This window comes from Bacillus sp. ISL-77 (assembly GCF_018613105.1).
On record NZ_JAGGQY010000011.1, the window covers coordinates 1 to 115,343 of the forward strand.

The 115,343-nt window shown below is 37.7% G+C and carries 125 protein-coding genes, 1 pseudogene and 1 other annotated feature (1 of these 127 running past the window's edge); of the genes and pseudogenes, 104 read left to right on the forward strand and 22 right to left on the reverse strand.

Annotation, left to right across the window (positions count from 1 at the left end; genetic code table 11):
- Nucleotides 1-262 precede the first annotated feature (262 nt).
- From J7E77_RS03620 to J7E77_RS03660, 9 genes are all read left to right on the forward strand, one after another.
- A complete protein-coding gene (locus tag J7E77_RS03620; protein ID WP_214712428.1) occupies nt 263-1,351 on the forward strand; it encodes a type III polyketide synthase in 1,089 nt (362 codons plus the stop codon).
- A 1-nt stretch (nt 1,352) separates the two neighbouring features.
- Entirely contained in the window at nt 1,353-1,922 is a 570-nt protein-coding gene (locus tag J7E77_RS03625) for an isoprenylcysteine carboxyl methyltransferase family protein (RefSeq protein WP_214712430.1), read from the forward strand.
- 29 nt (nt 1,923-1,951) lie between these two features.
- Nucleotides 1,952-2,110 (forward strand): hypothetical protein, encoded by a 159-nt coding sequence (locus J7E77_RS03630; protein ID WP_214712431.1) that lies wholly within the window; start codon nt 1,952-1,954, stop codon nt 2,108-2,110.
- Nucleotides 2,111-2,266: 156 nt separating this feature from the next.
- Nucleotides 2,267-5,917: a dynamin family protein gene (locus J7E77_RS03635; protein ID WP_214712432.1), complete on the forward strand. Its 3,651-nt coding sequence runs from the start codon at nt 2,267-2,269 to the stop codon at nt 5,915-5,917.
- Nucleotides 5,918-5,947: 30 nt separating this feature from the next.
- Nucleotides 5,948-6,775, forward strand: coding sequence for a sulfurtransferase (locus J7E77_RS03640; protein ID WP_214712433.1), 828 nt, complete (start codon nt 5,948-5,950; stop codon nt 6,773-6,775).
- Between the two features lie 70 nt (nt 6,776-6,845).
- Nucleotides 6,846-7,739: a 5'-3' exonuclease gene (locus J7E77_RS03645; protein ID WP_214712434.1), complete on the forward strand. Its 894-nt coding sequence runs from the start codon at nt 6,846-6,848 to the stop codon at nt 7,737-7,739.
- 130 nt (nt 7,740-7,869) lie between these two features.
- A complete protein-coding gene (locus tag J7E77_RS03650) occupies nt 7,870-8,595 on the forward strand; it encodes a serine/threonine-protein kinase (protein ID WP_285290477.1) in 726 nt (241 codons plus the stop codon).
- A 73-nt stretch (nt 8,596-8,668) separates the two neighbouring features.
- Complete coding sequence (locus tag J7E77_RS03655; protein WP_214712435.1) at nt 8,669-9,253, forward strand: hypothetical protein; 585 nt, start codon at nt 8,669-8,671, stop codon at nt 9,251-9,253.
- A gap of 91 nt (nt 9,254-9,344) precedes the next feature.
- Entirely contained in the window at nt 9,345-11,678 is a 2,334-nt protein-coding gene (locus J7E77_RS03660; RefSeq protein WP_214712436.1) for a YheC/YheD family endospore coat-associated protein, read from the forward strand.
- A gap of 42 nt (nt 11,679-11,720) precedes the next feature.
- Here J7E77_RS03660 and J7E77_RS03665 read toward each other — a convergent pair whose 3' ends face one another.
- The gene (locus tag J7E77_RS03665) at nt 11,721-12,887 is read right to left on the reverse strand and encodes a glycosyltransferase family 4 protein (RefSeq protein WP_214712438.1); all 1,167 of its coding nucleotides are present in this window, start codon (nt 12,885-12,887) and stop codon (nt 11,721-11,723) included.
- A gap of 176 nt (nt 12,888-13,063) precedes the next feature.
- Between J7E77_RS03665 and J7E77_RS03670 the strand changes: the two genes are divergently transcribed.
- From J7E77_RS03670 to J7E77_RS03680, 3 genes are read left to right on the forward strand one after another with little or no spacing between them, the layout of a single operon-like run.
- Nucleotides 13,064-14,149, forward strand: a complete 1,086-nt coding sequence (locus J7E77_RS03670) for a YheC/YheD family protein (RefSeq protein ID WP_214712440.1) — start codon at nt 13,064-13,066, stop codon at nt 14,147-14,149.
- A 24-nt stretch (nt 14,150-14,173) separates the two neighbouring features.
- Entirely contained in the window at nt 14,174-15,397 is a 1,224-nt protein-coding gene (locus J7E77_RS03675; protein WP_214712441.1) for an ATP-grasp domain-containing protein, read from the forward strand.
- Between the two features lie 13 nt (nt 15,398-15,410).
- Nucleotides 15,411-16,433: a YheC/YheD family endospore coat-associated protein gene (locus tag J7E77_RS03680; protein ID WP_214712444.1), complete on the forward strand. Its 1,023-nt coding sequence runs from the start codon at nt 15,411-15,413 to the stop codon at nt 16,431-16,433.
- 49 nt (nt 16,434-16,482) lie between these two features.
- On the opposite strand, the gene sspL is transcribed toward J7E77_RS03680, so the two are convergent.
- Nucleotides 16,483-16,620: a small, acid-soluble spore protein L gene (sspL, locus tag J7E77_RS03685; protein WP_088088727.1), complete on the reverse strand. Its 138-nt coding sequence runs from the start codon at nt 16,618-16,620 to the stop codon at nt 16,483-16,485.
- A gap of 84 nt (nt 16,621-16,704) precedes the next feature.
- Between sspL and J7E77_RS03690 the strand changes: the two genes are divergently transcribed.
- Nucleotides 16,705-17,196: a divergent PAP2 family protein gene (locus tag J7E77_RS03690; RefSeq protein WP_214712626.1), complete on the forward strand. Its 492-nt coding sequence runs from the start codon at nt 16,705-16,707 to the stop codon at nt 17,194-17,196.
- 41 nt (nt 17,197-17,237) lie between these two features.
- Nucleotides 17,238-17,507 (forward strand): DUF6123 family protein, encoded by a 270-nt coding sequence (locus J7E77_RS03695; RefSeq protein ID WP_168246228.1) that lies wholly within the window; start codon nt 17,238-17,240, stop codon nt 17,505-17,507.
- Between the two features lie 35 nt (nt 17,508-17,542).
- Here the strand turns inward: J7E77_RS03695 and J7E77_RS03700 are convergent, their stop codons facing one another.
- Entirely contained in the window at nt 17,543-18,472 is a 930-nt protein-coding gene (locus J7E77_RS03700; protein WP_214712446.1) for a DMT family transporter, read from the reverse strand.
- A 6-nt stretch (nt 18,473-18,478) separates the two neighbouring features.
- Nucleotides 18,479-18,886 carry a reverse transcriptase-like protein gene (locus tag J7E77_RS03705; protein ID WP_088088724.1) on the reverse strand — a complete coding sequence of 136 codons (408 nt, stop codon included), beginning with the start codon at nt 18,884-18,886 and terminating at the stop codon, nt 18,479-18,481.
- A 201-nt stretch (nt 18,887-19,087) separates the two neighbouring features.
- Here J7E77_RS03705 and J7E77_RS03710 point away from each other — a divergent pair, with 201 nt between their 5' ends.
- Together J7E77_RS03710 and J7E77_RS03715 are read left to right on the forward strand one after the other, a co-directional pair.
- The gene (locus tag J7E77_RS03710) at nt 19,088-19,744 is read left to right on the forward strand and encodes a reverse transcriptase-like protein (RefSeq protein WP_214712448.1); all 657 of its coding nucleotides are present in this window, start codon (nt 19,088-19,090) and stop codon (nt 19,742-19,744) included.
- A 20-nt stretch (nt 19,745-19,764) separates the two neighbouring features.
- Nucleotides 19,765-19,950, forward strand: coding sequence for a zinc-finger domain-containing protein (locus J7E77_RS03715; RefSeq protein ID WP_214712450.1), 186 nt, complete (start codon nt 19,765-19,767; stop codon nt 19,948-19,950).
- A gap of 74 nt (nt 19,951-20,024) precedes the next feature.
- On the opposite strand, the gene cspD (J7E77_RS03720) is transcribed toward J7E77_RS03715, so the two are convergent.
- Nucleotides 20,025-20,225: a cold-shock protein CspD gene (gene cspD, locus J7E77_RS03720; protein ID WP_026563856.1), complete on the reverse strand. Its 201-nt coding sequence runs from the start codon at nt 20,223-20,225 to the stop codon at nt 20,025-20,027.
- 274 nt (nt 20,226-20,499) lie between these two features.
- On the opposite strand from cspD (J7E77_RS03720), the gene J7E77_RS03725 reads away from it, so the two are divergent.
- From J7E77_RS03725 to mntR, 3 genes are all read left to right on the forward strand, one after another.
- Nucleotides 20,500-20,784, forward strand: a complete 285-nt coding sequence (locus J7E77_RS03725) for a hypothetical protein (protein WP_214712452.1) — start codon at nt 20,500-20,502, stop codon at nt 20,782-20,784.
- A 582-nt stretch (nt 20,785-21,366) separates the two neighbouring features.
- Complete coding sequence (locus tag J7E77_RS03730; protein WP_214712454.1) at nt 21,367-23,535, forward strand: DNA topoisomerase III; 2,169 nt, start codon at nt 21,367-21,369, stop codon at nt 23,533-23,535.
- Nucleotides 23,536-23,628: 93 nt separating this feature from the next.
- A complete protein-coding gene (gene mntR / locus J7E77_RS03735) occupies nt 23,629-24,051 on the forward strand; it encodes a transcriptional regulator MntR (protein WP_088088719.1) in 423 nt (140 codons plus the stop codon).
- Nucleotides 24,052-24,085: 34 nt separating this feature from the next.
- On the opposite strand, the gene J7E77_RS03740 is transcribed toward mntR, so the two are convergent.
- Both J7E77_RS03740 and metA read right to left on the reverse strand, forming a co-directional pair.
- Complete coding sequence (locus J7E77_RS03740; RefSeq protein ID WP_214712456.1) at nt 24,086-24,298, reverse strand: DUF3892 domain-containing protein; 213 nt, start codon at nt 24,296-24,298, stop codon at nt 24,086-24,088.
- Between the two features lie 127 nt (nt 24,299-24,425).
- The gene (metA, locus tag J7E77_RS03745) at nt 24,426-25,334 is read right to left on the reverse strand and encodes a homoserine O-acetyltransferase MetA (RefSeq protein ID WP_214712457.1); all 909 of its coding nucleotides are present in this window, start codon (nt 25,332-25,334) and stop codon (nt 24,426-24,428) included.
- A 225-nt stretch (nt 25,335-25,559) separates the two neighbouring features.
- Between metA and J7E77_RS03750 the strand changes: the two genes are divergently transcribed.
- From J7E77_RS03750 to J7E77_RS03815, 14 genes are all read left to right on the forward strand, one after another.
- Entirely contained in the window at nt 25,560-27,263 is a 1,704-nt protein-coding gene (locus J7E77_RS03750) for a formate--tetrahydrofolate ligase (protein ID WP_251026901.1), read from the forward strand.
- Nucleotides 27,264-27,353: 90 nt separating this feature from the next.
- Nucleotides 27,354-27,872, forward strand: a complete 519-nt coding sequence (locus J7E77_RS03755; RefSeq protein WP_214712459.1) for a hypothetical protein — start codon at nt 27,354-27,356, stop codon at nt 27,870-27,872.
- A 134-nt stretch (nt 27,873-28,006) separates the two neighbouring features.
- Nucleotides 28,007-28,855 carry a DegV family protein gene (locus tag J7E77_RS03760; protein WP_214712460.1) on the forward strand — a complete coding sequence of 283 codons (849 nt, stop codon included), beginning with the start codon at nt 28,007-28,009 and terminating at the stop codon, nt 28,853-28,855.
- A gap of 294 nt (nt 28,856-29,149) precedes the next feature.
- The gene (locus J7E77_RS03765) at nt 29,150-29,797 is read left to right on the forward strand and encodes an HD domain-containing protein (protein ID WP_214712463.1); all 648 of its coding nucleotides are present in this window, start codon (nt 29,150-29,152) and stop codon (nt 29,795-29,797) included.
- The gene (locus J7E77_RS03770; protein WP_214712464.1) at nt 29,794-31,683 is read left to right on the forward strand and encodes an ABC-F family ATP-binding cassette domain-containing protein; all 1,890 of its coding nucleotides are present in this window, start codon (nt 29,794-29,796) and stop codon (nt 31,681-31,683) included. Before J7E77_RS03765 ends, J7E77_RS03770 begins: the two co-directional genes overlap by 4 nt.
- Before the next feature lie 107 nt (nt 31,684-31,790).
- Nucleotides 31,791-32,924 (forward strand): conserved virulence factor C family protein, encoded by a 1,134-nt coding sequence (locus tag J7E77_RS03775; protein WP_214712465.1) that lies wholly within the window; start codon nt 31,791-31,793, stop codon nt 32,922-32,924.
- Between the two features lie 63 nt (nt 32,925-32,987).
- Nucleotides 32,988-33,422 carry a BrxA/BrxB family bacilliredoxin gene (locus J7E77_RS03780; RefSeq protein ID WP_214712466.1) on the forward strand — a complete coding sequence of 145 codons (435 nt, stop codon included), beginning with the start codon at nt 32,988-32,990 and terminating at the stop codon, nt 33,420-33,422.
- Between the two features lie 161 nt (nt 33,423-33,583).
- Complete coding sequence (locus J7E77_RS03785; RefSeq protein ID WP_214712468.1) at nt 33,584-34,177, forward strand: YpjP family protein; 594 nt, start codon at nt 33,584-33,586, stop codon at nt 34,175-34,177.
- 102 nt (nt 34,178-34,279) lie between these two features.
- Nucleotides 34,280-34,861, forward strand: coding sequence for a TerD family protein (locus J7E77_RS03790; RefSeq protein ID WP_214712470.1), 582 nt, complete (start codon nt 34,280-34,282; stop codon nt 34,859-34,861).
- Between the two features lie 207 nt (nt 34,862-35,068).
- Nucleotides 35,069-35,848, forward strand: coding sequence for a TerC family protein (locus J7E77_RS03795; protein WP_214712475.1), 780 nt, complete (start codon nt 35,069-35,071; stop codon nt 35,846-35,848).
- A 76-nt stretch (nt 35,849-35,924) separates the two neighbouring features.
- Nucleotides 35,925-37,112 (forward strand): HpcH/HpaI aldolase/citrate lyase family protein, encoded by a 1,188-nt coding sequence (locus tag J7E77_RS03800; protein ID WP_214712480.1) that lies wholly within the window; start codon nt 35,925-35,927, stop codon nt 37,110-37,112.
- Complete coding sequence (locus J7E77_RS03805) at nt 37,063-38,439, forward strand: phosphoribosyltransferase family protein (RefSeq protein ID WP_214712481.1); 1,377 nt, start codon at nt 37,063-37,065, stop codon at nt 38,437-38,439. Before J7E77_RS03800 ends, J7E77_RS03805 begins: the two co-directional genes overlap by 50 nt.
- Nucleotides 38,420-39,541, forward strand: coding sequence for a cysteine protease StiP family protein (locus J7E77_RS03810; protein WP_251026902.1), 1,122 nt, complete (start codon nt 38,420-38,422; stop codon nt 39,539-39,541). The genes J7E77_RS03805 and J7E77_RS03810 overlap by 20 nt, the downstream gene beginning before the upstream one ends.
- The gene (locus tag J7E77_RS03815; RefSeq protein ID WP_214712482.1) at nt 39,538-40,338 is read left to right on the forward strand and encodes an HAD family hydrolase; all 801 of its coding nucleotides are present in this window, start codon (nt 39,538-39,540) and stop codon (nt 40,336-40,338) included. Before J7E77_RS03810 ends, J7E77_RS03815 begins: the two co-directional genes overlap by 4 nt.
- A gap of 1 nt (nt 40,339) precedes the next feature.
- Here the strand turns inward: J7E77_RS03815 and J7E77_RS03820 are convergent, their stop codons facing one another.
- Nucleotides 40,340-40,579, reverse strand: a complete 240-nt coding sequence (locus tag J7E77_RS03820; RefSeq protein ID WP_214712483.1) for a hypothetical protein — start codon at nt 40,577-40,579, stop codon at nt 40,340-40,342.
- Between the two features lie 215 nt (nt 40,580-40,794).
- Between J7E77_RS03820 and J7E77_RS03825 the strand changes: the two genes are divergently transcribed.
- The 7 genes from J7E77_RS03825 to J7E77_RS03855 all read left to right on the forward strand — a co-directional run bounded on the left by J7E77_RS03825 (nt 40,795) and on the right by J7E77_RS03855 (nt 46,991).
- Nucleotides 40,795-42,432, forward strand: a complete 1,638-nt coding sequence (locus tag J7E77_RS03825) for a YceG family protein (RefSeq protein ID WP_214712484.1) — start codon at nt 40,795-40,797, stop codon at nt 42,430-42,432.
- Between the two features lie 3 nt (nt 42,433-42,435).
- Nucleotides 42,436-43,539 (forward strand): toxic anion resistance protein, encoded by a 1,104-nt coding sequence (locus J7E77_RS03830; protein ID WP_214712485.1) that lies wholly within the window; start codon nt 42,436-42,438, stop codon nt 43,537-43,539.
- A gap of 48 nt (nt 43,540-43,587) precedes the next feature.
- Nucleotides 43,588-44,199: a TerD family protein gene (locus tag J7E77_RS03835; RefSeq protein WP_214712486.1), complete on the forward strand. Its 612-nt coding sequence runs from the start codon at nt 43,588-43,590 to the stop codon at nt 44,197-44,199.
- Between the two features lie 33 nt (nt 44,200-44,232).
- Nucleotides 44,233-44,811, forward strand: a complete 579-nt coding sequence (locus tag J7E77_RS03840; protein ID WP_088088701.1) for a TerD family protein — start codon at nt 44,233-44,235, stop codon at nt 44,809-44,811.
- 138 nt (nt 44,812-44,949) lie between these two features.
- Nucleotides 44,950-45,657, forward strand: a complete 708-nt coding sequence (locus tag J7E77_RS03845; RefSeq protein ID WP_214712490.1) for an anthrax toxin lethal factor-related metalloendopeptidase — start codon at nt 44,950-44,952, stop codon at nt 45,655-45,657.
- 54 nt (nt 45,658-45,711) lie between these two features.
- On the forward strand, nt 45,712-46,506 hold the full coding sequence (locus J7E77_RS03850; protein WP_214712492.1) for a thymidylate synthase: 795 nt from the start codon (nt 45,712-45,714) through the stop codon (nt 46,504-46,506).
- The gene (locus tag J7E77_RS03855) at nt 46,503-46,991 is read left to right on the forward strand and encodes a dihydrofolate reductase (RefSeq protein ID WP_214712497.1); all 489 of its coding nucleotides are present in this window, start codon (nt 46,503-46,505) and stop codon (nt 46,989-46,991) included. Before J7E77_RS03850 ends, J7E77_RS03855 begins: the two co-directional genes overlap by 4 nt.
- 71 nt (nt 46,992-47,062) lie before the next feature.
- On the opposite strand, the gene J7E77_RS03860 is transcribed toward J7E77_RS03855, so the two are convergent.
- Nucleotides 47,063-47,302: a hypothetical protein gene (locus tag J7E77_RS03860; protein WP_088088697.1), complete on the reverse strand. Its 240-nt coding sequence runs from the start codon at nt 47,300-47,302 to the stop codon at nt 47,063-47,065.
- A 323-nt stretch (nt 47,303-47,625) separates the two neighbouring features.
- On the opposite strand from J7E77_RS03860, the gene J7E77_RS03865 reads away from it, so the two are divergent.
- The 10 genes from J7E77_RS03865 (at nt 47,626) to J7E77_RS03910 (ending at nt 56,293) form a co-directional block, all read left to right on the forward strand.
- A complete protein-coding gene (locus J7E77_RS03865; RefSeq protein WP_098931751.1) occupies nt 47,626-47,820 on the forward strand; it encodes a twin-arginine translocase TatA/TatE family subunit in 195 nt (64 codons plus the stop codon).
- 170 nt (nt 47,821-47,990) lie between these two features.
- Nucleotides 47,991-48,734, forward strand: coding sequence for a twin-arginine translocase subunit TatC (gene tatC / locus J7E77_RS03870; protein WP_168244829.1), 744 nt, complete (start codon nt 47,991-47,993; stop codon nt 48,732-48,734).
- 224 nt (nt 48,735-48,958) lie between these two features.
- A complete protein-coding gene (locus J7E77_RS03875; RefSeq protein ID WP_214712498.1) occupies nt 48,959-49,210 on the forward strand; it encodes a DUF2535 family protein in 252 nt (83 codons plus the stop codon).
- Nucleotides 49,211-49,345: 135 nt separating this feature from the next.
- Nucleotides 49,346-50,188, forward strand: a complete 843-nt coding sequence (locus J7E77_RS03880; protein WP_214712501.1) for a DegV family protein — start codon at nt 49,346-49,348, stop codon at nt 50,186-50,188.
- Between the two features lie 129 nt (nt 50,189-50,317).
- Nucleotides 50,318-51,835, forward strand: a complete 1,518-nt coding sequence (locus tag J7E77_RS03885) for a spore germination protein (protein ID WP_214712503.1) — start codon at nt 50,318-50,320, stop codon at nt 51,833-51,835.
- An 11-nt stretch (nt 51,836-51,846) separates the two neighbouring features.
- Nucleotides 51,847-52,968 carry a GerAB/ArcD/ProY family transporter gene (locus tag J7E77_RS03890; protein WP_214712504.1) on the forward strand — a complete coding sequence of 374 codons (1,122 nt, stop codon included), beginning with the start codon at nt 51,847-51,849 and terminating at the stop codon, nt 52,966-52,968.
- Nucleotides 52,952-54,118, forward strand: coding sequence for a Ger(x)C family spore germination protein (locus J7E77_RS03895; RefSeq protein ID WP_214712506.1), 1,167 nt, complete (start codon nt 52,952-52,954; stop codon nt 54,116-54,118). The genes J7E77_RS03890 and J7E77_RS03895 overlap by 17 nt, the downstream gene beginning before the upstream one ends.
- A gap of 81 nt (nt 54,119-54,199) precedes the next feature.
- Nucleotides 54,200-54,778 (forward strand): SCO family protein, encoded by a 579-nt coding sequence (locus J7E77_RS03900; protein WP_214712508.1) that lies wholly within the window; start codon nt 54,200-54,202, stop codon nt 54,776-54,778.
- A gap of 111 nt (nt 54,779-54,889) precedes the next feature.
- Entirely contained in the window at nt 54,890-55,714 is an 825-nt protein-coding gene (locus tag J7E77_RS03905; RefSeq protein WP_214712512.1) for an SGNH/GDSL hydrolase family protein, read from the forward strand.
- The gene (locus tag J7E77_RS03910; RefSeq protein ID WP_214712513.1) at nt 55,715-56,293 is read left to right on the forward strand and encodes a YpmS family protein; all 579 of its coding nucleotides are present in this window, start codon (nt 55,715-55,717) and stop codon (nt 56,291-56,293) included.
- Nucleotides 56,294-56,322: 29 nt separating this feature from the next.
- Here the strand turns inward: J7E77_RS03910 and J7E77_RS03915 are convergent, their stop codons facing one another.
- Nucleotides 56,323-57,075, reverse strand: coding sequence for a DUF4397 domain-containing protein (locus J7E77_RS03915; protein ID WP_214712516.1), 753 nt, complete (start codon nt 57,073-57,075; stop codon nt 56,323-56,325).
- Between the two features lie 343 nt (nt 57,076-57,418).
- Between J7E77_RS03915 and rsgA the strand changes: the two genes are divergently transcribed.
- From rsgA to msrB, 3 genes are all read left to right on the forward strand, one after another.
- The gene (gene rsgA, locus J7E77_RS03920; RefSeq protein WP_214712517.1) at nt 57,419-58,486 is read left to right on the forward strand and encodes a ribosome small subunit-dependent GTPase A; all 1,068 of its coding nucleotides are present in this window, start codon (nt 57,419-57,421) and stop codon (nt 58,484-58,486) included.
- 236 nt (nt 58,487-58,722) lie between these two features.
- Complete coding sequence (msrA, locus tag J7E77_RS03925) at nt 58,723-59,214, forward strand: peptide-methionine (S)-S-oxide reductase MsrA (RefSeq protein WP_374102943.1); 492 nt, start codon at nt 58,723-58,725, stop codon at nt 59,212-59,214.
- Nucleotides 59,204-59,644, forward strand: a complete 441-nt coding sequence (msrB, locus tag J7E77_RS03930; protein WP_214712519.1) for a peptide-methionine (R)-S-oxide reductase MsrB — start codon at nt 59,204-59,206, stop codon at nt 59,642-59,644. Before msrA ends, msrB begins: the two co-directional genes overlap by 11 nt.
- A 21-nt stretch (nt 59,645-59,665) precedes the next feature.
- Here the strand turns inward: msrB and J7E77_RS03935 are convergent, their stop codons facing one another.
- Nucleotides 59,666-60,256: a DUF502 domain-containing protein gene (locus J7E77_RS03935; protein WP_214712520.1), complete on the reverse strand. Its 591-nt coding sequence runs from the start codon at nt 60,254-60,256 to the stop codon at nt 59,666-59,668.
- Between the two features lie 118 nt (nt 60,257-60,374).
- Between J7E77_RS03935 and J7E77_RS03940 the strand changes: the two genes are divergently transcribed.
- Nucleotides 60,375-60,506 carry a YjcZ family sporulation protein gene (locus J7E77_RS03940; protein WP_214712521.1) on the forward strand — a complete coding sequence of 44 codons (132 nt, stop codon included), beginning with the start codon at nt 60,375-60,377 and terminating at the stop codon, nt 60,504-60,506.
- A 188-nt stretch (nt 60,507-60,694) separates the two neighbouring features.
- Nucleotides 60,695-62,161 carry an NAD(P)/FAD-dependent oxidoreductase gene (locus tag J7E77_RS03945; protein ID WP_214712524.1) on the forward strand — a complete coding sequence of 489 codons (1,467 nt, stop codon included), beginning with the start codon at nt 60,695-60,697 and terminating at the stop codon, nt 62,159-62,161.
- Nucleotides 62,162-62,328: 167 nt separating this feature from the next.
- On the opposite strand, the gene J7E77_RS03950 is transcribed toward J7E77_RS03945, so the two are convergent.
- Complete coding sequence (locus tag J7E77_RS03950; protein WP_374102944.1) at nt 62,329-63,681, reverse strand: TrkH family potassium uptake protein; 1,353 nt, start codon at nt 63,679-63,681, stop codon at nt 62,329-62,331.
- Between the two features lie 122 nt (nt 63,682-63,803).
- On the opposite strand from J7E77_RS03950, the gene J7E77_RS03955 reads away from it, so the two are divergent.
- From J7E77_RS03955 to J7E77_RS04020, 14 genes are all read left to right on the forward strand, one after another.
- Nucleotides 63,804-65,150, forward strand: coding sequence for an aspartate aminotransferase family protein (locus tag J7E77_RS03955; protein ID WP_214712527.1), 1,347 nt, complete (start codon nt 63,804-63,806; stop codon nt 65,148-65,150).
- A gap of 5 nt (nt 65,151-65,155) precedes the next feature.
- A complete protein-coding gene (locus J7E77_RS03960; RefSeq protein WP_214712529.1) occupies nt 65,156-65,848 on the forward strand; it encodes a CoA transferase subunit A in 693 nt (230 codons plus the stop codon).
- Entirely contained in the window at nt 65,833-66,498 is a 666-nt protein-coding gene (locus J7E77_RS03965) for a 3-oxoacid CoA-transferase subunit B (RefSeq protein WP_214712531.1), read from the forward strand. Before J7E77_RS03960 ends, J7E77_RS03965 begins: the two co-directional genes overlap by 16 nt.
- A gap of 45 nt (nt 66,499-66,543) precedes the next feature.
- The gene (locus J7E77_RS03970) at nt 66,544-67,797 is read left to right on the forward strand and encodes a peptidase (protein WP_214712629.1); all 1,254 of its coding nucleotides are present in this window, start codon (nt 66,544-66,546) and stop codon (nt 67,795-67,797) included.
- Between the two features lie 142 nt (nt 67,798-67,939).
- Entirely contained in the window at nt 67,940-68,794 is an 855-nt protein-coding gene (gene ablB / locus J7E77_RS03975; RefSeq protein ID WP_214712532.1) for a putative beta-lysine N-acetyltransferase, read from the forward strand.
- A gap of 66 nt (nt 68,795-68,860) precedes the next feature.
- On the forward strand, nt 68,861-70,255 hold the full coding sequence (locus tag J7E77_RS03980; RefSeq protein WP_214712637.1) for a sigma-54 interaction domain-containing protein: 1,395 nt from the start codon (nt 68,861-68,863) through the stop codon (nt 70,253-70,255).
- 121 nt (nt 70,256-70,376) lie between these two features.
- The gene (gene kamA / locus J7E77_RS03985; protein ID WP_214712534.1) at nt 70,377-71,816 is read left to right on the forward strand and encodes a lysine 2,3-aminomutase; all 1,440 of its coding nucleotides are present in this window, start codon (nt 70,377-70,379) and stop codon (nt 71,814-71,816) included.
- 11 nt (nt 71,817-71,827) lie between these two features.
- Entirely contained in the window at nt 71,828-72,112 is a 285-nt protein-coding gene (locus J7E77_RS03990) for a YokU family protein (RefSeq protein ID WP_214712535.1), read from the forward strand.
- Between the two features lie 138 nt (nt 72,113-72,250).
- The gene (locus J7E77_RS03995) at nt 72,251-72,475 is read left to right on the forward strand and encodes a YozE family protein (RefSeq protein WP_210427180.1); all 225 of its coding nucleotides are present in this window, start codon (nt 72,251-72,253) and stop codon (nt 72,473-72,475) included.
- A 126-nt stretch (nt 72,476-72,601) separates the two neighbouring features.
- Entirely contained in the window at nt 72,602-73,297 is a 696-nt protein-coding gene (locus tag J7E77_RS04000) for a hypothetical protein (RefSeq protein ID WP_088088670.1), read from the forward strand.
- A 369-nt stretch (nt 73,298-73,666) separates the two neighbouring features.
- Nucleotides 73,667-73,840 (forward strand): YozD family protein, encoded by a 174-nt coding sequence (locus J7E77_RS04005; protein WP_066256754.1) that lies wholly within the window; start codon nt 73,667-73,669, stop codon nt 73,838-73,840.
- 397 nt (nt 73,841-74,237) lie between these two features.
- Entirely contained in the window at nt 74,238-75,035 is a 798-nt protein-coding gene (locus tag J7E77_RS04010; protein WP_214712537.1) for a serine/threonine protein kinase, read from the forward strand.
- Between the two features lie 11 nt (nt 75,036-75,046).
- The gene (locus J7E77_RS04015) at nt 75,047-75,817 is read left to right on the forward strand and encodes a sporulation protein (RefSeq protein ID WP_214712539.1); all 771 of its coding nucleotides are present in this window, start codon (nt 75,047-75,049) and stop codon (nt 75,815-75,817) included.
- Nucleotides 75,818-76,005: 188 nt separating this feature from the next.
- Complete coding sequence (locus J7E77_RS04020; protein ID WP_214712540.1) at nt 76,006-76,317, forward strand: YodL domain-containing protein; 312 nt, start codon at nt 76,006-76,008, stop codon at nt 76,315-76,317.
- A 40-nt stretch (nt 76,318-76,357) separates the two neighbouring features.
- Here J7E77_RS04020 and J7E77_RS31070 read toward each other — a convergent pair whose 3' ends face one another.
- Nucleotides 76,358-76,486: a hypothetical protein gene (locus J7E77_RS31070; protein ID WP_088088665.1), complete on the reverse strand. Its 129-nt coding sequence runs from the start codon at nt 76,484-76,486 to the stop codon at nt 76,358-76,360.
- A gap of 152 nt (nt 76,487-76,638) precedes the next feature.
- Between J7E77_RS31070 and deoD the strand changes: the two genes are divergently transcribed.
- The 6 genes and pseudogenes from deoD (at nt 76,639) to J7E77_RS04050 (ending at nt 83,626) form a co-directional block, all read left to right on the forward strand.
- Entirely contained in the window at nt 76,639-77,343 is a 705-nt protein-coding gene (gene deoD / locus J7E77_RS04025) for a purine-nucleoside phosphorylase (RefSeq protein WP_168244803.1), read from the forward strand.
- A 228-nt stretch (nt 77,344-77,571) separates the two neighbouring features.
- Nucleotides 77,572-79,758: pseudogene (locus J7E77_RS04030) on the forward strand (heavy metal translocating P-type ATPase); the annotation flags it as partial.
- 21 nt (nt 79,759-79,779) lie between these two features.
- Nucleotides 79,780-79,986, forward strand: coding sequence for a copper chaperone CopZ (gene copZ / locus J7E77_RS04035; RefSeq protein WP_088088662.1), 207 nt, complete (start codon nt 79,780-79,782; stop codon nt 79,984-79,986).
- Between the two features lie 357 nt (nt 79,987-80,343).
- Nucleotides 80,344-81,726 carry a lmo1851 family serine protease gene (locus J7E77_RS04040; protein WP_251026915.1) on the forward strand — a complete coding sequence of 461 codons (1,383 nt, stop codon included), beginning with the start codon at nt 80,344-80,346 and terminating at the stop codon, nt 81,724-81,726.
- A 77-nt stretch (nt 81,727-81,803) separates the two neighbouring features.
- Nucleotides 81,804-82,718: a CobW family GTP-binding protein gene (locus J7E77_RS04045; protein WP_214712543.1), complete on the forward strand. Its 915-nt coding sequence runs from the start codon at nt 81,804-81,806 to the stop codon at nt 82,716-82,718.
- Between the two features lie 86 nt (nt 82,719-82,804).
- Nucleotides 82,805-83,626, forward strand: a complete 822-nt coding sequence (locus tag J7E77_RS04050) for a hypothetical protein (protein WP_214712545.1) — start codon at nt 82,805-82,807, stop codon at nt 83,624-83,626.
- Nucleotides 83,627-83,688: 62 nt separating this feature from the next.
- Here the strand turns inward: J7E77_RS04050 and J7E77_RS04055 are convergent, their stop codons facing one another.
- Nucleotides 83,689-83,934, reverse strand: a complete 246-nt coding sequence (locus tag J7E77_RS04055) for a DNA alkylation repair protein (RefSeq protein WP_168244799.1) — start codon at nt 83,932-83,934, stop codon at nt 83,689-83,691.
- A 99-nt stretch (nt 83,935-84,033) separates the two neighbouring features.
- On the opposite strand from J7E77_RS04055, the gene J7E77_RS04060 reads away from it, so the two are divergent.
- Both J7E77_RS04060 and J7E77_RS04065 read left to right on the forward strand, forming a co-directional pair.
- Nucleotides 84,034-84,312 carry a hypothetical protein gene (locus tag J7E77_RS04060; protein WP_214712546.1) on the forward strand — a complete coding sequence of 93 codons (279 nt, stop codon included), beginning with the start codon at nt 84,034-84,036 and terminating at the stop codon, nt 84,310-84,312.
- Between the two features lie 12 nt (nt 84,313-84,324).
- Nucleotides 84,325-84,783 (forward strand): FixH family protein, encoded by a 459-nt coding sequence (locus J7E77_RS04065; RefSeq protein WP_214712548.1) that lies wholly within the window; start codon nt 84,325-84,327, stop codon nt 84,781-84,783.
- Between the two features lie 44 nt (nt 84,784-84,827).
- Here J7E77_RS04065 and J7E77_RS04070 read toward each other — a convergent pair whose 3' ends face one another.
- Nucleotides 84,828-85,313, reverse strand: coding sequence for an Hsp20/alpha crystallin family protein (locus J7E77_RS04070; protein WP_308160392.1), 486 nt, complete (start codon nt 85,311-85,313; stop codon nt 84,828-84,830).
- 183 nt (nt 85,314-85,496) lie between these two features.
- Here J7E77_RS04070 and J7E77_RS04075 point away from each other — a divergent pair, with 183 nt between their 5' ends.
- The gene (locus J7E77_RS04075; protein ID WP_214712550.1) at nt 85,497-86,267 is read left to right on the forward strand and encodes an SDR family oxidoreductase; all 771 of its coding nucleotides are present in this window, start codon (nt 85,497-85,499) and stop codon (nt 86,265-86,267) included.
- A 91-nt stretch (nt 86,268-86,358) separates the two neighbouring features.
- Nucleotides 86,359-86,517 carry a hypothetical protein gene (locus J7E77_RS04080; protein WP_179195904.1) on the forward strand — a complete coding sequence of 53 codons (159 nt, stop codon included), beginning with the start codon at nt 86,359-86,361 and terminating at the stop codon, nt 86,515-86,517.
- Nucleotides 86,518-86,578: 61 nt separating this feature from the next.
- Here the strand turns inward: J7E77_RS04080 and J7E77_RS04085 are convergent, their stop codons facing one another.
- Together J7E77_RS04085 and J7E77_RS04090 are read right to left on the reverse strand one after the other, a co-directional pair.
- Entirely contained in the window at nt 86,579-87,139 is a 561-nt protein-coding gene (locus tag J7E77_RS04085) for a GNAT family N-acetyltransferase (RefSeq protein WP_214712551.1), read from the reverse strand.
- A 309-nt stretch (nt 87,140-87,448) separates the two neighbouring features.
- Nucleotides 87,449-88,570: an amidohydrolase gene (locus J7E77_RS04090; RefSeq protein ID WP_214712553.1), complete on the reverse strand. Its 1,122-nt coding sequence runs from the start codon at nt 88,568-88,570 to the stop codon at nt 87,449-87,451.
- Between the two features lie 169 nt (nt 88,571-88,739).
- On the opposite strand from J7E77_RS04090, the gene J7E77_RS04095 reads away from it, so the two are divergent.
- The 4 genes from J7E77_RS04095 to dapF all read left to right on the forward strand — a co-directional run bounded on the left by J7E77_RS04095 (nt 88,740) and on the right by dapF (nt 92,099).
- Entirely contained in the window at nt 88,740-89,063 is a 324-nt protein-coding gene (locus J7E77_RS04095; RefSeq protein ID WP_088088653.1) for a DUF4870 domain-containing protein, read from the forward strand.
- A gap of 228 nt (nt 89,064-89,291) precedes the next feature.
- Entirely contained in the window at nt 89,292-90,146 is an 855-nt protein-coding gene (locus J7E77_RS04100; RefSeq protein WP_214712555.1) for a patatin-like phospholipase family protein, read from the forward strand.
- 113 nt (nt 90,147-90,259) lie between these two features.
- On the forward strand, nt 90,260-91,036 hold the full coding sequence (locus tag J7E77_RS04105) for a hypothetical protein (protein ID WP_214712556.1): 777 nt from the start codon (nt 90,260-90,262) through the stop codon (nt 91,034-91,036).
- Between the two features lie 79 nt (nt 91,037-91,115).
- On the forward strand, nt 91,116-92,099 hold the full coding sequence (dapF, locus tag J7E77_RS04110) for a diaminopimelate epimerase (protein ID WP_214712560.1): 984 nt from the start codon (nt 91,116-91,118) through the stop codon (nt 92,097-92,099).
- A 7-nt stretch (nt 92,100-92,106) separates the two neighbouring features.
- Here the strand turns inward: dapF and J7E77_RS04115 are convergent, their stop codons facing one another.
- Nucleotides 92,107-93,948, reverse strand: coding sequence for a DNA ligase D (locus tag J7E77_RS04115; RefSeq protein ID WP_214712561.1), 1,842 nt, complete (start codon nt 93,946-93,948; stop codon nt 92,107-92,109).
- 130 nt (nt 93,949-94,078) lie between these two features.
- On the opposite strand from J7E77_RS04115, the gene ku reads away from it, so the two are divergent.
- The 4 genes from ku (at nt 94,079) to J7E77_RS04135 (ending at nt 96,912) form a co-directional block, all read left to right on the forward strand.
- Nucleotides 94,079-94,909: a non-homologous end joining protein Ku gene (ku, locus tag J7E77_RS04120; protein ID WP_214712562.1), complete on the forward strand. Its 831-nt coding sequence runs from the start codon at nt 94,079-94,081 to the stop codon at nt 94,907-94,909.
- A gap of 120 nt (nt 94,910-95,029) precedes the next feature.
- Nucleotides 95,030-95,995, forward strand: coding sequence for a nucleoside hydrolase (locus J7E77_RS04125; RefSeq protein ID WP_214712563.1), 966 nt, complete (start codon nt 95,030-95,032; stop codon nt 95,993-95,995).
- Between the two features lie 324 nt (nt 95,996-96,319).
- The gene (gene cspD, locus J7E77_RS04130) at nt 96,320-96,520 is read left to right on the forward strand and encodes a cold-shock protein (protein WP_214712564.1); all 201 of its coding nucleotides are present in this window, start codon (nt 96,320-96,322) and stop codon (nt 96,518-96,520) included.
- Between the two features lie 188 nt (nt 96,521-96,708).
- On the forward strand, nt 96,709-96,912 hold the full coding sequence (locus J7E77_RS04135) for a cold-shock protein (protein WP_179195903.1): 204 nt from the start codon (nt 96,709-96,711) through the stop codon (nt 96,910-96,912).
- A gap of 43 nt (nt 96,913-96,955) precedes the next feature.
- On the opposite strand, the gene J7E77_RS04140 is transcribed toward J7E77_RS04135, so the two are convergent.
- Nucleotides 96,956-97,249, reverse strand: a complete 294-nt coding sequence (locus J7E77_RS04140) for a DUF6509 family protein (RefSeq protein WP_088090517.1) — start codon at nt 97,247-97,249, stop codon at nt 96,956-96,958.
- Between the two features lie 278 nt (nt 97,250-97,527).
- On the opposite strand from J7E77_RS04140, the gene J7E77_RS04145 reads away from it, so the two are divergent.
- From J7E77_RS04145 to J7E77_RS04165, 5 genes are all read left to right on the forward strand, one after another.
- Entirely contained in the window at nt 97,528-98,199 is a 672-nt protein-coding gene (locus tag J7E77_RS04145) for a TorD/DmsD family molecular chaperone (RefSeq protein WP_214712565.1), read from the forward strand.
- Nucleotides 98,189-98,575 (forward strand): hypothetical protein, encoded by a 387-nt coding sequence (locus J7E77_RS04150; protein WP_251027989.1) that lies wholly within the window; start codon nt 98,189-98,191, stop codon nt 98,573-98,575. The genes J7E77_RS04145 and J7E77_RS04150 overlap by 11 nt, the downstream gene beginning before the upstream one ends.
- Before the next feature lie 606 nt (nt 98,576-99,181).
- On the forward strand, nt 99,182-99,934 hold the full coding sequence (locus J7E77_RS04155; protein ID WP_251026904.1) for a DeoR/GlpR family DNA-binding transcription regulator: 753 nt from the start codon (nt 99,182-99,184) through the stop codon (nt 99,932-99,934).
- On the forward strand, nt 99,931-100,845 hold the full coding sequence (pfkB, locus tag J7E77_RS04160; RefSeq protein WP_214712570.1) for a 1-phosphofructokinase: 915 nt from the start codon (nt 99,931-99,933) through the stop codon (nt 100,843-100,845). Before J7E77_RS04155 ends, pfkB begins: the two co-directional genes overlap by 4 nt.
- A gap of 13 nt (nt 100,846-100,858) precedes the next feature.
- The gene (locus J7E77_RS04165; RefSeq protein WP_214712571.1) at nt 100,859-102,721 is read left to right on the forward strand and encodes a PTS fructose transporter subunit IIABC; all 1,863 of its coding nucleotides are present in this window, start codon (nt 100,859-100,861) and stop codon (nt 102,719-102,721) included.
- A gap of 28 nt (nt 102,722-102,749) precedes the next feature.
- Here J7E77_RS04165 and bcbE read toward each other — a convergent pair whose 3' ends face one another.
- The gene (gene bcbE / locus J7E77_RS04170; protein ID WP_214712573.1) at nt 102,750-104,036 is read right to left on the reverse strand and encodes a bacillibactin exporter BcbE; all 1,287 of its coding nucleotides are present in this window, start codon (nt 104,034-104,036) and stop codon (nt 102,750-102,752) included.
- A 179-nt stretch (nt 104,037-104,215) separates the two neighbouring features.
- Nucleotides 104,216-104,466 (forward strand) — a binding site (T-box leader).
- A gap of 247 nt (nt 104,467-104,713) precedes the next feature.
- On the opposite strand from bcbE, the gene trpE reads away from it, so the two are divergent.
- From trpE to mnmH, 9 genes are all read left to right on the forward strand, one after another.
- Nucleotides 104,714-106,102 (forward strand): anthranilate synthase component I, encoded by a 1,389-nt coding sequence (trpE, locus tag J7E77_RS04175; RefSeq protein WP_214712574.1) that lies wholly within the window; start codon nt 104,714-104,716, stop codon nt 106,100-106,102.
- Nucleotides 106,099-106,710: an anthranilate synthase component II gene (locus J7E77_RS04180; protein ID WP_214712575.1), complete on the forward strand. Its 612-nt coding sequence runs from the start codon at nt 106,099-106,101 to the stop codon at nt 106,708-106,710. The genes trpE and J7E77_RS04180 overlap by 4 nt, the downstream gene beginning before the upstream one ends.
- Nucleotides 106,682-107,710, forward strand: a complete 1,029-nt coding sequence (gene trpD / locus J7E77_RS04185) for an anthranilate phosphoribosyltransferase (RefSeq protein ID WP_214712577.1) — start codon at nt 106,682-106,684, stop codon at nt 107,708-107,710. Before J7E77_RS04180 ends, trpD begins: the two co-directional genes overlap by 29 nt.
- Nucleotides 107,711-108,502 carry an indole-3-glycerol phosphate synthase TrpC gene (trpC, locus tag J7E77_RS04190; protein ID WP_214712579.1) on the forward strand — a complete coding sequence of 264 codons (792 nt, stop codon included), beginning with the start codon at nt 107,711-107,713 and terminating at the stop codon, nt 108,500-108,502.
- A complete protein-coding gene (locus J7E77_RS04195; protein WP_214712580.1) occupies nt 108,499-109,116 on the forward strand; it encodes a phosphoribosylanthranilate isomerase in 618 nt (205 codons plus the stop codon). Before trpC ends, J7E77_RS04195 begins: the two co-directional genes overlap by 4 nt.
- A 5-nt stretch (nt 109,117-109,121) precedes the next feature.
- Entirely contained in the window at nt 109,122-110,321 is a 1,200-nt protein-coding gene (gene trpB, locus J7E77_RS04200; RefSeq protein ID WP_214712582.1) for a tryptophan synthase subunit beta, read from the forward strand.
- 3 nt (nt 110,322-110,324) lie between these two features.
- Nucleotides 110,325-111,110, forward strand: a complete 786-nt coding sequence (gene trpA / locus J7E77_RS04205) for a tryptophan synthase subunit alpha (RefSeq protein WP_214712583.1) — start codon at nt 110,325-110,327, stop codon at nt 111,108-111,110.
- A gap of 166 nt (nt 111,111-111,276) precedes the next feature.
- Nucleotides 111,277-111,852 (forward strand): hypothetical protein, encoded by a 576-nt coding sequence (locus J7E77_RS04210; protein ID WP_214712586.1) that lies wholly within the window; start codon nt 111,277-111,279, stop codon nt 111,850-111,852.
- Between the two features lie 206 nt (nt 111,853-112,058).
- Nucleotides 112,059-113,138 carry a tRNA 2-selenouridine(34) synthase MnmH gene (mnmH, locus tag J7E77_RS04215; protein ID WP_214712588.1) on the forward strand — a complete coding sequence of 360 codons (1,080 nt, stop codon included), beginning with the start codon at nt 112,059-112,061 and terminating at the stop codon, nt 113,136-113,138.
- Between the two features lie 115 nt (nt 113,139-113,253).
- On the opposite strand, the gene sda is transcribed toward mnmH, so the two are convergent.
- Nucleotides 113,254-113,388: a sporulation histidine kinase inhibitor Sda gene (sda, locus tag J7E77_RS04220; protein ID WP_088088631.1), complete on the reverse strand. Its 135-nt coding sequence runs from the start codon at nt 113,386-113,388 to the stop codon at nt 113,254-113,256.
- Nucleotides 113,389-113,645: 257 nt separating this feature from the next.
- On the opposite strand from sda, the gene J7E77_RS04225 reads away from it, so the two are divergent.
- Both J7E77_RS04225 and J7E77_RS04230 read left to right on the forward strand, forming a co-directional pair.
- Complete coding sequence (locus tag J7E77_RS04225) at nt 113,646-113,849, forward strand: DUF6501 family protein (RefSeq protein WP_168244777.1); 204 nt, start codon at nt 113,646-113,648, stop codon at nt 113,847-113,849.
- Nucleotides 113,850-113,936: 87 nt separating this feature from the next.
- The gene (locus J7E77_RS04230) at nt 113,937-114,524 is read left to right on the forward strand and encodes a GNAT family N-acetyltransferase (protein ID WP_214712595.1); all 588 of its coding nucleotides are present in this window, start codon (nt 113,937-113,939) and stop codon (nt 114,522-114,524) included.
- Nucleotides 114,525-114,579: 55 nt separating this feature from the next.
- Here the strand turns inward: J7E77_RS04230 and J7E77_RS04235 are convergent, their stop codons facing one another.
- Entirely contained in the window at nt 114,580-115,173 is a 594-nt protein-coding gene (locus tag J7E77_RS04235) for a YhcN/YlaJ family sporulation lipoprotein (RefSeq protein WP_214712597.1), read from the reverse strand.
- Between the two features lie 117 nt (nt 115,174-115,290).
- Between J7E77_RS04235 and crcB the strand changes: the two genes are divergently transcribed.
- A protein-coding gene (crcB, locus tag J7E77_RS04240; protein WP_214712598.1) for a fluoride efflux transporter CrcB crosses the window boundary here: on the forward strand, nt 115,291-115,343 show its 5' portion. 340 nt of this gene lie beyond the right edge of the window; only the first 53 of its 393 coding nucleotides appear in the window; it begins with the start codon at nt 115,291-115,293; the stop codon falls past the right edge of the window.

The window sequence follows — 115,343 nt, forward strand, 5'->3', positions numbered from 1 at the left end:
TGCCTTTTGTCTACAATCTGAAGCAATTTACTTGCTTTTTATTTAGGATTTCGGAACTGGAAATCATTAGTTAATGAATGAAATCAGTATCCATTATATAATTTAAGAGCACAGCAACAACCTTCAAAACGTTTGCTTCCCAGAGGGGAAACTTTTGGTTTCCTTCTCCTACAGGGAAGCTTTTTTTTTGCTTACCGAAACTTGTGAATAATAACCATGAAACTGGAAAAAATACCCTTACATAGATTGAAGGAGAAAAAACATGCCTACAATTATTTCAGTTGCAGAGGTTACTCCACATTTTGAAGTTAACCAAAACCAAGCTTTGGAGTTTGCACGAGAGCTTTTCTCTGATTCCTTTAAGGATATTGAACGACTATTAAGGGCTTTTCAAAACGGCCAAATTGAAAAAAGGCATTTTGTTAAAAATCTTGATTGGTTTAAAGAAGAACATACTTTTGAAGAAAAAAATTCTGCTTATATTGAGTCCGCGCTGACCCTTGGAAAGGAAGCAATCGAGAAGTGTTTAAATAATAAGGATTTCTTAAATCGTAATATTAACTATCAAGAAATTGACATCATTTTTTTTATCTCAACCACGGGGATGGCCACACCAAGTATCGAAGCGAGAATCATGAATCACCTTCCGTTTAATTCACACACAAAGAGAGTACCTATTTGGGGACTTGGCTGTGCAGGCGGTGCTGCTGGTCTATCGAGAGCCTATGAATATTGTCTTGCGTTTCCAAAAGCAAAGGCCCTAGTACTCTCAGTTGAGCTTTGCAGCCTAACGTTTCAGCGCAACGATCTTTCGAAAAGTAATTTAATCGGAACTTCTTTGTTTGCCGATGGTGTAGCCTGTGCCTTAGTTTGCGGTGATGATTCATACTCTTCAGATTTCAGGAAGAAGCAGACTTCCCCCTCCATCATTGCTACACAGTCCACGCTGATGCCGAACTCTTTAGATGTGATGGGCTGGGCTATTAGGAGCACGGGGCTGTTTGTGGTATTTTCTCGGGATATCCCCCAGATCATAGAGGATTGGTTAAAGCCGAATGTAAGTGGATTTTTAGGTGAACATCAAATCAATCTTGAACAAATAGACTATTTTATTGCTCATCCGGGTGGGAAAAAAGTGATAGATGCCTATGTAAAATCATTAGAGTTACCTCCATCCATGACTGACGTTTCACTTGAAGTGTTAAAACAATTTGGGAATATGTCTTCAACAACGATATTTTATGTGCTGAAACGTTACATGGAGATGGATATTCCTCAGGATGCTTTAGGACTTGGTACCGCGCTTGGACCTGGTTTCAGTTCCGAACTGCTTTTATTTAGGTGGGAGTAAAATGAAAGATAGTATCTCATTTCTGATATTAATTGGATTCATCGGCCTTCAGCGGATTGTTGAGCTAAAAATAGCAAAAAGCAATGAAAAGTGGATGAAGAAACGTGGGGCCATTGAATTTGGCGAAAAGCATTATCGATATATGGTGACTATGCATGCGCTGTTTTTTATTTTCTTAAGTTGTGAAAAAATTTTCATGAATTTGGGTCTATCTCCTTTATGGGGCATCCTAATAATTGTTTTTCTTATAGCCCAGCTATTTAGAATATGGGCGATTGCATCACTAGGAAGGTTTTGGAATACAAAAATTATTGTCTTAAGAAATGCGAATGTGATTAGAAAGGGACCATACCGTTTTATCAGACATCCCAATTATTTTGTTGTTGCGGTTGAACTGGCTGTTGTTCCATTGTTGTTCAACGCTTATTTTACAGCTAGTTTATTTACGATATTAAATATCATCGTGCTTAGGATTCGTATACCTGAGGAGGAAAAGGCGCTTAGGGAGCTGACGGAATATGAAGGGACATTTCAGGATTGTAATCGTTTCCTACCTAAAGTTGTTAAATAATTGTGACAGTTAGAAATGGGCTATTGAAAATGATTATCACCTATGTTAAACTTTGGTTATCGATGAAAATCATTCTCAATGAAAGTCTTATAAGGAAGGTGTTACAATTGACTTTTGCTTTAGTTGGTGGAACGGTTATTATTTATGCATTTGTCATGAAGCACGTCTTAAAAAACGTTACACATTAAATTAATAGTGTATTTTGGGAGCCAGGGTCTTGCACCGTGGCTTTTTGTCGTTTTAGGAAGAAATTTGTTTTAAGTAAAAGAAGTGTCAAGATAGGAAAAGTTTGAATTATCGTATAAAATAAAAAATATTATAATGTTGCTAAGGGGAATAAGTTAATGGTGAAAACAGTCAATCAAGAAGAAGCTATACAAACACTAAAAACTAAAATCGTTTCAGTATTTGAATATATAAACGAACAAGAAGATTATGAAAATGCGGAAAAAATAAAACAACTAGCAAAGAAGCTGAAGAACAAAGAGTTTATGATTGCATTTTGTGGCCATTTCTCTGCAGGGAAATCGACAATGATCAATCAACTGGTTGGAGAGAATTTACTTCCATCTAGTCCAATTCCGACAAGTGCAAACTTAGTGAAAGTAAAAGCTGGAGAAGAATATGCAAAGGTCTTTTTCAAAAATGAAAAGCCTCGCATCTATTTAGCTCCGTATGATTATGAATTAGTCAAAAATTATTGCAAAGACGGCGATCAAATTGAAGAAATTGAAATTAGTCACAGTGAAACAGGTTTACCCGATAATACGGTAATCATGGATACACCTGGTATTGATTCTGCTGATGATGCCCACCGGATTGCAACCGAATCAGCAATTCATCTTGCCGATATCGTTCTATATATCATGGATTTTAACCACGTCCAAGCAGAGTTGAATTTTTTATTTACAAAGGAATTAACCCAAGCTGGAAAAGAAGTTTATTTAGTAATTAACCAAATTGATAAACACAATGATGAAGAACTGAGCTTCGATGAGTTTCAAAAAAGTGTGGTTGATTCGTTTGCATCTTGGGGAGTGAAACCAGCAAGAATTTTTTATACTTCTTTGAAAAATAAAAGCCATGCCTTCAATGAATTCAATGATCTTCAGGAATTTATTACAGAAAAATTGGCCTCTAAAGACCAATTATTAATACCATCGGTTTTTCATTCCTTAAAAAAAATTACCCAAGATCATATTGCTCAATTAAGTAAATTAGATGAGCGTGAGCTAAGACCTATCGTTGAGGTATTGAATGAATTAACTGAGGAAGAAAGAAGTGAATTATCCAATAGTTCTCGAGAAATGGAAGGAAACCTCCAGACTTTAAAAGAGGGGGTAATCGGAACAGAGAAGGAATTTGATCATCAAATTGCCCAAATACTAAAAAACGCATACCTCATGCCATTTCAAACCAGAGAGTTAGCGGAGAGTTATTTGGAATCATGTCAACCGGAATTCAAAGTTGGATTCATATTTTCCAAGCAAAAGACGTTGGATGAGAAGAATGTGAGGCTTGAACGCTTTCATCATGATATTCATGATAAAACAAAATCTCAGCTCGAGTGGCACGTACGCGAATATTTACTACGCACCTTAAAGGAAACGGGTCTTGACGGGGGAGATTTACAGGGCTTGGCGCAGTCTTATTCAATCGATGTGCAGGCAAACCTTTTATCCGAAACTGTTAAAACTGGTGCACGAGTATCAGGTGAATATGTCTTACATTACACAGAAGACGTGGCTAATGAAATTAAAAAAATCGCACGACAAAAACTGGCTATTTTTAAGGAAGAGTTCCTAAAAGCATTAAAGCAACAAACAGCTAAATTAATTGGACAGTATGAACAGGAACTGAGCAAAAACGATCGATACCTAAATGCCTTGTCAGAACTAGAAAAGGTTAAGCAGAATGCTAAGTTGAAGAAAACAAAGATCGAAGAGTTATTAACACAAGATGATATTTTACAAGAAGATATTTATCATCTTTTTAGTCAGGACGAAGAAGAATATGAAGTGGTCAAAACACAGCTAAAGTCTGAAAACGGAAGTAGCAACATGAAAAACGATTTGAAAGGCAAAGTGATTGAGGGTGCGAAAAATGATCCAAAGGTACTTCCATCAGGCAATCATTTAGAGAGAACCGTCGAACGTCTAGTAAAGACTTCATCCTTAATTAGAGACCTCCCTGGTTTTTATAAGCTTTCTAAAGAATTATCCGAAAAAGCGGAAAGACTCGAAAACAAGGGATTTACCGTAGCATTATTTGGAGCATTCAGTGCAGGCAAATCTTCTTTTGCCAATGCACTTATGGGTGCTAAGATCCTGCCTGTTTCACCCAATCCAACGACTGCAGCCATTAACAAAATTAAACCTGTTACGGAAAGACATCCGCATGGCACCGTGCTTGTTAAGTTTAAGGAAGCGTCAGCCATGCTTGAAGATGTAAATCGCTCATTAAGGGTTTTTGAACTCCAAGCAGATGATTTTGATGGTGCGGTCAAAAAAATTGACCAGGTTATGCTTCAAAAACAGCAAGAAGGCGGTGTCTTGGAGAAAACACATATTGCTTTCTTACAGGCATTTACTAGAGGTTATCAATCATTTGGTAATTCTTTAGGAATCGTTCTTGAAACAGACTTAAGTGAATTTACCGATTTCGTTGCTAATGAAGAAAAATCCTGCTACGTAGAATGGATTGAGCTTTACTACGAATGCGAGTTAACCAATAAAGGAATTACTCTGGTTGATACACCCGGAGCGGATTCAATCAATGCCCGCCATACAGGTGTCGCTTTTGATTACATTAAAAATTCGGATGCATGTTTTTTTGTTACCTATTACAATCATGCATTTTCGAAAGCAGATCGTGAATTTTTAATCCAGCTTGGACGTGTAAAGGAATCCTTTCAAATGGATAAAATGTTCTTTATTATTAATGCCATTGACCTTGCTGAGAATGAAGAAGAAAAGGAAACCGTTATTGAATATGTCGAGGAGCAGCTTAGCAAATATGGAATAAGAAATCCTCATCTCTATCCTGTATCAAGCTTGCTGGCGTTAAAAGAAAAGGAGACACCAAATCCTATTTCGGAATCTGGAATGGCTAACTTTGAGCAGGCCTTTTATCATTTTATTACTAATGAACTAACGGAAATGGCTATTTCCTCTGCAGAAAAAGAAATAACCCGGGTTCATGATTTAATTGATAAACTTATCAAAAGTTCACAGGAAGACCAAACTGTAAAAGAGAGAAAACGCGGGACTATTGAAAAACAAAAAGCAGTTATCTTAGTGTCATTGAAAAACCAAACGATTGAAAACTTGCAAAATCGTTTGTACCAGGAAGCAGAAGAGTTAGTTTATTACATTAAACAAAGAGTCTTCCTCCGCTTTGGGGATTTCTTTAGGGAGTCATTTAATCCCGCCATACTAAAGGATGATGGCCGTCATTTGAAAAAAGTATTACTAGCTGCACTGGATGAATTTCTCGAAAGTCTAGGCTTTGATTTTGCTCAGGAATTGCGGGCAACGACAGTTCGCCTGGAAAGATTTGCCGAAAAGCAATTGGCTGATTACCAATCAGGTCTCATCCGAAATTTACAAGAAATCAATCAAGACCTTTCCTTTTCAGCATTTGAAGTGAAGCATCAACAAGCAATCGAATTTCCTATCGCTTTTAAAGATATGAATAAACAATTATTTGCTAAAGCCTTGTCGTACTTTAAAAGTCCAAAATCATTTTTTGAAAAAAATGAAAAAAAATTCATGAGTGATGAACTGTATCAAGTGCTGAATTTGCCTGCGGATGAATATCTATCGCATGGAGCTCACCGTTTAAAAACACATTATTCAGATGAAATAACAAAGGAATTCAATCGCCTATTAGAACAAATGAACGAACAAGTAAATGATTTTTATTTGAGTTATCTTTCAGCCTTAGATGGCGGAATTTCTATTGAATATTTAAGGGAAATACAAAAAAACTTATAAAGTATTAATCAATGACAAGGAGGAAGCTGCGTGAAATTTGTTAAAGACAAAGAATGGTTATTGAAAAGCTTAACCGAGAGCAATGTCAGGGTTGTCGATTGCCGGTTTTCATTAGCTGAACCAGAAAAAGGAAGACAGGAATATTTAAAAGGTCATTTACCTAGCGCAGTTTTCTTTGATTTAGAAAAAGATTTATCAAGTCCAGTTCAAGTCCATGGCGGACGGCATCCTTTGCCTAGACTTGAGGAATTTATCATGAAACTTGAGAAAGAGGGGATTAATGAAAACACAGTCGTTGTCGCCTATGATAATGGTGAAGGGGCGTATGCAGCCCGCTTTTGGTGGCTGCTTCAATACCTTGGTCATGAAAATGTATATGTACTTGATGAGGGATTTAATGGATGGGCAGCAGCAAATTATTCAGTAACAAAAGATATTCCTTCATTTGAAAAGGTAAAATTCCATTGCAACTTAAAGCCGGAATTATTAGCAACTACAGAAGAAGTAAAAGAAGCAGTCGAAAAACAGCTGGAAAACAAGATATTAATCGATTCAAGGGAATCAAGAAGATATCTAGGGCTAGAAGAACCGATTGATAAAAAAGCCGGTCACATCCCTGGTGCCATAAATAAGCCGTGGATGGAGGGGATTAGTGGCGGGCGATATAAACAAGCTGAGGAACAGAGACAAAGGTTTTCAGATATCGAACCTAATATGGATATTATTGTTTACTGTGGATCTGGGGTCACGGCCACACCTAATTACTTGGCATTAAAGGACGCTGGATTTAATAAAGTAAAGCTTTATGTCGGAAGCTTTAGTGATTGGATTTCTTATGCGGATCATAAAATAGAATAATCTTTCAGGCCAACTTATGTTATAATGGAAAGCGTGTTGTTTTTAAACGACACCAATAAGGAGGTCCAATATGACTAATCAAAAGCCTTCACTTATGCTTGTTGATGGAATGGCGTTGCTATTCCGAGCTTTTTACGCTACGGCAGTTACAGGACAATTTATGATAAATTCAAATGGAACACCGACCAATGGAATTCATGGCTTTGTTAAGCATTTATTCACGGCAGTTTCATCATTTAAACCTTCCCATCTCGCTGTTTGTTGGGATATGGGCAGTAAGACCTTTCGTACTGAATTATTCTCAGATTATAAAGGTAATCGCGGTGATGCTCCGATAGAGCTTATCCCACAATTTGATTTAGTAAAAGAAGTGGTTACTTCCTTTGATATTCCCAATATTGGATTAGCAGGCTATGAAGCAGATGACTGCATTGGAACAATCGCTAAGCAATCAAAGGACTTTGCCCATGTATCTATCCTAACTGGTGACCAGGATATGCTGCAGCTGCTTGATGATAGTATTTCTGTTATTTTGTTGAAAAAAGGTTATGGAAATTACCTGGTTCATACACCCGATTCCTTCTTTGAAGAAAAAGGAATTACACCTCGGCAGATGATTGATTTAAAAGCCCTCATGGGGGATCCAAGCGATAATTATCCTGGCGTGAAAGGGATAGGAGAGAAGACAGCTCTAAAGCTCCTACAGGAGTTTGAACATATTGAGGGCATTATCTCTAATTTAGATCGATTATCAAAGTCAAATAAGACTAAAATTGAGCAGGATTTAGACATGCTCCATTTGTCGAGACTGCTTGCCGAAATAAAATGCGATGTTCCAGTGAGCTGTTCATTGGATGATGCAGGACTTCGTATTGAAAAAGAAAAAGCATTGAATAAGTTAATGGAACTAGAACTTCGTGGATTGCAACGGCTCTTGCCAATAGACGAAGCGTATGTTTCCTGAAAAAATAAGGTTGTCCATTAGAGACAACCTTATTTTTTTATGGATAAACATACAGGAATTCTTGTCTTACTAATAATAAGATATAAAAAACAGGTGTCACAAAGGGGGAGCTACATTCGAAAAGTATACACTGGATCATCAAACTTTAGGTAAGGGTGCGACAAGCCTTGTCTTTTTTGGTCTGAATCAACGAAATGAGAGGGTAGTAATAAAAAAGGTTGATAGCAGAAGAGAAGCAGAACAAGAGAGCGAAATACTAAAAAGCTTACCGGTTCATAAACATATCATCACCTGGCTAGATTTTTTTGTGGATGAACATAAAGGGTATATTGTTTTAGAATATCACGAAGGGGGAAAGCTGGGGTATTTCAAAAAAGGGATCATCCATGATCAAAAATTAGCCGTTCAAATAACAATTAACATCCTTAAAGGGTTAAAGGTGATCCACCAACATGGCATTCTCCATTGCGATATTACTCCACATAACATTTTAATTTGTAATGATGACCCCCAAACAGTAAAAATCATCGATTTCGGCTCTGCTGTCCGCACAAATGATTCTGGTGAATATATTGGAAATCATCGAGGGGCAACGAGATGGTATCGACCACCGGAGCTTAAGAAACAAAATCATATCTTTACAGCTAATTTAAACTACTGCTCAGATGTATATAGTGCTGCATGTGTATGTTTGTACCTGTTAACTGGTTTTGCACCGTATCGAAAAAAACAGGCGTGCAAACAGATTCCCAATCAGAAATTACAAAAGGTTTTGAGGAAAGCAACAAGAAAGAATAAACTCAAACGGTATCAATCGGCACAAGAATTTATTGATGCACTTCGCCCATTTTCATAAAAAGTAGTCTCTGGATATGATTTAACAGGAAGCACAACACAATAATAATTTCCATTAAAGGAGATAATACAAGTTGAATGATTTTACCCAAATTGTCGTTACGCCGGGAAAACCAGTTCAGGTTCAAACCAATCCAACCGCCTATCCACTCATTGGAAAAGGATTACAAGGTGCAGTGTTTAAACTATCCGAAGACCGCTGTGTGAAAATTTATTCAAAACAAATATATTGCCTTCGAGAAAAGCAGGTACTACAACAAACCGGTGAAAAAACAGCTATTTTACCAGAGGTTTATGAAGCGGGAGAAAATTATATTATTATGGAATACCTTACTGGACCTTCCTTACAAGAATATCTTGAAAAATCCAATACAATTTCCGAGGATTTAACAATTGAAATTATCAATTTAATAAAAGAACTTAGAAGTTTACAGTTTATGAGAATTGATTTCTCCTTACGACACACCATCTATGATAAGAATAGAAAGTTGAAAATCATAGATCATGTTAATTCTTTTAAAATTCAAAGGTCGTTTCCAAAACGACTTTTCAAAGACTTAAAACGATTGGGTTTATTAGTAACGTTTTTAGAGCATGTAAATAATCAAGAGCCTGACCTCTATGAACAATGGAAGAAATCGTTGAAAATAAAAGACTAATATCAGCGGACTCCCATATGCCTATACAGTTTCATAGAATCATGAATAGAAATATTAAAAATGACCTGAAATGATTGAAGGTGAATGAGTAATGGATGAAAAGTCTATGGGCATTATTTTATCAAAACAGCAATGGAATAGGCTGGCCCAAGAGGAATTAAACGATGATGATTCCTATGTTTTACAATATGCAAAAGCGGGCGAAGAGTTAAATTTTGACGTACTATTTTTTAATATCGAAGGATTGATGGTAAACGAGCGTAAGGGAAATGCATTTATGATAAAGGATGAGGAGATCGTTTTACTAGGTTTCGTTGATATTCCGTCAATTATCTATAATCCCACAAATTATCATCGTAAGAAAAACAATCGGACAATCTTTGAACTCGCACAGCAAACAGGTGTAACTCTCATAAATGAAAAGAATAATATTAAGAATAAGCATTTCCTAGAATTGATAGCAACACACCCTGCACTAAAGGATATTAATTTAATAGCGGAAAATCAAATTCCGACTTCATTTAGTTTTTACGTTTTAGGACAAAAAGATTGCCATCATCAATGGACGACTCCGATTATTTATGCCAAGAATAATGACCAAGTGTTAACCTTTAAGGAAGCCTATCTGCTACTTACCGGTGATCACCAAATGCAAGAAGAGACACAAGAATACCTTTATGAAGTAAGCCACCGTATTTTAGAAATTCTTCACTATTATTATCCAAGAATTTATGAAATTGGTCTTCAATTTGTGGGGATGGAAACTGGTGAATTTCGAATTCATTCCACTTGTCCTATCGTGACCATTGTGAAAGACATAAGTTATAGCAACAAAAAAGTAGCGGGTATGATTCTTAAGTGGCCGATTGATCTAGCAAATGAAATCAGGGAATTGAAAAACGATGATAAGACAATGCATACCTATAGTGGGGAAACTGAGGCAACCTTTCAGGTAAGTAGTGGAGAATTACACGACGATAATATTACGCCGTTTATCAGGAAATCAAGTCAGCTTTTTGAGAATGTTTGGGTGAAATTTAAAGTTTTTCGAGACAATGAAATGATAATGAAATTACCTAACCGAATTACAGAAAGCTGGAGGGAACAACCTGAAATTGTAAAATTTGGGGTAAATGAGCAGCCGTGTCACTTTGTAAATTACGAAGACACAATTCCGCTAAGACATAATTCCTATCAAAATCCCTTAGAGCTGTTTGTTTCCGACACTCTAGTAGAATCCATGCATCTTCCTGTTGACCTAGTTTATCAAATCCAATTTTCAGAGAGAAAGGCAATTATCGGTCCAACAATTGGCTTACTATTGGGTGAAAAAAATCACGATTATAATTTGGATTATATGGAGAAATTCAATGACCGTTTTGGTGAATACCATCGCTATGGCGGAGTAACGATCGCCTTTTCAGCAAGGTCAGTCGACTGGGAAAAGAGAATTGCATATGGAATGATCTATGACCCAGTAAAAAAACATTGGCGCTATGATTCTACTCCGATTCCCTCTACTATATACCGTAGAAATTTCCATCAAAAGAAAGATAATATTAGACAACTAGTGGAAATAACCAATAAGAATTTATTTAACTCCTACCACTTTAAAAAATCAGATCTTTATTTATTAAAAAATACTCCAGAAATTAAACAACACTTACCTGCAACTTTCCTTTTAAATAACATGGAAGAATTAATTGACTTTTTAATAGAAAATAAGAAGATTATTTTAAAACCTGTTAGCTTATCAAGAGGACGCGGAATTTTCATACTAGAATTAAATGACGAAACAGAAGGTTTTAGTTTATACGATTATCGGAATTTGACAAAGGTACAACACAGATTGAAGGATAAAGAAGGTTTACAAGTATTATTAAAGGAGTTTGGAATTTTTAAACAGGAGTATTTATTTCAAACCTACATTCCGCTTTTAAAGGTAAATAATCGAGCCCTTGATGTCAGGGTTGTGATGCAGAAATATAACAAAGGGAAGTGGCAATGCACTGGAATTGAATGCAGGGTTGCTCGAGAACATGAGGATCTAACTAATATTGCTCGGGGTGGAGAAGCGATGACATTAGAAACAGTTATCAAGAAGTCTTCTCAAGACCTCAGCTATTCGCTTGTTTATCGGAATATAGTAAACCTTTGTCAAAGGTTTTGCCGCATCATGGATCAAAGAAATGACCATTTCGCCGAATTTGGTATAGATATTGCCTTAGATGAGGTTGGCTTCCCATGGATTCTTGAAGCAAATATATATCCAAGCTTCAAAGGCTTTAAGAAATTGGATTATGATAAGTATTTAAAAATTCGTAATCAACCAATGTTTTATGCAGTTCAAATTCAAGGGTTTCAAATTCTTGATGAAGATGCATTTGGAAATACTCGTCACTTTCAAAAAAGAGCATATTTATAGTCCTTCACGTCCCTTTTGATTCATTCATAAAGGGACGTTCTATTATTTTTCAGATACAATTTGGTTATACAATTGGAGGATACGGTTAGCACTTTTTTCCCATGTGAAATTTTCCTTCACTCGATCAATACTGTTAAGACCTAACCTTTTAATTCTTCTGGGATTGTTTAAGAGCTGAATAACACAATTGGATAGTTCCGCTTCAATGTTTTGTGTATTGATCAAATACCCCGTCCTGCCATGTTCAATAACCTCTGGCATTCCCCCAATATTCGTTGCGATCACGGGGACACCACATGCCATTGCCTCCACATTCACTAATCCAAATGATTCAGGTCCAATTGAGGGTACTAATACAATCTCTGCCGCCTCAAACCAAACGTGGATTTCCGCATGTGGAATAAACGACATAAACTTGACATGCTCTGGGAAATCCTTTGCTAACCCATACAATTTATCAACATAGCTCGTTCTTCTATCTGAACCATAAAATGCGCTTCCAGCAATAATTAATATGGTGTCAGGCACCGCTTGAATAATGGAAGGCATCGCTTGAAGTATTTTATGAATGCCCTTTATTTTTCTTAAACGCCCGACAAATAAGACGATTTTCCTACCTTCGAGGTTCAATTGTTTAATAAAATTCTCTATTTTACTTTTTTGATCAATGGACCATTTCGATTGAAATTGTCTTATATCCACACCTAAATAATTTACAATGACTTTATTTGCCTCACAACCGGTTTGAACAATTAAAAAGTTTTTAAGAAAATGGCTGTTAACAATGATCTTATCAGCTTGATGAAGACAACTAATTAACATTTCCTTTTCAATATGTGGACTTGAAATAAACATGGTCGAGTGCAGTGACAACCAAATTGGAACTTTTTGAAACTTGTTCCGAATGATGGGAATATATTTAGGGCGATTTTCAATTTGGATGATATCAGGATTGAGTTTAGATAACTTAGTAATGACCTTTGTGAGATACCTTGTCCAATTTTGATAAGTAAACCGGATAAAAGAAATATTTCCTTGGTTTTCAGTAGAGGCCATTCCTTTAGCCTTTTTTCCAAATATCGTGAAATCAACATCGTTTTGAAGAATGTTTGTTTGCATTTCTACAACTGTTTCAACTGAACTTGAACGAGAGGATGGAATAGGGAAGGAACCAGGGGTAATAATGGCTACCTTTGGTTTAGATCTCATAAAGCAAAACACCTCTTAGATTAATGTAAGTTAGTGTATTCACGTATTTAATGAATGTTTCAAATTAATTCGGGTTTTTATCTCTCCAAATACATAACTTTTGCATTTAATAGTAAGAAAGCAGTTTATTTATGTTAACTGAACGTAAACCCTATTAATAAGGCGGGGAAAATAGCTTGAAACAGCAATATATTGGAATTATTATCAGCTCGCAATTATATAGAGAACTTAACCTCGGTAAACAACCAGAAATCCTGGCTTTCTATGAGGAAGGAGGGGATATAAATAATTTAATTCCTGTATATCTTCGTTTGGAGGATTTACAGCCTGGCGAACCAGAGACAACGGGTTATGTGATGAATCCTAAAGGTGAGTATCAGAAGAAGACTATTCCTAAACCATTCGTGATTCATAACAGAGGCTATCATTGGACGAAGGATGCAAAGAAACAGATTAAAATGTTACTAGCTGAAGGCTTAGTCATTTTTAATGAATGGAACCAATATGGGAAATACAAAACTCATAAGTTATTAATGGAAAGTGAAGATATTAGACCACATCTCCCAGAAACCGTTCGCTTCAATCTTGGTAATATGGTCGAAATGATGGGAAAACATAGAGAGTTAATCATAAAACCAAGCAATGGTACATTTGGAAAACGAAACATGAGAGCTACACGCCTTAACGATACAGAATGGTTATTATCCTATCCCCAAAAAGACACATGGCTGGATGAAATGTATCTTACGGAACAATTACCTTTGACAATAGAATCTTTGGTAACAAGCGGGGTGTATATAATCCAAGAGAGGATTCAACTTGGTAAATATCATAATAACCCATTTGACCTTCGGGTATCCGTCCAACGAAATGGGGATGGAGAATGGCAAGTGACAGGGATGGTGGGGAAAGTAGCAAAAACAGGCAGCTTTGTTACAAATGTGGTTAGAGGAGGTATCTGCATTTCTCTTGAAGATATCCTTAGAAACCTTCCATACCTTGATGAAAAACAGGTCGTAGCTGACGTGGAAAAGTTATCACTAATGGTTGCCAAACAGATGGGCAATCAAATTGATAACCTAGCAGATCTTGGGCTTGATGTCGGGATTACAGCAGAGGGTTTTCCCATGTTTATTGAATGTAATGCCCGAGATCTAAGGTTAACGTTTCGTCATGCTTTAATGTTCGAAACATGGCGAAAAACCTACATTACCCCAATATGCTATGGGAGATATTTGTTGACTAAAAGAAATGGCCAATAAAAAAAAAAGAGGAAGTAGGTTGGTATGCAAACAATTGTCTTTATTGGAAGTAACAAATCAGGAACGAGCCGAGAAGCGCTGAGTATTTCAACAACTATGGGTTATTATACTGTTTTGTTAACGAACAGAAGAGAATTTATAAAGCAAGAGAAAGAATTCCCTGAAGTTCATCAGATGGTATATGTCGAAAATTTAATGGATAAGGAGATGATTTTTTCAATAATTAATAACCTTGAGGAGGATAGAAAACAAATCTGTGCTGTTATTAGTTTCATTGATCCATTTGTCTCTTTTGCGGCGCGAATCTCGAAAAAATTAGGACTTTTTCAAATGTCCACAGATGCTTTGGCAATCATGGAGGAGAAAACTCATTTTCGTGAACACCTTAAAACACTGCCTGTTACACCAAAGTTTACAATTTTTCAAAGAGAACAGTCTATTCAAAAATTTGTTGAGGAAAATCAATGTCATTTACCACTAATATTAAAGTCTCCTGTATCTAATGGGTCAAAGGATGTATTATTGGTTGAAACCTGCTCTGAGTTAAAAGAAGGATTGGAGTACTTAAATAAAAAATTCCCTTCTATTCCGGTACTAATTGAAGAATATTTGATTGGAACGCAGTACCTAATCGAAGTCATCGTTAAGGATGGGCTGATTGCTATGGTGGCAGTAATCGAACAAGAGGTATTAAATGGTGATCGCTTTATCATTACCGGGTATTGTTATCCGGCCGTACTAGAAAATGAGACTTTAGAGGAATTAGAAGTTGCAGTTGCAAGTATTATTCAAGCACTTGAATTAGAAAATGGAACTTGTCATTTAGAAATGAGGCTTATTGAGGGGAAGTGGAAGTTAATAGAAATAAATCCAAGAATGTCGGGCGGAGCAATGAATAAAATTATTGAAGAGGGTACTGGAATCAATTTAATTAAAGAAACACTTAAACTATTCTTAGGGCTAGATCCCGTCTTAAAAGCAACGAAAAAGACGCATGTTTATGCAAAATTTCTTACTGTTAATTCACGGGGCCGACTCATAAAAGTAACAGGAAAAACTAAAGCCTTAAATTATGATGGTGTAAAGGAAGTTTATGTGAAACCAAGAAAAGGGGCGATCTTAACAAAGCCGTATTCACTCGGTGATCGCTATGCCTATGTGATTGCCAGCGCTGATACACCTGAACAGGCCAAGGAGATTGCATTAATAGCTTCGAAAGAAATCAAGTTTTACTTAGATCCATTTTAAGGATGTGTTGATTTTGAAGTCGATTGGGATGCTTCACTATCGAAAAAATCCGCTAGAAGTTAAAAAAGCTTATCCCTTTGCTGCTGTCGCAAAAATGGAGGGAATCCCCTTTTTTTATTTTTCTTACAACAATGTTGATTTTAATCATTTGAAAATTAATGGCTGGGTGTATCAACATGGTGAATGGACACAAAAAGTTATCGACTTTCCAACAGTCATCATTAACAGCTGCAACCCTAAAACGAAAAGACAATCCGCCATTTTGAAAAAATTAAAGGAATATGCTATTTTTACAAGTTATCCTGTTGGAAATAAGTTCAAAGTATACAAAAAAATCTTTAATGCGAAAGAATTCTCCAGTTATTTGATTCCTTCCACAAAATTAAATCATCCACATAAATTTATCTCTTTTCTCCAGAAACATTCTCGAGTTGTAATCAAACCATTAACCGGTAATCAAGGTAAAAAAATATTATTTATCGAAAAACTTAATGAAAAGCAACTGTTCAAATTAACCGACGGTCAGAAAGTTAGCGTATTTAACCAAAAGGAAATGGAGGATCTAATTGAAGGGCTGGTCCTTGAGCAAAAATATTTGCTTCAGCCTTTTATTGAATGTAAAACAAAAGCCGGATTAACCTATGATTTTCGCTTGCATGTTCAAAAAAATGGACGTGGGTTTTGGGAAATTACCTTAATTTATCCACGGATCAGCGGTAACGCCAAATTGATTAGCAATATTAGTAGCGGAGGGTACCGCGGTGACTTAGAAACTTTTCTTTTAGATGAATTTGGGGAAGAGTCAGATCGAATAAAAACAGTTCTAGAGCAATTTGCATTAACATTTTCTGCTCATTTCGACACATTATACGAACATTCCTTTGATGAACTGGGTATTGATGTTGGAATGGATCAACTGCAAAGGCTATGGTTATTTGAAGTCAATTGGAGGCCAGGTTGTAAGAATAGGGAATTTGAAGTGGCCAGGCGGCTTATTCCTTATTGCATCTATCTTGCGAATAGGCAAAAGCTTTAAATAGAAACTAGCTGTCTCGACAAGTGACAGCCAGTTTTTATGTTTGCGTCTATTTAGTGTTTTTTTTCTTTGCTGCATTTTCTAGTTTACTTTTTGGTTCTTCAGCGAACTCCGCATCTTGACCATATCCTTGAGGATTAACCCCTGGAGCTTTGACACCTCGATTAGTTTGACCATTTTTACCCATCTACGTTCACCTCCCACTTTTTTAGTATTTCCATGTGGAATAATAAAACACGGGCTTTCGAACAATATTAGCAGGGGTGATATGATGAACAAGGGTGTTTATTTAGCACTTTTCAGCATGGGACTAGCACAAGGGATGAAAATTCCTATACATTATTATAAAAAGAAAGAATGGCGTCCAGAGCTGTTTTTTGGTACCGGTGGGATGCCTAGCTCACATTCAGCAGGGGTTTCTACATTAACAACATACATTGCAATGCAGCGTGGACTGCCAACCTTTGATTTTGCCCTTTCCCTCATCTACGGATTAATTGTCATGTATGATGCGCAAGGGGTAAGAAGGCAAACAGGGGAGCTAACATTAAAGGTGAATTCAATGAATGAATTAATTGAAAAAATTCATAAAGAGGAAAGTGTTGAATTTAGACAGGACTCTCCAAAAAAGCTAAAAGAAATGTTAGGCCATGAGCCCGAAGAAGTTGTTGGAGGGGCAATTCTAGGTGTTTTGGTCGGAGTCATAGGTCATCTATGTACAAAAAAGAATAGAAAATTATCGAAATTTAAGTTAAGATTCTAAGGGATGTTCAAAGTTTGTTGGGAGAGGGATGGGCAAAGTCATTGGCAACAGTCGAAGATTATTTGCACCACTTGGAAGGAAAAGGATTTCAATTCCAAGAGGATGCAATTGGCTTTATATTCTTTGGGAAACACTACACAAATGCTTCTGATGAAATGATTAATACAGCCATTGAACTGACATTAAAAGCACAAAAAAGTTTTGATGGCAGTTTTTATGTATCATTGTTGGAAACATTAATTTCGAACAGGATCAACTCAAGGAAAGATGCCATTAGGTTCGTTAAAGAAAAGGAACTGTTAGCGATATAATTAGGAAAAAACTCCCTTCTCTGAAAGGGAGTTTTTTATGAGACCTTATCCTCAAAGGGCTTGTTTTTTCTAAGTAAAGGGATTTTGTTTGTTGGCATCTCAGCAAAAATCATTCCTGCAAAAATGAGGCAGCACCCAACTAAGGCACTATAGGAAAGTCGTTCATTTGCCCAATAAAAACCTGTAATCGCGGCAAATACCGGCTCCATTGCAAAAATTAACGCAACTCGTGTTGCAGAAGTGTATTTTTGAAAATTTGTTTGAATCAAAAATGCCAGTGCTGTTGCAAATATGCTTGTGATTACAAGGGCAACTAGAACATCTTGCTTGAGTAATATATGTAGATTAAATGTCTTTTTCCAATCTTCAAAAAAGAAAGAGGATAAAATCGATAAAAGGGCAACTGTTGAAATTTGAATGACTGTTAACAGCAAGGTTGGATATTTATTACTAAACTTACCTGTATAGATGATCTGTAGTGCGAAACTGATGGCGCAAATGAAAACGAAACCATCACCTCTATTCAATGAAGTAACATCAGTCATCGTCAATAGGAATAAGCCAATGGTCGCAGTTAACACGCCCAAGACAGCATTCCTGTTCGGAAACTGCTTTAATAACATCATTGAAAATATTGGAACAAGGACAACATTTAACCCTGTAATAAAGCCGGCTTTGGAAGAAGTTGTATATAAAAGGCCGATTGTTTGGGTAGCATAACCAAGGAAAAGCCAAAATCCGATAAATACACCTGATAAAAGCAGCTTTAAATTCAATTGTTTTAACTGTTTTTTTTCAAATATTACAAGGCAGAAAATCAATAAAATCGCTGCTGCAAGAAAGCGAATGCTATTAAAGGAAAACGGTTCAAGAAAATCAATCGCATTTTGGACTAACACAAAAGTGCTGCCCCAGATGATCGTTACAAGGAGCAAACTTAAATCGGCAAATATAGGTTTTTTCATGATGTATCATTGCTCCTCGGGAATATTTTTTCTAATTGCCTGCCTTGCTAGTTCATCCGCCGCTTTATTTTCAGCACTTGGGATCCATTTCATAAAAAATAATTGAAACTTCTTTGATAAGTGTAATGCCTGTTCAAATAATGGTAAGTATAGTTTGTTTTTTACAAATTCTTTTTCTATCGCATTGTTAACTAATTGAGAGTCGGTCCGAAATGACACGACTGAATTTTCAAATCCCTTTTCTAAACATATTTCCAATGCCTTAATAAATGCATGATATTCTGCTTCATGATTCGTCATTTTTCCTAATGGAATCGAATATTTTTCTGTAATGCCGTTTCCTTTAATAAATATCCCGGCCCCACTTGGTCCAGGATTTCCGGCACTAGCCCCGTCAATATAAACCTCAATCAATTCTGTTTCCTCCATAAACGTAATATTGAAAGTTTATCATATTTCTTTTAAGTCAGAAAATATTTATTCTTATAACTACTATGAAGAAGTGGGTATGATAAGAATATATATCAGAATAGGTTAGAATGATGTGGTCGATATAGTGGGATGGAATATGTTATTTAAAAAGCCCTTGAATTCTTTTTAGAAAGGTTGAGGACATTGAACTATAGGTTAGAGTGGATGTATAAAATAAAAAGTAATGAAAAGGTACAGTTTTCCTCTGAAATGGTATCAGGTGAAACGGCTATACAAATTGGTGAAGAGCTTGAAATGACTGGGAAAGTATCTGATTTGTTTTTTTATGATGAAAAGGGAACATCATGGATCTTAAAGGAAATGAAAAAGTTGATGACCGAAATTGAAGATGATCCTCATGAAATAACTGTTTACTTTGATGGAGGGTTTCAAAAGGAAACAAATCAAGCAGGTCTTGGGGCTGTTATCTTTTTTAAGCAGGGGAAGAAGAAATACCGTATCAGAGCCAATGAACGGATTGATGAATTGGAAACAAATAATGAAGCAGAGTATGCTGCTTTTTATTATGCATTAAATATTTTAGAGGATTTAGGAGTTCATCATTTATCTTGTGAATTTAAAGGTGACTCCCAAGTGGTTTTAAAACAGCTGGAAGGGGATTGGCCTTGTTATGAAGATACGCTTAATAGCTGGCTTGACAGAATTGAGGGAAAAATTAAAACGCTTGGTTTAGTCCCTAAATATACGTCCATTGCTAGAAAAGATAACAAAGAAGCTGATAAATTGGCGACACAAGCATTAGAAGGAAAAGAAATTTTTGCAAAAACATTGATTCTTTAGGAAATGGGTGTGAAACTCTTGTGAAGGACTTAAACAAAAGGCAATTATTGGTTCATGTAGAATCCTTAATGGTTCAATACTGTGAAGGCTGCTTTTTACACCAGCATTTGAAAAAAGAAGGTGGGCGGAGAGCAGCACACCGGTTTTGCATTTCAAAATGTACAGTGGGAGAACAACTTCAGGTGTATGGGAAGAAGCTGAGTTGAAAATTCACCTAAGTCCTGTTAGCGCCTATAAAAAAGGCTGACGAAAACGTCAGCCCTTGATTAATTAATTTAGATTATAGTTTTACAACGTTAGCTGCTTGTGGTCCACGGTTTCCTTCAACGATTTCAAAAGAAACTTCTTGGCCTTCTTCTAAAGATTTGAAGCCTTCGCCAGTGATAGCGCTGAAGTGTACGAATACATCGTCGCCGCCTTCTACTTCAATAAAACCAAAACCTTTTTCATTGTTAAACCATTTTACTTTACCGTTTTGCATTTACTTCTTCCTCCTAAGCCTTTCAAGCCACCCTTATTGGTGCCAAAGATAAATATTATCATGCAGCCACTTGCTATGCATATATAGTTACATGATGCTTTAAATATACAATAATGAAAATTTACAGTCAAGGAATGACTTGTCTCTTTTATTGAAATTATGGTAGTTTCTATGAAAATATTTAAGTGTCTGATTTTGTCCGTACTCCTAACATGAAAAATACCTCTGCATCATATCTTAAATTAATCAATTTATTTACAGAGGCGGGGATAGGATGTACCGATTTTCCATTGAAGGTGATGAATGGATATTAAGATTTTCACCCCAAGTTTATATTGATTCTGATGAAAAGCAGACCATTTTATTTGCACTGCTCCATATGGGATTAGACCTAGATAATTATTCACATGGAAATGCCTTTATCATTTTTACAAAGAAAATTGGTGCAATTGTGTTCAATGTGGAGAGAATTCCATCCTTAATTTTAACAGTTTCGAATATTATCCCCGAGGATAATTGGTATAGTCAGGATCTTCCTTCAATAAAGCCGTTGAGTTAACAATAGCAAGCATTAAGGGTGATAATTTGATCACTCAGGCTGTCGAAAAACCTTCGACAGCCTTTTAATATATTCATTTTCTTTAACAATTCACCGCGTTAATTTGTTATAATATCAGTAAATATATTGGCTTTTCAACAGGCCTGGTAGCAGGGACAAATAATTTAATAAAAATGGGTATTTTTAGATTTAGGCAAAATAAACAATTGCCGAGAAAAATACCCTTTCTCGACAATCTGGGTGATCATTTGATCACTCTTTTTTATTATTTAGTCTATTTGTCAAATAAAAGACAAAATACTAAGGAGATTTCGTGACGTAGTCTGCTATTTTAATAGTAAGAACTTTGAGAGTAATTCTAAAAATAATTATTATCATTATTACCACTGTACTTAGAAATTGAATGAATCTACAATTACTGAAAAGTGAAGAATGATACAGTCGATTATATAGTCTCGATCATCCTCTATCATAAAATTGGAAAGGAAATTGGTTGATGTGGTGATTATTTATTCTTTACGAACAATGGATTTAATGGGTAAAATGGATTTCGGGATGCTTTGTAAAAAGGGAGCAATCATAATGAAATTAATTATTGCCGAAAAGCCGGATCAAGGGTCAACCTTAGCATCAATCTTTAAACATAAAAAACAAAATGGTTTTATCGAAATTTATCCAAATGATATTTTTCCTAAGGGAGCCTATGTGACTTGGGCAATTGGTCATGTATGCCAATTAGTCTCGCCCGAAAAATATCAGCAAGGCTGGAAAAAATGGTCGTTAGATAATTTACCAATTATCCCTGAACAGTTTGAATACGAAGTAACGAAAGATAAGGCAAAACAATTTGCAGTCATAAAAAAGTTAGTGTCTGATTCTAATGTAACTGAAATTATTCATGCGGGTGATGCGGGGCGCGAAGGTGAACTGATTATCCGCAATATCCTCAGGTTAACAAAATGTCACAAACCCATGAAAAGGCTGTGGATCTCGTCGTTAACAGCTAATAGCATTAGAGAGGGTTTTAAAAAGCTGTTGGACGAGCAAGAAACACGGAGCTTATTTTTTGAAGCCTACACAAGGGCTTGTGCTGACTGGGTGGTTGGTATGAACGCTTCACGTTTGTATAGCTTACTTTTACAAAAACAAGGATTTTCCGATGTATTTTCAGTTGGTAGAGTACAAACACCAACTTTAGCACTTATTGTTAAAAGAGAAATAGAAATAGAGAACTTTAAGTCGGAACCCTTTTGGGAGGTTCTCGCACATTTTTTAATGAATGGAAAAAAATATACTGGAAAATGGCAGAACGATGGGGAAACCCGAGTGAATACAAAAGAGTTAGCCGAAAAAGTTGCTGCTTTTTGCAAGGATAAACCTGCCGAAGTCAGCGAGGTTCTATCAGAAAGGAAAGAGTTCTTTCCTCCACTCTTATATAATCTTTCCGCCCTCCAAGCCGAGGCAAATAAACGCTTTAAATTCTCACCGAAGAAAACTCTCGATGTTATGCAAAAGCTCTATCAAAAGGGAAATGTCTCGTACCCTCGTTCAGATTCACGGTACGTAACAAAAGAAGAAGCGAATACTTTCCCGGACGTCTTAAACAAATTAAGTCATATTAAAGATTACGAAAGTTTCTTCCCGTTACCATTTGCTTCGATTTCAGAAAACAAACGCTATGTGAATGAAAAGAAGGTCACAGACCACTATGCGATTATTCCGACGGAACAAATCCCAAATGTGGAGCGGCTCACCCCAGATGAGAAAAAAATCTACGATTTAGTTGTAACAAGTTTGATAGCCGCACACTACAATAAGGCCATAGCTGAATATACTACTGTGACAACATTGGTGGATGGAAGGGCAGCGTTTATCTCGAAGGGGAAGGTTCAAATTGAAGAAGGCTGGCGTAAAGTACTGAATCCAAAAGATAATGAAGACGAACCTGCACTACCAATGCTAGCAGAAGGTGAGCAGGGTCGGTCGGATAAAGTGGAAGTCAAAGAAAGCAAAACTCAGCCGCCAAAACGCTATACTGAAGGTCAATTAATTACGTTAATGAAAACGGCCGGTAAGCATATAGATGATAAAGAACTCGAAAAAATTCTGACAAAGACCGAGGGCCTTGGAACAGAAGCAACCAGAGCAGGCATCATTACTATGCTAAAGGACCGTCTATATATTGAGGTTACTAAGAATTTAGTTTATGCTACAGCTAAAGCCAAAATCCTCATTGTGGCCATTGGGAAAGAAATTTTAGCTTCACCTGAAATGACCGCAAAGTGGGAGCAGAAACTAAAGGAAATATCTGAGGGGTCTGCTGCACCAAAGCAATTTATGGAGCAAACAAAAAAGATGGTCATTCACTTAATTTCTTCAAGTATTGGTCAAGCTACTAACTGGTCGTTCTCGGAGGAGATTCGCGAAAATTTTGCACCTGGGAAGCAAAAAGGGAGGAAGCAGGCTTTTACCAAGCTGGGTCCTTGTAAAAAATGTGATGGTTCAGTCGTAGATAAGGGCAGTTTTTACGGTTGTTCAAATTACCAAAAAAATCAATGCGATTTCACTATTTCAAAGAAAATATTAGGTAAAAATATTACCCAGAAGAACATTAAGCTGCTATTATCAGAAGGAAAAACCGAGCTTATTGAAGGTTTTACCAATAAAGAAAAAACCTTTAATGCCCGGCTTTTTATAGACCAAACTGAAAAAAAGGTAAAATTTTTATTCGAAGAAACAGCAGCAAAATAAAGAATTGTTATTTTATATAAGTGATAAAGTGCCTTGTCACTATTTTTTTTCTATAGTAAACTTTTAGTTGAGTAATTTTTTGGAGGGTATGGGATGCCAACACCAAGTATGGAAGATTATATTGAACAAATATATATATTGATTGAAGAAAAAGGATACGCTCGAGTCTCAGATATTGCCGAAGCGCTGTCAGTACATCCCTCCTCAGTAACGAAAATGGTGCAAAAACTTGATAAAGATGAATATTTAGTCTACGAAAAATATAGAGGACTTGTGTTAACAGCCAAGGGGAAAAAGATTGGCAAGCGCCTTGTCTTTAGACATGATTTACTTGAACAGTTCCTCAAAATTATCGGTGTAAAAAATGAAAATATTTATAACGATGTCGAAGGGATTGAACACCATTTAAGCTGGGATTCAATTGATCGAATTGGTGACCTGGTTCAGTTTTTTGAAGAAGACCAAAAGCGTATAGAGGCATTAAATGAAATACAAAAACAGAATGAAAGTGAATAATAAACAAGCACCTAGCAGCAATTGCTAGGTGCTTTTAATATAAATCTGGGTATTGATCAAAAGATTGGTTGCTCTCTGGGATTAAAGACATTCTACCATGCTCTTCCTCAATAGCCTGAACCCCTTGAATTACACCATTTTCTGCCTCTAGTATTGCCTTTCGATAAGAAATGATTCGTCCCTCAGAAGTGACAAAGTTGATAATTTCCCCAAAGGAATTACGGTGAAGTGCCACAATTGATTCCATGAAAATTCTCCTCTTAAGATTATTTTTAAAAGCAATACCTTGCTTTTTCCTATATTCTTTCTATTTTTACAAATAATAAACAAACAATCATATAAAAAAAGCATCGGAATTTACCCGATGCTTAGTGTTAACCCCAAAAAAAAGGGGTTTCCTGGTATACATAATAATTAAGCCAGTTTGAAAAGAATAAATGACCATGAGAACGCCAGCGATTAATTGGCGGCTGGGTTGGATCATTGTTTGGAAAATAGTTCTCCGGTATATGGATTTCAAGGCCTTTATTCAAGTCTCTTTCATATTCTTGGGCCAGCGAATCTGATTCATATTCCAAATGTCCGGTAATCATGACATGCTTTCTATCCCGAGAGGCAATTAATAAGGCACCTGCATCTTCAGAGGCGGCTAATAATGTTAATTCTGGATTCTTTTTAATTGCTTCAATCGATACATCAGTATAGCGAGAATGGGGAGCATAAAACTGGTCGTCAAACCCTCGCAGCAAAGTGTCATTAGGTTCAAAAATCCGGTGAGGATAAATACCTGAGCATTTTCGCTGTAACTCAAATTTACCAATCCGATAATGGTAGTTAAGAGCAGCCTGCGCACCCCAACAAATATGTAACGTCGAAGTGACATTTTGATTGGCCCAGTCCATAATCTCAGTTAATTCCGACCAATATTTAACTTGATCAAATTCTAATAGCTCTACTGGGGCACCAGTAATAATCATCCCATCAAATTTTAGGTTTTTCACTTGGGAAAAGGTGGTGTAAAACTGTTCAAGATGCTGTTTACTCGTATGGGTGGATTCATAGGAGTTGGTTTTTAGAAAATTGACATTTATTTGTAAAGGCGAGTTTCCTAATAGTCTTAAAAGCTGTGTTTCTGCTTTTTCTTTTTCAGGCATTAAATTCAGAATGAGGATATTTAATGGTCTGATGTCCTGTGCAATTGCACGTTCATTGTCCATAATGAAAATATTTTCGTGTTCGAGAATTTCCCTCGCTGGAAGGAGTTTTGGAATGTTAATTGGCAAGTGATCAGCCCCTTTTTTAGGTTAATTAGGCGAATTTCTAATTACTACATCCATTTATATAACTACCTACGATAAGGAGTCAATGAATATTTGAAATATTTGATATTTATATTATAAACATTATTGTAAATTCAGAAAAGTATTAATTAATTTGTCATATTTAATTTTCGGAATGAAAGCGCTTATTTGATACAATGAAACCGTAAGTCCAATTCTAAATGCTGAATGCGGGGGATAAAGGTGGTATTGAAAACAGAAGTGAAATCAGACATTGATATTGCACAAGAATCAAAGATGAAGCCAATTGTTGAAATCGCCGAAAAAATTGGTTTGGAAGAGGATGATCTAGAACTTTTTGGTAAATACAAAGCTAAAATCTCAAATGAAGCTCTTGCTAAACTCAAAACGAAGGATAGCGGAAAAATTATCCTTGTCACTTCCATTAATCCAACACCAGCAGGCGAAGGTAAATCGACTGTGACAGTTGGACTGGCAGATGCTTTTAATCGGATAGGTAAAAAAACAATGATCGCAATCAGAGAGCCTTCACTAGGCCCAACTATGGGTATTAAGGGTGGGGCGACTGGCGGTGGATACTCGCAAGTCCTGCCAATGGAAGACATCAACTTACATTTTACTGGAGATTTGCATGCGATTACGACTGCAAATAATGCCCTCGCTGCGTTAATCGATAATCATCTCCAACAAGGAAATGAACTTAACATAGATCAACGGAGAATAGTCTGGAAACGGTCCCTTGATTTAAATGACCGTGCATTAAGAAAAGTTATTATCGGTCTTGGTGGACCCCTTCAAGGTGTTCCAAGGGAAGATGGCTTTGATATTACGGTCGCATCGGAAATTATGGCGGTTTTATGTTTAGCAACAGATCTAAAGGATTTAAAATTACGATTATCACGGATGGTTGTTGCCTATAATTATCATAAGGAGCCGGTAACGGTCGGTGACTTAGGTGTGGAAGGCGCATTAACGTTATTGTTAAAAGATGCGGTCAAACCAAATCTTGTTCAGACGATTGAACATACGCCAGCTCTTATTCACGGCGGTCCGTTTGCAAATATTGCGCATGGGTGTAATAGCGTCATAGCAACTAAAGCTGCGGCTCAGTTAGCGGATTATGTGATCACTGAGGCTGGCTTTGGAGCAGATTTAGGTGCAGAAAAGTTTTTACATATTAAATCAAGAAGTGCGAGGATTCAACCAGAAGCAGTTGTTATTGTTGCGACTATTCGTGCCTTAAAAATGCATGGGGGAGTAGCAAAAAGTGAGTTAGCTAAAGAGAATATTCCATCACTAACACTTGGTTTTGCAAATCTAAAAAAACACATCGAGACAATCAATAGCTTTGGATTACCAGTAGTTGTTGCAGTTAACAAATTCATCACTGATACAGAACTCGAAGTAAAAACATTACTTGGATGGTGTGAAAGAGAGAATGTTCCTGTTGCCTTAACCGAAGTATGGGAAAAAGGCGGAGCAGGAGGCATCGAGCTAGCTGAAACACTTTTGGCTGTCATTGACAAGAATGAAAACAATTTTAAGCCTTTATACGACCTATCTGATCCGATTGAACAGAAAGTTAGAACAATTGTCCAAAAGGTTTACGGTGGAAAAGATGTAGAATTTTCTTCAAAGGCTAAAAAACAATTGATTGATTTTGAAAAATTCGGCTGGTCTAATTTAGCTGTTTGTATGGCGAAATCTCAATATTCCTTGTCTGATGATCCTGTAAAGTTAGGTAGACCAACGGATTTCAGCGTGACGGTCAGGGAGTTTAAACCTTCGATTGGGGCTGGATTTATCGTCGCGTTAACTGGAGATGTTATGACCATGCCAGGGCTGCCGAAAAAACCTGCTGCCTTAAATATGGATGTGGATGAAAACGGGAATGCAGTTGGGCTTTTCTAAATCAAAAAAGAATTATGAACTTAGATAACTGTCTAGCGCAAGCGGCCGAGCGGGCGCTTGCGCTTTTCTTAAGAGGAGAGTAGATGGGATATGTTTGATCCGACAGCCTTTGATAACATGAAAGTGGTGATTGAAGGTGCTCTTTATGATTTAGATATTATCGGTGAGATTGTTATTACGGACCGAAACGATCTAATCAACATGGCTAAGATGTCTCGGAAATTTGATGTATCTTTCCGTTTACCTAAAAGCAGTGTAATAGCGAATATTGAAATGACATCAAACCTAGTTAATCTAGCAGCAGAGCTTTTACCGGCCTTACAATCAGAACAGAAGGCAGGGTGTCATTTAAGGCTCCAATTTTTAATTGAACATAAAGACATGGAAATAGACTTTCATGCGGTTGAAAACATCCTACTAAACGTATGGGGGTCCACGAGAAAGATAACTCAAATTGTTCAGTATCAACCACTTGAAATTGTACGAAAGCATACTCATGTGATTAATGTTGATTTTGATCGATTGATTCGGGAAGACCAAGTGGATGATTTGGTTGAAATGACTGAGTTTATCATGACAACTCTTAAGCAACTGAACAGGGAATTTTAGTAATATGAAGCGAAACCAGCTTTTCATCCAAAGCTGGTTTTAATTAGGTTTTTAAAATATTTACAATATTCAAATTTTTATGTACGATTAATTTACATATCTGTTCATTTTTTTATAAAAAAGGGGAGATGACGTTGGTCAAAACGGCTTGGGTCACAGATAGTACAGCCTATTTAGACGAAGAATTAAAAAATCATCCAGATGTATATACCATTCCACTAACGATTTTACTTGATGGTGAGGAATTTTCTGATGGGATTGACTTAACCCCTGCTCAATTATTCGAGAGATTAAAGCAACTTAAAAATCCACCTAAAACATCACAACCTTCCATTGGAGCTTTTCAAACATTATACGAACAACTGTCTAAGGATTACGACCAAGTTGTCGCCGTTCTTTTATCAGGAAAATTAAGTGGCACGGTATCCTCGAGTGAGCAAGCTGCAATGCTTGTTGAGATTCCGGTAACGACCTTTGATTCCAATATCCTAACCTATCCAATGACGGCTTTACTTAAAGAAGGAATAAGGCTGCTTGAAGCAGGCGCTAGTCTTGATTCAGTAATCAGTCAACTCGAAAGAATTAAGAAAACCAACGAGACCTATGTTCTTGTTGGCAGTTTAGAACAGCTCCACCGAAGCGGCAGAATGTCAGGCTTGAAATTCTTTCTCGGCAGTATGCTTAACGTTAAACCAATTATTTCGATCGAAGATGGTGCGCTGAGTGTGAAAGAAAAAGCAAGAAGTGAGAAAAAGGCAAAGGAAAAAATATTGGATTACTTAAGGTCATCCTACGAGCAGCATCATTTTAAAGAGGTATATATTTTATATGGTTTGCACGAGGGTCACGCAGCTAATTGGAAGGATGAATTAAGAAAGGAATTTCCTCAACTTGAAATCAACTGTTGTCCATTAGGCGCGGTAATCGGCGTGCATGCAGGTGAAAATACCCTTGGCATCAGCTGGCATAATGAGTTGAAATAACTTACTCCCAAACTGAGCATACTAAAATTGCAATTAAATCTTAAATGAGAGGGAGATGCGCCATTAGTAAGCAAGGAAGACAAAATCCGAACCAAACAAGAGAACAAATTGAAAAGCAAGACAAACGAAATGATATTGAACTTGGAAGCGAGTTTCAAATTGGTAATAGCAAGTCGCAAAGTCAGAAAAAAAGCGGACGCCAAGCTAACAAAAAATAATCCCGAACATTCGGGGTTATTTTTTGTTTGTTTTTCATGTTAAAATAGCAAGGATAAAGGTAGGTGCTTTCAAGCAATGAAGAATCCGATAATTGTGCTAACAGAAGAATTTGTCCGTAATGAATTAGCTGAAGATGCGACAGGCCATGATTGGTTCCATGTCGACCGCGTTCGACGGAATGCCTTACATATTTGCAGGGAAGAAAAGACAGGAGAGGCGTTCATTATTGAAATGGCTGCATTACTCCATGACATCCCTGATGAAAAGTTGAATGAAAGTATCGAAAAAGGTGAAGAAAAACTGGAAACCTTTTTGCAAACAATTCCGCTAACAGATAATGAAAAAAAACATATAAAACAAATTATCGCAACGATTTCCTATAGAGGCGGCATAAACAGTGAGCTCTCAACGATTGAAGCCCAAATCGTCCAGGATGCAGACCGATTAGATGCGATTGGAGCCATCGGGATTGCGAGGGCGTTTGCCTATGGCGGTAAAAAAGGACAACCTATTTATAACCCCGGCATTAAGGTTCGAAACGAAATGAGCTTAGAAGAGTATCGAAAAGGTAAATCTACAAGTATTCACCACTTTTATGAAAAGTTGCTTAAATTAAAAGATTTACTAAATACAGAGTCTGCCCGAGAAATGGCAGAAAGCCGTCAACAAATGATGGAAACCTTTTTAGAACAATTTTACCAAGAATGGGATGGACAAGAATGAAAATGCTCACAGGAGAAAATGTTTCGAAAACGTATGGGGAAAAACAGCTCTTTAACAATATCTCGTTCACGATTAAAGAAAAAGAGCGTGTGGGATTAATCGGGATCAACGGGACCGGTAAATCATCATTATTAAAAATTATTGCAGGACTGGATACTCCTGACGAAGGAAAAATCATCACAAGTAAAGACTATTCCATTACATTTTTAAACCAACAGCCGGAGTTAGACGGTGACAAAACGGTCCTTGAACAAGTCTTCCATGGCGATGCTCCCATCCTAAAACTAATGCGTGCTTATGAAAAAACTTTATTAGAACTGAATCTTTCTCCAAATGACACGAAAGTCCAAGAAGACCTTTTTGAATTACAAAAGCAAATGGATGCTTTAAATGCTTGGGATGCCAGTACCAATGCAAAGTCGATTTTAATGAAATTAGGGATTGTGGAATTTACAAAAAGAATCAGTGAACTTTCGGGCGGACAGAAAAAGCGCGTCGCATTAGCTCAAGTATTAATTGCCGAGCCGGATTTACTTATTTTAGACGAACCTACGAACCATCTCGATTTTGATTCGGTAAAATGGTTAGAGGATTATTTAAGTAGATACAATGGCTCGATTTTGCTTGTCACACATGATCGCTACTTTTTAGATCGGGTTGCGAATCGGATGTTTGAGCTCGATAGTGGTCAATTATACAGTTATAAAGGGAACTATGCCGCCTTTTTAGAAGCAAAAGCGATTCGTGAAGAAAATGAGGCAGCTACCTTTGAAAAAAGTAAGAATCTGTTCCGCAGGGAGCTCGAATGGATTAGGCGTGGTGCAAAAGCCAGGTCTACAAAACAAAAGGCGAGGATTCAACGTTTTGATGAGCTCGATGAAAAGGTTTCGAGTGGGAAGTCATCTTCTGAAAAGATGGATATTTCGTTAAATGGCAGTCGGCTTGGCAAGCAGGTATTTGAACTGAAGGATGCTTCCAAGCGATACGGAGCAAAAACGATTTTATATCATTTTGATTTACTTGTGAAGCCGGGGGATCGGATTGGCATTATCGGGAAAAACGGAACCGGGAAATCAACTTTATTAAATATCCTCGCAAAACATATCCCCCTTGATGAGGGTGAGTTCATTATGGGGCAAACGGTGAAAATCGCTTATTACACACAGGAAAGCGAAGATATGGATGAAAATAAGCGGATGATTGAATACATTAAAGAGACGGCCGAGATTGTCGAAACATCGGACGGGAAAACGATCTCTGCTGCTCAAATGCTTGAACGCTTTCTATTTCCTCCATTTTCGCACGGTACCCCGATTCGAAAGCTATCGGGCGGGGAAAAACGACGTTTATATTTGTTGAAAATATTGATGACTGCACCCAATGTGTTATTGTTGGACGAACCAACCAATGATCTCGATACCCAGACACTGACGGTTCTTGAAGATTATTTGGAAGATTTCCCGGGAGTGGTAATCACTGTTTCTCATGACCGCTATTTCTTAGATAAGGTGGCTGAACAGCTTCTCGTCCTACAAGGGGAAGGTACAATAGATTCATTCTTTGGGAATTATACAGAGTATCTTGAGAAGGAATCAGCGCTTGAAGCACAAAAAACAGTCGCGGTTTCGGCCAAGCCATCTAAACCGGTTGAGAAAGAAAAAAAGAAAAAAATGACCTATTTAGAGAAAAAAGAATGGGAATCAATTGATGAGGACATTGCGAATACAGAGACCCGCATTGAAGAAATAGGTGTTGAAATGGCGAAAACAGGCAGTGATTTTACGAAAGCACAGGATTTGATGAAGCAGGAAACCGAATTAAACGAAAAGCTTGAGTACTTAATCGAACGCTGGTCATATCTGGCAGAGCTGGCTGAAAAGGAATAAGAGTGCGTCCATGGACGTACTCTATTTTTCTTCAAGCATAACCAGTGATTGAAACTTATCCAATATGATAAAATTGAAAAAGAAATCATAAGAATTAGGTGATCTTGTTGAAAATTAAGGCGATTGAACCAACGCCAAGTCCGAATACAATGAAAATTAATTTAGATGAAGAACTTCCTATGGGGAAAAGCCATAATTATAAAAAAGAAGCAGCAACAGATGCGCCAGCCGTTATCCAATCCATCCTTCAAATCGAAGGGATCAAAGGCGTGTACCATGTCGCAGACTTTCTTGCTGTCGAGCGGAATGCAAGATATGATTGGAAGGAATTATTACCTCAAGTTCGCCAGGCATTTGGAGAAAAAGCGAATGAAACTGCAAACACAGCAAAAATAGATGAACATTTTGGGGAAATTAAGGTTGAAATCCAAATGTTTAAGGATATTCCACTCCAAGTAAAGCTTACCGATGGCACAATTGAAAGACGGTTTGGATTGGCGGAACACTTTTTAAAGGCAAGGGAAAGGGCACAGCTTCCTGATGATAACTATATCTTCTTGCGAAAGTGGCAAAATCAGGGCGTCCGCTATGGAGATTTTGACCAAATTGGCAAGGAGGTAGTCGATGAACTCATTGCCGCGTATCCACTGGAACGATTAGAAGAATTAGTTACAAATGCTCAATCAGTAGAATCTACTTCAGAACCAAAAATTAATCTGTCTCGCAAAAAGGTAACATTGGAGGATTTACAGAATCCCGATTGGCAGATTCGCTATCAACTCCTCGAGCAAATGGATGATCCGGAACTAGAGGATTTACCCGTGCTTGAAAAAGCATTATCTGATGAAAAGGCTTCGATTCGAAGGCTTGCAACAGTGTACCTAGGCATGATCAAAGAGAAAGAGGTACTTCCGCTTTTATACCAGGCACTGAAAGATAAAACTGTGACCGTTCGAAGAACCGCGGGAGATTGTCTATCAGATTTAGGGTTTCCAGAAGCTGCCGACGAGATGATGGAAGCATTGCAGGATAAGAGCAAGTTAGTTCGATGGCGGGCAGCTATGTTTTTATATGAAGCAGGCGATGAAAAGGCCCTTCCAGCGTTAAAAGCTGCCGAAAATGATTCGGAATTTGAAGTCAGTTTGCAAATAAAAATGGCGATTGAAAGAATTGAAGGCGGTAAAGAAGCTAAAGGTTCTGTTTGGAAGCAAATGACTGAATCAAGGAAAGCGACCGAATAAAATTGCAAATAGCTAATAGATTAGGTATTCTAAAGTGGATGAATCGAAACGGAGTGATATAAAATGTCAAATGCTTATGATGAATATATGAAACAAATGGTTTTACCGATGCGCGAAGAATTAACTAGAGCTGGCTTCGAAGAGCTACCTACTGCACAAGATGTAGAACAATTTTTGGAAAATGTCCGCGGAACCACGCTGGTTGTCGTAAATTCTGTGTGCGGATGTGCTGCTGGATTGGCTCGTCCTGCTGCAACGCAAGCGGTGCTAAATAGCGAAAAAAAGCCCAACCACCTAGTAACAGTTTTTGCTGGACAGGATAAAGAAGCTACAGCGAAAATGCGTGAGTATTTCGAAGGAATTGAACCATCATCACCATCAATGGCATTATTAAAAGATAAAAAAGTCGTTCATTTCATTCCTAGACATGATATTGAAGGAATGCCGATGGAAACAGTTATGCATAATTTACTTGGGGCATTTGAAGCCCACTGCTAATTAGGATGTCAGCCGACATCCTTTTTCTATGATTAAATTGTGATATTTAAACTGTTTTTTTCCATTTACAAGAAAAAAGAAGTATAATATTTTGTATAATAACTAATTTTAGAAAAAAATAGATTATACATAATCTTGCTAAGAATAAGGTGAAATGAAAAATGAACAATTGGCTTCGTAAAACGTTATTTGTATTAGTATCTGTTTTAACTTTTGGACTTGTTACCCCCACACAATTAATCAATACGGTAAATGCAGAGAATCTAGCCGATCGTGATGCCTTTGAAGCGCCATCGACCGAAAGTCACTTTGGACAAACAAACACGTTTATTGAAGAATCAGATTTTGATAAAGAAAAGTTTATTGAAGAATTAATAAAACAAGCAGAATTCCAGTCATATCAAAAATTTGGTCCAAAGATTAAACCAGTCATCGAAAATGAATTCAGGGAAATTATTTTACCAAATATCGAAACTGCACTTGAAGAAATTGCAGTCCAATTTCCTGAAGAAGATTTGAAAAATCTCACCATAACCGAACATCCTGGTGCCGGGCTTTCTGAAAAAATCTTTAATATTAACAATCGCGCTATCGGTAAAGATATACTTCGTTTTCATGTAAGACGAGATAATCCACCGCAAGCAGGCTACTGGTTCAATTTTCATTACCACACCTACCATGATAATTTCCAGAGCCATCATGAGTTAGGGTCCATTTTTTGGGCTAAAAATACACCACCTAAATGGATGAGTTAATGTGAATTTGCTTATTGGCAGGAAAAAATTTTATTATAATAAATGAAACCTTTTTATGACAAACTCGTAAATAGACTATTACCTAAATTGGAGGAATGAAAAATGGCAGTAAGTTTATCAAAAGGTCAAAAAGTTGATTTAACAAAAACCAATCCTGGTTTAACAAATGTTGTGGTTGGATTAGGATGGGACACAAACAAATATGATGGTGGAAATGACTTTGATTTAGATTCATCTGTTTTCCTATTAGGAGAAAATGGAAAAGTTTCGAATGAAAGTGACTTTATTTTCTATAATAATCCACAAGGAGCAAATGGAGCTGTAATACATACCGGAGATAATCGCACAGGTGCTGGTGATGGTGATGATGAAGGCATTAAAGTAAGTCTTACAACTATTCCAGCCAATATTCAGCGGATTGCGTTTACAATTACAATTCATGATGCAGAAAGCAGAAATCAAAACTTTGGACAGGTTTCAAATGCCTATGCCCGCATTTACAATGAGGCAAACGGTGAAGAATTGATTCGCTATGATTTAGGTGAGGACTTCTCGATTGAAACAGCAATTGTTGTTGGTGAATTGTATCGCCACAATGGTGAATGGAAATTTAGTGCCATCGGCAGTGGTTATCAAGGCGGATTAGCTGCACTTGCAACTGACTTTGGACTATCTATAGGTTAATATTTCAAAATGAAGAGACCCAATCAATAATGGGTCTTTTTACAAAAGCTTTGTTAACAATATGTCTAGCTGCTGCGCCTAGGGGCTCTATGGTCTACAGCCAATCCGTCGTGAAGGTTAAAGAATAACCTTCACGCCGGGTCGTCTTATGATTGTCGCCCCTGAACAAGGCGCATCCGCTTTTCTATTCTAGGAGGAATTACTTTAATGTCAGTTTTGAATCATATCTTGGACACCTATGCGCAATTTTTTGATTTGAATATGTGGGGTAGAATATTAGCCGATCCAGTCAGCTGGGGACTTATTGGGACACTTATTATTTTAGAAGGATTACTTTCTGCTGATAATGCGCTTGTTTTAGCCGTTATGGTTAAACATTTGGAACCTAAAAAGCGTAAGAGAGCCTTGTTCTATGGTTTATTAGGAGCATATATATTCCGATTTATTGCGATTGGAATCGGAGTATACTTAATCAAGTTTTGGGTCATTAAAGCCCTTGGTGCCGCGTATCTTGCTTGGTTAGCGATTAAGTATTTCATCGATAAGCGTAAAGGTGATGATGGTCACGATGATGAGGAAGCAGAAGGAATTAACCAAGGCGGCTTGCTAATACGCTTATTTGGTACCTTTTGGGGAACGGTAGCTGCCGTTGAATTAATGGATATTGCATTCTCAGTAGACAGCGTACTGGCTGCATTTGGTGTCAGCAATCAGGTATGGATTTTATTTGTAGGTGGGATCCTTGGCGTGTTAATGATGCGTGGCGTTGCCGGAGTATTTCTTACACTAATTGACAGGATTCCTGAACTTGAAACTACGGCTTATATCTTAATCCTAATCATTTCTATTAAGATGGCACTAACCTTACCATTATTCAACATCCATATTGAATCATTACATTTCTTTATTATTCTAGCCGTAACATTTGGAGCTACCTTTATTGTTCACTTCATGAATAAGAAAAAGGAAACTAGCAAAGAAAACTAAAAATTGTTGACTAAAAAGGGGAGCTGACGAGAGTCCGTCTCCTCTATTTTTTACCTTTAAAGAGGAGAAAGTGGTTATGGAATTTTTTACATACTTTTACGAAAATGAAATTAAACGATTCTTCTTTCAAAAACCGCAGGCTTATACTAAATATTCTCACCGTGAACTACTGTCCTATGGTTTAGGCGCCACGCTTTATATGCCTGCCACACGCCCTAATATTCATCAAGAAATCCTCTCTAAGAAGCATGAAGGTTTAACCTCCCTTGTCATCGACTTAGAAGATGCTGTTGGTGATAACGAGGTAACTGATGCTGAGGCTATGCTTATCAGTGAATTATTAAAGTTATTTTTTGAATTAAATAAAGGCTTTTTGAGCTATACAGATCTACCGCTTATGTTTATCCGAATCCGAAACCTTGAGCAGTTAAAACGGGTTACCGAACAATTAGGGGATGCAATAAGTCTGCTTACTGGGGTCGTGCTTCCAAAATTCAGCGCTGAAATTGGAGAAGAATTATTAATGGAAGTACACCGATTACATACAAAGGAGCACCCATTTTATGCTATGCCGATCTTGGAGACAGCAAAGGTCATTCAAAAAGAAACGAGAATGGAAGAATTAATGAGTATAAAGAATCTTCTTGATCGCTACAAGGACATTATTCTTAATGTTCGGATTGGGGCTACTGATTTTTGTGGATTATATGGAATTCGCCGTAGTGCGGATACTACCGTTTATGATATCGCTGTCTTAAGAGATTGCATTTCAGATATTATCAATGTCTTTCAACGCTTTGATAGTTCCTACGTTGTATCGGGTCCAGTTTGGGAGTATTTTTCTGCGAAAAAGAGAATGTTAAAGCCGCAGCTTAGGCAAACACCGTTCCGCGAACGGTACGGGGATGAAGGGTTGAAATGGAGAGCAAAATTAATCAATGAACATATGGATGGTTTAATCCAGGAAATCTTAATGGATATTGCAAACGGAATAACAGGAAAAACGATTATTCATCCTTCACATATCAAAGTAGTGCAAGCCCTAAATGTCGTTTCTTACGAGGAATTCATTGATGCTAGCAATATCATAAATGCGGCAAATGGGGATATTGGCGTTTTGAAAAGTAATTTTGCTAATAAAATGAATGAGATAAAACCTCATTATTATTGGGCAAAGAAAACCATCTTAAAATCACAGCTGTACGGGGTGTTACATGAAGAATTCACAACCATTGACCTTATCAAAAAAGAAGTATATGTATAATATCCTAGACTCGATTGAAACAGAGATAGAAGTTTCTGAAAATCCGTATGATTTGCCACTAGAAGAATTATTTACAATGGCAGCCAGAATAAATAAGAAACGGTCGTTTTTGTTTGTAAGTAAAGTGCTCGGTAAACACTTACCAATTGATCCCAATAAGGGACTGCAAACTGGAGCACTTCTTGGTGCGAGATTCCTTGAAACGGTAAAGGAGATAAAATGTTTAGAAACTGAGAGTCTATTAACCTCCTTTAAAAATGGAGAATCATATCAGAGTAAGGACTTTATCCCTGACAATATTCGTCCTGTAGTGATAGGATTTGCTGAAACCGCCACCTCACTTGGGCATGCTTTCTTTGATTGCTTTAAATCGGCTGAATACTTTCATACCACTAGAGAAGAACTCGAACAGGAAAAACCAAAAATTACCTTTGAAGAAGAGCATTCCCATGCGACATCACATCGTTGTTTTATTCCGTTAGAAATGATACAAAATGAACGAGAAATCATCCTCGTTGATGATGAACTGACAACGGGTAAAACCGCTTTAAATATTATCCAATCAATCCATGCTAAATTCCCAAGACATGTTTATACCGTTGTTTCCATTTTGGATTGGCGTTCAGAAGAAAATCGATATGGTTTTATCCGTCTTGAACAGGACCTGGGGATAAAAATTAATGTGGTAAGCCTTTTGGCTGGTACAGTACAGGTTAAACAGCATAATGAAATGAATAATTGGTCAATAAAAGAGGAATCGAACAAGCGCGTCGAGTCCTCTGTCGAACAAATAGACCTATCACCTTTTTTTACCATGACCCTCTATTCATCCAATAACCCGATGAATAAGGCAGCATTTATTAAAGAGACAGGTCGATTCGGCCTAAGCAGTACGGAAAATAGGAGTCTTCAACAGAAAACCTCTGCAGCTGCGGCCGTTTTAAACAAAAAAAGGATTGGAAAAAGGACGCTTTGCCTAGGAACTGGAGAGTTTATGTATCTTCCGATGAAATTAGCTGCCGAAATGGGTAAAGGTGTTTATTATCAATCCACAACCCGAAGCCCGATTTTTATCGAAGACAAAGTAGGATACGGAGCGAGGTATGGTGCGTCTTTTCCTAATCCTGAAGACCAAGATATTACTCACTTTTTTTACAATATTCCACCAGGATTCTACGATGAAATATTTATCTTTTTTGAAAGAACAGTAAAGTTAGAGAATCTTCAACCATTACTGAAAGAACTAAATAAATTACAAATAAAGATGATAAGACTTGTCTTTTTTTCTGAATATCGAGGTGAACAAGTTGAAAACCAGAATCAATAAACCGGCAAAGATCGGAAGCTATAATGCGGAGGATGTTCAATTTCTATTAAAGGATTTAAGTGATATACAGCTAGAGGATTCGACTGAAAATCGGGAATTGATGGTTCAATCAGGTGTTCACTACAGCGAATCACTGCCAATTGAGTACCAGCCGCCAAAGGCGTATGTGGATTTATTTTGGGAAACCTTACAGGAATACAAACAAAAAGTTGCCCTATGTATTGGTGTTGTGGCTGAACAAATCTATCAATCTAAGGGTGATAGGGCCGTACTTGTTTCTCTGGCTCGTGCAGGAACGCCTGTGGGGATATTAATAAAAAGGTATATTCACATGCATTACCATGTATTATTGCCGCATTACAGTGTTTCAATTATCCGCGACAGAGGGATTGACGAAAATGCACTTCAATATATTCTTAGCCAACATCCAGAGGCTGATATTCAATTTGTTGATGGGTGGACAGGTAAAGGGGCAATTTCGCTTGAATTGACCAAAGCCTGTCATGATTATCAACAAAAAAATGGGATAAACCTCGACGACACATTAGCAGTCATCGCAGATCCAGGTTATTGTACCACTTTGTTCGGAACTCGCGAGGATTTTTTAATTCCTAGTGCATGTTTAAACTCAACTGTATCTGGGTTGGTAAGCAGGACGGTTTTAAATGATCAATATATCGGGAAGGATGAATTCCATGGAGCTAAGTATTACGAGGAATTGATTCCTGTTGATGTTTCCAATGAATATATTGATTTGATTAGCAATGAATTTGTAAACATTGCAAGCGAAGCGGCGGAGATGGCTACACATAAGGAAACTGAGAAAATAGAAACTGGATTCTTGGGGATGGAGGACGTCAAGCGAATTCAATCTGAGTTTGAAATTGAAAGTACCCATTATATCAAACCAGGAGTCGGAGAAACAACAAGAGTTCTGCTTCGCAGGGTTCCATGGAAGATACTAATGCGCGATCCTTCAAGTCCCTTTGTCAAACATATTCTAATGCTTGCCGAAGAAAAGGGTGTAGAGGTTGTACCATATCCAAATTTAAAGTACTTATGCTGCGGCTTAATCAAGTCGGTTAAGGGGATTAAAAAATGATCTTTGCATCTGACCTTGATCGTACATTGGTTTATTCGAAACGGGCTATAGAAGAACTAGGAGAACTAGATAAAACAGTCATAAAACCCGTTGAAAAAAAAGATAATAATTGGGTTGCCTATATGACAGAACGATCCTTTTTTGCTTTAAAAGAGCTATCACTAACTAGTCTTTTTGTTCCGGTTACAACGAGGACAACAGAGCAATTTAACCGTTTCTACATTTTTAAGGAGGACATACAGCTAAAATATGCAATTACTTCAAATGGGGCCAATATTATTAATGAAGGTGAAATAATGAAAGATTGGTCGACCTATATTTTTCAGCGTATGAACGCGGAATCGGTTCCCCAAAATGAGTTGCTTGCGATTTTAAAAAGAGAAGGCTTTCATTTTGATGGGCAAATAAAGCAGGCGGAGAATTTATTTTTCTATTTCATCTTAAACAGTCTTCCACCTGCTTCAGATCGAAAAGCGATTAATGATTTGGCTGTATCGTATGGTTGGAGGATCTCCGTACAGGGGAGAAAGCTCTACTTTATCCCTCTTGCGATCAGCAAAGGGGATGCACTTGAATTTATCTCTAAGCGAGAAGGTATGGAAGTCATTGCGGGTGCGGGGGACTCCGTACTAGATTGGGACTTTCTGAAAAACTGCCAATATCGATTTGTCCCAGCCCATGGTGAGCTTGCAAGGGTGTCAGGCACTAGTGATTTTACACTTACAAAAAATTATGGTGTTAGTGCAGGGGAGGAGATTACCCAACAATTTTTACAGCTGCAACAACTTATAGTTTAATCTATTTCACTTTTCGGTTAAAAACAAATAAGTATACGCAAGAAAATAAACTATAGCATCCAAAAAAGAATAGAATCGACATGGCTAGTGAATGCAATGTTGAAGAAAGCAGCATCGTAAAGATTAAGCTAAACACAAATAAATCTAGGTAAATAAAAACATCGGAAACCATCACTTCCATCACGGTATTTAATTCTTCCTGAATGTGTTCTATCCTAGGCCGCTTATATAAAAATCTCATTCGAGTCACCTACTTTAACGTCAGTACTCAAATAGTATGTAAGGACAAGGAAAAAGGTGAAAAATGAGGAAATGGTGAAAAAGACGAAACATTTTTTTATGACATTCGTATAAACAAATGAACCAATTAAATAACTATGATATGATGTTATGGAAACCTTACATAATTTTCTAGCGCTAGAAAAATAGCTTTCTTTTTTGAGGAAGGGATTATGAATGCATCCATCATTAAATCAGCTAATCGCCCATCCAGTATCCCTTTCGTATGAAAATTGGCACGGATTGCTGAAAAAACAGCTACCTGAACGGCCAAATTATTCATTAGAAAATGGAAAAATTAACATTGGGCAAGTACTTGGAAAGTTCCTTGGGATACCAATTGATACGGATACCTATTATAACCAGCTTTTTGATTATGTTAATAATGAGGAATGGAGACTTCATTTGCTAAGTGAGGAATCACTAGATAAAACAATTAACAACACTCACTTTCAATCCATTCAAAAAGTCATAAATATTAATCGTGAACAAAAGCTGTCCATCAACCGATTTACGGCTTTTCTAGATGGGGAACAGTTATTGTTGAAATCAAAGGTACCGGTAATCCATAGGAAGATAAGAGAAGCGATGATCGCAACACTGGAGTTGTACGCAAAACTTGAAAGGGACGGGTTAAAGAACCACGAGCTTAGGCGGGTGCTTGTTGACATTGTTAAATGGTCCATCAATCATTTACAGCCCGTTTTGGAAAGGGCTGATCCACAAATCGAAATGCCTAAATTTTTGTGGTACGGCGACTTTAAGAAAAGCCACCAATATTTTTTATATTATTTAAGCAGGCTTGCCTGTGATATTGTTATTTTCCATCCAGAAGGTAAGGATATTTTAGAAGGTATGATGGAGGACCCAATCTTCTCGCATCAATTCCAAAATAAGCTGCCTGCGGAACCGTTCCCGAAGGAAAAGCGCAGTCGTAAGGCAACGGTTGCATATAGAGCCTCAAAAGAAATTGAAACGATTTTAAACCAAGAGGGTTCAGGTCTTTATAAACCATGGCAATTAAGGGACTATACTCCGTCCTCGATTACATTAAAAACGACCTATGATGAACTATTTATTCTTGGGAAAGAAATGGCGATGGTCAGACCAGATTTTGAGGTGGGGAACGGACAAGTCAAAATACCTTCTATCTTTGCTAAAGTACAGGGTGTTAGTAAAAATCGCAAAGAGTACTGGGACCGTCTGCAATCACTCAGTGAATTAGAGCATAGTTTACTGATTCGCCGTTTGCCAATCACGATGACAAGCACAAGTGATTTTCGCTTTCATTATCGAAATGCCCTTGATAAGGATGGCTTAATTAATCCGGCTACTATGATGCAAGCACATTACTGGCCATATTCCTTTTTATCTTCAGGATTACAAAAAGGAATCGCTAATGCCGTTAGGAGAATCTGTGAAAAACCAGGTTTAAAGCCCTTCCCGAAGGAAAGTATAGAAGAAGTAAAAATGTATTTATTTACACAGGCCTTGTTTATGCCAAAACCCATCATTCAGTTAATCGAAAGATTTGACTACTCGCAACATATACCTAAATTAATCATTTTCAATAATGAATTAGCAGGTATACTCTCAAGGTCAGATGCAGCACTTATCTTGCTATTAAATCAATTTGGTATTGATATCATCCTGTATAATCCTCCTGGTCATAATGATATTGAAAATTTCTTGGACGAACGTTTATTTGATAAGCATTGGCTTGAAGACGTTGTTTTTGATTTAGAATTTAAAGAACCGTCTATTTTTAAAAAAGGGCTTTTTCAAGGAATCTTAAAAAATTTAAGGGGAGATTAATTAGTGACTCTTACGCCGAATCCATCAAGCGGTTTAAAGCCAGCAGGTACGGATGACATCCTAACAGAAACAAAAGTCTCTGACATAAAACTTGCACTTCGGAAAGAACCAGAAATTCAAAATTTAGCCCGTACGATTGATGAGCGTGACCAAATCCAAGTTTTAGAGTTTGGGAAGGAACCAGCCGTCCAAATTTCCCGTTTTTCGGATCAGATATTAAACAATATGAAGACTTCAAAAGTGGAGGATTCTGGTGAACTGCTTAAACAACTGGGCCGGATTATGGATAAGTTTGATGCTAAGGACTTTCAAAAAACTTCAGGTGGATTTTTTGGTAAGCTCTTTAAAAAGGGTGGAAAAGTGGTCGAAAAGCTGTTCGGGAAATACCAAACCATGGGCTCCGAGATCGACAAGGTATACATAGAAATATCGAAATATCAGCATGAAATGGTTGATGCAACAAATATGCTCGAGCAAATGTATGAGCAAAACTATCAATACTATTTAACGCTTGAAAAGTATATTGTTGCGGGTGAGATAAAAGTTGAGGAGCTAAAAAATAATCAACTTCCCCAGCTTGAATCCCGAGCTGGAGCAGGTGATCAACTTGCCTCCATGCAATTGGACTCGCTGAAAAATGTCATTGAGTTATTAGAACAACGCATCTATGATCTAGAAATGGCCAAAATGGTCTCCCTGCAGACTGCTCCTCAGATTCGTCTTTTGCAAAGAGGAAATACGAAACTGATTGGAAAAATCAATTCGGCATTTGTGACGACCATCCCGATTTTTAAAAATGGTCTGATTCAAGCGATGGCGGCGAAAAGACAAAAGCTGGTTGCTGATTCAATGAGTGAACTTGACCGCAGGACAAATGAAATGCTTCTGAAAAATGCGCAAAACATCTCCCAGCAAAGCACAGATATTGCTAGGCTTGCCGGAGGTCCAAGTATAAAAATCGAGACGATTGAAGAATCTTGGAATATTATCATCAAAGGCATGCAGGAAACAAGGGCTATCGAAGATGAAAATAAACGGATGCGGATTGAAGGCACCAAACGTTTAGAACAACTGCAAAATAACTTTAAACAGTTGAAACAATCTTAGTTAATAAATAGTTTTTGATTTACTAAATTTCTTATTGGGGTGATTGAATTGGCTATTAATTTACAAAAAGGGCAACGTGTTGATTTAACGAAGAGTAATCCAGGATTATCTAAAATCATGGTAGGTTTGGGCTGGGATCCAGTACAAAGCAGCGGGGGCGGCGGCTTATTCGGCGGTTTATTCAGTGGCGGTGGTTCAGCTAATATAGACTGTGATGCTTCCGTTATTATGCTTGGTGCAAACGACAAGCTGCAAAACAATAAGGACGTTGTTTATTTTGGAAACTTAAAGAGCAATGACGGCAGTGTACAACACTCAGGAGATAATTTAACAGGCGACGGAGACGGTGATGACGAGCAGGTAATGATCGATTTAAGCAGAGTACCGTCCAATATTCAGAAACTTGTTTTCGTTGTTAATATCTATGACTGTGTGAAGAGAAAGCAGCACTTTGGGATGATGAAAAATGCTTTTATCCGAGTCGTGAATCCTGGAAACAATCAAGAGCTCATCCATTATAATTTATCAGATGATTATAGCGGGCTAACATGCCTTGTGACAGGAGAAATTTATCGTCACGGCAATGACTGGAAGTTTGCGGCAATCGGCAGTGGTACAAATGCTGCCAGCCTTAGTGAAGTTGTTCGTTCCTTTAGTTAGGTAATTAATAAAGTTCAAATAGAGGTGATACGTTTGGGTATTAACTTAGCAAAGGGACAAAGAATTGATTTAACAAAAACGAACCCTGGGCTAACCAAGGTAATTGTTGGCCTCGGCTGGGATACGAATCGTTATCATGGTGGAAATGACTTTGACTTGGATGCATCCGCGTTTTTAACAGATGCGAATGGCAGAGTTATCCAGGATTCCGACTTTATTTTTTACAATAATTTGATTCACTCTTCAGGCTCTGTTGAACATACGGGTGATAATCGAACCGGAGAAGGTGACGGAGACGACGAGCAAATCAAGATTGACTTTAGTAAAGTTCCCACGCATGTGCATCGAATTGCGATTACTGTGACCATTCATGATGCGGACGCAAGATTCCAGAATTTCGGCCAAGTTTCTAATGCCTTTGTTCGCTTGGTTGACGAAGATACTAATAATGAGGTCTTAAGATTTGACCTTGGCGAGGATTTTTCGGTCGAAACAGCGGTTGTTATTTGTGAACTTTACCGCCATAACGGTGATTGGAAATTTAACGCGATCGGCAGTGGTTTTGCAGGTGGATTAGCCTCCCTTTGCCGAAATTATGGATTAGAAGTTTAAATTTATTAAAATTGTGAAGCTGCCGGATTCGGCAGCTTTTTGCCTTTATTCCCCACTTTTGGCTTGTAAATTCAAATTAACTAACTAAGTCCTATGTTATAATTCAATTAATATATTGAATTATTAGGGGATGATAATTTGCGTAAATCGGTAATTACTCTACTAATCGCTGGTTTGTTTCTATCATCCATAACTACATCACAAGCTTCTTATGATGGTATTTTGCTTGGAGATTATCCTAGAAATTCGCTAATCTACCAATCTCTTGAAGATGATCGGTCAGTAGCACTTTTAGATCAAATAATTGTATTACCAAAGGAGCACTTTGATCAACAAGAAGCGGCTGCTATGATTTCCAGAATCAATTCTTTACCTTTCTCCCTTTTGAAAAAAATAAACAATCAGGGAATTAACCTGAAACTTTTTAATGGAAAGCTAACGGATAATCCCACTGCAAGGCAATTAGAAGGGCAGGTTCCGCGGGGTTATACATCTAACGTAACCTGGGATGATGTCCCAGGGATTGGAGGATCGAAGGTGGTCCTTGCTAAGATTGGTTCCAGTGAATCAGGAAAGGGTCATAGTTCTGTAAATCTAGAATTACATGAGTTGGCCCATTCGATCGATCGCTATGTGTATGGGGAAATTAGTGGTTCCAAGGACTTTATGAGCGTATGGGAAAAGGAACATGAACAATTATTTCCGGGAAACAGCTATTTTTTATATCCGGAAGAATATTTTGCAGAGACCTTCGCAATGTACTATTTAAATGATGGTACAAAAGAACTATTACGGAAGAAAGCACCAAAAACATTTGAATTTTTGAAACAGCTATCGCTTCACTAATTTGTCCTTGATTGATAAAATAGATAAATATGTGCAGATAAGGGAGTGTCCACGGTGAAGCAATATGTAGAATTATGTAAGCATGTACTAGAAAGTGGAAACATAAAGGGCGACCGAACTGGTACCGGTACAATTAGTACCTTCGGTTATCAAATGAGATTTAATTTGGCAGAGGGATTTCCACTCGTGACGACCAAAAAATTACATTTAAAATCGATTATCTATGAACTGCTTTGGTTTTTAAATGGGGATACGAATGTTCGGTATCTACAGGAAAACGGGGTCCGCATTTGGAATGAATGGGCAGACGAAAATGGGGAATTAGGTCCTGTCTATGGTCACCAATGGCGTTCTTGGACAGGTGCGGATGGAAAAACCGTTGACCAAATCACAGAGCTTATCAACCAGATTAAAACGAATCCCAACTCAAGAAGACTACTTGTCAATGCCTGGAATGTTGCTGATGTTGATAATATGGCTTTACCGCCGTGCCACTGTATGTTCCAATTTTATGTGGCAGATGGGAAGCTGTCCTGCCAGCTTTACCAACGCTCAGCCGATGTATTTCTTGGCGTCCCGTTTAATATCGCATCCTATGCGCTGCTAACAATGATGATTGCCCAAGTGTGCGACTTGGAGCCAGGTGAATTTATCCATACCTTTGGGGATGTTCATATCTATCAAAACCATCTCGAACAAGTAAAGTTGCAAATGGCGAGAGAGCTGAGAGCGTTGCCGACTCTTAAAATTAATCCACAAGTCAAGGATATCTACTCTTTTGAGTATGAAGACTTTACACTAGAGGGATATGATCCACACCCTCACATTAAAGGAGTAGTGAGTGTATGATTTCTTTTATTGTCGCGATGGACGAAAATAGAGTAATAGGGAAAGATAATCAATTACCATGGCGATTGCCGGAGGATTTAAAATTCTTTAAGAGGGTCACGATGGGCCATCCAATTGCGATGGGAAGAAAAACGCATGAATCCATTGGTCGTGTCCTTCCTGGCAGAGAAAATATTGTGATCACCCGCCAGGTTAATTATCAGAGTGAAGATTGTACGGTTTTTTATTCCATTGAGGATTTTGTAAAGTACAGCAAAAAGCAAAGCGAAGAAATCTTCGTCATTGGTGGAGCAGAAATATTTAACGAGACATTTGAGTTTGCGGATCGTCTATACATCACGCTTATTCATGAAAAATTTGCAGGGGATACGTTTTTTCCTGAATTTGATCGTAGCAAATGGGAACTAGTGTCTAGTGAAAAGGGCTTAATGGATGAGAAGAATCCGTACGATTATGAATTCAAAATATATGAAAGAAAATCGTAGCTCGGATTGATCAGGTTTGGACTCATAAAAATAAGCATCAGCGCATCGCTGGTGCTTTCTTTTGTTTGATATTAGAAATAGGATCCATTTAATTCGTAATCTGCTAATTTAGCTAGCATACCCCTAAATTCATGTGGATGGCAAAATTCTCTTTCGTTGAAATGTGTTTTAACCCAGCTTATTAGTTCCAGTGGGCTATTAAAATATTCCCCACTACGATCGCTTTTACGAATGGTGTATCTTCCATTATCATCATCAAGTGTTACCTCCACAGGAAGAGCCCCATCATAACTGCAAAGTGAAAATTCCATCCTCATCACATCCTATCCTTATTATTTGTCATTTTGAAAAATATATGTTATTAATGATCCAATTATATTCAAATAAAAGAAAGTTATCAAAATATTTTAATAATTCTATAAACGCATTTAATCATTGACTTCGTTAGTTGTAATTGTTAAATTGTCATTAGTAATTAATAATGTGATACGAAAATGCTATATATCACTATTGTTTTACTTTTTCTAGATATTGTGAATTTACTATGAATTATTGCATATAACTAACTAAAAACGAATTTTCGGTACTATAATCATAGTAGATATAATACAACAATTAAAGGGGATGTAAATCCATGTTTTCTAATATCGGTATACCAGGATTGATTTTGATTTTAACACTTGCATTGATTATTTTTGGACCTAAGAAACTTCCGGAAATTGGCCGCGCCTTCGGACAAACATTAAAAGAATTTAAAAAGTCAACCCGTGAACTAACAGACGATGTTATGAAAGACATTGATGAAGAAAAGAAAAATTTGATTAAATAAGGTGTGAGATTTTAAGTCTTACACCTTTTTCTTCTCAGGGTTTAACCTATAAAAGCGCATGAAAACTTGTTCATCTTATTAAAACAATGGCACCATTTCGTTTAGAGTCAACTCTATGAGCGATATATACGTGCACATCTTTAACCTTTTGAAATTGGCAGGGGAAGTACATGGATGATAAAGAATTAAATTTAGTTGATCATTTAGAAGAACTACGCAAAAGAATTATTGTATCTGCACTTGCGTTTGTAGTCTTTTTTATCGCCGGTTTTATTTATGTAGACGATATCTATAAATGGTTTGTTGGAAATACAAAACTGATGGTTCTCGGACCAAGTGATATAATGTGGATTTATTTCATGCTGGCAACTGTTGTAGCTGTGGCGGGTACTATTCCAGTTCTCGCTTTGCAAATTTGGCTATTTGTTAGACCAGCATTAAGACCGATAGAAAGAAGAATAACGATTTCTTATGTTCCGGCTTTATTTTTCTTGTTTATCATTGGTCTTGCCTTCGGCTATTTTATTATCTTTCCGATGGTTCTAGACTTTTTGGTGAATATGGGAAAAGATATGTTTGTCACAAACTTCACTGCCGAAAGATATTTTAGCTTTATCATGAATATGACCTTGCCATTCGGGGTACTGTTTGAGCTTCCAGTCGTCGTTATGTTTTTGACTTCACTTGGCATCATTAATCCGTTTGTTTTAGCAAAAATTCGTAAATATGCGTATTTCGTTCTGATTATTATTGCAATCGTTATTACACCACCAGACTTTATGTCTGATTTTGTGGTAACCTTGCCACTCTTGCTCCTTTATGAAATTAGTATTAATTTATCGAAGTTTGTCTACCGCAAACGCTTGAAAAAGCTGCAGGAAGAAGACAAAGAAGATGAGGTAGTCGAAGCATAAATGGAATGCAAAAAGACCTTAAGAGATAAAACACCTTAGGGTCTTTTTTTGTTGTTGTACGAATATATTTAACTAACTAGATGAAAGACCTGTTTTTTATGTATTTTAAGTATCAACATATTAATAATTCATAAATATTTTTTTAATCCAAGCATATTTAGACACATTTCGAGGACCAAAGAGTGTATAATATACTCAAACGGGTGAAAAAGAGGATTGATATTTTGTTATTCAAAAGCCTAGAGTTCAAAAATGTTGTTGGACAGAAGGTTAAAGTCATGGACATTCCTGTATTGGAGGAAGATAGCACTTATAAATTTATGATCCAAGTCCGTTTACAGACGTATGTTACGTCGCTTTACAACGAAAAAAACTTGAAAAAATGCTACTCCTTTAAAGATTATTTGAAAAAGGTCATGAAGTGGCCAGATTATGAACAATTGTTTAAAGTTGGAGAATTAAAGAATAACGCTTAATGCCATTCGAGCACCGCAGGGTATCCCCCAGCGGTGCTCTTTTATTTTAAAAAACATGAAAAGTGATGGATGTTATTCCTTTCAATAGTAGTTAACGGTATAATACATAGCAGTACTGTTAGGGAAGTGATTGTTATGAACAAAATTAAAATTGTAACCGATTCAACAATGGACATGCCGCTAGAAATGGCCGAAAAACTGGGTATAGTGGTTGTGCCATTGTCCGTAACGATAAATGGTGAATCTTACTTAGACAGAGTGGAAATTGATGCAGCTGAATACATAGAAGTAATGAAAAAATCCGTGGAATTACCGAAAAGTTCCCAACCTTCTGCGGGTACCTTTCTTGAAGTTTACAACCGGCTTGGGGAAGAAGGCTATGAGGTATTATCAATCCATATGACAGGCAAAATGAGCGGAACGGTTCGATCTGCTGAGAGTGCAGCCCAAATGACGAAAACGAAAGTTACAGTCATTGACTCGATGTTTATCTCGATAGCCCTCCAGTTCCAGGTAAAGGAAGCAGCGGAAATGGCCTTGCAGGGTAAGAGTATGGACGAAATCCTTAACCGGCTTGATAGGGTGCGCGAACATACAAAATTGTATATTATGATAGATACCCTTGAGAACATGGTGAAGGGTGGACGGATTGGTAAGGGCAAAGCCTTTATTGGTTCATTATTAAATATCAAGCCGATTGCCTCGCTTGAAGGCGCGGAATACAATCCTGTCGCCAAGGTTCGCAGCCATACACAGGTGGTTAAATATATGGCCAAGCAATTTGCGGAGGATGTCCAAGGAAAAACGATATGTGGTGCTGGCATTGTTCATGCGGAAGCATACGAATTATCCTCTAAACTGAAAAAGGCAATTACTGAATTAACTGGGTATAAAGATATTTCGATTGATTACACGGGTCCTACGATAAGCACTCACACTGGACCGGGGACAATTGCCCTCATGTATTATTTTGAATAAATTTATCAGACGAAGGGTGTCAGGCACCATGTGAAGTTTTCACATGGTGCCTGACACCCTTCTTTTCTTTTGGTTAAAATTAGCGTTTTTGGTAATGATAAAAAAAACTGAATGGTTAAGGTGTTGCCAATGTTTAAGCGAAGATCAGAAAATAAACAGTCTGAAGATAAAAAACCTCATAGTTTAAATGTGGACGATCTAAAATCAGAATTGAAAGCAGAGATAGGCGATTGTTCAGATCTGAATTTTCGGACCTTAAAAAAGAATGGTAAAAAGATTATCTTTTGCTTTTTAAGCAGCCTTATTGATAAAACAAGCTTTGATGAATTTGCATTATTACCCGTTCAACAAAATACACAAGTTGAATGGACCACCGAGAGTCTTGCTCAAATATTGCCGATTGCAGAAATCTCTGCAGCCAATCAATTAAAAGAAATCGTTTCAGCCTTAATAGAAGGAAAAACGTACATTTATGTGGATGGTGAACCTTACGGGATCCTTGCAAATGTCGGAACAACTGTTGAAAGATCCCTTGAAAAGGCAGAAACCGAGTCCCTTGTTTATGGTCCAAAGATTTCTTTTACAGAATCACTTATTGGTAATTTAAATATTATTAGAAGTAATTTGAAAGATCCACAATTGTGCATGGAGGATATCACGATCGGAAAAAGGGTGAAAACACCTGGAAAGCTTGTATATATTAAGGATATTGCGGATGAAGATAATGTGAATACCTTTCGCCAAAGAATTTCAGAGTTAGAGTATGATTACATCCCGGATACTACGGTTCTTGGCCAATTGATAGAGGATAATAGTTGGACGATATTCCCGCAAATCATGTCAACTGAACTACCAGATCGAGTCACCCTATCCTTAATGAGGGGGAGGGTTGCCGTAATGATGGATCGTTCTCCATCTGCTATTTATGGACCAACACCCTTCCTTAGTTTCTTTGAATCAACCGAAGATGTTTACATGCGTTGGAATATGGGTTTTTTCTTAAGAATGCTTCGAATTATTTCTATTTTTTTATCGATATTATTGACCCCGGCCTATGTGGCTGTATTGACTTATCATTATGAAGTCATTCCATCAGCACTGCTAATTTCGCTTGGTCAATCGAGGGCAAATGTTCCGTTCCCACCAGTACTAGAAGCCCTTCTTTTAGAATTTGTTATCGAACTTTTAAGAGAAGCCGGGGCAAGGCTGCCAACCAAAGTAGGTCAAACAATGGGTATTGTTGGTGGTATTGTAATTGGTCAGGCAGCGGTACAAGCAGGGTTTACAAGTAATATTTTAATAATCATCATCGCACTTAGTGCGCTAGGTTCCTTTACTTCACCAAGCTATATAATGGGTACCGCCGTTCGGATGATTCGTTTTCCAATTATCGTTTTAGCAGGTATATGGGGGGGAATTGGAATTATGCTATCATTTTGTTTTGTTCTCATTCACCTTTTAAGATTAACTACAATTGGGAGACCCTATCTCATGCCAGTCTATCCCTTTAGGTGGAGGGACTTAGGATACAGTATTATCAAATTTCCGGCTCAATTTTTATCTTACAGGCCATTAACGAACCGTCCGGTTGACAACGAACTTTTTCCAAAACGAAAAGGTGTTGAAAAAAAGGATGTAGATGAATAGGGGCGGTCAGGATGAAAGTGAATTTGCAGCCAAAGGAAGGATTATTGATTAATGCATTCCTAGTCATGTTTTTTATTAATGCTGCTCAAACTGGCGTAGGAATTGTTGGATTACCGAGGATTGTATTCTTGGCAGCAAAACATGATGCTTGGATATCTGTTTTTCTCGGGGGAGTCTTATCAGCCGTTGTCTTAGCGATGATAGTTTTAATGCTGAAAAAATATGATAGTGCTGATTTATATGGAATCCAGGTAGATGTACTTGGAAAATGGCTTGGGAATGCCATGAACATTTTTTATATGCTTTATATGACCTTAAGTTTTTTTGTCATCCACATGAATTATATTGAAATTGTTCAAGTATGGATTTTTCCTGACTTACCAACATGGCAACTCTCTCTTGCGCTAATCCTTTTAACAATCTATGCCGTTAATGGCGGCATTCGTATCATAGTCGGAGTTGCTTTTATTTCTGTAGTAGGGACTCTTTGGATGATCTTTATCCTTATCGTGCCGATGCAGTATGCAGACCCTAAGAATCTGCTTCCTCTTTTAAATACAGATTTGAAGCATATTGTGAATGGTATACATAAAACATCCTTTTCGCTAATGGGCTTTGAACTACTTATGTTCTTATATCCATATGTGAAAGATAAAAAAAAGGTTTTTCTGTACTCGCAATTAGGGAATTTATTTACAACAATTCTTTTCACGTTGATTACAATGATATCCATAACATTCTTTGCTGAAAATGGGTTGGCTCGGACTATTTGGCCTGTCTTATCAATGTTTAAAATCGTTAGGTTACCAAACTTAGAACGGTTTGAATTTATTGCCGTTTCTTTTTGGATGTTAGTCATCTTGCCTAACATGTGCTGTTATTTATGGGCTGCATCTAAGGGATTTAAGCGGATCATAAATTGGAAACAAAATCATGGGATATGGATCCTTGGCTTCCTTGTTTGGGTGGGTTCATTCTTTATCAAAGCAAGGTATCAAATGGGTGAAATGACTGATTTTGTTGCTCATCTCGGCTTTTTATCTGCCTTCTGTTATCCTGTACTTCTTTCAGTGCTCGTTTTGGTTAAAAAATGGTTCCTAAGGAGGAAGAAATCAAGTGCGGAAGCTTCATAATAGCAGACATAGACTATTGTTGGTTTGGTCGATGACGATAGTTATCAGTGCTGGTTGTGTTGAACAAAAGCCTCTTGAAAAATTAGGACTAATTACAACCTCAGGGTATGATATGGAAGGGACAAATCAAATTAGAGGAACGGTAGTCGTTCAAAAATTTGATCCGATGACCCAATCTGCCACAAAAGTAATCACTTCTGTGGCAAAAACAAGCAAAGGATTAAGACAACAAGAAAATCTTCAATCAAACCAAAAGCTTGTTTCTGGTCAGCTCCGTTCGGTTGTCTACAGTAGAGAGCTTGCCAAAAAAGGAATTATCCAGCTTGTCGACACGTTGAATCGTGATGCCGCCATTGGGAACATGGTCTATTTAACGATTGCTGATAAATCCGCTTCAGAAATTATGGAAATAGAAACTAATAATAAAGGGAGACTAAACCTTGGTACATATATGTATAATTTAATTAAACAAAATGTAGAGGGTGAACAAATTATTTCCCCGACCCTGCATGAGTTTAACCATAATTATTATGATATTGGGAAGGATCCTGTTCTTCCTATCCTTAAAATTAAGGGGAAAGATGTTATTATTTCTGGTGTGGGTCTTTTTAAAGATGACCGTTTAGTTGATGAATTAAAGCAAGGGGATCTTTTTTATTTAAAAATATTAGTTGATAAATATAAAGCTGGTACAAAAGAAATGGGGTATAAGACAGATCAATTAAAAAAAATTATCTTAAAAAATGAAAATTACATTAACAAACCAATTTTCAGTAAAATATATGTCAGCATTGATAACATTCGGAGTAAGACTAAAATTAAATTAGTCGATAAAAAAAACCTCCGTTTTAGAGTGGATGTAGAATTAGATTCAAGGGTATTAGAAATGACCGAAGCCTTAGATTTAGGTAAACCAGAATCAGTAAAGTTTCTTGAAAAAAAGTTCGATGAGACGATGAAAAAGAAAATAGAAGGGTTACTTCTTCATTTTAAGAAACTAGATATTGACCCAATCGGTTTTGGAAATGAATACGAAGCCCATTTAAGAGGCAAAACGATCACGAAGGAGGAGTGGGACAGGAAATATAAGGACGTTACCTTCGATGTCCATGTAAAGAATACGATTGAACGAACAGGTGTAATCGATTAACAAACCAATTCCTTTCTTCTTTTTCAAATCTTTGTTAAACTATTCACGATATGGAATAGAAAAAAGGTTGCAGGTGATGGTATGAAAGCTCGGTTTTTAGTAGTGGTCTTAGTTCTTACAACACTCATTATGTCGGCATGTGGACAAAAAGAAATAGAAAATTCCGTCGACTGGCCAATTAAGGACTTTACAGCTACAAATCAAGACAATAAATCCTTTGGATTAAAGGATTTAAAGGGTAAGGTATGGATTTCAGACTTTATTTTTACAAGCTGTGCAGATGTTTGTCCCCCGATGACTTCTAACTTGACAAAATTACAAAAAATGGTCAAGGATGAAGGCTTGAAGAATGTTGAATTGGTCTCCTTCAGTGTCGATCCAGTTGTCGATACCCCTGAAGTATTAACCCGTTATGGGGAACAATTCCAAGTGGATTTTAAAAATTGGACCTTTGTGACTGGATACTCGCAGGAGTTTATTGAAAACTTCGCCCTGAAAAATTATAAAGCACTTGTCAAAAAACCTGTCGAGGGTAATCAAGTGATTCATGGGACCTCTCTATATTTAGTAGACCAAGAAGGACATATTAAAAAATCCTATGATGGTTACAAGGATGTTCCCTTTGATGAAATAATTCATGATATGAAAGCATTACAATAGACCTTCGGACAGGTCTATTTTTTTTGGCAGGAATAGGATATAGTACATATTGTTTTGAATGATTCAAGCCGTGTTATAATAATTATAATTTAGAAGGCAGGTGAATTTAAGATGAAAAAGCTCTTCCCCCTTCTAATTCTCACGGTATTATTCCTTTGTTCTTGTAATCAAGTTGACCAATGGGCGTTACATTCTGAAAAGAAAACAGCTGCACAGGCATTTGCACAAGTTCCCGCTGACTTCGTCCCCCGCAAATTAACAGTTTTATCAGCAGGCGATTCACTTACCCAAGGGGTAGGTGATAGTACAAACAAAGGCGGCTACTTGCCATATTTAGAAACAATGCTTGAAAAAGAAAAAGGTATAAAAGAAGTTGATTTCTATAATTATGGCGTAAAAGGTAATCGGACAACTCAACTTTTAAAACGATTGAAAACGCCAGAAATGAAAGCTGTGATACAAAAGACAGATCTTGTTATTCTAACGATAGGTGGAAACGACATAATGAAAGTCGTCAAGGACAATATTGAAAACCTTCAACTTTCCACGTTTACCACCGAAAAAGAATCCTATCGAACTCATTTAAAGCAAATTATCGAGGTTATCATTGAGGAAAATTCCCATACCCAGGTTGTATTAGTGGGGTTATATAATCCATTTTCTAAATGGTTTTCAGAAATTAAAGAGTTGGATGAGATTGTTGCTGATTGGAATAAGGCTGGTCAAAGGGTGGTTGCTAATTACCCCAATGCCTATTTTGTCTCGATAGAAGACATGTTTTTAAATTCTAACGAAAATTTATTATTTACAGATAATTTTCATCCAAATGACAAAGGCTATGAGTTGATTGCGCAAAGGTTGAACAAGACATTAGAAGAACAAGTATTACCTGAATTGGACAAAACGCCATATATGGTCAATACAGAGGAGAATTAGATGAAAAACAAATGGAAAATTGGATTCCTGCTGTTGATAGGAATCAACCTATTGTTCGCTATTGTTATGTTGTCGCTGGTCATGTTCCCGTCGGATGGCCGGCAAACGAGCAAATTGAATGTGCCAATGGGTGAACATGTTTCCTTTCATGTTAATTCAAATAAGAATGATTTAAATAAACTCATCAATCATTATTTAAAGGAAGAGGCCGCTGATTCACCGATTGATTATCGAATCATTTTGGGAGATGAGGTTGAATTATATGGTACCTTGCCCTTCTTTAGTGAGGAATTGAATATGAGGTTAACCTTCGAGCCTAAGGCACTTGAAAATGGTGATTTGGTTTTAAGTCAGAAATCAATGACAATCGGCAGTTTACATCTCCCCATTTCGTACGTCCTAAATTTTATTAGCAAAAATTATAAGATTCCAAAGGGAGTCGACATAAGACCTAAAGATAAACTTATTTATGTTAATATGCAACAGTTAAAACAAAAAAGTGATATAAGAATAAAGGCAGATATATTTGATTTAAAGAAGGATGATATTACCTTTACGATTTTAGTACCAGTGAAATAGGCGCCTCATCACTAGGAGGCACCTGTTTTTTATTCCTTGATAGTGATGAATTGGAATTCTGGTTGACCATTGGCTAAGCCAATAAAAACAATTGTGTAGCTTTCATTCGCCATAAATTGAACCTTCGGCAGGGGTAGAAGTATGGTCTTACTGCCAGTTGCCCTTGCTTCCAAATCGACTGTCATCGGTGTTAACCCTAAATATTGGGTTGCCTGCTTATAAGAAACATTTGGGAAAATCACATCTCGGTCTTTGACTGCAATATCTAGTGGCGAAGTATCTGGTGATAAGTGGATAAAGCGAACCTTCGATTCATTTCTTGGTACTGATGGTTGATTCTGAAACACGAGCAGGCGCAATTTCTTAACAGAGTCAATTGCAGCAAGTGTATAGGATTTTCCAGGTTCAACAGTAATCGTTTTATTTAAAACGCTGTCCACCATGTTTCCCGTTGGGTAAATGTCAATATGATGTTTTCCAGCAGGTAATGACAGAATCATACTTACCTTTTTAAATGGTAAGTCCCTTATCACTCGTTTCCCGTCTATATAAATATCAATGTTCGGGGAATCTGGGGAGGTGTGAAGGAAACGCACCTTCGCTTGTAATTGTATTGGTTGGGAATTGGTACGCATGAAGTTCATCGCTTTATTCATGTATTTTATATGTTTTAAATAATACTGCATGTGTAAGTTTGGAAATGAGTATTTATAAAATTGAGCTAACAATTCATACATCGCCGCTTTTTGAAGATAATCGGAATGAGTTCTTTTCTCGGACATTTTATCAACTCCTATCTAATGGATTACACCATAATTTATTCAAGCTTAAATAGGTAGGTGTCTAACTTATATCGCAGTAATTTGGAAATTTTTCATTTTTTATTTACAAATGGGAATATTACACATATACTGATAACAAATATGATTGAAAGTGGGTGAAGTGCAATGGCAATTGAATCGATGATTCCAAACCGTAATTTGAATATTGTTGTTTGCACAGCCCAAAGATTTTCCTGTTAGGGACCCTTTGTACCCTATATTCCATTATGCGAATAAAACCATGGGCTGTGTGTGCCTATGGTTTTTTATTATGAAAAAATAATGATTCGCTGGAGGAATAAAGATGAATTTAGAAGCAATGGGTTTAAATGAAACTGTAAAAAATGATTTTCATAAATTAAATACAAATGATGAGATGATTCTTGGCCGTGTGGCACTCGAGCACAAACGAGTGTATAGGGTGTGGACAGAACAGGGTGAATTATTATGTGAGGTATCGGGCAGGTTTAGCTTCAATGCCCTTAACAGAGAGGACTTCCCAGCTGTAGGTGATTGGGTTGCGCTAATGCCGAGGAGTAACGAAGGAAAAGGCACCATTTTGGCCATCATGCCGCGAAAAAGTAAGTTCTCGAGAAAATCAGCTGGTCTTACCGCACAAGAGCAAATCATTGCGACCAATGTCGACACTGTCTTTCTCGTAAATTCACTGAATGAAGATTTGAATCTAAGAAGAATCGAACGCTACCTTTTGCTTGCTTGGGAAAGTGGGGCAAACCCAGTTATTGTTTTAAGTAAGGCAGACCTTTGTCAGGATCTCGATAATATGCTGGCTGAGGTTGAAGCGATTAGCTTTGGTGGGGTTCCAGTTATTGCAGTAAGTGCCGAAACGATGACCGGATTTGAGGAACTAGGACCTTTCTTGAAGCCAGGAAAAACAATTGCCTTGCTTGGTTCTTCAGGGGTTGGGAAATCGACTTTAACGAATCGTCTCTTAGGTGAGGAGAAACAGCTAGTTCAGGATATTCGAATGGCAGATGATAAAGGGCGTCATACAACTACCCACCGTGAACTAATCCTTCTCCCGAATGGCAGTGTTTTGATTGATACCCCAGGAATGAGGGAACTGCAGCTTTGGGAAAGCTCAGACGGTTTAACAGAGACCTTTTCAGAAATTGAAGAATTAGCTACCCAGTGTCGCTACCGAGATTGTCAGCATAAGAATGAGCCCGGCTGTGCTGTGGTGAAGGCAATTGAAGAAGGAGTGGTTGCGGCTGAGCGGCTGGCAAGCTACAACAAGCTGCAAAAGGAGTTGGCGTTTATCGAAAGGAAAGCTGATAAACGTGCACAAGCAGAAGTTAAAAAACAATGGAAAAATATAAACAAACAGATGAAGCAGCGAAAGAGCTATTAAAATAGGAAAGGCTGAACAAGTTAGGTCGATGTCGACCGTGACTTGTTTAGCCTTTTATTATTGTCTAGCTCCAGGCCCAGCGTTTAGAGGACTCCGCCCTTCTTTCAGTCAAGAGATTTTATTTTTCCTAAAACATTCTGTATACTCATACTCAAAGTGAAATAAAGTTAAAGGGGTGTGGGAACTTGGAAAAAACAAATCAAGTTGCAACGTTTGCCGGCGGCTGTTTTTGGTGTATGGTGAAACCATTTGATGAACAGCCCGGAATTAAAAGTGTTATTTCAGGCTATACAGGGGGAACCGTAGAAAACCCGACATATCAACAAGTTTGTACGGATACTACGGGCCATTTTGAAGCCGTCCAAATCACCTATGATCCAGAGATTTTTCCTTATGAAAAACTATTGGAGTTATTTTGGCAGCAAATTGACCCAACCGACCCGGGCGGCCAATTCTATGATCGAGGGCAATCGTATCAAACGGCAATTTTCTACCATGATGGCACACAAAAAAGGCTTGCCGAACAATCCAAGCAAGAACTACAAGAAAGCGGCCGTTTTCACAAACCGATTGTTACACCAATCTTGCCAGCACAGACCTTTTATCCGGCTGAAGAATATCATCAACAGTACTATAAGAAAAATCGGACCCATTATGAATCCTATCATGTAGGCTCGGGTCGCGCCGGCTTTATTCAAAGTCATTGGGGGGAGAAAAATGAAAAATAAGGATGTAGAACAGTTAACAAAGGAATTAACACCGATCCAGTATGAAGTCACACAAAATAATGGCACAGAACCCCCGTTTCGAAATGAATATTGGAATGAAACGAGAGAGGGGATTTATGTAGATCTTGTTTCTGGGAAGCCGCTGTTTAGTTCGTTGGATAAATTCGATGCCGGCTGCGGCTGGCCAAGCTTCACTAAACCGATTCAAGACGAAGAAGTGATTGAAAAAGCTGATTTCAGTCATTATATGACTCGGACAGAAGTAAGGAGTAAATCAGCCGATTCCCATTTAGGTCACGTCTTTAATGACGGACCAGACCCAACTGGATTGCGTTATTGTATCAACTCTGCTGCGTTACGATTTATTCCAAAAGATGAACTCGAAAAGGAAGGATACGAGGAATTCACGAAACTTTTCGGAGAAAAATAAAAAGCCGCGATTGCGGCTTTTTTATTTTACCTTTTGTTTTGAGCTTGAAGTCATTCCGCCCGATAAGACAAATTTCATTGCTTCCTCGGGTTTGACGTCGATAATTTCTACTTGTTCCTTTGGTATAAGAAAGGTAAACCCGGCCACCTGGAATGTTTGCGGGATATAGACAGCCACATGGTCCTTTAGAGGAGAATAAAATTCCTCTAATTGTTCAGAAGTAATAAACCCCAGGCTGCGCATTTCTGTTCCTGGGATAACAACCAGGGCGACCTTAGAGAAAGATTTTTTCTCGCCAAGAAAGGATTGGACGGTGTCTTTAATAACAGAATAGATGGTTTTGACAACTGGAATCTTGTCTAGAAGAATATCGATCAAGCGGATGATTTTCCCCGATATATATTTCGTAGATAGCCAGCCTAAAACAGTAATTAAAATGATGGTTGTTAGTAAGCCAATCCCAGGGATATAATCTTCCTTTAAATAAGGCTTCAGTGTGTTACCTAGTAAACCGTCTAAGAATAGAAACGTTTTGTAAATGACATAGATCACAAGGATGATAGGAACAATTGTTAAAATACCGTTAATAAAGTTTTTCAAAATGGATTTCATCGTTTCACCTACAATTTTTATCATTGTATTACATAATATAGGCGAATGCACATACGGGTCAAGTACCTACTACATAAAGTAACAGTGTTAAGAAACAATTTCGTGAGGAGTGAAGTGTATGTATTACGGACATGGTGGTTGTGGTTACCCTGCATACCCTGTAGGAGGTTGCGGAATCGGCAGTGGATTTGCGTTAATTGTTGTCCTGTTTATCTTATTAATCATTATCGGGGCAAGCTGGGGCTATTAAATTATGAAATAAAGGCTGACTCAAAACGAGTCAGCCGTTTCTATTTTATATAATTTTCTGACAAATGAGTGAAATCCGAACGATGGAATATTTTTTTGATAAATAGTTCGTATTTATTGTTGACGAGACAAAAATAGTCTGATATATTTACAAATGTTGAGTAAAATGACTTTGGAGGTAATTGGACAATGGATACGAGATATGATGTGATAGTAGTGGGTGCTGGCCCTGCAGGGATATTTGCCTGCTATGAACTGACACTAAAAATGCCGAACGCAAAGGTTCTATTAGTGGATAAAGGACATGATATTTATCGGAGAAATTGCCCGATTTTACAAAAGAAAATTGAGAAATGTCCACCGGCAGCTGGGAGAAAAGAATTTGCTGGGTGTCTTCCTGCATGTTCGATTACAAATGGTTTTGGTGGAGCAGGTGCTTATTCGGACGGAAAGTTTAATATCACAAGTGAATTTGGCGGCTGGATGACAGATTATCTTCCGGATTCTCAGGTAGTTGAGTTAATTCGTTATGTTGATGAAATCAACTTACAGCATGGTGCAACCACGAGCATTACTGACCCATTAACAGATGAAGTAAAAAACATCGAACGCCGCGGTTATGCTGCTGGATTAAAGTTGTTACGTGCACAGGTACGCCATCTAGGGACTGAACAAAATCTTGAAATCATGAAAAGTATCTACGAATACTTAAAGACAAAGATTGAAATGTCTTATAAAACAGAAGTTGTGGATTTAATAACTGAAAAAACAACAGATGGGCTTGTGGTGAAAGGAATTAATCTAAAAGGGGACCAAAATATTTATGCGGATAAGGTGGTCATTACACCAGGCCGAGATGGCTCTAAATGGCTTTCTGGTATCTTAAAATCGCGCAGATTACACATGATAAGTAACCAAGTAGATATAGGTGTTCGTGTTGAAACATCCAATATTGTCATGCAGGAAATCAATGAGCATTTGTATGAAGGGAAATTTATTTTTAATACATCGGTTGGGACAACTGTACGAACATTTTGCAGTAACCCATCTGGGCATGTGGTGGTTGAAAATCATTCCGGGATTATGCTTGCCAACGGACATGCCTATAAAGATCCGAAACTTGGCAGTCCGAACACAAACTTTGCCTTACTTGTTTCCCATACGTTTTCAGATCCATTTGATAAGCCGAATGAGTATGCACATGAAATTTCCCGCTTAGCAAACAGCCTTTCAAATGGCGGACTAATCGTCCAAAAATACGGAGATATTTTAAAGGGCAGAAGATCTACTGCAAAAAGGGTTAAGGAAGGTTTCCTTGAGCCGACATTAAAAGAGGCTGTCCCCGGTGATCTTGGGTTAGTTCTTCCCTATAATACATTAAAAAGCTTAATAGAAATGACCGAGGCGTTGAATCAGGTGACACCAGGACTTGCTTCAGAGCATACCTTGTTCTACGGTGTTGAGGCTAAGTTCTATTCGGCGCGACCACGCTTAAACGACCGTTTTGAATCGGAAATCAGCGGACTTTATGTCGGTGGCGATGGAGCGGGGATTACCCGTGGTCTTGCACAAGCAAGTGCATGCGGCGTCTGGATTGCTCGAGACATTATAAAAAAAGCAAAAACTGAACGAACACAGGAAACCATTCTTGTCTAACCCGCAAATTTTTGCGGGTTATTTTTTTTGGAGTGTGCGAAACTTGCAAATACTTTTTATATTTGTCCGCATGAAGGCCCCATGAGGACAAGAAAGGCCTAATTCTTCAGATAGCTGTCCGCATGAACTGCATCATGAGGGGGATTTTTACTCCTCCACTTAATGCCTTACCCAATCGTTACTTTTTCTTTCGGGTAGTTGAACTTTTCCTTGCTGCCTTTGCCTCTTAAGATAAGTAAACAGGTAACAATGCCTACTCTTCCAATAAACATCAGGATAATGATGAGTATTTGTCCAAAGGTAGTAAGTCGTGGTGTTAAGCCCAATGATAATCCATTGGTGCCAAAAGCAGAAGATACTTCGAAAATAACCTCTATCACAGTGCCATGTTCTGTAATCGATAGGATTAAAATGGAGAACAAACATAAAAATGCTCCGGTCGCGATCACGATAAATGATTTAAGGACATCCTCACTTAGCAGTTCACGTCTAAAGATTTTGATCGAGCTTTTTCCTTGTGCGTAAAATATGATCGCTAAAATAACGATGGCAAACGTGGTGGTTCGTATGCCCCCGCTCGCACTACTCGGTGAACCGCCAATAAACATTAATATCGACAGGAAAAGTTGGTTACTCGGAGTAAAATCATTGATATCCATTGTTGCTAATCCAGCACTTTTAGTTGTTACGGAATTAAATAAAGAGTAGAAAAAGGATTCATGCCAATTTTTATCAGAAAAAAAGTGTTGACTATCAAAACAGTAAATCAAAAATGCACCTACTATGGTAAGGAGGACAAACGTTATCGTGGTTAACTTAGTATATAAGGTGAAATGAAATTTCTTCCTTCGATTTAGGTTTAAAAAGAATTCAAAAACCTCAACCATCACGGGAAAGCCAATTGCCCCAACAATCATCAACAAAATTATTATCGTCTGAACAAAATAATCCTCACTATATGGACTGAGTGACGCATCCGTCAGATCGAATCCCGCATTGGTAGTGGCGCTGATGGATGAAAAAAATCCATGTTTAAAAGCAGACAATGGGCTTTCGAAATAGTTTAAAAAGCGAATCCCTAAGATAATTCCCCCCACAAATTCAAACGAAATAAAGATAATCAGGATCCGTTTTGCCAGCTGGACCAAACCAGCCAAGTTGGATTGATTTTGATCAATCATAATCAGTTGTCTTTCTTTTAAGCCTACTTTTTTACCCAGCATAATCCATAGGAATGTACTTAAGGACATAACCCCTAAGCCTCCCAATTGCAGAATTAAGCATAAGAGAAAGATTCCAAAGTTACTAAAGGTATCCTTAATTGAAATGACACTTAAACCGGTTACACTGATCGCACTAGCAGAGGTAAACATCGCATCAATAAAACTTAGCGAAACATTTGGACGGTGAGCCATTGGGATTTTTAATAAAAGAGTAGAAACGATTAATGCGGATAAATAAAAAATAACGATTAATTGAATGGTTGAAATATCTTTCGTTTTTAACTTTATTTTTTTTATTGTGTTCATAGGATCCTTTCCTTCTGTAATTCTAAAAGTAATTTTATATTAATCATCTTGAAAAGTAAAAGTTCATACAATTTCTATAAGGCCTGCCTAATTTAATAAGGAAGTGTTTCCATATGGATCATTCGTTTCTAATAAAGCCAATACTCGATGACATTTACCCTGTGATTGACTACGGCAAAGGAATTTATTTATTTGATATGGATGGAAAAAGGTATTTAGATGCTGCTTCCGGCGCTGTAACTGCCAATATTGGTCATGGTGTAACAGAGATTATTGAAGCAATGGATGAACAAGCAAAAAAAGTTTCGTTTGTGTATCGATCACAATTTACGAGTGAAGCTGCTGAAAATTTAGCGAAAAAAATTGCAAACATGCTGTCAGGAGATCTCAATTGGTGTTTTTTCGTTAACAGCGGTTCTGAAGCAACTGAAACGGCCATGAAAATGGCGATTCAATATTGGCAGGAAAAGGGTGTTCAAACGAAAACCAAGGTTTTATCAAGATGGGTAAGCTACCACGGGATTACCCTAGGTGCGCTTTCGATGTCAGGTCATACAGGGAGGAGAGCAAGATTTGTTCCACTTTTAGAGGATTTCCCTGTCATTAATCCCCCGTATTGCTACCGTTGCCCTTATAACCTCGAGGCACCTAACTGTGGCTATTTATGTGCCCATGAATTAGAAACAGCTATTAAGCGGATTGGCGCCGAACAAATCGCCGCTTTTATCGCAGAACCCGTCATCGGAGCTGCAGGCGGAGCAATTGCCCCGCCAAAAGATTACTACAAGGTCATAAAGAAAATCTGTGAGGATTATGACATTCTTTTTATCGCTGATGAAGTCATGACTGGGTGTGGCAGGACTGGCACAATGCTTGCGAGTGAACAGTGGGGAATCAATCCTGATATTGTCGCATTAGGAAAAGGGATGGGTGCAGGCTACGCACCGATTGCAGCTGCTATTGCAACCGAAAAAGTCATCGAGCCGATAATGGCAGGAACAAAGGTGGTCATGAGCGGACATACCTTAAGTGCCAATCCACAGGCTTGTGCAACTGCCTTAGCTGTTCTCGAATATTTAGAACAAAACAATATTATGCAGGAGGTTGAAAGTAAAGGTGCCTATTTAAGAGCACAACTTGAAGGATTAAAACCACTTTTCACGTTTATTGGTGATATCCGCGGCAAAGGGCTGTTACTGGGAATAGAGTTTGTCCAACAAGTAGAATCCAAAACACCCTACCCTAGAAACGCCCAGATTACACAAAGGATTGTAGCTCTTGCAAAGGAAAAAGGACTGCTTGTTTATCCAGCTGGTGCTGGCATTGATGGGATAAACGGAGACTCTATTATTATTTCTCCTCCTCTTACTATCACTCAAAAAGAAATGGAGGAATTGGTCCACTTATTAAAAGAAACATTTGAAGATCTTTCTAACCAATTGAATGAAGGGAAGGGGTGATGTAAATGGAAAATCCATTCAGAAAAATTACAACCTTAGCAGCTGTTATGGAATATTTTCATGACGGAATGACATTGATGTTTGGCGGGTTTGGCGGGGTCGGCTCTCCACCGGCATTAATCGAAGGTATTCTTGAAAAAGGAGTTCGTAATATTACTTTGATTGGGAACGACACGGGATTCCCGCAAATTGGCATAGGGAAATTAGTCAGTCAACAAAGGGCAGCGAAAGTAATTGCTTCTCATATTGGCTCCAATCCCTTTGCTGGACAGTTCATGCATGAGGGAAAGCTGGAGGTAGAGTTTTCACCGCAGGGAATATTAGCAGAAAGAATACGTGCGGGAGGTGTTGGCCTGCCAGCGATATTGTCAGATATCGGTACAGACAATGAAATGGTTACGAAAAACAAACCATTTTTTACTCTAGGAGATAAGAAGTTTCTTGTTGAAACAGCTTTAACGGCTGAGGTGTCGATTGTTTATGCGAAAAAGGCAGATGAGTATGGGAATTTAATTTATGACAAAAGTGCCCGCAATACAAATCCGCTCGTTGCTATGGCAGGGGATATCACGATAGCAGAAGTAGAGGAAATTGTCCCGCTTGGTAGTCTTGACCCCGATGCCATCATTACGCCAGGAGTGTTTGTAGATTATGTCATTCCATCTAAGGGGGTGAATTGGAAATGGGCATGGCAGTAGATATGAGAAATCAAATGGCTAAAAGGGCTGCAGAGGAAATTCAAACGGGAATGGTTGTCAACCTTGGAATTGGGATTCCATCGCTCGTTCCGAACCATCTATCAACCGAGACAAATGTGATGTTTCACGCTGAAAACGGCATTACCGGCATGGGACCTACCCCAGTAAAGGGAGAAGAAGATGAAAACTTATGTAATGCAGGAGGTTTTCCAGTCACGCTAAACAAGGGCGGATCTTATTGTGATAGTGGAATCTCTTTTGGAATGATTCGCCGGGGCAGAGTGGATATAACGATTTTAGGATCGCTAGAGGTCAGTAAAAAGGGCGACCTTGCTAACTGGATAGTCCCAGGAAAGAAGGTTCCAGGGATGGGCGGAGCGATGGAACTTGCTCAAAAAGCTAAGAAAGTCATTGTTGTCATGAATCATTGTGATAAACAAGGTAGACCCAAAATTGTCACATCATGCACGTTACCATTAACATCATCAGCCTGTGTCGATTTAATTATCACTGATCTAGCTGTTTTCAGTGTATCTGAAGAAGGTTTACTATTAACAGAATTGTTTGCGCCCTACAGTTTAGAAACTGTTGTCAACAAAACCGGGTGCGAATTTAAGATACGGGAAACTGTTCGTATGATTCCGTATTAAGCTGAATCATTTCTAAAAGGAGTGAATTGTTTGGACAATAATGAAATGCGCATAAAACAATGGATAAAAGAGAATCGAGCGCGAGGGGCAAGACTTTTACAAATTCTCGTCCGAGAAAACAGCACTCGGGGAAACGAAAGTAGTACCCAGGCGATTATAATTGAAAAATGCAGACAGTTAGGATTAACACTCGATATTTGGGAAATCGGTGGTGATGAATTAAAATCCCACTCTGCTTATTGTTGTGACCGTCAGAACTTCGGCGGGAATCCTAACCTAGTAGCTGTGTTAAAAGGTACAGGCGGCGGCAAATCGATGATTTTAAATGGTCATATTGACGTGGTCCCAGTTGGGGATGAATTAAGCTGGAAACATGACCCATTTAGCGGGACTATTGAGTGTGGCAAGCTTTATGGAAGAGGCGCGACGGATATGAAGGGTGGGAATGCTGCCCTGATAATGGCGATTGAGTCCTTAATTGCAAATGGTATTAAACTAAAAGGGGATGTTATTTTTCAAAGTGTCATTGAAGAAGAAAGCGGCGGAGCTGGTACCCTAGCAGCCGTTCTTAGAGGTTACCATGCGGATGGGGCAATTATTCCAGAACCGACCAATTTGAAGATATTCCCGAAGCAGCAGGGCTCAATGTGGTTCAGAATTACCGTAAAAGGCAGAGCAGCCCATGGAGGAACCAGGTATAAAGGTGTAAGCGCAATTGAAAAAGCACTAGTAGTCATTCAAAGATTACAACAGTTAGAGAACGATAGAAATGCTAGGATTACTGACCCTCTCTTTGAAAAAATCCCCATTCCTATTCCAATTAATATCGGAAAGCTTTCAAGCGGCGAATGGCCTTCTTCGGTGCCTGACACCGCAACTATTGAGGGGAGAATGGGAGTTTCTCCGGAAGAAACGATTCAATCAGCACAACTTGAAATGGAAGCTTGCTTGAGAGAAATAAGTGAAAATGATGAGTGGCTCAGGGAAAATCCTCTTAAGATAGAATGGTTTGGCGGCAGGTGGCTGCCAGGAAGTCTTGAAAATGACCATCCATTAATGAATGAATTGACAAAGAGTTTTATAGAAGTAAAGGGTAGTAGTCCTATCATCGAGGCAAGCCCTTGGGGAACAGACGGCGGTATCCTTTCTAATATTGGTAATACTCCCGTGGTCATTTTCGGACCTGGGATAACAGAAACAGCACATGACGCCAATGAGCATATTGTTCTCGAAGATATGTTTATCGCAAGTGAGATTATTGCCCTTACTTTATTAAAATGGTGTGAGGCGGCAGAGTAGACATCAGATTTTTTCCATTTATTGATCAAAAGAATTGCTATAATTGATTTATACCGACCTAGTGGGAATGTCTGGCTAATCTAGGCCAGACATTTTTTTGAGAATGCTAGAGAAATTATCATTTACCGATGGGGTGAACTCGATGAATCAAACGGCATCCACTATTTTTCTAGAGGAAAACGGCTATTTCCTTGAAATATATCTTGATCCATTTAATAAACGTATTCGTGTGGATGATTATCGTGGAAATACAAAATTGCTAATTGAGCGAGCGGAAGAGCTCGCAGCAAAGCACAAGGCTGAAAAGTTAATTGTCAAAGTCAGAAGTGAAGACTTTCTTAGTTTCTTGGAAAAGGGTCTTCAGCCAGAGGCTGTTGTTGATCGCTATTTTCTTGGCTCAGATGCCCATTTTTTTTCAAAGTATTACACGCCAGACCGGAAGAAAAATGATCATTGGGTGACCGAAGACGGGATGGTCAATAGTATATATCAATTAGATACGTCCATTCAGAAAGGATATCCACCAAAGGAATATGAATTACGAAAGGTCGACGAGAGCAGTGCTGTGGAACTTGCGGTACTATACAGGCAAGTGTTTCAAATTTACCCAACCCCTTTGCATAAACCGGAATATATAAAAAAGACCATCAAGGATGGGACCATCTATTACGCTTTTTTCCTTCAAGGAAAAATAGTCAGTGCAGCTTCAGCCGAAGTGAATTCTTTTTATAAAAATGCAGAATTAACGGATTGTGCAACATTATCTGAACATCGGAAATATGGGCTTATGAAAATTATTCTTCAGGAACTTGAAGGTGAGTTGAAAAGGAAGGGAATCTTTTGTGCCTATTCGATTGCTAGATCGTTATCCTTTGGGATGAATGCTGTTTTATTTCAGCTGGGATATTCGTATCGGGGCAGGCTGATGAATAATTGCTTTATCTATGACAAGCTTGAAAATATGAATATGTGGGTAAAGAATCTGGCAAACTGCTAAAATTTCGGCTTACCGTGCCAATTTTTCGGCACCTTGTTAAATTGGAAGGATGGGCAGGTGAATCAAATGGTTCAGTTAACCGCTTTAACGCAAGAAGTTCTGACAGCCATACTAAAAGGGATTGATGAAGGAATTCATGTGGTCAATACTGAGGGAAAGACAATTTTTTATAATGAAGTGGCAGCAAAGCACGATGGGATGGAAATGAAGGAAGTGCAGGGAAAGCATTTAATTGACGCATTTCCCTCCCTAACGGAAGAGTCCAGTACTTTGCTAAAAGTAGTTAAAACGGGAAAGCCGATCTACAACCAAACACAGGTTTATATGAATTTGCATGGGACAAGAATTGATACCATCAATACAACCCTGCCAATCTTTCTCGGGGAAGAAATTATTGGCGCGGTTGAAATAGCGAAAGATTATTCCCGAATGAAACTACTTGCTGAACGACTATTAGATTTACAAAAGGGTTTAAAGAAAAGCAGTAAAAAGAAGGTAAACAGGCAAGTAAACTATACATTAAACGATCTATTGACGGTTAATCCACCCTTTCAGAGCATCAAAAATGAGGCTAAGAAACTGGCGAAATCGGATTCCCCTATTCTCGTCTACGGCGAGTCTGGAACAGGGAAAGAATTATTTGTTCAAGGAGTGCATCATGAATCCCTTCGCTCATCTGAACCGTTTATTGCTCAAAATTGTGCTGCCATCCCTGAAACACTGTTAGAAAGTATCCTGTTTGGCACGGCTAAAGGAAGCTATACGGGGGCATTGGACCGCAAAGGGTTATTTGAATTTGCAGATGGCGGAACGCTATTCCTTGATGAATTACATACGATGCCAATAGAACTTCAAGCGAAGTTATTACGGGTTTTGGAGGATGGAATGGTAAGAAGAGTGGGAAGTTCGCATAGTGTTTCTGTGAATGTGCGCGTAATTGCAGCCATGAATGTCAATCCAAGCAAGGCCCTTCAAGAGCAAACGCTTCGTGCGGACCTTTACTACCGATTAAATGTATTTACCTTTTCGCTCATCCCTTTAAGAGAAAGAAAAGAAGATATTCTTTTTTTAGCAGATCATTTTATCAAGGAATTTAATCAAAAACTCTATAAAAATATTAGCGGATATGAGAAGAAGCTTGAGCTATTCTTTATGAATTATCCATGGCCTGGTAACGTAAGGGAACTGAAACATACGATTGAATACATGATGAATGTGTGTGAAGAAAAGCAGTTGAAGTATAACGATTTACCAAACATGTTAAGACATCTTCCAAGCACAACCACAACTAATAATGTAGAAATGGAAAGTCTATCATTAAGGAAAAATATTGAAACATTAGAGAAGGATCTAATTTTGAATGCCCTTGAATTATCTGAAGGGAACATTAACCAAGCAGCGAAGCTTTTAGAGATTCCTAGGCAAACCTTACAATATAAACTGAAAAAAATAATAGACTAAGCTGCCGAGTTTTCGGCTTTTTTTTTTGCAAAAAACTAAAAGAGTAAGTTCTAAGCCTTTTTATGACATTGGCACATATCTTGCATATTATTTTAGTGAAGCAAGATGGGAGGAACTTACAGTGAAACAATTTTTATATAAACCACTAAGGGATTGGAAAGATATAGAACTTTGGAAAGATGTTACTTCAGTGCAGTGGAACGATTGGCTTTGGCAACTAACGAATACGATCCGTACGTTAGATGATTTAAAAAAGGTGATCCATTTAACTCCAGATGAAGAGGAGGGTGTAAGAATTTCTACAAAAACCATCCCCTTAAATATTACACCATATTATGCTTCCTTAATGAACCCTGATGATCCACGTTGTCCGATCAGAATGCAGTCTGTGCCTATTTCGAAGGAGATTTATAAAACTAAATATGATCTGGAGGACCCATTATATGAGGATGAAGATTCACCTGTCCCTGGGTTAACGCACCGCTATCCAGACCGGGTCCTCTTTCTTGTTACCAATCAGTGTTCGATGTATTGCCGCTACTGTACAAGGCGACGTTTTTCAGGGCAAATAGGCATGGGTGTTCCGAAGAAGCAGCTTGATGCAGCTATTTCATATATCAGGCAAACCCCTCAGGTAAGAGATGTATTAATTTCTGGCGGGGACGGCCTGCTGATTAATGATAATATTTTGGAATATATCCTTAAAAACCTGAGGGAAATTGATCATGTTGAAATTATCCGGATTGGGACAAGAGCACCTGTTGTGTTCCCGCAGCGAATTACCGAAAACCTTTGTAATATCTTGAAAAAATATCATCCAATTTGGCTGAACACTCATTTTAATACTTCGATCGAAATTACCGAGGACTCAAAAAGGGCTTGCGAAATGCTTGCCAATGCCGGTGTTCCAGTTGGTAACCAATCTGTGATCCTTGCAGGACTCAATGACAGTGTGCCAATCATGAAAAAACTAATGCATGATCTTGTCAAAATTCGCGTCCGGCCTTACTACATTTATCAATGTGACTTATCTGAAGGGATTGGTCATTTCAGGGCACCTGTTTCCAAAGGACTTGAAATTATCGAGGGGCTTCGCGGACATACTTCTGGCTATGCCGTACCGACCTTTGTCGTCGATGCACCAGGTGGAGGGGGTAAAATTGCCCTTCAGCCGAATTACTTGATCTCGCAAAGTCCAGAGAAAGTGGTCCTTCGGAATTTTGAAGGCGTAATCACCTCATACCCAGAGCCAGAAAATTATGTGCCTGGAAGGGCAGAGGGTTATTTTCAAGAGGTTTACCCTGATATGGAAGCGAAAAGGTCTCTTACAGGAATCTCAGGTATTATGAATGATCAACACTTTAACCTTGTTCCAGAGGGATTAACAAGGTTAAATCGCCGTAAGGATTATTACCAAGACCCGGCACACACGACGTTAAAGGATAAGCGCAGCAAACGGGATGAATTAAAGGATAAGAAATTTAAAGCATTGTCTCAAAAAGAAGCAGGTAGTCAGGAAACAAAAACGGATGGAACATCAGCCGAGACGTTGAAGGAATAGGAGGAGTGTAATTGGAAACCGTATGTGAATGGTGTTCAAGCACAAATGTAGAAAGAATAACCACTTCAGTTTTTTGGGAGCTTCCAGATGGGACGCGAGCGATTGAAATCTCGGAAACCCCCACCTTTTCCTGCACTGATTGTGCAATGATTTATCAAAGCGAACCAATTGTAAAAGAAATAGAGAATCAGTTGTATTTAATTGATTGTAAACTGATTGGAAAAGTGGTCAGCTTCGAAGAGTTAATGGCGGTTCCAAGGTTATTAAAGAAAAATTACTTTGACTTTTCATCATAATAAAAGCAGCCTCAATTGTAGGCTGCTTTTATGCTTTATGGTATTTCTAAACGCTGGACGCTTACCTTAGTATCCGTTATAGTATTTCATAAGAAATACATATAGAGTGAATCTGGATGAGGAAGGCGTTTATATATGATTAAATCATTTTATCATTTTTTAATGAAATATAGGCATCCTGCTCCAAAGGATGCTATTAGTGACTTTGCCAATCATGCCTATTTAGATCATAGTTTTCCGAAAACTTCCGAGGACTATCATGAGTTAAGTTCTTATCTAGAACTGAATGGTCAATACTTAGAATCAATGTCCGTTTTTGATGAGGCATGGCAGCAATATTTGATTACTGAAAGCAAAATATAGAACAATGTGATCGTCTCAGAAATGAGGCGATTTTTTCATTTTACAATTCACATGCGCTTTTATTTAAACGGCGCATATACTATTGTAATCAAAATTCACGACTTATTATTGAGAGGATGGGAGGAAATGGGAAATAGAAAAAAACCGAAGTATAAGATCGGTGATACGGTCGTGATTACAATCTATGGAACAGTTGGCAAGGTAACAGATGTAAAGTGGCTAGACGGGAAGTATGTATATGAAGTAAACAAAAGTGACGGATTATTCATTGAATCCGCCTTACAATTACTATCAGAATTCGATGGCGTTGTAATGGAACAAGAACAAATTGACATCGAATATAGTTTTTTCTTCGGCGATTTAGTTCAAGTAAGCGGTTATGGTGCAGACTTGTTTAAAGTTGTAGGCTTCCGTACAGAAATTTGGCGCTATAAAGAAGATGCCTGGGAAGATGTCATTTATGAGCTATCAAGGGTAAGTGATGGTGAATGGCTTGAAGCTGGTGAAGAAGAATTGACACTTGTTGCAGATGCTGAAAATGCTGACACATTTATTCAAAAACTGGGTCTCCTATACTTAGTGAATAAGCAGGAAAAGGCAGTCGATAATCCAAAAGTCCAGAACATTATTAGAAAAGCAGAATTCGAAGAAATTGAACGCAAAAAGGAAAAAAAGGAATTAATTGACAACTTATTGGACATATTTAATGATTACCGGATTTTATATGAAATGTTTCAGGATCAGGAATATTATCAAGTAATGCGTGTGATTCTTAGGAAATTAGAAAGTCTTGTCAGTAACGATGGCAAGAGTCACGTCTAAGAAAGAAGCTACCACCTCGAAATTTCAAATAGTAAATAAACAACAAACGGGATACCAGCCCATTTAATAAGAAAAAACATAACATCTAGAATCTTCTCAAATGTTTGGAGGGTGAGGCCATCCTCCCGATTAACATCATTTATCCATGCCTCTAATTTTAATTGTAAATTTAACATCATATCACCTCAGGGAAAGTTCTTTTCATTCATCCTATGCTTGTCCAATCCAAAAAAGACTTATCTCTTATTGAAATTTAAAGGGTTAATAAATCCTCGTTCACTTTGGAAATGGATATTCAGTTAGGTCCTAAAAGTAAATAGCATGAAAAGGCCATGTACATCATACATTCTCTAAAAAGGGGGCGATGCTATGAGAGAAATTGAAGTATTTATTGATACTGAAGAGATTGCCGAATTTTTCTTTCATGAGCTTGTAAAAAGGGGATACGTTCCTAGTGAAGAAGAATTAGAGGAAATTGCAGACATAACTTTCGAATATTTAATTGAGAAGAGTATTATCGACGAAGAAGAAGAGGATGAATAAAAAATTAATTAATCAAATAGAAGGAAATAGTCTTTTCCTTTTAATATAGATTAATACAGAAGACGAGCATTCGGTGCTCGCTTTTTGTTGTTCTCGTTAAAAAAACCTTTAGCCAAAGTACATTGGATCATCATATTTAATAAATTTCGCTAATCATGAAACCTTTATTTTTTCTAAACGTATGAATGTTTACGAAGCTAAGGAGGGGAAAGAATTGTTAAAAAAAATCCTTAAATTAATTTTCAAAAGTAAGCTTCACAATCACCATCATTATAGCTCTTCAAGTGATGCCTGGAAGAGAAGAAATCATTATAAGCACAACAACCTAGGACATCATCATTATAAAAAGAAGTATAAAAGTAGAAGTTTTTTTAGCAGCTAGCAAGGTGCCCTTCTCATGATAAAAAGAATTGCATTCCTATTTTCCAATTTATTTGAACAACTGTTCCCAAATGATAAGCTCATCGCTGATCGATACAAGGTCATTAGACATCTCGGAGCAGGTGGTTACGGTCATAGTTACTTGGTATATGATCTGGAATCAAAGCAAAAAAAGGTTCTAAAAGCCTTGCGACTCCATAAAAGATTAACGCAATCAGGTCGAATTGACTTTGAATATGAGAAAGAACTGTTAAGTTCGATTGAACATCCTGGTTTTCCAAGATATTTTGAGGGTGGTACCTTTAACAACATTCCTTTTTACACAATGGAATTTATTGAGGGGATGAACTTTGAACAGCTTATTTTTGCTGAAGGAAAGAAAGTCTCTGAAAAAGAAGCTTTTCAAATCGTCTATGAATTACTAAATCCGATTGAATATCTGCACAATCATAAAATAATCCACAGAGATATCCGAATCCCAAATGTCATTTCGGATGGTGCTAAGATTAGGCTAATTGATTTAGGGTTAGGAAGACATCTTAATCTTGAAACAGCAGTTCAGACAACAAAGGAAAACAATATCCGTAAAGAGGTTAACTGCCAAGCGGATTTTTATGGATTGGGACATTTCCTATTGTTTTTGCTGTATTCAAATTTTACTTTTCCACAACACAAACAGGAAAAAAGCTGGGAAGAGGAATTGGAAATTTCGAATCAGGCCAAACACATAATTAGAAAGCTCTTACAGATTGAACCAGCATATGAAAACTGTGCCCAAATAAGAGCTGAAATAATAAATTTGTACTTAATCTAGGGGGAGAAAAAATGTCATTTTTTAACAAAGTATTTGCCAGCGTAGGAATTGGGTCAGCAGCAGTGGACACAAAGCTTGAAAAAGATACTTATATGCCGGGGGAGACTGTTAACGGAGTAGTTGAAATTAAAGGAGGCAAGATCGATCAGCAGGTTGATGAGATTTATCTCACCTTAAATACCACCTATTTAAGAGAGTCAGATGACAAAAAGTATACCGTCACTGCTGCGATCGAAAAGTTTCGATTAACTACTCCTTTTGTCATTCGTGCAAATGAGAAAAAAGACCTTCCATTTTCCTTTCAACTTCCTTTGGATACGCCGCTTTCCATTGGCAGGTCAAAGATTTGGGTAACTACCGGTCTAGATATTAAAGGCGGTGTGGACCCAAGCGATAAAGATTATCTAAAAGTTGTCCCTAACTCACTTATGTCTGCTGTGTTTAATGCTATTGATAATTTAGGATTTAAGATTCGAGAAGCCGATTGTGAAGAAGCACCGCGGCGATTACGGGGACGTTTACCGTTTGTTCAAGAATTTGAGTTTGTACCTACTGCAGGTTTATTTCGTGGCAGATTAGATGAACTAGAAGTAGTTTTCTTCCCGTCTGGAAATGGCATGCTTGATATCATGTTCCAAGTGGACCGTCGGGCAAGAGGGCTATCAGGATTGTTTTCAGAGGCAATGGGTGCAGATGAGACCAATGTACGCTTGTCAGTTTCAAATGCAGATATCCCGAATTTACAACAAAAAATTCAAAGTGTAATTCAACGATATTCATAAAATCCTGACAATAGGGCCATTTTGGTCCTATTGTTTTTATGTATATTGAAACGCTTGATTCGATAAAAATCATCTTTGCTGGATAAAAAAGTGCAATTCGACAAAAATAGCGGGAATTTCAAGAAGGAATCGACAATGTCCATCGCTAATTATTAGAATAAGCAATTAATACTAATAATTGGAGGTATATGATGATCAAAGTATTAACAAAAAGAGCATGTATACAATATGATGTGACGATCTTTCAAACTCCAAAATACCGTGAAAATAAAGGGCATAAAGAGGTTTTTCGGACCACTATTCCAGCAAATAGCCGAGTGCAATGCTTAGAGGAAACTTTCAGCCGCTTTAATGTTACTGACAGAATCCCTGCAGATTATCAAGGCAGATTTCTTTCAACAGGGGATATTGTGTTAATTGACGAAGGCAGGGGAGGACAGCATTATTATCAATTAAAACCTGGTGGTTGGTTTCCTATTAACAGAATAGTTCTTCTGTAAACTAAAAACCTAAGGACAATATTCCTTAGGTTTTTTTAGCTCAGTGCTTTCTTCCACCAGTTGCATTGTGCTCTTTTGCATGTGCCTCATGTTCAGCCACAATGGCCTCAGCAGGGATGTGATTATTTTTCTTCGGTGAATTGGTGCGGCTTCGATGTTTTTTACCCATGAATGATCTCCCTCCAATCTTAAAAATAGCTTCCCACAAAATAATAAATTCATGTCTGTTTCATTGCAGAGTTTCTCATTAGAAATTGTATATGATATATTGTCAATGAAACAGTTTTAATACGGCTGTAGTTATTGATTGGAGGAATATAGATGAGTGTACATATTGGTGCGAAGGAAAACGAAATTGCTGAAACAGTATTACTGCCAGGGGACCCGCTTCGGGCAAAATATATTGCAGAAACATTTCTAGATGATGCAAAATGTTACAACGAAGTTCGTAATATGTTCGGATTTACTGGGACGTATAAAGGAAAAAGAATTTCTGTACAAGGAACTGGAATGGGTGTTCCTTCCATTTCTATTTATATTAATGAACTTATGCAAAGCTATAATGTCCAAAATCTAATTCGTGTTGGAACATGTGGAGCCATTCAAAAAGATGTAAAGGTTCGTGATGTCATTTTGGCAATGACAAGCTCAACCGACTCAAATATGAATCGTTTAACGTTTGGTCATGTCGATTTTGCCCCTACAGCAAACTTTGATTTACTTCGTAAGGCATATGATGCAGGGGTGGCAAAAGGACTTAACTTGAAAGTAGGAAATATTTTTACAGCAGATTCATTCTATAATGATAACGCTGAACTTGAAAAATGGGCTAAATATCAAATCCTGGCGATCGAAATGGAGACCACCGCCCTTTATACATTAGCCGCTAAATTTGATCGGAAAGCACTTTCCGTTCTAACAGTTAGTGATCACATCTTAACAGGTGAAGAAACAACAGCCGAAGAAAGACAATTAACCTTTAACGATATGATAGAAGTAGCTTTAGAAGCAGCGATAAAAGAATAATCAACAGGAGCCTTTTCCAAATAGGATGAGGCTTTTTATTTTAGTAATTAACAGGAACTCACTACCAAAAAGGAGAATAAATAAAAAACAAAACTCCTCTGTGACAAAAATCATCGAAAGACTTCAAAATTAGGCTTAAATTAAATCTAGTATTATTTTCGGTAAAAATCCTTTGACCAAATATACACTGCGGGGGTATAGTATATAAAAGAGGTGATCCAAATGAAAGAGCAGCTCAAATTAGACATTTCTGGAATGACCTGTGCAGCCTGTTCAACGAGAATCGAGAAAGTCCTCAATAAAATGGACAGTGTTGAGGCAAATGTCAATTTGGCAATGGAAAGTGCAGCTATTTCTTTCGATACAGAACTGGTTTCAAGTAATGATATTATTACTAAAATAGAAAATCTTGGTTATGAAGCAACAGAAAAGGTTCAAAGGGATACCAAACAGCAGCATAAAGATGCGGAAATTAAACAGAAAAAACGTATATTTCTTCTGTCGGTAATTCTGTCAATACCGCTTCTATATACGATGCTTTCCCATTTGCCTGTTGATTTTGGTTTACCAATGCCACATTTTTTGATGAATCCATGGTTTCAATTACTATTGGCAACGCCTGTGCAATTTTATATAGGTGGTCAGTTTTATATGGGTGCTTTTAAGGCCCTGAAAAATAAAAGTGCTAATATGGATGTCCTTGTCTCGTTAGGAACATCAGCAGCATATTTTTATAGCTTTGCTGAAGGATTGAAAACAATTGGTAACACTAACTATATGCCACATCTATATTTTGAAACAAGTGCTGTACTGATTACTTTAATTCTATTAGGGAAATTATTTGAAACGATGGCCAAAGGGAAAACAACGCTTGCCATATCGAAGTTGTTAAGTCTCCAAGCAAAAGAAGCCACTGTACTAAGAGAAGGTAAGGAGCTTCAAATTCCAATTGAGGAAGTGAAAGTTTCTGACTACTTATTAGTTAAGCCAGGGGAAAAAATTCCTGTCGATGGAATAGTAACCTTAGGGCAATCTTCTGTTGATGAAGCAATGATAACCGGTGAGTCAATCCCAGTGGAAAAATCTGTTGGGGACAATGTCATTGGTTCAACGATCAATAAGAATGGCACCCTGACCATAAAAGCAATGAAGATTGGCAAAGACACAGCACTTGCTGGAATAATTAAAATTGTCGAAGAAGCCCAAGGCAGCAAAGCCCCAATCCAACGGGTAGCAGATACAATTTCAGGTTATTTTGTGCCTGTTGTGGTTGCAATCTCAATGTTTACTTTTTTAATTTGGTACTTTTTTGTGAATCCTGGAGATTTCCCTTCCGCATTAGAAACAGCGATTGCTGTTCTTGTTATAGCTTGTCCATGTGCGTTAGGACTAGCCACTCCAACATCTATCATGGTGGGTACAGGTAAAGGAGCTGAAATGGGGATTCTTTTTAAAGGTGGAGAGCATTTAGAAGCAGCCCATAAAATTAATGCAATCGTCCTTGATAAAACCGGCACGATTACAAAAGGACATCCTACAGTTACAGATTTTATAGCCTATCAGGACGAGAAAAAAGTACTCCAATACCTCGTTTCAGCAGAAAAGTCTTCTGAACATCCACTTGCCGAAGCAATCGTAAAATATGGGGTTGAAAAAAGATCAAGTACCCTGCCTGTCAAACGGTTTAAGGCAGTACCTGGTTATGGAATTGAAGCAAAAATAGGCGATGATGAAATATTTGTAGGCACCAGTAAACTTATGGCTCTAAAAAATATTCCCAGCATTACGGGAGACCAAGACCTAACCCGATTGGAGAACGAAGGGAAAACAGCTATGTTTATTGCCATAAATTCCACTATTATGGGTGTAGTTGCTGTTGCCGATACAGTAAAAGAGACAGCTAAAATGGCGGTACAGCAATTAAACCAATTAGGTATTAAAGTGTTTATGTTAACTGGTGATAATGAACGTACGGCTAAAGCTATTGCGAATCAAGTCGGCATTACTAATGTTATTGCAGAAGTCCTTCCCGAGGAAAAGGCCAATCATGTCAAAGAACTACAGCTGCAAGGTCTAAAAGTGGCCATGGTTGGCGATGGAATAAATGATGCACCAGCCCTTGTCGTAGCTGATATAGGGATTGCAATAGGTACGGGTACTGATGTAGCGATTGAAGCTGCTGATATAACGATTCTTGGCGGGGAATTAACCTTGATTCCAAAGGCAATGGGTTTAAGTAAATTAACGATGCAAAATATTCGCCAAAACCTCTTTTGGGCGCTTGTTTATAATTCAGGGGGGATTCCAATTGCGGCACTTGGCTTGTTAGCCCCTTGGGTTGCTGGTGCAGCCATGGCGTTTAGTTCAGTATCAGTAGTGTCTAACGCCCTTCGTTTGAAGCGAGTTAAAATATAAATGTAAAGTGAGGTAATTTTCATGGAGAAAACAACATTACAGGTTACAGGAATGACATGCGGACATTGTGAAAAGGCAGTGAAAACAGCACTTCTCAATTTAGAAGGTGTAACGGAAGTTAATGTTTCATTAAAAGATGGCAAGGTTATGGTTGGTCATGATTTAAGTAAAGCCTCAGTTGGGAAGCTTAAAGAAGCCGTCGAAGATCAAGGTTATGATGTAGGATAAAAATAAACGGCACTTACCATTTGGTAGGTGCCGTTTATTGTGAAAATTTATTTGTGATCTTATTATAATTTCATTAACTTTTCTTTGTTAATTTTATACGAAAGATGTTATTCTAATCACTAAGGGTTATTTTTTAAAAGTATCTGATAATAGCTTTTGAAAATTTGGAAATCCATCGAGCACCTAATAAGAAAATTTTCGCTGGATCATTTCTTATTTTTATGGTTAATGAAAGTGGTGAAGGATTTGAAAGACGAGAAAATTGAACAGATCAAAGCGGAAGAAGCAAACGTTGAACAAGAGCAAGGATCAGCAAACAAATCAGGACACATACGTTTAAAAAAATTCCATTTTATCATGCTGTTGTTTATGGTTGTGTTTCTATCTGCAGGAATTACAACGTTTGCCCTAGCATTTGGAGAAGATAAGGTCGTTACAGTTGGAACAGAAAGACCAGAATTTGATAAACTTTATGAAGCATATGATACATTGAAAAGTGGTTATTTTAAGGATATTGATCAAAAAAAGGTCATTAATGGTGCAATAAATGGGATGGTGGAGTCGCTGGATGATCCCTATTCAGACTATATGAGTAATGAAGAAGCAGAAAGCTTTCATGGCAGCATTTCTTCATCTTTTGAAGGGATTGGCGCTGAAATTCAGGAAAAGGATGGGCACATCGTGATTGTGTCTCCAATAAAAGGATCTCCTGCAGAAAAAGCTGGTTTAAAACCAAATGACATGATTATGTCCGTGAATGGAAAAAGCCTCCAAGGGATGAATTCTACTCAAGCAGTAACGCTGATTCGTGGGAAAAAGGGTACAAAGGTTGAGTTGTCTGTCCAACGCCCTGGTACAGCAGCTCCAATGACTGTGCCAATTATCCGTGATGAGATACCAATTGAAACTGTTTACGGTGAAATGGTTGGAGACGGGGTTGCTAAAGTTCAAATTACGAGCTTTTCCAGTAATACGTCTAAGGAACTAGTTGAGACCTTGAATGACTTGAATAAGAAAGGAATGAAGGGTCTAGTATTAGACTTGCGACAAAATCCAGGAGGTTTATTGGACCAAGCCATCTCGATTTCGAGCATGTTCGTTCCAAAAGGGAAACTTATTTTAAAAGTAGAAGACCGAAAGGGAAAGATTAAGGAATATCCTTCGCAAAATGAAGGGAACCCAAATCTTCCTTTGGTTGTTTTAATTGATAAAGGTAGTGCCAGTGCGTCAGAAATTCTTGCTGCAGCTGTAAAAGAATCTGCTGGTGTTAAGCTAGTCGGAGAGAAGTCTTTTGGTAAGGGAACAGTCCAGACTGCTTCAGACTTCAAGGATGGCTCAAATCTTAAATTCACCACGGCGAAATGGTTGACACCAAACGGGAATTGGATTCATAAAAAGGGGATAAATCCTGATGTAGCAGTAGCCCTGCCTGAATATGCAACTCTAACAATTATTAATCCCGATAAGGAACTGAAACTATCTACATCATCTACGGAAGTACAAACTGCCCAAAAAATGCTCAAAGCGATTGGGTATGATCCAGGTCGGACAGATGGATTTTTCGATCAAAAGACACAAGATGCCGTTACTGCCTTCCAAAAAGCTCAAAAACTCCCAGTCAATGGTATTTTAAAAGGTGATTCCACCATGAAACTAATGGAGTTATTAAGGGACAAAATAAAAACAAGTGATACACAAATGCAAGAGGCGATTAAAGTATTAAAGGGAACAATGAAATAATAAAAAAAGTAACCCGACTCCCCGGAGTTGGGTCATTTTTTTAGAGTACAATTAATACCATTGAAAGGAAATTGAGGATGAAAAAAGCTGAGGTTTATATTTTATCAGGATTTTTGGGAAGCGGGAAAACCACCCTTTTAAAACGATTGTTAGAAGATGAACAAAGGTTAGGAAGAAAAACAGCTGTCATGATGAATGAATTAGGTAAGGTCTCGATAGACTCTGATGCAGTTGAGGGTGAGGATGTTTCCTTAAAAGAATTGTTAGGAGGATGTATTTGCTGCTCCATCCAAGACAAACTTGAAGCCCAGTTGCAAGGATTATTATTAGATGAAAAACCAGAAGTGATCTATATCGAAACAACCGGTGCTGCCCATCCTGTGGAGGTTTTGGATGCGATCCTTTCCCCATTGTTTGCAGATAAATTATTGATTAAAGGGATCCTAACAACAGTCGATGGCAAGAGATGGATGGAAAGAAAATCCTTAAGTCCCCAGCTTCAGCAATTGATCCTTGAGCAAGTAAGGCATGCTGACTTCATTATTATCAACAAAATGAATGAATTAAAAGAGAATGAGCAAGCAAAGATAATATTCGAGATTCAATCCATTAATTCAAATGCAAGATGCCTTCTTACTAATTATTCACAGGTGCCAACTGAACAGCTGAGAAAGCTTTCTGTATCCTTTGAAAAGGAAAAGAAAGAGTCACAACGAGTAACTATAAATTTAACGACATTTGTTTATCAATTTAAAACTGCCATTAGCCATGCTGAATTTGAGAATTTCTTAAAACGATTACCAGATACAATTTACCGTATAAAGGGCTATGTTAAGTTTGATCATTCGGACCTGCCTTTTTTATTTCAGTTTTCTTATGGCATGCCGATTTATCTAAAAGAAGACATGAATATGCGATTAAACCTTGTGTTTATTGGTGAAGGTATAAATTGGAATGGGATTGAAACACAATTAGAAAATCTTGAAAAGTAAGAAAAATACCATGATTGAATGAATGATAATTTCCTCTTCAGGTAACTCTTTTAATGTAGCAAAGTTTTTTGTAAAAGGAGGATACGATGAAGAGGGTAGTCATTTTTTTAATGTTAATTCTTATCCTCCTAAATGGCCAAGGGGTAAAAGCAGCATCAACAATCAGCTATAAAATTGAGATGTTAAATTGGAAAGAAGTTAATCAAATCCTGCCAAAGTACACAAAATTTACGGTAATGGACGTGGAAACGGGAAGAAAGTTCAAGGTGCAACGACGAGCGGGAAGCCACCATGCGGATGTACAGCCATTAACCACAAAAGACACGAAGGTAATGAAAAGAATATACGGGGGTAAATGGAGTTGGAAACGCCGAGCTATTATTGTTATTCATAATGATCAATGGATAGCGGGCTCGATGCATGGAATGCCGCATGGTGCTGGAGCATTAGCGAATAGCTTTCCAGGTCACTTTTGTATTCATTTTTATGGGAGTACCACTCATCGCACCAACTCAATGGACTTATCACATATGCTCATGGTTTTGAAGGCTTCTGGCAAATTAAATCAGTATTTAGGAAAGGCGAATCCCTATGAGGTCATAAATGCCTATGTTGCAGGATTGAAGCAGCAGGATGTTCGGATTACTTCCCAAGCTTCTTTACAAAAAATAAACTGGAAGCCGATTTTAGGGAATGTAGAAAGTGTTAGAATTGCTCGAATGGAGCTTTTGCCAGCAGAGGATTTAACCGAGGAAATTAGTTTAGATGTCCCCATCGAAATTGATTGGTTTATAAAAAACAGGGGCGGGCAATCCTTTAGAGGGGATATTCATCTGGTAAGATTTTCACCAATTGATGCTTGGAAAGTGGATTCAAAGGATTTTCTAAAAGAAAATAATCTTCACTAAACAAAAAAAACATCCTAATTACTGGACAACCCAATAATTAGGATGTTTTTTTGTAAAGAAGATTATATCGGCTGTTCGCCAAATTTGATAAACGTACGTTCATCCTCAATTAAACCACAGGCACCGCATTGGACTCGAAATTCTGGTCCATTGTAAGGGAGGTGGAAGGGTTCTAAATCATTTTCACCATACTCTCGGATTACTGCTCCCGATTGAGGGTCAAGTTTAACAGATTGGGAAACTTGTTGAATAACATTAAAGCGGCTTCGATTCGTTTTGCAATTTGGACATTTATAAGGGGTAGACATAAGGTTTCTCCTTTCTTTGACTTGTTAAATTGTATTTTTTGCAATAGTGTTAGTAAATATGTAACAATGCAAGTGAAGACATAAAAGGGGAGGGATTGTTTGTCGAAAGAAAGAGTGTCCTTCGATGAATTACTAGAGGAATATCGGCAGATTTGGAATAATCGTATACTAGAAACTGAAGGAAAAGGTAGTGAAGTGACCCTAGTCGAAGCGATAAAAAGGGAGCTTCAAGATGAAAACTCACACCCGAGGATCCGGAAAAACATGTATGAGAAATACTATTCTGCAATCAAAAGAGTGATTAATTCTACGATTTCTCTAGAAGCCAAGCTATTGTTAATTAAAATTCATAATGAAGTAATGGAAGAATTATGTTAGGAGAGAGGAACCTTGAAAAAGCTTTTCGTTTTTTTGGTGACTGTTCTATGTTTAAGTATTGTTATTTCGTGCAGTAATAAAAAAGAACAAGCCGATAATCTACCGCAAATGGTAGAAGTAGAGTTATCCATTAACCCGGACCCAGGCAAAATGAATCAACCGATTACATTTGAAGCGAAGGTTACTCAGGGGAATGATCAAGTGAAGGATGCTGAGGTTATTTTTGAGATCTGGCGTTCAAAGGATGACAAGCATGAAAAGGTAGAAATTAAGCATGCTGAAAAAGGAATATATCGCTTAGAAAGATCCTTCTCACAAGAAGGTACTTATTATATCATTTCTCACGTTACAGCAAGAGATATGCATAATATGCCTAAAAAAGAATTTACCATTGGGACCCCAAGTGCACCTGAGGATCCCAACACCAAAAACTCCATGGATGGAATGAAGATGAAAGATGAAAGTCATTAAATTTAAGGGACAGAAAAATTGGCTGTCCTTTACTCTAATGACGTTCATGAAATTTCAGTAACATCAATTTGAGAAAACTGCATATCAACATTTTTAGGGATTTTCACCTCAAGCATATGATCCTTGAAGGTAGCAGTTGCCCCCTTCTTTTTTACAATTGCAGGAAGGATGATCGTGTGTTTATCTTCATGTTGTGGAATATGCTCAACAATTAGTTGATTAGATGTATGAAAAATACGGAGCTGTTTAACCCATTCCTCTTTTTTGATTGGAATTCTAATATACACAAAATCATGGGTCTCAAAGGCCGTTGAATTCAATATACTCCTCGTTGGCTCCTGCGGGGATACCGACGATTGGAAACCCTTAAACATCTCTTGAGGGTTCATCACACCTTTCATGTTAGCGGGCATGATTTTCCCCATAATATCCTGAACATAGTTATTGATTTCTTCAGGCTTCATTTTTGTTATCTTATCCTTCATATCGTTATCAAAAGGAAATTTATCCCAAGGGAACAATGGTCTCATCCTTTCCACCTTTTGTAGCTATCTTATCCTATGCCAATATTTGCCCATTCGTTATTAAAACTTACATCCTTTACAGAGGAACAAGTTTTCACTATAGAGATGGAACTAAAATTTGCATAAATAATTGTTTCTTTTTAACATATAGTTAAGAGAGAAATTCTAAACATTGAGAGGTAATGATTTGTGAAAAAGAAAACGGCTTTGATTACGGGGGGAGCTTCTGGTATTGGCAAAAAAACTGCTTTATATCTCGCGGAAAATGGGTATCAGTTAGTCATTAACTATCGTAATAGTAAAGCAGAAGCTATTTCTTTAGCAAACCAATTGACTAAATATTATGGAACGCATAACATTGCGATTCAAGGTGATGTCTCGAACATGGAGGATTGTATCCGAATTGTCGATGAATCCCTTGCTGAATTTTCAACCGTGGATGTTTTAGTTCATAATGCAGGTCCATACATACATGAAAGAAAGAAGCTGACAGACTATTCCTTCGATGAATGGAACTATATATTACAAGGGAACTTAAGTGCTGTATTTTATTTGTCAAAACTTATTATTCCTTCGATGCGAAACCAAAAATGGGGAAGAATTATTACAATCGGATATGACCGAGTCGAAACCGCACCAGGTTGGATATTTCGTTCTGCGTTTGCTGCAGCGAAGACAGGAGTAGCGTCACTTACAAGGACAATTGCAATTGAAGAAGCAGAACATGGGATAACCGCTAATATGGTTTGTCCGGGTGATATAATAAATGAATGGAAAGATAGTAATATCGGGGATGCTATAGCAGCAATGGGTGATCGCCCCATTGGAAGGCAAGGAACAGGAGAAGATATTGCCAGAGTAATTGCCTTCCTTACGGATGAAAAATCCGATTTAATTACTGGGAGTATAATACCTGTCACAGGTGGACTTGACGTATTAGGTAAAGTACTTAAGAATTAGTATAATTTTTTGAACTATTTGATTTTCAGGAATGAAAACAGCTTCTTTTGTGGACAATAGAAAATAATCATCTATGAAAGGAGCAAAGAAAATGAGTTTTAACATGAACAGAATTAACCCTAATCAAACCCAAGTATTTTTTCATGATGGCCGCTTTGAAACATTGACGAATGAGGAATTAGATGAATTTTTGCTCCAAATGGGTCTTAATGACGTAAACGAAAGCATGGAACAAAATTTAACGGAATAATAAGAAGATTTCTTTCCTTGAAAACTAAATAAAAACAATCGGCGAGGGCCGATTGTTTTTTTTATGCCTCCAGCAATTGTGAATCGTCTGATTGAACAGCACCGTTTCGCATAAGGTAAAAGGTGTATTGATCCTTTGGAATCTCATATAAATCATATACTTCACCATTTGCGTTTAATTGCTCATAAATAGATTTTCTACTTTCATTTGCTTTTATTACATAAGGAAGTTTTTCAGCAGCTTTTATTGAGCGAATATTAACCTTGCGGATGCGCATAAAAACTGTCTCAATTCCCGTTTCATAAAAAAGTTCTTGAAAAAAGGCATCCTTAGCCGGGCTATTATACCCCTTGCCATGGTAGGGCTTGCCAAGCCATGTTCCTAAAAAACCAGCGTTGTCCTCAATATCAAATAGATTAATTGTTCCGATAGGCACTCCCCATTCATCGAGAATGGTCCGTGAAATTAATTCACCGCGTTCTTCGGATTCTATGGTTTGTTTTGTCATAAATAAAAATTCTTCATAAGAATCAGCTTTTTGGCGTACAAAAGGGAAGACATCAGGGTGCGTCATTAATTCGTACAATGTGTGGCTGTCATGAAGATCACGTTTTTTAAGCATGAAAATCCCTCCATTAGGGCATTCCGATCCCATGTCAAAAGAAGCGGCCCACCCTCGAAATTTTTTATAAAATTACTAAAAAATTTCGGGGTGGGAATCGAACCCACTAGGACCAGTAAAACTGGTGGCGCACCATTTGCCTTCCCTATATCATTTTTTTGTTAACAAATTGTGTTCGTAAACCCCCAAAGTATTCAGGTCTAAAACATTTCACTTACAGTATAATACAAGAAAAAAGCCAAAAAATAAATAGGTTTTTTGTGTATTTTTCGATAATATTTTTTACCAATTTTCAACATTAATCTATCTTTATTGATAGATCATTTCACCGCCAATCATCGTCCACTTTGGCTTTGCTAAGTAATGGAATGGGTGATGGCTCCAAAGCACTAAATCTGCGTCCTTACCCTCTTCGATACTTCCGACGGTATTGTCTATTTTTAAATTTTTGGCTGGTAATATGGTGATTCCTTCTAGTGCTTTTTTCTCGGATAATCCTTCTCGAACAGCAAGGCTCGCACAAATATTTAAGTATTGAATTGGTGTATAAGGATGGTCGGTAATAATTGATACTTCAACACCATGATTCGTCAGTTCTTGATAGGTTTTCCATGTTTTATTTTTTAATTCTACCTTGGACCTTCGTGTCAATGTAGGTCCTACAGAAACCTTTAAACCCATTCCAGATAATTCACTGGCTATTAAATGCCCTTCAGTACAGTGCTCAATACGTAAATCCAGATTAAACTCTTCTGCAAAACGAAGCGCTGAAATAATATCGTCCGCACGATGAGCATGAATTCTTACGGGAATTTCTCTTTTTAAGGCCTTCACGATAGGAGTAATTCTAGGCTCCTCGGGATTATCCGCATGGATGGCTTTGTAGAAGGCTTCTCTTAGCATCCCCATAATCCCCATCCGTGTAATGGAATCATTATTCCCATGGCTATGAATTCTTTTTGGATTTTCCCCTAAGGCTATTTTTAAGCCTGAAACTTCTTGGATAATCATTTTTTTTATATTTTTACCAGTAGTTTTAATGACTGAAGTTGTACCGCCAATGACGTTGGCGCTTCCCGGCATGACATGGACAGTTGTAATGCCGCTTTTGACGGCATCAGAGAACGCTGGGTCCAATGGATAAACACCATCAATTGCCCGAATATGGGGCGTGAGGGCTTCGACTGTTTCATTTGCATCATTCCCAGCCCAGCCAGTTCCTTCATCATAAAGACCTAAGTGAGTATGAACATCAATAAAGCCCGGTAAAAGAAATAAATCCTCACAATCGATTATTTCTACTTTTAAGTCTGTCGTTAAATTTTTGCCTAATTTTTTAATTTTCCCTGCTTCAATTAGGACATCACAGTGATGGATTGGTTCTGATGAAATTGGATATACCGTTGCGTTTTTTAAAAGTATTTTTGTCATAATAAAACCTTTCTGCACGTTGATAATAGTTATTTTATTAATTTTACCAATTTACGTGCCTAGGGAGAAGTTTGATCCTATAAATTTTTTCAATGATACGAAACCTTTTAAAACCATTGGCGTAAATATTAATGAATGTAAAAAATATATTCCAATGGGGGAATAGAAAATGGTTAATCAAGATGAAAGGTTGTTTGCTGCTGGTATTTATGTGTTAAGTATATTTTTCCCAGTAATCGCACCGCTAGTTATCTGGTTAATAAAAAAGGATGAGTCATCATTCATTGATTATCACGGCAGGGAATACTTTAACTTTTTGATTTCCTATACAGTTTACTTTTTTGTTAGCGGATTATTAACACTCATCTTAATTGGTTTTGTAGCACTAGCGATATTAGGCGTAATGCTCTTTGTATTCACCATTATTGCAGCAATCAAAGCCTTTGAAGGAAATGAATATCGATTTCCGTTAATTTTTAGGCTAATTAAATAATCTTGAGAAATGGACCCGGCAAAAAAAATTGTCGGGTTTTAAAGGATTTTTTGGGCCAAATGTAAAATAAAGTTATTTAGAAGAAACCAAACAGGCGGACTACCTGTTTCTTATTTATCCAAGAGCTAGCCTCTTAACAAAGTCATATCATTTTGTAAATGAATAGAGAAGGACTATAATGACAATTAACTATCACGGTTAATGTTATCAATGAAAGGGAGAAGCAACATGGAAAATCAAGTCGGTTTGGTACTAGAAGGTGGAGGAATGCGTGGGGTGTATACTGCTGGCATCCTTGAATACTTTTTAGAATCTCAGTTATTTTTTCCTTATGTAATAGGGGTTTCTGCAGGTGCATGTAATGCTGCCTCTTATTTGTCGGAGCAAAAAGGGAGAAATAAAACCGTTACGATTGAATATGCTTCTGACCCAAGATACATTTCATGGAGAAATTATTTTCGAAATCGGCAATTTTTTGGCATGGATTTTATTTTTGATGAAATTCCAAATAAACATGTTCCATATCATTATGATATATTTTATAATAGTCCTTCTGAATTTGTCGTTGGAACGACCGATTGTCACACAGGAGAACCTGTTTATTTTAAAAAACAAGAATACGGAAATGACCTTTTAACTGTGTTGCGTGCCTCCAGTTCGTTACCGTTTATTGCACCTGAAGTACGTTTTAAAGATAAAATATTACTTGATGGTGGTATTAGCGACCCTATCCCAATCAAGAAAGCACAGCAGGATGGATTTTTAAAAAATATTGTCATCTTAACCAGAAATCAAGGTTATTTGAAAAAGCCATCGAAATTTCATTTTCTTGTTGATCGTAAGTATCCAGAATATAAGGGTTTGCAACAGTCACTCAGAAACCGATACGAAATTTATAATGAAACAGTCGAATACCTAGAAAAGGAAGAGAAAAAAGGAAATGTTTTGATTATCCGCCCCACACAGCCATTGAAGGTCGGTAGAATGGAACGGAACCCGCAAAGATTAGAAGAACTATACAATCAAGGCTACAAGGATGCGAGGTCGGCAATGTCTTCGATAATTAACTATATTAAGGATTAAGAGAAGGGACCAACTAGTCCCTTCTTTTTTGTTCTATAATCGAAATCTCCTATCATTTTTTAGACGAATAGTAAATAAACTAAGACTAGAGGAATTGATAAGGAGTTTTCTAGATGAAAATAAATGAATATTACCGGGATACGGCTCATTTGAACTTAAATGGTAGTATTGCTGCTCTGATTCCAGCTGTTATGATAGTTGCTGGCAATCTTTCTATTATTAAAAACAAAGAAATAATGATATTAACTATACCTTTCCTGATTTATAGCTTGATTTGTTTTCAAATCTATCTTTTTAGAATAAGGCAGTCGATATCCATTGACAGAAATATGGCAAATTCAAAGCGCATTGGGGAGTCTTTATTTGAAACACGACATTTACTTGTCTTATTTCTGAACACAAACTCCCCACGCCTTCTACTCTATTTTCCTGACGGGCATCTAGCAGGGATGATTAAAAGGTTTCATAACCAGGGCTTAAAGAAGCTTAGGATTACGAAAATTTATGCTCTCTATAATTTAGATAACGATGCCATCGGATATTTTAAGGTTAATGGCAAAAAGATTGAGGTATTTGACCATAAAAGGCATTATTTAGGCTGCTTTGAAAAAAGGAAACTAGATTGGAGAACAAATAAGAAGGAATTACTAGATTCGAAAGGCAGGTTTATAGGTGCTGTAGAAGGGTCATATACTTTTATGGATGAGCAAGTAATAAACAAAAATGACCTTCCGGACGGACGGCTTCGCAGGGGATGGATGCCGGTTGAATGGAGTCCACTGTTTCCAGAACCTAATACACCAGTCCTTTCACTAAGGGAGACTTTATCAGAGGAGGACAAGCTTCTCCGAATGTCATTTATAGTTAACGAATATTTTATCGAAAGATAGAAGTATCGACAGTTTCCCTCATGAACATTGAGTGATATGATAAATAAAACATGTTTATCAATTTTGTGGGGGTTTTACGATGCAAATCAATTTAATTAAAGGCCATGGTTCGGGAAATGACTTTCTAATAATCGACGAAAAATCGAATGGATATGCTTTTACGGAAAGTGAACGAGCGGACCTCGCGAAGTTATTGTGTAACCGTCAATCCGATTTAGGTGCTGATGGGATTCTTTTCGTTATGCAAAGCGAAAATGCAGATGGTAGAATGCGTGTATTTAACTCTGACGGGTCGGAAGCTTCAATGTGTGGAAATGGACTTCGTCTTGTGGCTAGATATGTTTGCGAACATCAAGGGCGAAATAGCGCTGTGATTGAAACGATGAAAGCAAATCTGAAGGTAAGCAAACAAAACGACCTTTTACAAGATATCAACACCTACCAAGTGGAAATTTCACCGGTCCTGTTTGAATTAAAAGCTCTTCCATTAAATTTAAATAAACCAACTCTTTATAATGAAAGAATTGAAAAACTTTCAGGGGATTTAAAGTTCACAGCTCTTGCAGTACCGAATCCGCATTTAATCGCCATTGTTGAAGCGGAACAACTCAAAGGTGACCTCCAAAAACAACTTAGTGAAAAGGTGAATGGTCCCAATGATTTGTTTCCTGACGGCGTCAATGTAAGTTTTGTTAAACACTTGCAACCTGGTTCAATTTATGTTAGAACCTTTGAACGTGGTGTTGGTTTTACGAATGCCTGTGGTACTGCAATGTCTGCCTCCACGCTAGTCACTTGTTTACAAGAATTAAATGAGTTCGAAAAAGTTGTTAATGTTTATAATAATGGTGGAAGAGTCCAGTGTGTAGTCCACGAAAGCGAGGGGAAATACACAATTGACTTGATCGGAAATGCTACCTATCTTTATAATGCGACAGTCAATGTTGATCTCGAGCAAGGAGCGTTTACTGTCACTTCGAAAACGGAATTGATGGAACAGACTTCTTATGAGAAGTTACAATCAGAAGCAAAAAGGTATCTCGAAGACCGAATAAAAGGATAGGGCTCTCCTATCCTTTTTTGGTACCTTTTTTTAGGATCTCTAAGACAGGTGCAAACGCCTGGATTGATTTTGTTTGAAAGTAATTTGAAAAGGGATCACCTTGCTGGCGAACTCGCTTGATCGCATTTTCCATGTTAAACGATACTAGCTCGAGCTTTTCATTTACTTCCTCCCAATAAAGGGGGGTGGCAACACCTGCATGTTCGTTTCCTCGCATCGAATAGGGTGCAACAATCGTTTTTCCTTCGCTATGTTGCACATAGTCAACGTATAGCCTGTTCCCCCGCTTTTTTTTCATCCTCTCAATCGTGAAGGAGTCAGGATCCTTGGAAATTAAATACTCAGCGACAAAGCTTGTAAATAACCTGGTATCATCGTAAGAATATTCATTTTCGGGTAGCGGGATGTAAATTTGCAGCCCCTTGTTCCCAGAGGTTTTTATGAAACCTATTAAATTTAATTGATCGAGGACTTCTTTGATTAGAAGTGCTGCTTTTATCGCCAATTGAAAGTGGCCGATGGAAGGCGGGTCTAAATCAAAGACAATTTCACTGGGTCCCTTGCTATGAATGGTTTGAAATGGCACGTGGAACTCAATCGCTAATTGGTTACCAAGCCAAACGAGTGTTTTTAGATTATTGCAAAGAATATAGTCAATCCCCTCGGCTGAATGTGTCTGCACAAATTCAGGAGCATAATCTGGACAGTTTTTTTGATAAAATGCTTCTCCGAACATCCCGTGTGGAAAGCGGATGACTGTTAATAAGCGGTCTTTTAATAATGGCAGCATATACGGTGATATTTCTCGTAAGTACAGGATATAATCGGCTTTCCGTATGGAAAGTTTTTCCCAAAGAGGTTTATCAGGATGGGTAATATCTAAGTCTTCTGGCAGGTTCTTTTGTGCGAAAATAAAACGATCGTATGTACATAGGGATGGTTCTAAATCAAAGCGAAACCGATCAAAATGGGGCTCACGCAGCTGATTTTCATAGAGTTCTAAATATTTTACTTCTATACAAATGGCAGGTTCAACAATAATCATTTGTGCATCTTCACGGAGCATATTTTGTTTAATTGTCTGTTGCAAAGCTTGTTTTTCCTCCGGTTTAAAGCCGAAAAGTACCTGGCCGATAGGATGGATCTTATTTTCCTTATAGACACTTACGTAAAAATAACCATTTGTTTTATCATAAGCATTAATAAAACAGCTTACATATTTCCAATTTTTATATTTCAACCATTGTAAGGAACGTTTTCCTTCTTCCCACAGACTATTCTTGTGTTTAGCAATAATTCCTTCCCCATCATTTAAAACAACCTTTTCCCATAACAAATCAAAATCATCATGAGCCTGGACAAGCTGAAGTAATTGTTCATCATAGGGGTCAGCCTCCAATTCCAATCCGATTTTTTGAAACAGTTTGATGAGTTCCTTCTTCCGTTTATGGAAAACAAGGGAATGTAATGCTTTTCCGGTCATCACAAGCACATCAAATACCATCAAGCGGCATGGAGACTTGCTAGCTTGTTCGTTAATTTTTCGTTCCGATTTTAATCGGCCTCGGACTTGAATCATTGAGAAATTAGCTTTATGCGTGTTTTCTAATGAAACGAGCTCCCCATCTAATTGAAGAGGTATGTAGGGTTTGAATTGTTTTTCATGTTTTAACAAAAATTCCTTTATTTCTGGAAATTGGGAGAGAAGTGACTTTCCGTTTCTGCTGGTCAGTTTAATTCCTTGTGAATCCCATTCCAAAATAGCGCGAAATCCATCATATTTAACTTCATAGAACCAATCAGGATGAACTGGTAGATCAAATGTAAGACTTGGCAGCATCGGTTTCATCTTAAAAACTCCCTTCTTTTTTAGTTTATTTTGTTTAATTATCGTCGAATTCATCCTTTTCCATATGTTTTTAGGAATGTGATTGTTTTGGTGACGTACAATAATAACAAAAAGATTGGAGAATTAAACGATGCATACGATGTGGAAGGGCAGTATTAGCTTTGGACTTGTAAACATTCCAATCAAGCTCCATACGGCGACAGAAGATAAAGATATAAAGCTTCGAACCCTGCATAACAAATGTCATGCCCCGATTAAATATGAAAAGGTTTGTTCTGTTTGTGAAGAAGAAGTGAAGCCGGAGGATATCGTTAAGGCATATGAATATACAAAAGGGAAATTTGTTGTTCTTGATAATGAAGAACTCGAAAAGTTAAGAAAAGAAAACGAAGAGAAAGCGGTCGAAATTATTGATTTTGTAAAAATGGAACAAATTGATCCGATCTATTATGATAGAAGCTACTATATGTCTCCCAGTGAGGGGGGCGGAAAAGCCTATTCCTTGCTTCGAAAGGCCTTGATGGAGTCTCAAAAAGTTGGACTTGCCAAAATCATCATTCGATCAAAGGAGCAATTAGCCGTTATACGTGTATATGAAAATGTCTTAGTCATGGAAACAATTCATTATCCTGATGAAGTTCGTAAAGCCGGTGATGTACCTAGTGTACCTTCAGAAGACAAAGTGACGAAAAGAGAATTAGACACTGCTATCTTACTGATTGATCAATTAACAACAGATTTTGAGCCGGAAAAATACACTGATGAATACCGGACTGCATTGTTGGAATTGATTGAGTCTAAAAGAAGTGGACAAGAAACTGTATCAGCGGCAACGAAGGAAGTAGCGTCAAATGTCACTGACTTAATGGCAGCATTACAGGCATCAATTGATCGCACAAAACCCAAAAAAGCCGCAGCTCCTAGAAAGAAAGCAGCAACAAGAATCAAAAAGGAAGCATAATCTAAGAAATTTGCTAACGACCGATTCGAATTCTCTCGGGTCGGTTATTCATGTTCTTTCAACCATTTTCTTTGCATAATTTTAATAAATATAGAAAATTGGAAAAATGGAGGAGAGGCTATGGCTTATAATGTGCTCATGATTGCTGATCCTGGTATCGATGATTCGTTTGCGATCATGTATGCCTTACTTAATCCGAAAATAAACCTAGTTGGTATTGTCAGTGGTTATGGAAATACACCGAAAGAAAAATCGGTTAAGAATACAGCTTACCTGTTAACTTTAGGTGGGAGAGCAGATATTCCAATCATAGCGGGTGCAGCAGGACCAATATCAGGTGAATCAATAGTGTTTTACCCAGAGATACATGGCAAAGAGGGATTAGGACCAATCAAGCCTCCAGATACGATCCAGAATGTAAAAGTTTATGATATTAACAAAATTCTTGAAATTGTTACTCAATATAAAGGAAACCTTGTGATTGTTTCTGTCGGAAGATTGACTGAGTTAGCATTGATGTTTATCTTATATGGGAATGACGCATTAAAGGGAGTAAACTCATTTTATATTATGGGAGGGGCTTTTTTGGTCCCTGGAAATATTTCTGCTGAAGCTGAGGCGAATTTTTATGTGGATCCAATTGCGGCAGATACCGTTATGGAAAAAGCTCATAATATTCATCTTTTTCCTTTAAACATAACAAATAAAGCAATCATAACTCCTGATATTATTGACTTCCTTAGCAAAAACAGCCCGACACCCTTTAAACCATTATTAAAACCAGCCTTTGATTATTACTATAAAGCCTATCAGAAGAATGTGCCGGGAATTAAGGGTGCACCACTACATGATGTGGTCCCGTTAATGGCATTAACGGAACCGGATTTCGTAAAATATATCCCGAGAAGAGTAAGAGTAGAGGAATTTGGTAATGCCAAAGGCAAAAGTATTGCAGATTTCCGGCCAAAACCTGATAAAGAACCGGTTAATACTCTTGATTACATTGGCATGGAAGCGGATCTACAGAAATTTACTGTCAATTTCATGGAAATATTTTTACAAGATAATTTCAATAAAGAGCTATGAACTCAATTTGGGGTTCATTGCTCTTGGAATACAATTCACCGCAACGTAAAAAATCTGATTGCTGGTGAGTGATAGGAAACTATTATATTTTTAACTGATATATATTCACTGAATTTCCTAGTTTTTGAAATTTTGTTGACTGAATAGCCGAAATGAGTTAAAATAAAGGTACGCTTTTAAGTTAGTTAAATATTTATTGGTTTAAGTAGTCGTAACTGCACGAAAAAGTGGGTGATGTCTATTGCCCAAACGTGTTAGTGCGTCTTTTTTATTTTTTTAAATGTAGGATAAATTAAAAGTGAACTATATTTTGGGGGTTTTTCCATGAACAACGGTAAAGTTAAATGGTTTAATGCAGAAAAAGGATTTGGATTTATTGAAGCTGAAGGCGGTCAAGATGTATTCGTACACTTCTCAGCTATCCAATCAGAAGGCTTCAAAACTTTAGAAGAGGGCCAATCAGTTTCTTTTGAAATCGTTGAAGGCGCTCGCGGACCACAAGCTTCTAACGTTCAAACAGTTTAATTCTTTTAAAAAAAGGTGATGCACCATGATTAAGCATCACCTTTTATATATATGATTTATACACAATTAGAATAGTTTAAAAGTCAACAGGATACTGCTAAATGATGTATTTGATATTTTCCATATTATTTAGCTAGCAAACTAAGTATTTAAAAACAGTCATGCACTAATTACAAGGGGTGATCGTTTTGGCGTTTGGTAGAAAAAATGATGAGGAAATCAAATTAGAAGAAACTAAAATTTGGGTATGTAGTTCAGAGACTTGTAAATGCTGGATTCGCGACAATTTTAAAAGCACTGATGTGCCACTATGTCCGATCTGCAAAAGTGAAATGACTGAAAGTACTAAAGAATTGCAAGTAATTCACAATCATAGTAAGAATTTTATGTGATCAAATTGTCAGCAGGGAGGTTTCATTTCTCCCTGCCTTTTTATTATTCTTTTGCGTTATCTTTACAATAGGCAAGGACCAGTTCTTCTTCATCTTCTTCTAGATCAAAGTCAAGCACCTTTTCGCTCCCTTGTTCATAAAGATAAAAGTTGGTTATTTTGTCACCATTTTCGTCGCTGACGAAAATGGCCCTTAGGCCAATCCCTTTATCCGAATAAAGCTCATCCTCTTCATCTACATCAAGATCTAAGAAAAACTCATATCGGTCACCTGATAATAAACCGAATGGATCTTCCAATTTTTCAACTGAGTGTCCAGTAATGTTCAAGTGTATCATCCTCTTCAAATTATTCATCCTAATTATTATACACATATTTAAATCAACAAGAAAAACTAGAAGTAGCATTGTTATTAATATTTTTCTCGAATAGTGTTAATTTTACATAATAATTTCAAACCATTTTGAAATAAATGTGAATTATTCCATAAATGGGATTATTATATTGCAGGAATAAGGTAAGATATAACTGTAAAAAACAAATGTGCTATAGGAAAAGTGGGCGACAGGTTATAAATAAACATGTGAAATGTTTCACAATCAAGGAGGGAGAATAGATGACAACAACGACAGTGCGAATACATATTCAGTTACAGCCATTTTTCTTATCAAGGAAAAAATATTATCAGCTCCTCCATTTGCTATTTTTGGTGCCTTCTAATGGCGAGTTATTATTTGAAATACGAAACAATGGTAACTTACGGGAATTAGAAGAAATTCATGATGGTGGAAAAATACTTTGGAACTTTTTTGACCACATGACGGATGAGCAAATCAACAGGGAGTATGAAGAATATCAACGCCTTTTTATTGGACCAGGGCAGCTGGTAGCGCCACCGTGGGAGTCTTATTATCGGAGCAGAGAGCAATTGCTATTTGAGGAATGGAACTATCAAATCAGGGAGCAATACCATCTCTTTGGACTACAATATAAAAACGAGAATAATGAGCCTGATGATCACCTTTTACTCGAATTGGAATTTATGCTTTTTCTTGCCGATTTAAGTTTACAAGAAACTATGACTGATAGAATTGTTGAATTAATTTCACGTCAGATACACTTTCTTGAAAAACATTTAACCATATGGGTTCCCTATTTTTGTAAACGAATTATTGAACATACAAATAGCCAGTTATACCTGGGGGCAGCCATGCTTCTCGAAGACTTATTAACTTTTGATTTGACTACTTTACAAGAAGTAAAGGAGGCATTACCCGATGTCAGATAAGAATAATTTGAAGGATCTTTTATCCAATAAAATGCAGCGGCGAACTTTTTTGAAATGGTCCGGGGCAATTGGAATTCCTGTTCTTGCCGGAGGAATTGGAACAAAGATGCTCATTGATCGTAAAGAAGAGACAAAAACAGTGAGTGCCAAAGGTACTGAGAAAATTGTTTCAACATGCAGTATTAATAATTGTGGAGGTCGCTGTGTCATTAAAGCCCATGTCAAGGATGGAATGGTCGTTCGGGTAAGTACTGATACGCAAGAAAACGGCGATTTATCAACACCGCCACTTAGGGCATGTGTCAGGGGGAGAAATTACCGAAACATGTTATATGATCCCGACCTTTCATTATGTTGCAAAAAGTGTTTAGTTTAAAAGACTCATTTTTACAAATTAAAAGCGAAAAGTGTGTAAACTGTACAGATTGTTCCAATATTTGTTTAGAAAATGCAATTCAAATAATACCAGAAATAAAGAAAATAAGGGATACAGGCGAACCTCTTCATACAAAAAAATGCATAGATTGTGGGCAGTCCTTTTCTACCTTTCAGTTTGCAAGGGAAAAATGTCCTCTATGTATTAATAGGGACCCTGAATGGTTAAGTCCTTATCAATAAGGAACATGCAAAAACCGCCAGAAATTATTTCTGGCGGTTTTTATATTAATATAAACACGATAAAACATCGAGTTTTTTGAAAGAATATGTATGGAGGAGAAGATGAGATTCGAACCCCCGCCGTCAGCTTGGGAAGCTGACATTCTACCATTAAACCACACCAGCAATATTTCAAAATGATACATAAATATTATAGAGCAGAAAAGTTTTGTTTTTTAAGTTGATATATTATGTATTGTAGAAAAATTCAAATAACGTTCAAAATCATTCAATTTATGAATGATTTTGAAAGAAAATGATTGATTTTTGCAATCGTTTTCAGTATTATGTACTTAAGAAGAATAAAAAAATAGGTGGTGATGACTTGTTAACACCAGAACGTCATCGAATCATACTACAATTGTTAAAAGATAAGAATGTTATTAAAATTAATGAAATTATGGAGTTAACCGAGTCTTCGGAGTCAACAATTCGCAGAGACCTCTCTTTGCTAGAAGACCAAAAATTTCTTAAGAGGATCCATGGAGGTGCCTCAAGATTACAGGGGAAACTTCAAGAGCCAAGTATGATTGAGAAATCCTCCAAAAACCTTCAAGAAAAACGATTGGTTGCTCAATTTGCAGCGAATTTAGTGGAGGAAGGTGATTGTATTTATCTTGATGCTGGGTCCACTGTGATTGAAATGATTGAATTCCTGCCATTAAAGGAGATCGTTGTTGTCACGAATGGATTAATGCATTTAAAGCCATTATTAGATAAAGGCATTTCGACTTATTTAATTGGCGGTTTGGCGAAGCCGAATACAAATGCTTTCATCGGAAGGGGAGCATTAGCCGGTTTAGACCTCTACCGTTTTGATAAATGTTTCATAGGTGTTAATGGCATCCATCCACAATTTGGATTTACAACTCCAGACCAGGAGGAAGCAATGGTGAAGCAAAAAGCAATTTCTCTTTCAAGAGAGAACTATGTTTTAGCAGATAATACAAAGTTTTCTGAAATCTCGTTTGCCAAAATTGTTGATATCCATGAAGCAACTATTATCACTAATGATGTAGATGACGAAACACAGAAGCAATATGTAAATAGAACAACAATAAAGGTAGTGACATCATGATATACACATTAACTTTAAACCCTTCAGTGGACTATATAGTCAAATTAGAGAGCTTTGAGCTAGGAGAATTAAATCGAACTGTAAATGAGGCGAAGTTTCCTGGTGGAAAAGGGATAAATGTCTCAACGGTATTAAACCAATTTGGTACCAAAAGTAAGGCACTTGGATTTATTGGTGGATTTACTGGTGCTTATATTGAGCGATATCTTCATGATGAAAAAATTGATACAGACTTTGTTCAGGTTGATGAAGATACTCGAATCAATATAAAGCTTAAAACCGGTCAAGAGTCAGAAATTAATGCCAAGGGTCCAAATATTTCAGAACAAAACTTCAAACTTCTTAAACAAAAAATTCACCAATTAGGAGCAGATGATCTATTAGTCCTAGCTGGAAGTATCCCTTCTAGCTTACCTAAAACAACCTATGAGGAATTAGTGAAAATTTGCAGTGAAAGTGGAGCAGAATTTGTTGTTGATGCTGAAGGTGATTTATTAAAAAAGGTTCTTGCTTATCAGCCATTTTTAATCAAACCGAATCATCATGAACTTGGGGAATTATTTGATACCACCATTACAAGCCCTGCTGAAGTCATCCCATATGGCAAAAAGCTCGTGGAAATGGGGGCAAAAAATGTTATAGTTTCGCTTGCAGGTGCTGGAGCGATCCTGATTACTAACGGAAAAACACTTTTGGCGGAGGTTCCAAAAGGGGAAGTGAAAAATTCAGTTGGTGCTGGGGACTCAATGGTCGCAGGTTTCCTGGCTACCTATGTGCGGACCAGAAATATTGAAGAAGCTTTTCGTTACAGTGTAGCGTCAGGAAGTGCAACAGCCTTTTCACTAGGTTTATGTACCAAGGAAAAAGTAGAAGAACTCCTTCCACAAGTTCATATAAAAGAGATTCGTTAAGGGAGAGAAAACCATGAAAATTACTGAATTGTTATCAAAGAATACGATTCTATTAAATATTGAAGGCAATGAAAAAGAAGCCACGATTAATCAGCTGGTTGATGTACTTTTTAATGCGGGGAAAATATCCGACCGTGATGAATTTAAAGCAGCGATTCTAAAGCGTGAAGAGCAAAGTACAACTGGAATTGGGGATGGGATCGCAATCCCGCATGCTAAAACAAAAGTAGTGAAAGAAGCCGCTATTGTCTTTGGTAAATCAGCTGCAGGTGTTAATTATGAATCATTGGACGGTAAACCGGCACATCTATTTTTTATGATTGCTGCTCCAGATGGTGCGAATAATACACATTTAGAAGCATTAGCTCGACTCTCTGGTTTGTTAATGAAAGCGGAAGTTCGATACGATCTTCTAAAGGCAACCACTCCTGAAGAAATCATTGACACCATTAACCGAAATGATAAAGAGGAAAAACAAGAAACAGTTACAATAAGTAAAAAGAATTCAATTGTTGCTGTTACAGGATGTCCAACTGGTATTGCACATACCTATATGGCCGCCGACTCCTTAAAAGCAAAAGCATCTGAAATGGGTGTAGATATAAAGGTTGAAACCAATGGTTCTGGCGGCGCAAAAAATATTTTGACCAAGGAAGAAATTGAAAATGCAACAGCAGTCATTATTGCTGCAGATATCAATGTGGAAATGGAACGATTCAACGGCAAGCATGTCATCCAAGCAGCAGTAGCAGAAGGAATTCGTCGCCCAGAACAATTAATTGACAAAGCGCTAAAGCAGGATGCACCTATTTTTCGAGGAAATGGCGGACAAAGTGAAAAGGGATCTGATCAAAAAGGGTCACGTACAGGCTTTTATAAGCACCTAATGAATGGTGTTTCTAATATGCTTCCATTTGTTGTCGGCGGTGGAATTCTTATTGCGATTTGCTTTATGTTTGGTTATAACTCATTTAAGCCTGATGATCCATCCTATAACCAGATCTCAGAAGCATTAATGACGATTGGCGGCGGAAACGCATTTGGACTCATTGTTCCTGTTTTAGCAGGGTTTATTGCTCTAAGTATTGCAGATCGTCCAGGTTTTGCTCCAGGTATGGTTGGCGGTATGATGGCGGCAAGTGGCGGAGCAGGCTTCCTTGGCGGTTTAGTTGCTGGTTTTCTCGCAGGTTATGTTGTCCTTCTTCTGAAAAAAGTATTTGCCGGACTGCCTAGATCTTTAGAAGGTATTAAGAGTATCTTACTGTACCCTCTTTTTGGAATTGCCATCACAGGATTCATCATGCTTTATGTAGTGAATAAACCAGTTGCATGGTTAAATGGAACAATTGCTGATTGGTTGACAGGTCTTGGGACAGGTAATGCAGTTTTATTAGGTATTGTGCTAGGTCTTATGATGTCGTTTGATATGGGGGGGCCAGTTAACAAGGCTGCCTATGTATTTGGAACAGGTTTATTAGCGAGTGGTGTTTATGAGCCAATGGCAGCGATTATGGCTGCAGGTATGGTACCGCCGCTAGCAATTGCTCTTGCAACGACATTCTTCAAAAATAAATTTAATGACCAAGACAGAGATGCTGGTAAAGCATGTTATGTAATGGGATTATCCTTCATTACCGAAGGGGCGATCCCTTTTGCTGCAGCTGACCCATTGCGTGTCATTCCTTCCGTTATGGCTGGTTCAGCTATCGCAGGTGCACTGTCAATGTCGTTCGGAATTGGTCTCCGCGCACCACACGGTGGAATATTTGTAGTCCCATTGGTTGAAAATGGAGCCCTTCTTTACGCACTAGCTATTTTAGTTGGATCAGTTGTATCAGCACTATTAATCGGTTTCTTAAAAAAACCAGTGAAATAATTACAAAATGAAAGAGCTGAGGGATTCCTCAGCTCTTTTGTCCTTGTGCATTGGGTTTTATGGCCATTAATGCGACAAGTGCAGCAATGATACTTAGACTGCCTAAGAGGATAAAAATCCAATGGATCGCATGCTTTAATAACAATGCAATAATCGGAGGTCCAGCAGCAACTCCAATAAACCTCATTGAACTATAAATTGATGAAATGGTTCCTCTTTCTTCTTTTTCAACGCCTTCGGTAATTAAAGCGTCTAGACATGGAAGGCCTGCACCGATTCCAATTCCGCTAATAAGAAACATGGTAATCATGTACCAAAGCTTAATCGAAAACCATAGTGCACCAATGGATACGGCTGTTGCGACAATTCCAGCAAACGTGATCCATTTCATCAATATTTTATTTTTCTTAATCACCTTACCGCTTATAAACGAGGATAGACAAAGTGCTCCTAGTGGTAATGCAAGAAAAAATCCCTTTTTAATATCCTTAATGTTGTATTCTTTTTCAAAAATTTCCGAAAGATAAAATAAAATCCCAAAAAGGACTAGCATGAGTATTCCACCAATAAAAAAGATACCGTATAGCCAACGGCCCTTTTCAGTAAAGGTTTTTTTCACGTTGATGAAAAACTCTTTGAAAGGAATTGGTTTCTCGGTTGTTTTTGGACATTTGACCAGAAATATGATCATTACCACGGAAATGGCACAAAATACAGGGAATGAAAAAAACGGCAAAAACCATATGAATCCCGCTAGAAAAGCCCCTAAAATAGGACTTAATACTTTCCCAAACGTATTGGATGTTTCAATGAGACCCAAACAACAACTAACATCATCTTCGTTATTAAACATATCACCAACCAATGGCATGACAATAGGAGCCGCCCCTGCTGCTCCGACCCCTTGCAGTGCTCTGCCAGCTAAAATAATCCAATAGGCATCATCAAGTTTCCATGAGGCAAATCCTGAAATTAGACCGCCAATACCGGCAATGATGAGACTGGGGATAATGACCTTTTTTCGACCAATATGATCTGATAGGTATCCTGCGACAGGTATTAAAAAAATGGCGACAATCGAATAAACAGTAATTATCATACTTGTTTGAAAAGATGAAATTGATAATTTTTTTTCCATTGAAGGTAGAACTGGTATTAACATTGAATTTCCCAATGTCATGACTAAAGGAATGGAAGACAGTGAGATGATTGCCCACTTTTGATTAGATATCTCATTGGACCGCTTTTGTCCGGCTGCAGATTGTTTCTTTTTCACAGCTTTTGGATTTTGGCTTAAATGTTCAATATGTTCCATTAATCTTCAATCCCGCCTTCATGATTTGCTATTATTACTATTCGCTTAATCACAGCAAAAAACCCTAGTTAAGGCATCCTTTAAATGGAAAAGAATTAATTTGAAATTTTCTAAATCTTTCACTTGACTTTCACTTGGAATTTGCGTAGGATAAAGTCAAACAACACGAAAGTTAAATAATTAACTCGTTGAGCAAGAGGAGTACACTAATTTATTTCTTCCAAGAGAGTCGGGGTAGGTGGGAGCCCGATAAGAAAGAATTTGTGGAATGGACTTGTGAGAGGCATCTTGAAGTAAGAGTAGGGATGCACGGAACTCCACCGTTAAAAGGATAGGATATCGAACGGATTGTTCCGTATCTGAAGAGGAAGCAGGTTTTATCCACTGCTTCAAATGGAGGTGGCACCACGACCATAGAATCGTCCTCTATATGCGTAATTAATTGCGCATATAGAGGACGATTTTTTTTTATTTAAAATAAAAAGTATAAAAATTTGAACTTAGATTACTGTCTAGCTTCAGCGCCTAGCGGCTAGTGTACTTCGCCCTTTTCGCTACGATAAGTCAACATCGGATCGCTAACGCTCTCCGTGTTTCCTTTATCTCAGTCAAAGTGCTCCAGTCCATACGCCGCTTAACAGGCGCTTGCGCTTTTCTTATTTGAAAGGAGTCGAAATATGAAAATTAAAAGTGGTTATTTCATAAACGAGATCGAAGGAGACACGCTTACACCCATCTCCATATTACAAAAAATTAGCGGGAAAAAGAAGTTCCTATTGGAAAGTTCTCATAAGTACAATGACTCTGGGCGATATTCATTTATTGGTGCAGACCCAGCTTTCGAACTTATTTCAAGGGGAGATAATAATGAGATTATTCAGCGGAATGGAGACAAGAAAGTTTTAAAAGGCAACCCTCTCGAAGTATTAAAAAAACTTATACCACCCATGGGTTTTGAAGAGTTTCCCTTTCCGTTTATTGGAGGCGCGGTCGGGTACGTGGGGTATGACATTATCAGACAATATGAAGTAATTGGAGATGAATATTCAAACGGAATGGAAATGCCGGATGTACACTTAATGTTTTATGAAGAAGTTATTATCTTTGATCATCTTGAAGACAAGGTCTTGATTTGTGGTTGCCCTTTAGTCAAGGAGAGCGATACCGCTTTAATTGAAAAAAGAATCAATCAAAGGATAGAGGAGCTAAAACAGCCTACCTTCTACCCAGCAGAGGAGCCATTTTATTTCTCAGGGTTTGAATCCGAAACAAACAAAGAAGCCTTTATCAAAAATGTAGAAATGGCGAAGGAGCATATTTTAGCAGGTGATATATTTCAAGTAGTCCTTTCGAGACGAATGAAATCAACATTTAACGGAGAACCATTATCGCTTTATCGTAAACATCGTGCGAATAATCCTACTCCTTATATGTTTTATATTGATTTTGATGCTTATACCGTTATTGGATCATCCCCTGAAAGTTTAATTAAAACAAGAGCCAACACAGTTATTTCAAACCCAATTGCAGGGACCAAAAGACGGGGAAAAACAAACGATGAAGATTTGTTGATTGAAAAAGAATTAAAAAATGATGAAAAAGAACTTGCTGAGCATAAGATGCTTGTTGACCTTGGCAGAAATGATCTCGGCAAGATCTGCAATTTTGGTTCCGTTCAAGTAGATAAGTATATGGCGGTAGAAAAATACCGGCATGTGATGCATCTTGTCTCTGAAGTAAGCGGGCATTTAAATGCTGATAAAACAGCAATAGATGCCCTCGCGGCCTGTCTGCCCGCTGGGACTGTTTCAGGAGCCCCGAAGGTTCGGGCTATGGAGATTATTAACTCCTTGGAAAAATCAAAACGAGGGTTATATTCAGGGGCTGTTGGTTATTTATCAGCAGACGGAAATATGGATTTTGCCCTTGCCATCCGAACTATGATTTTAAAAGAGGGTTCAGCATATATTCAGGCAGGGGCTGGTATCGTTTATGACTCAAATCCAGAGTCCGAATATCAAGAGACAATAAATAAACTTAATTCTTTCTTGGAGGGTGAGAAATGATTTTACTGATTGATAATTTTGACTCGTTCACATTCAACCTTTATCAGTATCTAGGGGAATTAGGTGAACAAATTACGGTTTTACGAAATAACCAATTAAGCATGGACCAAATCAGAGATTTAAATCCTAAAGCCATTATTCTTTCCCCAGGACCAGGGAAGCCAGAGGATGCAGGAATTTGTATCGAATTGATTCAAACATTTTATAATAAAATCCCTATTTTAGGAATCTGTCTCGGCCATCAAGCCATTGGTGCAGCTTTCGGTGGGGAGATTCAAAGAGCAGCCCTTATCAAACATGGTAAAACATCATTGATTTCACATCGGAGCGATGGATTATTTAACGGTCTTCCCAACCCATTAGAAGTGATGCGCTATCATTCATTAATTATTGAGAAGAGTAGTATTCCGGAGGAACTTGAGTGTATTGCACATTCTGATGATGACCAGGAAATCATGGCCATAAAACATCGTCAATATCCCGTTTTCGGTCTTCAGTTTCATCCGGAGTCGATTGGTACTCCATCAGGTAAACAAATCCTAAAAAACTTTTTATATGAGATAGAGAGGATGAATAAAAGTGAAGAATTATTTACTCCAATTAGCTAAACGTGAATCATTTTCTGAAAACCAGATGAAAGAAGCCGTGCATTTCATTTTGGGTGAGGAGGTTTCCGAATCTGAAATTGCTGCCTTTTTAATGGGATTGAAATCTAAAGGAGAAACAGTTGAAGAAATTACGGGGATTGTAAAAGCAATGAAGGCAAATACGCTGAAATTTAATGAGAAAATTTCAGGCGTTCTTGATAATTGTGGAACAGGAGGGGACGGATCCTCCAGTTTTAATGTGAGTACTACGTCTGCTTTTGTTATTGCTGGTGCTGGAATTCCTGTTGCCAAGCATGGCAATCGAAGTGTTTCGAGCAAAACGGGTAGTGCGGACGTGCTGGAATACTTAGGAATCCATTTAAATCTTTCCGCAGAAAGAACAGAAGAAATTCTTCAGGAAATAGGATTATCCTTCTTATTCGCCCCAAACGTTCATCCAAAGTTAAAGAAAGTCATGACAGTTCGAAAACAATTGAAGATACCAACCATTTTTAACTTTATCGGACCACTTACCAATCCGATTGAGTTGGACTATCAATTGTTGGGTGTGTATCGGAGAGATTTATTGAATGTGTTTGCTGAAGTTCTTTTGAAGTTAGGACGCAAGCGGGCTATTGTTATTAATGGCGCAGGTTTCATGGATGAAGCTTCACTTCAGGGGGAAAATTATTTAACTATTTTAGAGGATGGGAAAATTGCTAATCAATCATTTCTCCCAGAAGAAGTCAATCTCCCACAATATGATAACAGCTGTATTAAGGGTGGAGACTCTAAGGAAAATGCTGAAATATTAATCAATGTGTTAAAAGGGGAAAAGGGTGCTTACCGTGATACGGTTTTACTTAATTCCGGACTAGGAATTTATACAGCAGGTAAGGCAAACTCCATTCAGGATGGGATCAATGTTGCGAAAGAAATCATTGACTCTGGTGCTGCTTATGAAAAATTAACTACTTTGATTGAAAAATCTCAAGCAGCGGGTCAGAAAGAGGCGATATAAGTGGCAACAATCTTAGATAAAATCATTGACCAAAAGAAAAAAGAAGTTCTCTTCCTTCGAGAGGGAAACCAACTATTCGAAGGTACAAATCAGCCGAAAAGATCTTTAATTCAAAAACTGAAAACAGCAGAACAAATATCGATTATATCTGAATTTAAGCGAGCATCTCCTTCAAAAGGAATCATTAATAACATGATTGAGCCTTCCTATCAGGCGGGGTTATATGAAGAATATGGAGCTTCTGCTATTTCTGTACTAACAGACCAAACCTTTTTTAAGGGCTCTTTCTCCGATTTAAGAGCTGTTCGGAGCAAGGTAAATCTGCCGATTCTCTGTAAAGACTTTATCATTGATGAATTGCAAATAAATCTTGCTTCTTCCAATGGGGCGGATATCATTTTACTGATTGTAGCTGCATTAGACGATCAGAGATTGGTTGAACTCCTTCAATATGCTAAGAACTTAGGCTTGGAGGTACTGGTGGAGGTTCATAATCAGAAGGAATTGGAGAGTGCACTTAAGACAGGTGCAAAGCTGATTGGAGTAAATAATCGCGACTTAAAAACCTTTCATGTTTCACTTGAGGTGACAGAGACATTAGCTTCCATTGTAAAAAGCACTGGTGCGTATCTCATTAGTGAAAGCGGGATCCATCACCAAGAGGATGTTGCACGTGTTAGAAATGCAGGAGCGAATGGGATTTTAGTGGGAGAAGCATTAATGAAAAGTGCAAATGTGAAACAATCCTTTATAGACTTTCGCTTGCCGCTTAATGAAGGTGTAAATAGATGAAAGTAAAAATTTGTGGAATTACTGATGTTGAAACAGGGGTTGCGGCGGCTCAATATGGTGCTGATGCTATTGGGTTTGTTTTTGCAGAAAGTAAGCGCAGGATCTCGATTGAGAAAGCACGTGAGATAATTGCTAAGATACCTAAAGAGGTGTTTAAGATCGGTGTTTTTGTTAATGAAACAAAAGCAGATATCGAAAGAATCGCTGCCGCTGTGGGCCTGACACATATCCAGTTACACGGAGATGAAACAGCATCATTCAGTGAATCGCTTTCCTTGCCTGTCATTAAGTCAATCAGTTTTCAAGGAAATGAAAGCTTAGAAGCATTGGCTGATTTTCCAAGTGACTTTATTTTACTCGACAGTCCCAAAGGAAAATACAGAGGCGGAAATGGAACGGTGTTTAATTGGAATGAGGTCAATCCTCACTTGATTAATAGCCAAAAAGTCATCCTAGCTGGCGGGTTGCATGCAGACAATGTTGAAGAAGCGATAAAAATTATTAGGCCATATATGGTGGATGTTAGCTCAGGGGTAGAAACCGATGGGAAAAAGGATTTAAGTAAGATTCAAACATTTATTGAAATAGCCAAAAGCACACCTGTAGGGAGGTAAAGGGAATGAACACATATACATTGCCAAATGAGAAAGGCCACTTCGGCATTTTCGGGGGAAGATTTGTCCCGGAAACATTAATGAAAGCAGTAATTGAACTTGGTGAAGCCTATGAAAGCGCCAAAAAGGATCCTTCCTTTCAAGCGGAAATTCGAAAATTGTTAAAAGACTATGTGGGGAGAGAAACCCCATTGTATTATGCAGATAACCTGACGAAACACGCGGGCGGGGCTAAGATTTTTCTGAAAAGAGAAGATTTAAACCATACTGGCGCCCATAAAATTAACAATGCGATTGGGCAGGCACTACTAGCGGTACGTATGGGAAAGAAAAAAATTGTAGCTGAAACCGGTGCAGGTCAGCATGGTGTAGCAACGGCAACCGTTTGTGCCTTATTAAATCTTGATTGTATCGTGTTTATGGGTGAGGAGGACATCAAAAGGCAGGCATTAAATGTTTTTCGAATGGAATTGCTGGGTGCAAAGGTCGTCAGTGTTACATCTGGTAGTGCAACATTAAAAGATGCCGTAAACGAAGCCTTAAGATACTGGGTTGAAAATGTAGATGATACCCACTATCTATTAGGATCTGTAATGGGACCACATCCATTTCCGCAAATGGTCAGAGATTTTCAAAGTGTTATTGGCAAAGAAACAAAACAACAATTCCAATTAAGCGAAGGGGCGCTTCCGGATGCAGTGGTTGCCTGTATTGGCGGCGGGAGCAATGCGATGGGGATGTTCCATCCATTTATCGAGGATGAGATGGTTAGTCTTTATGGCGTGGAAGCTGCTGGACAGGGTGTAGATACAGAGTATCATGCGGCTTCCTTAACAAAGGGAAGTCCAGGTGTACTACATGGCGCACTAATGTATCTATTACAAGATCAAGATGGTCAAGTTCAAGAAGCCCATTCCATTTCGGCAGGTCTTGATTATCCAGGCGTAGGACCGGAACACAGCTATTTGCATGACATTGGTCGAGCATCATATCAATCGATTACCGATAAAGAAGCGCTAGACGCATTTCAGCTCTTATCGAAGCTTGAAGGGATCATCCCCGCATTAGAGAGTGCCCATGCAATTGCCTTTGCAGTAAAACTAGCTGCAAAAATGGATGAAACAAAAAAGATTGTTGTTTGCCTATCAGGACGCGGAGATAAAGATGTGGATACCGTGAAAACACGGCTGAGAGAGGAGAGATAAGAAATGAACCGTTTTGAAAAAACTTTTACGGCTTTAAAAGAAAATAATACAAAAGCTTTTGTTCCCTACATAATGGCCGGGGATGGTGGGCTGGAATGTTTGGTTGAACGTCTAACACTGTTGGAGAAATTTGGTGCAACTGCGATTGAAGTTGGGGTTCCGTTTTCAGACCCTGTGGCAGATGGACCAACCATTCAACGAGCTGGAATTAGGGCGCTTGAAAATGGAACAACCTTAAAGGGGATTATTGCAGAACTAGGAAAAGCGCGAAAGGATGTGTCAGTTCCAATCCTCCTCATGACCTACTTAAATCCCATTTATTCCTATGGAATAGAGGAATTTGTCCGAGATATTCGTATGGCTGGTGTGGATGGGTGTATTATTCCCGATTTGCCAATAGAAGAAGAGGAAATCATTACGCCACATCTTGAGGAAGCAGAAATTGAGTTGATTCGACTCGTAACGCTGACAACACCAATGGAGCGGATCAAAACGATTTCAAGCAAGGGCAAGGGATTTTTATACACGGTTACAATTAAGGGGATTACAGGGGCAAGAAATGAATATGATTCGGAATTGAATCAATTTTTAAAATCTGTAAAAGATGTAAGTCCGATTCCCGTCTTGGCTGGCTTCGGCATATCAAATAAAGAACAAATAACGGACCTAACAAAATACTGTGATGGAGTTATTGTCGGCAGTAAAATTGTCGATTTATTTAACAGTCAAAATTTGTCCGAGATGGAAAAGTTGATGTCAGTCTTCAAACCAAAATCAAAGATCGTATAGGTAAAAAGTCTACTCTCGATTGTGAGAGTAGACTTTTTAATAGTTTGTGTCATTTGTTACTGCGTGAATCCTCTATAATCAATATAATTTAGTTTACGGAATTGTTTTTTGAAACAACTGTGTTTAAGCGGTTAAACTAAACAGCATTAATTAAGGATGAGGGATTATGAGGGTTTATGAAACGATACTTTCTATTTTAGAAGAAAAAGGACCATTACCGATTCCGGCAATTTGCAATGAGGTAAATCAGGTTCTTGTTACAAATCGCGAAAAACCAATCCTACCTGCACATATTAGGTCTATTGTTAAAAGGAAAAGGGATTTATTTCGAGTTAACGGCGGAAGAATTTCTATCCATCCAGAAAAATATCCAGTTTCATTAATAGCATCTCTCGAAGGCTTTGGAGGGATATCTTATCAAGTCCGAGTTCATTTCGTTAAAAATCGGTTTGCTGCTTTGATATGGAGAAATAAAGAGAATTATCAGCCCTTTTCAGATTTTCAAGCTGATGTTCCTGGGGACCTCGAGGAATTTAAAAGAGAATTGTATAGTTTAAATATCTGGGAATGGAAGCCAACCTATCGAAGTGAAGACGGAATAATTATTGAAGGAAAATACTGGTCTATTAAGCTTATAACAAAAGGTAAAGTCTATGAGAGTGAAGGAACCGAGAGCTTTCCGGGAAATTGGAATAAGTTTTGTCATGCCGTAGAAAATTTAACAGGTACACCATTTCACTAGTAGAAAAAATATTGACAACAAGCAGTAATTCCCAGCTTCTTGATAGCTAGTGATATTTCCTGTATAATGGTGTTTATACTTTATTAAGAAAATAAATTCCCATGATGTTTACTTATCTGAAACTTCCCGTTGTGGAAGTTTTGTTTGGTTTTCATTAGATATGTTATTTTTCAGATAATATTACTTTTACAAGGAGCGTAGATGATATGAAGGAAATGACGGTTGAAGAACTTTTTACGACAAAGAACCCAGTTATCATTGATATACGCTCACCGATCGAGTTTAAAGATGGCGCAATTCCGGGAGCAATTAATGTTCCCTTATTTACAAATGAGGAACGACAAATAATCGGAACCATTTACAAACAAGAAGGGGCGGCGATTGCGAAATGGAAGGCAATGGAAATTGTCGCGCCTAAAATTCCTGAACTCCTTCAAACAATAAAAAAATGCGTTTCAGACGATACGGAACTTATTATCCATTGCTGGCGTGGTGGAATGCGAAGTAAGGCAGTGGTTACATTTTTAGAGTTTGCCGGAATTTATTCTTGGCGACTCGTAGGCGGTTATAAAGCATACCGCCACTATATTCTTGAACAATTGCCTACAATGCTTCCTAACAAAGCAGTCGTCCTCCACGGACTGACCGGTGTTGGTAAAACAGAGGTATTAAAGATATTGAAAAAGAAGGGATATCCAATCTTAGACCTTGAAGAGATGGCGGGACATCGCGGTTCGATATTTGGAACGATTGGTCTTGGTGACGGTCATAACCAAAAAACATTTGACTCCCTTCTATTTAAAGGTCTTCAAGAAATAAAAGATGCTGATTATTTTCTGGTTGAAGCGGAAAGCAAAAGAATTGGAAAAGCTGTTCAAACTGAAGAATTAATGGATAAAAGAATGCAAGGTATTAACATCAATCTCAATACCCCCATTAATCAACGGGTAAAGCATCTTGTCGCCGAGTATGTGCAGCCATACAAGGAAGAACCCTGGTATTTCGAAAAGATTTCTGATGGTATTGAAAAGGTGTTAAGACGTGTTAAAGATCCAGACATTAAAAAATCACTCATCCAAACGTTAACAGATCGTAATTATCCTGATATGATTCGAATTTTACTTGAACATTATTATGATCCACGCTATGACCATGCAAAACAAGAGTATGAAGGGGAATTCTTTGAAATATCTGCAGAACACCCTGTTGATGCAGCAGACAAAATTGCTTCAAAACTTAAGGGGTTTGGCTTTCGGCCTATTAGAGAGTTAAATAACCAACTTTAATTTAGATTATTTCCAATCGAGATCTTGAATAAATACATGCTGTAAGTTAAATGAAGATAATTTTATTATTGAAAAACCGCTGAATCCTTTCAGCGGTTTTTTCATGGGGTTTATGCTAACGATTTTTAAATGGTTTTAAACCACGCCGTTTGATTTCATCCTTTAAGATCTTAATCCATTCTTTTTCTTTGTCAGACTTTAATGCATCCCGATACGAAACAACCAATTGCTCATTACTCATAATTTTCATTTTTTATGAATGCCTCCTTGGTAAATGGATTGAATATTCAGTTTTTATAATTGTAATGGTTTTCAGTCTTTTTGAGAACCCAAAATTAATAAAATTTGAAAAAAGTTCAAATTTCTTAAATTAATATCAGATTATATTAGAATTGGTGAAAATAAAAAACTAATACTTTTGGAATTGACGCATGATATGGTTGCACAGAACCGGCCCGATTGATTATACTAGAAATTGGACATTGATCGAAAGGAACGGTGGCAACAATGATTCATCTATCATGGCGTGATCGTGAAACAGTAAAAAAAATAAAATGCGTTCACACGGATGCAAAAAAATACCTTGTCAATAACGCCTTAACGGCTGGGAAAGTCTATGATGTGAAAAATGAGACTGAAGAATTTTATTACATTATTGACAATACTGGAAAAGTAGGCGGCTTCTACAAGGAATATTTCCAAGATGTATAGATAAACAGGACTGTGGAGCATAGCCCGCAGTCTTTTCATATGGAAAAAGTGGTAAAGATACGGCAAATAAAGGGGAGATATTAAATAATGGATAAATTGTGGAACAACCTTTTTTCGTTACAAGGGGAAAATGTAAATTTGATTCCAATCAGTATGGACCATTTAGAGGGCTTATGGGAAGCGGCCAAACCAGATGAAATTTGGACGTATATGGCGACCAAGGTTCGATCGAAAAATGAAATGGAACAAATGATTAAAGCAGCATTGAAAGCTAGAGAAAATGGATCAGAATACACTTTCACCGTTGTAAATAACGAAAATCAAGTGATTGGCAGCACCCGATTCTTAGACATATCCCCTCGACATAAAAGTGCTGAAATTGGTTCGACATGGTATCACCCAGATGTATGGCGGACAAAGGTAAATACAGAATGTAAATTCCTGTTATTAAGGTATGCCTTTGAAAATTGGAACCTCACGCGTATTCAATTAAAAACAGACTCTCGAAATGAAAGGTCCCAGCAAGCTATTGCTAGAATTGGAGCAGTAAAGGAAGGAATATTACGAAAAGATCGGATTATTTCCGATGGATACACTAGGGACACGGTCTTTTTTAGTATCCTTTGTCATGAATGGGACAATGTAAGAACTGAGCTTAAATTGAAACTGCAGTGAAGAGTAAGATGCCTGGTCAATTTGCCAGGCATTTTACTTCCCGTCCCACTTTATATTACTTCGCATTAGGAAACACTCTGCGGATGGTATCGGAAAACTCATCGATAAAACCTGAAACCGGTCTTCCATTTCGAATATCTCTTGAATAAGCATTCATTCGATCATAAAAATCAGGGTTAACAGAAATATAAACATTGTCAATGTTCCGATCAACAGATTTAACTGCTCGAGCAATCTTTTCTTTAATAGCTGAAGTCAATTCATTACGAGATGAAACGTCCAATTTAGCCGCAACATAAGCATTATTATCGTTTATAATGACAGTTGCGTTGTCTACTTCAGTTAAGTTGATTACTTTATCAGCAGCTGTGTCCGCTACTCTTGTATTGGATTGATTGCTTCCAACATGTTTATTATTACGTCCATTGGTAATAGTGTTATAATTTCTGTTGCGATCTAATTCCGGATCACTAGTATCTGCACTTGAAATAGCTGGTCCGACCTGATTAGGGTTATTAAAATTCACTCTAGTTATTTCATTTGTATTTCGTTGACGGGTTGCTATATCATCATCGATATTATTCTTTGCACAACCTGTTAAATAAAGACTCGAAACGAGGGTGGCAATGACGAGAAAGCTGATTCTCATGTTGTATTAACACTCCTTTGTCAAAGTACTACAATTAGGTTGCCATTTTTGTAAAAAACTATCCTAACCGTTCAAAGTTGATAATAATAAAAAGGAAAATGTTTAGGGGTGTGTGCTATGATTTATTTCTTAGTTGGATTGGGCGGTGTCGTTGGAAGTTTGCTCCGCTA

Coding starts and splice junctions, on each gene's coding strand:
- J7E77_RS03795 (WP_214712475.1), top strand. CDS start 35,069: ATGTCAGTTTTGAATCATATCTTGGACACCTATGCGCAATTTTTTGAT.
- J7E77_RS03635 (WP_214712432.1), top strand. CDS start 2,267: ATGGTGAAAACAGTCAATCAAGAAGAAGCTATACAAACACTAAAAACT.
- J7E77_RS04085 (WP_214712551.1), bottom strand. CDS start 87,139: ATGCTTAAAAAACGTGATCTTCATGACAGCCACACATTGTACGAATTA.
- sspL (WP_088088727.1), bottom strand. CDS start 16,620: ATGGGTAAAAATGGTCAAACTAATCGAGGTGTCAAAGCTCCAGGGGTT.
- mntR (WP_088088719.1), top strand. CDS start 23,629: ATGCCAACACCAAGTATGGAAGATTATATTGAACAAATATATATATTG.
- J7E77_RS03860 (WP_088088697.1), bottom strand. CDS start 47,302: ATGGAATTTTCACTTTGCAGTTATGATGGGGCTCTTCCTGTGGAGGTA.
- J7E77_RS03820 (WP_214712483.1), bottom strand. CDS start 40,579: ATGAGATTTTTATATAAGCGGCCTAGGATAGAACACATTCAGGAAGAA.
- cspD (WP_214712564.1), top strand. CDS start 96,320: ATGAACAACGGTAAAGTTAAATGGTTTAATGCAGAAAAAGGATTTGGA.
- J7E77_RS03770 (WP_214712464.1), top strand. CDS start 29,794: ATGAAAATGCTCACAGGAGAAAATGTTTCGAAAACGTATGGGGAAAAA.
- J7E77_RS04150 (WP_251027989.1), top strand. CDS start 98,189: ATGTCAGATAAGAATAATTTGAAGGATCTTTTATCCAATAAAATGCAG.
- J7E77_RS04100 (WP_214712555.1), top strand. CDS start 89,292: ATGGAAAATCAAGTCGGTTTGGTACTAGAAGGTGGAGGAATGCGTGGG.
- rsgA (WP_214712517.1), top strand. CDS start 57,419: ATGAATTTAGAAGCAATGGGTTTAAATGAAACTGTAAAAAATGATTTT.
- J7E77_RS04195 (WP_214712580.1), top strand. CDS start 108,499: ATGAAAGTAAAAATTTGTGGAATTACTGATGTTGAAACAGGGGTTGCG.
- J7E77_RS03755 (WP_214712459.1), top strand. CDS start 27,354: ATGTTTGATCCGACAGCCTTTGATAACATGAAAGTGGTGATTGAAGGT.
- J7E77_RS03910 (WP_214712513.1), top strand. CDS start 55,715: ATGAAAAACAAATGGAAAATTGGATTCCTGCTGTTGATAGGAATCAAC.
- J7E77_RS03625 (WP_214712430.1), top strand. CDS start 1,353: ATGAAAGATAGTATCTCATTTCTGATATTAATTGGATTCATCGGCCTT.
- J7E77_RS04070 (WP_308160392.1), bottom strand. CDS start 85,313: ATGAGACCATTGTTCCCTTGGGATAAATTTCCTTTTGATAACGATATG.
- J7E77_RS03855 (WP_214712497.1), top strand. CDS start 46,503: ATGATTTCTTTTATTGTCGCGATGGACGAAAATAGAGTAATAGGGAAA.
- trpE (WP_214712574.1), top strand. CDS start 104,714: ATGAAAATTAAAAGTGGTTATTTCATAAACGAGATCGAAGGAGACACG.
- J7E77_RS03900 (WP_214712508.1), top strand. CDS start 54,200: ATGAAAGCTCGGTTTTTAGTAGTGGTCTTAGTTCTTACAACACTCATT.
- J7E77_RS04225 (WP_168244777.1), top strand. CDS start 113,646: ATGATTCATCTATCATGGCGTGATCGTGAAACAGTAAAAAAAATAAAA.
- tatC (WP_168244829.1), top strand. CDS start 47,991: ATGGATGATAAAGAATTAAATTTAGTTGATCATTTAGAAGAACTACGC.
- msrA (WP_374102943.1), top strand. CDS start 58,723: ATGGTGAAACCATTTGATGAACAGCCCGGAATTAAAAGTGTTATTTCA.
- J7E77_RS04125 (WP_214712563.1), top strand. CDS start 95,030: ATGGCTTATAATGTGCTCATGATTGCTGATCCTGGTATCGATGATTCG.
- J7E77_RS03690 (WP_214712626.1), top strand. CDS start 16,705: ATGAACAAGGGTGTTTATTTAGCACTTTTCAGCATGGGACTAGCACAA.
- J7E77_RS03935 (WP_214712520.1), bottom strand. CDS start 60,256: ATGAAATCCATTTTGAAAAACTTTATTAACGGTATTTTAACAATTGTT.
- J7E77_RS04210 (WP_214712586.1), top strand. CDS start 111,277: ATGAGGGTTTATGAAACGATACTTTCTATTTTAGAAGAAAAAGGACCA.
- J7E77_RS03660 (WP_214712436.1), top strand. CDS start 9,345: ATGGATGAAAAGTCTATGGGCATTATTTTATCAAAACAGCAATGGAAT.
- J7E77_RS03665 (WP_214712438.1), bottom strand. CDS start 12,887: ATGAGATCTAAACCAAAGGTAGCCATTATTACCCCTGGTTCCTTCCCT.
- pfkB (WP_214712570.1), top strand. CDS start 99,931: ATGATATACACATTAACTTTAAACCCTTCAGTGGACTATATAGTCAAA.
- J7E77_RS03965 (WP_214712531.1), top strand. CDS start 65,833: ATGGGCATGGCAGTAGATATGAGAAATCAAATGGCTAAAAGGGCTGCA.
- J7E77_RS03730 (WP_214712454.1), top strand. CDS start 21,367: ATGAAATTAATTATTGCCGAAAAGCCGGATCAAGGGTCAACCTTAGCA.
- J7E77_RS03740 (WP_214712456.1), bottom strand. CDS start 24,298: ATGGAATCAATTGTGGCACTTCACCGTAATTCCTTTGGGGAAATTATC.
- ku (WP_214712562.1), top strand. CDS start 94,079: ATGCATACGATGTGGAAGGGCAGTATTAGCTTTGGACTTGTAAACATT.
- cspD (WP_026563856.1), bottom strand. CDS start 20,225: ATGCAAAACGGTAAAGTAAAATGGTTTAACAATGAAAAAGGTTTTGGT.
- J7E77_RS03780 (WP_214712466.1), top strand. CDS start 32,988: ATGTCAAATGCTTATGATGAATATATGAAACAAATGGTTTTACCGATG.
- J7E77_RS03800 (WP_214712480.1), top strand. CDS start 35,925: ATGGAATTTTTTACATACTTTTACGAAAATGAAATTAAACGATTCTTC.
- J7E77_RS04230 (WP_214712595.1), top strand. CDS start 113,937: ATGGATAAATTGTGGAACAACCTTTTTTCGTTACAAGGGGAAAATGTA.
- trpA (WP_214712583.1), top strand. CDS start 110,325: ATGAACCGTTTTGAAAAAACTTTTACGGCTTTAAAAGAAAATAATACA.
- J7E77_RS03970 (WP_214712629.1), top strand. CDS start 66,544: ATGCGCATAAAACAATGGATAAAAGAGAATCGAGCGCGAGGGGCAAGA.
- J7E77_RS04015 (WP_214712539.1), top strand. CDS start 75,047: ATGTCATTTTTTAACAAAGTATTTGCCAGCGTAGGAATTGGGTCAGCA.
- J7E77_RS03815 (WP_214712482.1), top strand. CDS start 39,538: ATGATCTTTGCATCTGACCTTGATCGTACATTGGTTTATTCGAAACGG.
- J7E77_RS03940 (WP_214712521.1), top strand. CDS start 60,375: ATGTATTACGGACATGGTGGTTGTGGTTACCCTGCATACCCTGTAGGA.
- J7E77_RS03675 (WP_214712441.1), top strand. CDS start 14,174: ATGCAAACAATTGTCTTTATTGGAAGTAACAAATCAGGAACGAGCCGA.
- J7E77_RS03750 (WP_251026901.1), top strand. CDS start 25,560: ATGCGGGGGATAAAGGTGGTATTGAAAACAGAAGTGAAATCAGACATT.
- J7E77_RS04010 (WP_214712537.1), top strand. CDS start 74,238: ATGATAAAAAGAATTGCATTCCTATTTTCCAATTTATTTGAACAACTG.
- J7E77_RS03915 (WP_214712516.1), bottom strand. CDS start 57,075: ATGTCCGAGAAAAGAACTCATTCCGATTATCTTCAAAAAGCGGCGATG.
- J7E77_RS04115 (WP_214712561.1), bottom strand. CDS start 93,948: ATGAAACCGATGCTGCCAAGTCTTACATTTGATCTACCAGTTCATCCT.
- J7E77_RS04090 (WP_214712553.1), bottom strand. CDS start 88,570: ATGACAAAAATACTTTTAAAAAACGCAACGGTATATCCAATTTCATCA.
- J7E77_RS03790 (WP_214712470.1), top strand. CDS start 34,280: ATGGCAGTAAGTTTATCAAAAGGTCAAAAAGTTGATTTAACAAAAACC.
- J7E77_RS04020 (WP_214712540.1), top strand. CDS start 76,006: ATGATGATCAAAGTATTAACAAAAAGAGCATGTATACAATATGATGTG.
- J7E77_RS03865 (WP_098931751.1), top strand. CDS start 47,626: ATGTTTTCTAATATCGGTATACCAGGATTGATTTTGATTTTAACACTT.
- J7E77_RS04005 (WP_066256754.1), top strand. CDS start 73,667: ATGAGAGAAATTGAAGTATTTATTGATACTGAAGAGATTGCCGAATTT.
- J7E77_RS04040 (WP_251026915.1), top strand. CDS start 80,344: ATGCTGTTGTTTATGGTTGTGTTTCTATCTGCAGGAATTACAACGTTT.
- msrB (WP_214712519.1), top strand. CDS start 59,204: ATGAAAAATAAGGATGTAGAACAGTTAACAAAGGAATTAACACCGATC.
- J7E77_RS04045 (WP_214712543.1), top strand. CDS start 81,804: ATGAAAAAAGCTGAGGTTTATATTTTATCAGGATTTTTGGGAAGCGGG.
- bcbE (WP_214712573.1), bottom strand. CDS start 104,036: ATGGAACATATTGAACATTTAAGCCAAAATCCAAAAGCTGTGAAAAAG.
- J7E77_RS03725 (WP_214712452.1), top strand. CDS start 20,500: ATGTACCGATTTTCCATTGAAGGTGATGAATGGATATTAAGATTTTCA.
- J7E77_RS04055 (WP_168244799.1), bottom strand. CDS start 83,934: ATGTCTACCCCTTATAAATGTCCAAATTGCAAAACGAATCGAAGCCGC.
- J7E77_RS03945 (WP_214712524.1), top strand. CDS start 60,695: ATGGATACGAGATATGATGTGATAGTAGTGGGTGCTGGCCCTGCAGGG.
- deoD (WP_168244803.1), top strand. CDS start 76,639: ATGAGTGTACATATTGGTGCGAAGGAAAACGAAATTGCTGAAACAGTA.
- J7E77_RS03880 (WP_214712501.1), top strand. CDS start 49,346: ATGAACAAAATTAAAATTGTAACCGATTCAACAATGGACATGCCGCTA.
- J7E77_RS04080 (WP_179195904.1), top strand. CDS start 86,359: ATGAGTTTTAACATGAACAGAATTAACCCTAATCAAACCCAAGTATTT.
- J7E77_RS03955 (WP_214712527.1), top strand. CDS start 63,804: ATGGATCATTCGTTTCTAATAAAGCCAATACTCGATGACATTTACCCT.
- J7E77_RS04165 (WP_214712571.1), top strand. CDS start 100,859: ATGAAAATTACTGAATTGTTATCAAAGAATACGATTCTATTAAATATT.
- sda (WP_088088631.1), bottom strand. CDS start 113,388: ATGAAAATTATGAGTAATGAGCAATTGGTTGTTTCGTATCGGGATGCA.
- J7E77_RS04105 (WP_214712556.1), top strand. CDS start 90,260: ATGAAAATAAATGAATATTACCGGGATACGGCTCATTTGAACTTAAAT.
- trpB (WP_214712582.1), top strand. CDS start 109,122: ATGAACACATATACATTGCCAAATGAGAAAGGCCACTTCGGCATTTTC.
- J7E77_RS03645 (WP_214712434.1), top strand. CDS start 6,846: ATGACTAATCAAAAGCCTTCACTTATGCTTGTTGATGGAATGGCGTTG.
- J7E77_RS03825 (WP_214712484.1), top strand. CDS start 40,795: ATGCATCCATCATTAAATCAGCTAATCGCCCATCCAGTATCCCTTTCG.
- J7E77_RS04145 (WP_214712565.1), top strand. CDS start 97,528: ATGACAACAACGACAGTGCGAATACATATTCAGTTACAGCCATTTTTC.
- J7E77_RS03630 (WP_214712431.1), top strand. CDS start 1,952: ATGATTATCACCTATGTTAAACTTTGGTTATCGATGAAAATCATTCTC.
- J7E77_RS04235 (WP_214712597.1), bottom strand. CDS start 115,173: ATGAGAATCAGCTTTCTCGTCATTGCCACCCTCGTTTCGAGTCTTTAT.
- mnmH (WP_214712588.1), top strand. CDS start 112,059: ATGAAGGAAATGACGGTTGAAGAACTTTTTACGACAAAGAACCCAGTT.
- J7E77_RS03980 (WP_214712637.1), top strand. CDS start 68,861: ATGGTTCAGTTAACCGCTTTAACGCAAGAAGTTCTGACAGCCATACTA.
- J7E77_RS03885 (WP_214712503.1), top strand. CDS start 50,318: ATGTTTAAGCGAAGATCAGAAAATAAACAGTCTGAAGATAAAAAACCT.
- J7E77_RS04180 (WP_214712575.1), top strand. CDS start 106,099: ATGATTTTACTGATTGATAATTTTGACTCGTTCACATTCAACCTTTAT.
- J7E77_RS03890 (WP_214712504.1), top strand. CDS start 51,847: ATGAAAGTGAATTTGCAGCCAAAGGAAGGATTATTGATTAATGCATTC.
- J7E77_RS04095 (WP_088088653.1), top strand. CDS start 88,740: ATGGTTAATCAAGATGAAAGGTTGTTTGCTGCTGGTATTTATGTGTTA.
- J7E77_RS03620 (WP_214712428.1), top strand. CDS start 263: ATGCCTACAATTATTTCAGTTGCAGAGGTTACTCCACATTTTGAAGTT.
- dapF (WP_214712560.1), top strand. CDS start 91,116: ATGCAAATCAATTTAATTAAAGGCCATGGTTCGGGAAATGACTTTCTA.
- copZ (WP_088088662.1), top strand. CDS start 79,780: ATGGAGAAAACAACATTACAGGTTACAGGAATGACATGCGGACATTGT.
- J7E77_RS04000 (WP_088088670.1), top strand. CDS start 72,602: ATGGGAAATAGAAAAAAACCGAAGTATAAGATCGGTGATACGGTCGTG.
- J7E77_RS03765 (WP_214712463.1), top strand. CDS start 29,150: ATGAAGAATCCGATAATTGTGCTAACAGAAGAATTTGTCCGTAATGAA.
- J7E77_RS03960 (WP_214712529.1), top strand. CDS start 65,156: ATGGAAAATCCATTCAGAAAAATTACAACCTTAGCAGCTGTTATGGAA.
- ablB (WP_214712532.1), top strand. CDS start 67,940: ATGAATCAAACGGCATCCACTATTTTTCTAGAGGAAAACGGCTATTTC.
- J7E77_RS04050 (WP_214712545.1), top strand. CDS start 82,805: ATGAAGAGGGTAGTCATTTTTTTAATGTTAATTCTTATCCTCCTAAAT.
- J7E77_RS03785 (WP_214712468.1), top strand. CDS start 33,584: ATGAACAATTGGCTTCGTAAAACGTTATTTGTATTAGTATCTGTTTTA.
- J7E77_RS04140 (WP_088090517.1), bottom strand. CDS start 97,249: ATGATACACTTGAACATTACTGGACACTCAGTTGAAAAATTGGAAGAT.
- J7E77_RS03905 (WP_214712512.1), top strand. CDS start 54,890: ATGAAAAAGCTCTTCCCCCTTCTAATTCTCACGGTATTATTCCTTTGT.
- J7E77_RS03700 (WP_214712446.1), bottom strand. CDS start 18,472: ATGAAAAAACCTATATTTGCCGATTTAAGTTTGCTCCTTGTAACGATC.
- J7E77_RS31070 (WP_088088665.1), bottom strand. CDS start 76,486: ATGGGTAAAAAACATCGAAGCCGCACCAATTCACCGAAGAAAAATAAT.
- J7E77_RS03805 (WP_214712481.1), top strand. CDS start 37,063: ATGAAGAATTCACAACCATTGACCTTATCAAAAAAGAAGTATATGTAT.